Raw genomic sequence first — 101,471 nt, 5'->3', positions numbered from 1 at the left:
CCGCGCGGTTGACGTGGCTCTGGGGAGGGTGGGGTGTGCGGCCTAGTCCGGCCGTGTCGCCCGCAGGGTCTCCCGCGCTTCCATCAGTGCGAAGCCCAGCAGGTTCAGGCCCTTCCACCGGGTCGGGTCCGTCGCCGCGTCGTCGGTCGCCGCCAGGCCGATGCCCCATATCCGGTCCACCGGGCTCGCCTCCACCAGGACCCGGTCGCCGGTCGCCAGCAGGAACTCCCGCAGGCCCGCGTCGGCGGCGAACTTGTGCACGCTGCCCTCGGTGACGATCCCGAAGCGCTCCCGGTCCCAGGTAGGGCCGTCGAAGTCCCTGACCAGCCGGCCCGCCTTCTTGGCCTCGGCGGGGTGACCGGCCGCCAGGATCCGGCGCTCCGCCTCCGTGTCGCCGAACAGCCGGGCCTTCGCCGCCATCATCCAGTGCTCGGCGGTCGCGTATTCCACGCCCTCGACCACGAAGGGTGACGGCCACCACTGGCTCAGGCAGCTCGCCGAGACCCGTCCGTCCGGCGCCGGACGGTGTCCCCAGAAGTGCAGGTACTTGATCCTGGCCCCCGCCCGGGCCGCCCTGATCAGGGCTTCCGCAGAATCGATCTTCACCATGCACGCCAGTCTGGCAGGCACCACTGACACTCCGTCCCGCCTTTTCCGCCCCGACTCGACATGTGGTCGACAGATTCCGTCGCGTAACCAAAAGGCAACAACGGAATCACTTGTTGGACTCCCTCTGCTCTGTCAGGATCGGCAGTCAAATCGAGCCGGAGCTACGCCATCCGCCCCTCCGGGCGGGGTGACGGCGGAGGAGATTCGACATGGACAACCCGGGCACCGCCACCCCGGAGACCTTCCCCGCGCAGGAGCGGCTCGCGGGCGGCGCGCAGTACATCGGGGGCCGTTTCAGCAAGGGCACGTCAGGCCGTACGCACGCCGTCGTCGACCCCGCCACCGGTGCGGAGGTGTACACCTACGAGCTGGCCGGGACGGACGACGTCGACCGGGCCGTGGCCGCCGCGCGGGACGCCTTTCCCGGGTGGTCCGGGGCGACCCCCGGCGAGCGTTCGGACGCGCTGCACCGGTTCGCCGCCGTGCTCGCCGACCGCGCCGAGGAGTTCGCCCGCGCCGAGTCCCTGCAGTGCGGCAAGCCGCTCAAGCTGACCCGCGAGTTCGACGTGCCGGGGACCGTCGACAACACCGCGTTCTTCGCGGGCGCCGCCCGGCACCTGCAGGGACAGGCGGCCGGTGAGTACTCCGGCGACCACACGTCGTACGTCCGCCGCGAGCCCATCGGTGTCGTCGGGTCGATCGCGCCCTGGAACTACCCCCTCCAGATGGCCGCCTGGAAGATCCTCCCGGCGATCGCGGCCGGCAACACGATCGTGCTGAAGCCGGCCGAGCTCACCCCGCTGACCTCGCTGCTCTTCGCCGAGGCGGCCACCCTCGCCGGTATCCCCGACGGTGTCGTCAACATCGTCACCGGGACCGGGAAGGAGGCCGGCGAGCATCTGGTCGGGCACCCCGACGTCGCCATGACCTCCTTCACCGGCTCCACCGGCGTCGGCAAGCGGGTCGCCGAGGTCGCCACCGCGACCGTCAAGCGCCTGCACCTGGAACTCGGCGGCAAGGCGCCGTTCGTCGTCTTCGACGACGCCGATCTGGAGGCGGCCGTCAACGGGGCCGTCGCCGGGGCGCTCATCAACACCGGGCAGGACTGCACGGCCGCCACCCGCGCGTACGTGCAGCGGCCGCTCTACGAGGACTTCGTCGAGCGGACGGCCGCCCTGATGGAGACCGTGCGGCTGGGCGACCCCTTCGCCCCCGGCACCGACCTCGGGCCGCTGATCTCGCACGCCCAGCGGGACCGGGTCGCCGGCTTCGTCGAGCGGGCGCGCGGCTACGCGCGCGTGGTGACCGGCGGCGAGCCGCCGCAGGACGAGCTGAAGAGCGGCGCGTACTACCGGCCGACCCTGATCGCCGACGCGCCGCAGGACAGCGAGATCGTCCAGGCCGAGATCTTCGGTCCGGTGCTGGTCGTTCTGCCGTTCGACAGTGATGATGAGGGGATCCGGCTGGCCAACGACACCCCCTACGGTCTGGCCGCCTCGGCGTGGAGCAGCAGCGTCTACCGGGCGAACCGCGCCACCCGCGAGATCAAGGCGGGGTGCGTGTGGGTCAACGACCACATTCCGATCATCAGCGAGATGCCGCACGGCGGCTACAAGGCGTCCGGCTTCGGCAAGGACATGTCGGTGTACTCGTTCGAGGAGTACACCCAGGTCAAGCACGTAATGTTCGACAACACGGCGGTGGCCCGGAAGGACTGGCACCGCACGATCTTCGGGGACCGATAGTCACACCTGAGGCCGCTCATCACGGCCCTCTTCCCGAAAGGGCATCAAGCGCATGAGGCAGTACGAGCCCGACCGCCCTTCGCCGGTCGTAGCGGCCGCCATGCGGCGCAGCCTCCGCACCGGCAGGGCTGCCCTGGCCCGCCGGTCGTTCCTGGGCGGTGCGCTCGCGGTGGGCGGCGTCGGCGCGCTGAGCGCCTGCGGCATCCCCGCGGCCGGCAAGTCCCAGGGCGGCGTCTCCGCCGACGACCACTCGGCCGAGGAGAAGGTCGTCAACTTCTCCAACTGGCCCGAGTACATCGACGTCGACGACAGCGGGAAGACCCACCCGACCCTGGACGCGTTCCGCAAGCGGACCGGGATCACGGTCAAGTACACCGAGGACATCAACGACAACGACGAGTTCTTCGGCAAGATCCAGCCGCAGCTCGCCGCCGGCCAGGACACCGGCCGGGACCTGATCGTCCTCACCGACTGGCTGGCCGCCCGCATGATCCGGCTCGGCTACGTCCAGAAGCTGGACGCCTCCCACCTGCCGCATGCCTTCGCCAACCTGACGGACCAGTTCCGCAGCCCCGACTGGGACCCGGGCCGGGCCTACTCCTACCCCTGGCAGGGCATCTCGACGGTCGTCGCCTTCAACAAGAAGGCCCTGGACGGCGTCGAGGTGAAGTCGGTCTCCGACCTGCTCGACAACCCCGCGCTCAAGGGCCGGGTCGGACTGCTGACCGAGATGCGGGACACCGTCGGCATGACCATGCTCGACATGGGCATCGACCCGGGGAAGTTCACCGGCGACAACTACGACGCGGTGATCGCCCGGCTCCAGAAGGCCGTCGACAAGGGGCAGATCCGCCGGTTCACCGGCAACGACTACACCTCGGACCTCAGCAAGGGCGACCTGGCGGCCTGTGTCGCCTGGGGCGGTGACGTCGTACAGCTGCAGGCCGACAACCCGGACGTCGCGTACGTCATCCCGGACAGCGGCTACATGACGTCGACCGACAACCTGATGATCCCCAACAAGGCGCGCCACAAGACCAACGCCGAGCGGCTCATCGACTACTACTACGAACCCGAACCGGCCGCCGAACTCTCCGCCTACGTCAACTACGTCAGCCCGGTCGCGGACGTGCAGCCGTACCTCGCCAAGATCGACAAGGGGGCGGCGAGCAACCCGCTGATCGTTCCCGACAAGGCCATGCAGGCCAGGTCCCACGCCTTCCGCGCCCTGAGCTCGAAGGAAGAGACGGCCTACCAGCAGAAGTTCGCGAAGCTCACAGGGGCGTGACGACACCATGACGACGACAGACAGCAGCGGCGACGTCCGCCTCACCGGCATCGGCAAGACCTACGACAACGGCTTCACCGCCGTGAGACCGATGGACCTGACCGTGCCCCAGGGTTCCTTCTTCGCCCTGCTCGGGGCCTCGGGCTGCGGCAAGACGACCACCCTGCGCATGATCGCGGGGCTGGAGGAGCCGACCAGCGGCACCGTGCACCTGGGCGACCAGGACGTGACCCGTCTGCCTCCGTACAAGCGGCCGGTGAACACCGTCTTCCAGTCCTACGCCCTCTTCCCGCACCTCGACATCTTCGAGAACGTCGCCTTCGGCCTGCGCCGGCGCGGCATCAAGAGCGTGAAGAAGCAGGTCGAGGACATGCTGGAGCTGGTCCAGCTCGGCGAGCAGGCGCGCAAGAAGCCGCACCAGCTCTCCGGCGGCCAGCAGCAGCGCGTCGCGGTGGCCCGCGCGCTCATCAACCACCCCAAGGTGCTGCTCCTCGACGAGCCGCTCGGCGCCCTCGACCTCAAGCTGCGGCGCCAGATGCAGCTGGAGCTCAAGCGGATCCAGACCGAGGTCGGCATCACCTTCGTGCACGTCACGCACGACCAGGAGGAGGCCATGACCATGGCCGACACGGTCGCGGTGATGAACGCGGGACGGGTGGAGCAGCTCGGCTCGCCCACCGACCTCTACGAGAACCCGAACACCACCTTCGTCGCCAACTTCCTCGGCACCTCGAACCTGATCGAGGCCGAGGTGGACACGAAGAGCGGCGACGACATCGTGCTCAAGGCGGGCGGCGGCAAGCTCGTCCTGCCCGAGGCGCGCTGTTCGGCGCCCACCACGACGGGCGGCAAGGTGCTCGTCGGCATCCGGCCCGAGAAGATCTCCCTCACCCACGCCGACGACGCCGGCTCCATCCCCGAGGGACGCAACCGGATCACCGGCAAGATCGCCGACGCCAGCTTCATCGGCGTCTCCACGCAGTACGTCATCGACAGCGCGGTCTGCCCCGAGTTCGCGGTGTACGTGCAGAACGTCGACCGCGACGGCCGGCTCGTCCCGGGCGCCGACGTCGTCCTGCACTGGAGCCCGGCCCACACCTTCGGTCTGGACGCCGCCCAGGACATCGACGCCGGCACCGAGGAGGAAGCCGCCTGATGGCCACGCTCTCCGAGGCGCCGCCGCCGCTGGCGCCCACCGAACCCGAGGCGGCGAAGCCCCCGCGCAGACGCGGCCGCTTCACGCCGTACTGGCTGCTGCTGCCCGGCCTGCTCTGGCTGGTGGTCTTCTTCGCGCTGCCGATGATCTACCAGGCGTCCACGTCCGTCCAGACGGGGTCCCTGGAAGAGGGCTACAAGGTCACCTGGCACTTCGCGACCTACTGGAACGCGCTGAGCGAGTACTGGCCGCAGTTCCTGCGGTCCGTCTTCTACGCGGCCGCGGCCACCGTGCTCTGCCTGCTGCTCGGCTACCCGCTGGCGTACCTGATCGCCTTCCGCGCCGGCCGCTGGCGGAACCTGATCATGATCCTGGTGATCGCGCCGTTCTTCACCAGCTTCCTGATCCGCACCCTGGCCTGGAAGACGATCCTCGCCGACAACGGCCCGGTCGTGCACGTCCTGAACTCGCTGCACATCCTGAGCGTCACGGACTTCCTCGGCTGGACGGCCGGCGACCGCGTCCTCGCCACACCGCTCGCCGTGGTCTGCGGCCTGACGTACAACTTCCTGCCGTTCATGATCCTGCCGCTCTACACCTCGCTGGAGCGGATCGACGGACGGCTGCACGAGGCGGCCGGCGACCTGTACGCGAAGCCCTGGACGACCTTCCGCAAGGTCACCTTCCCGCTGTCGATGCCCGGCGTGGTCTCCGGCACGCTGCTGACCTTCATCCCGGCGGCCGGTGACTACGTCAACGCCGAACTCCTCGGCTCGACCGACACCCGCATGATCGGAAACGTGATCCAGACGCAGTTCCTGCGGATCCTCGACTATCCGACGGCGGCCGCGCTCTCCTTCATCCTCATGGCCGCGATCCTTTTCATGGTCACGATCTACATCCGCCGGTCCGGGACGGAGGATCTGGTCTAAATGCCCTTCGTCAACTGGCTCAAGAAGCGTCTCGTCGTCATCGCGGGACTGTTCACCCTCGGATATCTGCTGCTTCCGAACGTCATCGTCACGGTGTTCTCCTTCAACAAACCGAAGGGGCGTTTCAACTACGAGTGGCAGCGGTTCTCGCTCGACGCCTGGAAACAGCCGTGCGGAGTCGCCGACATGTGCGGCTCGCTCTCCATCAGCCTCCGGATCGCGGCCCTGGCGACCATCGGCGCCACGCTCCTCGGCACGATGATCGCCTTCGCGCTGGTCCGCTACCGCTTCCGGGCCCGCGGCGCCGTGAACTCGCTGATCTTCCTGCCGATGGCGATGCCCGAGGTCGTCATGGCGGCCTCGCTGCTCACCCTGTTCCTGAACATGGGCGCCCAACTGGGCTTCTACACGATCCTGATCGCCCACATCATGTTCTGCCTCAGCTTCGTCGTCACCGCGGTCAAGGCGCGCGTGATGTCGATGGACCCGCGCCTGGAGGAGGCGGCCCGGGACCTCTACGCGGGACCGGTGCAGACGTTCGTCCGGGTCACCCTCCCCATCGCGGCCCCCGGAATCGCGGCGGGCGCGCTGCTCTCCTTCGCGCTCTCCTTCGACGATTTCATCATCACCAATTTCAACGCGGGCTCCACCGTCACCTTCCCCATGTTCGTCTGGGGTTCGGCACAGCGCGGCACGCCCGTCCAGATCAACGTCATCGGTACGGCCATGTTCCTGGTCGCGGTCCTGCTCGTGCTGGTATCGATGCTCATCACCAACCGCCGCACCAGGCAAAAGGCATAAGGCACCAGAAAAACTCTGTAGGGAGTTGAAAATCATGGCCCCAAGCGCCATGAGCCGTCAGGCAGATTGGACATCGTCTCTCTCCGAAGCGCAGCCGGTCCCGTACTGGCTCGAAGACCCCGGCAAGCCGCCCGCCGAGCCCGCGCTCACCGGCGCCGAGACCTGCGATCTGCTCGTCGTCGGCGGCGGATACAGCGGACTGTGGACCGCGCTGGGAGCCAAGGAGCGCGACCCCGGGCGGGACGTGGTCCTGCTGGAAGGCCGTGAGGTGGGCTGGGCCGCCTCCGGCCGCAACGGCGGCTTCTGCGCCGCCTCCCTCACCCACGGGCTCTCCAACGGGCTGGCCCGCTGGCCCGACGAGATCCACCGGCTCGAGGAGCTGGGCCGGCGCAACCTCGACGAGATCGAGGCCGCGGTCGCCCGGCACGGCATCGACTGCGAGTTCGAGCGCACCGGTGAGATCGACGTGGCCACCGAGCCCTACCAGGCCTGGGAGCTGCGTGACTGGCACAGGGAACTGGAGGGCAGGGGCCTCGCGGACGGCATCGAGTTCCTCGACGCCGACGCGCTGCGCGCCCAGGTCGACTCGCCCACCTTCGAGGCCGGCCTGTGGGACCGCCGGGGCGTGGCCATGGTCAACCCGGCCAAGCTGGTCTGGGGCCTCAAGCAGGCCTGCCTGGCCCTCGGTGTCCGCGTGTACGAGCACACGCCCGCCCTCGAACTGAAGGCGTACGGCGCCGGTATGGCCGTACGCACCCCGTACGGGTCGGTCCGGGCCCGGCGGGTCGCGCTCGGCACCAACATCTTCCCGAACCTGGTCAAGCGGGTCCGTGCCTACACCGTCCCGGTCTACGACTACGCCCTGATGACCGAGCCGCTGACCGCCGAGCAACTGGGCGCGATCGGCTGGAAGAACCGGCAGGGCCTCGGCGACTCGGCCAACCAGTTCCACTACTTCCGGCTGTCCGCGGACAACCGGATCCTGTGGGGCGGCTACGACGCCATCCACCACTACGGCGGCCGGGTGCGCGCCGAGTACGACGACCGCCCGGAGACCTACGCCAAGCTCGCAGGGCACTTCTTCACCTGCTTCCCGCAGTTGGAGGGCGTCCGCTTCACGCACGCCTGGGGCGGCGCGATCGACACCTGCTCCCGTTTCTCGGCGTTCTTCGGCACCGCCCACCAGGGCAAGGTGGCGTACGCGGCCGGGTACACCGGCCTCGGGGTCGGGGCGACCCGGTTCGGCGCCGAGGTGATGCTGGACCTGCTGGCCGGCGAGGAGACCGAGCGCACCCGCCTGGAGATGGTCCGCAGGAAGCCGCTGCCCTTCCCGCCGGAGCCGTTCGCCTGGACCGGGATCGCGCTGACCAAGTGGTCGCTGGCCCGTGCCGACGCCCACGGGGGCCGGCGCAACCTGTGGCTCAGGGCGATGGACCGGATGGGACTCGGCTTCGACAGCTGACCCCTCCGAGAATGTGATCCAGGTCACTTCTGGAAGGTGACGAAACCCGCGTAATGCCCCCGGAGGACCTCCCTCTCTCCTCGTGACGCGACGACCGCGTCGACGAGTGGGACTGGGAGGTCTTCTGATGACTGGGGCGAAGACGGCGGTCGACTGGCTGGCATCCGTGGCACCCGACCCCGAGGCGTGCCGCTGGGAATGGGAGCGCAACCCCCTGGGGATCGCGCTGCTGCCCGCCGGCCGCGCCTGGGACGTGCTGATCCTGCCGGGCGAGCTCGGCTACCCCACCCTGGACGTGCTCACCCGGGTCCTCGACCAGCCGGGGCCCGTCCTGGTCGACTTCGGCGACAACCGGGTGGGCTTCTTCGTGCCGCCCGGCACGGCCGCCCGGTGGCTCGGCACCGGGATCCGCACGGCGGGCGACGGCACCTGGATCGTGGTGCCGTATCCCGGGCGGTCGACCCAGGGGGTGCGGTGGCTGGTGGTCCCGGACGGGTCGGGGACGCTGACGGATCCGGCGCTGCTGGAACTGGCCATACACGAGGCGGCGGCGGGGCTGGCCGATGACCAGACGCCGTTTGCGTGAGGTCGTCGGCCGGGTGCGGGTGCGGGTGCGGGTGCGGGTGCGGGTGCGGATGCGGGTGCGTCGTGGCTGGTCGCGCCCACGCGGCGGAGCCGCACATGTCGCAGCCCCGTGCCCCTTCGGGGCGCTGTGCCGCAAGCCTTGACAAGAAGATTGGTCTGGACCAAATTGAGCGCGGCTTCGACTCCTCCAATTCCCCCATCACCGGAGGCACTTGTGGTTCGCGCGAGACCTGTCCTCACCCTGCTCACGGCCGGTCTGCTGGCCGCGTCCGGTATCACCGCGCTCTCGTCGGCCGCCCGTGCGGCCGACGCCGACCTCGCCCGCAACGGCGGCTTCGAGTCCGGCCTCGACAACTGGAGCTGTACGGCTGGAACCACCGTGACCTCCCCCGTGCACAGCGGCGCCCACGCGCTGCAGGCGACCCCGGCCGGCAGCGACAACGCCCAGTGCACGCAGACGGTGACCGTGCAGCCGGGCGCCCAGTACACCCTGTCCGGATACGTCCGCGGCTCCTACGTGTACCTCGGCGCGAGCGGCACCGGCACCACCGACGTCTCCACCTGGACCCAGTCCGCCCCCGACTGGCAGAAGCTCACCACCACCTTCACCACCGGCGCCGCCACCACCAGGGTCACCCTCTACACCCACGGCTGGTACGGCACCGGCGCCTACGACGCCGACGACATCTCGCTCGTCGGCCCGGGCGGCAGCACGGGCCAGCCGCCCGCCACACCCAGCGGCCTGAAGACCGGGACGATCACCTCCACCAGCGTCGGACTGTCCTGGACGGCCGTCACCGGAGCCACGAGCTACGCGGTCTACCGGAACGGGTCCAAGGTCCAGACGGCCACCGGCACGTCGGCCACCGTGGCCGGACTGACCCCGTCGACGGCGTACAGCTTCCAGGTCACCGCCGTGAACGACGCCGGCGAGTCCGCCAGGTCCGCCGCCGTCGCGGCCACCACCACCGCCGGTTCCTCGGGCGGCTCGGGCGACCTGCCTACCCACGCGCTCGTCGGCTACCTCCACGCCTCCTTCGCCAACGGCTCCGGCTACACCCGGCTCGCCGACGTCCCCGACAGCTGGGACGTCATCGACCTGGCCTTCGGCGAACCGACCTCGGCCACCTCCGGGGACATCCGCTTCAACCGCTGCCCGGTCACCGAGTGCCCGAACGTCGAGAGCGACGCGGACTTCAAGGCGGCGGTCAAGGCCAAGCAGGCGGCCGGCAAGAAGGTGCTGATCTCGATCGGCGGCGCCAACGGGCAGGTCCAGCTCACCACGACGGCCGCCCGGGACGCCTTCGTCTCCTCCGTCTCGAACATCATCGACACCTACGGCCTGGACGGCCTCGACGTCGACTTCGAGGGCCACTCGCTGTCCCTGAACACCAACGACACGGACTTCAAGAACCCGACCACCCCGGTCGTCGTGAACCTGATCTCCGCGCTGAAGACCCTCAAGGCCCGGTACGGCTCCAAGTTCGTGCTGTCGATGGCGCCCGAGACCTTCTTCGTCCAGATGGGCTACCAGTTCTACGGCACCGGCAAGTTCGGCGGCCAGGACCCGCGCTGCGGGGCCTACCTCCCGGTCATCTACGCCCTGCGCGACGACCTCACGCTGCTGCACGTCCAGGACTACAACTCGGGCCCGATCATGGGCCTCGACAACCAGTACCACTCCATGGGCGGCGCGGACTTCCACATCGCCATGACGGACATGCTGCTCACCGGCTTCCCGGTGGCGGGCGACGCGAACAACGTCTTCCCGGCGCTGCGCCCGGACCAGATCGCGATCGGCATGCCGGCGTCGGTCAACGCGGGCAACGGCTACGTCGCGCCGGCCGAGGTCACCAAGAGCCTGGACTGCCTCACCAAGAGGACGAACTGCGGCTCGTACGCGACCCACGGCACCTGGCCGACGCTGCGCGGCCTGATGACCTGGTCGGTCAACTGGGACCGGTTCTCCAACTGGGAGTTCCAGAGGACCTTCGACTCCTACTTCGGCTGAGCACCAGCCACAGCGCCGTCAGCAGGACCGTGCACAGGCACCAGCTGGCCGCCACGTCCAGCGGCCAGTGGTAGCCGCGGCGGACCAGACCGTAGGAGACGGCGAGGACCAGGGCCGCGCAGCAGGTGACGGCGGCGCGGCGGGCGGCACGGGAGCGGAGCCAGGGGAGGAGGAGCAGGGTCGCCGAGCCGTACGCGACCGCCGCCGTCGCCGTATGGCCGGAGGGGAAATATCCGACCGCCGGGGGCACCACCGGGGTCCCCGGACGGGCGGTCCAGTCCTTCACCGGCACGATGATCGCCGGCACCAGCGCCATCAGGCCGGCGGCCGCGGCGGGCGGCAACCACCACTGGTCTGTACCGGTGACGCGGCCGCGCCGGACGGCGTAGCCGATGGCGACGACCAGGACCGGGACCGCGACCTGCACGTTCCCGAGGTCGGAGAGCAGCTCGGAGAACCGGTCCGGATGGACGAGTGCGCCGCTCAGGCGGCTGTCCAGGCGCAGCAGGGGGCCGTGCGCCACGACCTGCCAGGTGATCAGCGCGAAGAGGAGGGCCGGAAGGCCCAGCAGTCCCAGGAGTGCCGCGTACGGAAGGCGGCGAAAGGAGGTCGGCCGCCCCGGAACAGGGGGGGTGGTTCCGGGGCGGCCGTCCGGATCGGAACGCCGCGCGCCCCGGGGGGTTTGGGGCGGGCGACCGTCCGATCGGTGAGGAGATCCGGAGCCGGAGGCGCCGGGTGTGTGCGCGAGGGCACGACCAGGTCGAAGCTGGGGAGGCCCCGGCCTGAAGTCGCCCACAGTCCCCTGTGGGCGGGGTGTATCTCTCATCTGCTCAGAACCTACGGCAGAGTGCGGTGCGGCGACAGGCGGAAACGCGTCCCGTCATCCACCTCGCACACGTTCTTCACACGGCCTGACGAGGGCCGCCCCCGCCTCCCCCGTCACGCGGAGGGAGGGGCGGGGGCGGCCCGGACGCAGGGTACGTGAACCTGTGTGCGGCCTGTGTGTCAGATCCGGGCGAAGGCCTGCTCGATGATGTCGAGGCCCTCGTTGAGCAGGTCCTCGCCGATGACCAGCGGCGGCAGGAAGCGCAGCACGTTGCCGTAGGTGCCACAGGTCAGGACCAGCAGGCCCTCCTGGTGGCAGGCCTTGGCGAGGGCCGCGGTCGCCTCCGGGTTCGGCTCCTTGGTCGCACGGTCCTTGACCAGCTCGATGGCGATCATCGCGCCGCGGCCCCGGACGTCACCGATGACGTCGAACTTCTCGGCCATGGCGGACAGACGAGGCTTCATGATCGCCTCGATGGCCTTCGCCTTGCCGTTGAGGTCCTGCTCCTTCATGGTCTCGATGGCGCCGAGCGCACCGGCACAGGCGACCGGGTTGCCGCCGTAGGTGCCGCCGAGGCCGCCGGAGTGCGCGGCGTCCATGATCTCGGCGCGGCCCGTGACGGCGGCCAGCGGCAGACCGCCGGCGATGCCCTTGGCGGTGGTGATCAGGTCCGGGACGATCCCCTCGTCCTCGCACGCGAACCACTGACCGGTACGGCAGAACCCGGACTGGATCTCGTCGGCGACGAACACGATCCCGTTGTCCTTGGCGAACTGGCTGATCGCGGGCAGGAAGCCCTTGGCGGGCTCGATGAAGCCGCCCTCGCCGAGCACCGGCTCGATGATGATCGCGGCCACGTTCTCCGCGCCGATCTGCTTGCTGATCATGTCGATGGCCTGGGCGGAGGCCTCGGCACCGGCGTTCTGGGGGCCGGTCAGCCAGCGGTAGCCGTACGCCACCGGCACCCGGTACACCTCGGGGGCGAACGGCCCGAAGCCGTGCTTGTACGGCATGTTCTTCGCGGTCAGGGCCATGGTGAGGTTGGTCCGGCCGTGGTAGCCGTGGTCGAACACGACGACGGCCTGCCGCTTGGTGTAGGCGCGGGCGATCTTGACGGCGTTCTCGACGGCCTCGGCGCCGGAGTTGAACAGCGCCGACTTCTTGGCGTGGTCACCCGGGGTGAGCTCGGCCAGCGCCTCGGCGACGGCCACGTAGCCCTCGTACGGGGTGACCATGAAACAGGTGTGGGTGAAGTCGGCCAGCTGGGCCGCGGCCCGGCGTACGACGGCCTCGGCGGAGGCGCCCACGCTGGTCACCGCGATACCGGAGCCGAAGTCGATCAGGCGGTTGCCGTCGACGTCCTCGATGATGCCGCCGCCGGCGCGGGCGGTGAACACCGGCAGCACGGAACCGACGCCCTGCGCGACCGCGGCGGTACGGCGGGCCTGCAGCTCCTGCGACTTGGGGCCGGGGATGGCGGTGACGACGCGGCGCTCCTGCGGAAGTGCGGTCATGGGGGCTCCCTGATCAATCGTGCGTGCCGGGGTGCCGTGCGAGTCCGGCGGCCCCGGGGCGGATCCGGCGGTGCGTATCCGGACGCTCTCCTTCTTTCTTCGCAGGCTAGGGCCGGGTATGAGAGGTGGGCATGCTCCATGTGGGTGTTGTCGGGGGTCGGCGTTGTCCGTGGTGGACATAGGGCGCCGGGCGGTGCCGGGAACCGGTCGGCGGTTCGTCGGCCGTGTAAGCGGTGAACTCCCGTTGGGAGCGCGTTAGATTGACTCGCTGACGGTGGACGGAACGGCTGGTCAGGGGGAAAGGGCGATGGACAGCGACGGGACGCGGGACACGCGGGGCACGCACGCGAATCCTGTGCCGCGTCCGGCGGGGCCGCAGGACACGGGGGCGGTACCACCGCGACCGAACCTGCCCCCGGGGACGCCGCACCTGCCGCCCGGGGCTCCTCCGAGGCCCGACGGTTCGGCCTTCGTGAGCTGGCTGCGGGCCTCGCGGCCGGAGGCCGCGCCCGGGGTGTGGCGGTTCCGGTACACCCCCAGGCCCGCGGAGGAGCCCGAGCGGATCCCGGCCCGGCAGCTGCTGAGCGGCGCGGTGATCGCCTTCCTGGTCGGCTGGCTGCTCTGGTCGCTGCTGTGGAACGGATATCTGGGCGGCTGGTGGGTCGTACCGCTGGAGCTGTTCACCCCGGACTCCTGGCGGCACTCCGACGACCGCGTCGGCAACGCCGTCCTCTGGTACGGCTACTACACGCTCATCGCCCTGGCGATCATGCTCGTGGTCGGCCGGCTCGGCCGCTGGGGCGAGGTCTGGCGCCGCTACGGCCCCCCCGCCTGGACCCAGCCCTCCGGCGCGCCCGCCCCCGAGCGGACGCCCGCTCCCGAGCAGGACCCCGCCCAGTGGCCCCACCTGCGGGCCGCCGGGGCCCAGGACGCCGCCGACCGGCTGGCCGCCGAGGCGCGGGCCGGACTGATGGGCGACGTGGACCAGGCCCGGATCGCCCGGGCCTGGCAGGGCGTCCGCAGCGGCCGGCACACCATGGCCTCCTTCTCCGCCGCCGTGGTCAAGGACGGCGCCGCCGCCTGCCTGCACCCCTCCGGCGAACGCGACCTGCCCGCCCGGCACGCCCGGCACGACCTGGTCACCGGCCAGGTGCGGCTCGGCACGACCGCCGACGACCCCCGCAACCCCTACCTCTACCGGGGCACCGGCCTCGCCCTCGGCCCCGAGCTGCTCGGCACCTCCCTGCTCGCCGTCGGCCCGGCCGGCTCCGGCAAGACCGGCGCGCTCATGCGCCCGCTCGCCGAGTCGCTCTGCCTGCACGCCCTGGCCGGCCGTGCCTCCGTGGTCGTCGTCGGCGCGGCCGGCGCCGGGCTCGGACCCGCCGACTCCTACGACGTCGTCGTCCGCATCGCCCACCCCGAGTCCGTCTACGACCTCGACCTGTACGGCGGCACCACTGACCCCGACGAGGCCGCCGCCATACTCGCCGAGGCCCTCGTCGGCGACCTCGCCGACCCGCACCCCGGCAGTGACGGCCGCCGCTCCACCACCGTCCTCGCCCAGCTGCTCGGCCCGTTCAGGGCGGTCCACGGCCGGTTCCCCTCCGTCCCCGAACTCCGCGGACTGCTGGACGGCGCCCCCGGCCCGGTGGCCGCGCTCCGCAAGGCGCTGACGGCCACGGGACACGAGTCGCTGCTGCGTGAACTCGACGCCCGGGAACGGCAGATGGGCCATCCCGGAGACGTGGGCTCGGTCCTCGCCGACCGCGTCGCCCTCCTCGACCGCCCGGCCTTCGCCGGGTTCTTCGACACCTCCGGCCAGTCCCGTCCCTTCTCCCTCAGGTCCCTCGACCATCCGGTCCGGGTCCGCATCGACCTGCCCGAGCGCGGCCACGCGGACGCCTCCCGCATCCTGGCCCGGCTGGTCCTCGCCCAGTTCACGGCGAGCGTGACGGTACGGGACGACCGCTCGCTCTTCGCCTGCCTGCTGCTCGACGACGCGACGGGCGTCGTGACACCGGAGGCGGTGCGGGCGGTGCAGCGGCTGCGGTCGGCCAACGCGGGCGTCGCCCTGACCCTGCGCACCCTGGACGACGTGCCCCGGCCGCTGCGCGGACCGCTGCTGGGCGCCGCCGGCTGCCGGATGGCCTTCGCCGGGCTGACCCCCTGGGACGGCCAGGACTTCGCCGAGGTCTGGGGCAAGGAGTGGACCGAGGCCCGGGACGTCACCGACCGGCAGATCATCGCGGAGACCCCGGCGGGCAAGGCGCTGCACGTCGTACGGCAGGTCATCACCGGCAAGGCGCCCACCGCCCGCGCGGTCACCGTGCGCCAGGTGGAGCGCGAGCGCTGGTCGGCCTCCGAGCTCGCCCACGGCGTGCCGGCGGGGCACGCGGTGCTCTCCCTGACCACCGTCAAGGGCGAGCACGCGCCGCCGCTGCTGGTGGACCTCAGGGGTGGCGCCGGCCGGGTTTGAACAGGGGGACACACGCGACCGTACAGTGAGGCAGAATCGAGAGAGGCCGTTCATACGAGACGGCCAAAGGCACTCTGCCCCCACCACACGCCCTCACGTGTGTCCGACCGAAGAGAAGATCTGACGGCCCGATGCCACCCACGCTCGCCTCGCTCGTCCACCATTCCGCGCTCAAGCTGACCGTGCGCGCGGGCGAGGACCGCCTCGACGTGCCGGTGCGCTGGGCCCATGTCAGCGAACTCGCCGACCCGGTCCCGTACATGGAGGGCGGGGAACTGCTCCTGATCACCGCGCTCAAGCTGGACGCGGACGATCCACAGGCGATGCGGCGGTATGTGAAACGCCTGGTGGAAGCGGGTGTGGTGGGACTCGGCTTCGCCGTCGGGGTCAACTACGACGAAATCCCCGGGGCGCTGGTCGACGCGGCCGTGCGGGAGGACCTGCCGCTGCTGGAGGTTCCGCGCCGCACCCCCTTCCTCGCCATCAGCAAGGCGGTGTCGGCGGCGATCGCGGCCGACCAGTACCGGGCGGTGACGGCGGGTTTCGCCGCCCAGCGCGAACTGACCCGGCAGGCCCTGAGCGCCGGGCCCGAAGGCCTGCTCGCCGCACTCGCCGCGCAGGTCAACGGCTGGGCGGCGCTGTACGACGCCTCGGGCGCGGTGGTCGCCACCGCACCGGAGTGGGCGGGCCGCCGGGCCGCCCGGCTGACGGCCGAGGTGGAACGGCTGCGGGAGCGCCCCGCGCCGGCCTCCTCGGTGGTGGGCGGCCCGGACAACGAGGACCGGGTGGAGCTGCACTCGCTGGGCACCGGCCGCAGGCCCCGGGCGGCCCTGGCGGTCGGCACCGCGGCCGCGCTCGGCACCGCCGAGCGGTACGCCGTCCACTCGGCCATCGCCCTGCTCACGCTGACGACGGAACGCTCCCGGTCGCTGCACGAGGCGGAGCAGCGGGTGGGCGCGGCGGTGCTGCGCATGCTGCTCGCCGGGCAGCCGGACCATGCCCGGGGGGTCGCGGGGGACCTCTACGGCGGACTGCTCGACGCCCCCTTCCGGATGATCGTCGCCGACGCGGGCGGCGAGCTGCTCGCCGGTCTCACGGAGGCCGTCGAGTCGGCCGCGGCGCGCGCGGGCGAGGCGGTGCTGGTGGTGCCGGAGGGGGAGCGGCTGGTGGTGCTGGCCGCGGACGGGGGCGCGGCGGCGGGCGCGTGCGTGGAGTACGCGGCGGCGCGCGAGGCCGCGCGGTCCGGGTCGGAGCAGGGCGTCACCGAGGAGGGCGACCTGGTCGTGGGCATGTCCGCGCCGTCCGGTCCGATCGGCGCGCCGGCCGCCTACAAGCAGGCCGAACAGGCCCTGTCGGTGGCCCGGCGGCGGGGCCGCGTCCTGGTCGAGCACGAGCAGCTGGCCGCCGGGTCGGTGCTCCCGCTGCTGGCCGACGACGCGGTCAAGGCGTTCGCGGACGGCCTGCTGCGGGCGCTGCACGAACACGACGCGACGGGCCGCGGCGACCTGGTGGCCTCCCTGCGGGCCTGGCTGTCCCGGCACGGCCAGTGGGACGCGGCCGCCGCCGACCTGGGCGTGCACCGGCATACGCTGAGGTATCGGATGCGCAGGGTCGAGGAGATCCTGGGCCGTTCCCTGGACGACCCGGACGCCCGGATGGAGCTGTGGCTGGCGCTCAAGGCCACGTCGGCGGACTGACCGCCGCCGGAGAGCCCCGAGGCCCCCGGAGAACACGGTTCGTGCGCCCCTGCCAAAGAGGCGCACCCCCGCTCTCCACCACTACACCCCGGACAAGCGCCGCTTCTCCTTCCCGCGCCTACGGTGGAGCTCGAAAGCCAAGAACATCCCCACACGCGGAAGGGCCGGGACTCTCATGACCGCCACCCACGCCTTCTGGCTCGCCGGCCGTCAGGCCACCGGCGACGACACCTTCGACGTCACCAGCCCGTGGGACGGGCGCCTCGTCGGCAAGGTCAGCGTCCCCACCGACGCCCAGGTCGAGGAAGCCGTCGCCGCCGCGTACGCCGTGCGGGACGAGTTCGCCGCGACCCCGGCCCACATACGCGCCGCCGCCCTCGACCACGTCAGCCGGCGTCTCGCCGAGCGCACCGAGGAGATAGCCCGGCTGATCTCGGCCGAGAACGGCAAGCCGATCAAGTGGGCGCGCGGCGAGGTCGGCCGTGCCGTCTCCGTCTTCCGGTTCGCCGCGGAGGAGGCCCGGCGCTTCAATGGCGGCGAGGCCCAGCGGCTCGACACCGACCCCGGCGGCCAGGGCCGGCTCGCGCTGACCCGACGGTTCCCGAAGGGCGTCGTGCTCGGCATCGCCCCCTTCAACTTCCCGCTGAACCTGTGCGCCCACAAGATCGCCCCGGCCATCGCGGCCGGCGCGCCGATCATCCTCAAGCCGGCGCCCGCCACCCCGCTGTCCGGCCTGATCATCGGCGACCTGCTCGCCGAGACCGAGGGCCTGCCGGCCGGCTCCTGGTCGATCCTCACGGTCGCCAACGACAAGATGGCCGGCCTCGTCCAGGACGAGCGCCTCCCGGTCATCTCGTTCACCGGTTCCGAGAAGGTCGGCTACTCGATCATGGACTCGGTGCCGCGCAAGCACTGCACGCTGGAACTGGGCGGCAACGGCGCGGCCGTCGTCCTCGGCGACTGGGCGAGCGACGCCGACCTGGACTGGGCGGCCACCCGCATCGCCACCTTCTCCAACTACCAGGGCGGCCAGTCCTGCATCTCGGTGCAGCGGGTCATCGCCGACGCGTCCGTCTACGACCGGCTGCTGCCGCGCATCGTCGCCGCCGTGGAGGCCCAGGTCACCGGTGACCCCGCCGACGACAGGACCGACGTCGGCCCGCTGGTCAGCGAGGCGGCCGCGGAGCGCGTCGAGGCGTGGGTGAAGGAGGCCGTGGAGGCAGGCGCCACCCTGGTCACCGGCGGCGACCGCGACGGCGCGAGCTTCGCGCCGACCGTCCTCACCGAGGTCCCCGCGGACACCACGATCTCCTGCGAGGAGGTCTTCGGACCCGTCCTCACCGTGCAGAAGGTGTACGGCGAGGCCGAGGCGTTCGCCGCCGCCAACGACTCCAAGTACGGCCTCCAGGCGGGCGTCTTCACCCACGACCTGCAGACCGCCTTCCGGGCCCACCGCGCCCTCGAGGTCGGCGGCGTCGTCATCGGCGACGTCCCCTCCTACCGCGCGGACCAGATGCCGTACGGCGGCGCCAAGCAGTCCGGTGTCGGCCGCGAGGGCGTCAGGTTCGCGATGGACGACTACACCTACGAGCGCGTCCTGGTCCTCACCGGTCTCGCCCTCTGACCTGCCACGGACAGACCACCACGGCCGGAGCCCACTGTGCGGGGGCTCCGGCCGTCGTGTGTCCCATACAGGTTGACCTGGGGAAACGGTCGGATCTTGGCTGATATCCACAGGCGCGCGGGAACACGGTGGGAACACCACCACTAATCTCCCCGGCCATGGCAAGCGTCGTACCGCGTAAGAACAAGGCCGGCGAGATCGCCAGCTACCAGGTCAAGTGGAGGGCTGGCGGCAAGCGCACCGGCGAGTGGCAGCACGAGAGATTCGACGGGGACGAGGAGGGCTACGAGGCGGCCGAGCTCTTCGCCCAGGCCGTGGACGAGGCCGGGCAGCAGTGGCCGGCTGGATGGGTCAAGGGCGAGGGATACATCGACGCCCAGGCCGAGAGCGCGGAAACACTGCGCTACCGGTTCGACAACTACGCCCGGCAGAGCATCGAAAACCGCACTGCCAGCAAGCGGTACAAGCACATGCGCTACCGGGCGATGGAGGTCTACGTCTTCCCGACGTTCGGCAACTGCGACGTCCGCAGTACCGAACACTTCAGCAAGGCGACCATCGGTGCATGGGTCAACAAGATGCGCACCACCAAGGTGAGGCGCGGTGCCGAGATCAAGAACATGTCCTCGGAGACACTGCGCGGCCTGCACGCCCTGCTCGCCTCCGTCTTGAAAGAGGCGGTCATCGCGGAACCGCCGCTCCGGGACCGCAACCCCTGTGACCTCACCAGGCTGCCCAAGGACGACGAGCGGGGCGTGGGGGATGACGAGTCAACGGACGAGATGGAGTTCATGACGCCCGAGGAGGTCGCCGGCCTGGTGGGCTGTTTCTCACGGGCCAGTGACCGGATGCTGGTCCGCACCCTGTACGGCACTGGGCTGAGGTGGGGCGAAGCCACCGCCCTGGCGGCGAAGCACGTGCGCTCGCCCAAGGCAGGCCGGCACGAGGTGCGTGTCACCCGGGCCTGGAAGCGGGACACGGGGCCGCCGGAGGTGTGGTGGCTCGGGGCGCCCAAGACGCGAGCCGGGCGGCGGACGGTTGAGATCACGGCCGGACTGTGGCGGGAGATTCTCGACTTCGGCCTCGGCGACCTGAGTTCGAATGACCTCGTGTTCCCCAACGGGGACGGGGGACGCCTCGCCTACAGCACGTTCTATGACCGGTGGACGGCGGCGATCAAGGAGGCGAAGAAGCGCAAGGTCCTGCCGGAGTGGAAGCACCCGACCGTCCACGACCTGCGCCATTCCCACGTTGCGGCCCTGCTGTCCGACGGCCACAGCCTCACCTACGTTCAGCGACGACTGGGGCATGAGTCCATCAAGACGACGTCCGACAGGTACGGGCACCTGCTGGAGACGGCGCATACGGCCGCGATGACCACGCTCGACCGCGTGCTTGGCATCAGTCAGGGCGCCACCGCAGCGGGCGCCACCGAGACGGCCACGGTCCGGCAACCGCCGGTGTACGCCCTGCGCATCGATTCCGCGACTCTCGGGTTCTGGCGCGTCGAGGACGCGGAGGAGACGGCCGAGCGATGGGCCCGAGACCGCGGCGGCCCCGTACTGGTCGAGAAGTGGTCGGCGGACCAGTGGGCACAGAGCGGCAACGGCGAGTTGGGCGGCGTGCGCGCGGGACTGCCGGCGCGGGCGTTCATCTGGCAGGCGGGCCCGGCCAGGTATGCGGTGGACGGCACCGAAACGGTGTCAGCTACGACGGTGCATGAACCGCGCGGCGGGTGGGCGTGGGACTGGGAGCTGGAGTTCACCGACGAGCCGGCCCACGGCGCGGCGGAGTGGCTGCGCGGCGGCGGTGGAACTGAGACAGAGGCCCGGGCGTGGGGTGCAGACAAGGACGCCGTGGTGGCGGCGTACGCCTCCGCCCGGGCGGACGCACTGCGGATCTGCGGGCTGCACCCGAACCGGTCCGCTGTAGGCCGCGAGCCAATGAGCTGACGGCGAGCATGCAAAGGGCCCTGGTCGTCGATTCAACCGGGGCCCGCGTCATTGACGTTGGGGGACTACGACACGGGGCCGGCCACTCCTTCGGCAGGACGGTCATGGCGTGGCTGGTCGGAGACCGGCCGTGTCTTGGGACTAGGGATTCGGAACGGGATGGGGGCCACGGGGGCGTGGCCGGCGTCCGGATCGGCGTAGGGCCGGGCAGGGTTGTTGTCCGGCGCAGGCGGGGCGGTCGGCGTTCCCAAGGGGGAGCGGGCCGAGGTGATGGTCCGGCGGGTGAACCGGTCCGCCCGCTCCTGCAGCGTCTCGCGGATGAGCATGTTGTGGTCGCGCGCCAAGTCCTCGTACCGGCCCGTCATCTCGTTGAGGCTGCGCTCCAGTTGGGTGACCCTGGTGAGGGCCTGGTCCAGGCGGCCGGTGAGGCTCATCACGTAAGCCCCCGCCATCTCGGCCTGTTTGTTCACCCGGTCCTCGCGTTGCTTCAGCTCCGCCATCCGTGCGGCGCTTACTTCGAGCAGTGTGCTGCGCTGTCTTGAGATGTCCTCCAGCGTCTGCTGGTTGCTCGCATCTCGGGCCTTGATCCACCTCCGTGTGGAGGCGGACGCGACGATGGTGATGCAGATCATCGCGAACAGCCAGACGAGCATCATCATCAGGTCGCTGAGGGCGTCGTCCTCCGGTTGGCGGCCGGTGAGGGCGATGGTGGCCGTTACCCCGACGGCCGCTCCGCTTGCGGAGGCGACAGCTGTCCTGCCAGGCATAGGTCCCCCTGCCTACGGCGCCCCCGATGTCGCCGCTGCGTGCTCCGTGTCTTGCGCCCGTTGCAGTCTGATCGCCATCTCGATGGACCCGACCATCGTCTGGCGAATCACGGGGTCTGTGATGCCCCATGAGTCCGCGTAAGCCTCGGGGGAAAGCGGTGACTGCGAAGAACGTGAGCCTACATCCGGAATAGCCCCATCTGGCCATGCCTCGCGGGAGATGACTCCTGCGGCGACCAGAAGGTTCCGCACATCGGTATTTAGCACCCGTGCGAGGTTCTCGAACTGGTTCGGCATGGGCAGGGTGAGGCCGGTGAGCATGCGGCCCACGGCGGACTCGCTCATGCCCGTGTCGCGGGCAAGGGCCTTCCGGCCGCCTGCCCCTGGCGTCATGTCGTAGCCGGCCGCAGGGGCTAGCTGGCTGACGAGTGCGCCGAAGCGCTGGGCGATCTGGGATCGCTCGCTCGAATGGTCAGTGTCCATACTCCGCATGGTCCCGAGGCTAGCGCGCACGCATGCAACCGCCTAGGTGCTTGCATGCATGCATATTCCCAGGTCGCGACCGGTTATGGCCAAAGATGCTGGTGGGACCGGTTGTGCGCTCCGCGCCCTCGATTCAAAAAACACGCCGGGAAGATCCGTACGAGCGCTTGCATGCATGCAAACCCTTGCACGCATGCAAGACCAGAGGGGAGGAATGGATGCCCACGTTGCATGGAACCGCCGTGACGACCAAGGCCGCCCAGGTCGGAGACCGTACGCACGCGGCCATCGCCCGGAGGCTCCAGCTGCGTCAGTCGACGGTGTCCCGGCTCATCGCCGGAATCACCGCGCCGTCACTGCCCACGCTGCTCGCCATGCGCGCCGCCTACGGCATCAGCCTTGACGACCTGGTGGTGGAGGACGCCACCAAGGACGCCGAGGAGCCGCACGCCAGCGGAGCGTGTGCTCCGTGACCGCCTGGACGCGCAGGCACTGCGTCTGCGTCGAGGTCCGGAACCTCGACTACGACGAGGCAGCCGCCGCGCTCAAGATCAAAAGACGCTGGCTGGAGGACAACATCAGCCGCCTGCCGCACCAGAAGTTCGGCCAGCAAGCGGCCGTGTTCTGCATGTGCGACCTGCGGGTGATCCAGGCCATACAGGCCGTCCTGCCCGCCGATGCCCTGGCCGTCATCAACTCGCCGGCCGAACCGGCCGAGCAGGACCCGACCACCACGCCGCCCGTCCTGACACTGCGCAACTGCAAGCCCGCCCAGGGCCGCAAGCGCGCGACTGCCCAGGCGTGACGGCGGCGGGGCCGCACGGACCATGCCGGGTCCACACAGCCCCGCTCAGCCCAGGCCGTACCTCAATCCCATGAATCGAGGTCCAACCCGTGAGCGCAAACCTTAGCGCCCGCACCACCCCCAGGGAGGTGCCCAGTGGACGGTGAACTGATCATCGCCGCAGCGGTGTCCTGTGCCGCATTGCTCCCCGCCGCGGTCGTCCTGCACCGCACGGCGACCCGTCCGCCCGCCGGATCCGGCGAGTGCCAGGGCGAGGACTGCCGTTACTGCGCAGTCCTGTTCGGCCACCCGTCGCAGGCCCGGACCCGCCAGGCCATCGCCGAGGGCATCAAGCCCCAGACCCGCCAGGGCTGGTGAGGACCATGTCCCCGGTCAGGCTTAGCGCAGAGCGACGCAAGGCGTTCGCGGCCGTCGCCGCCACGGCCCGTGCCCAGCGCGGCACCTGGGTACGACTGGACGCCTACCCGACCGTGCGCGGCGCCCGCACCACAGTCGGCCGCATCATCAAGGGCAGCGCCGTGGAGTTCCCCGGCGCTGGCAACTGGCAGGCCTACACCGCCGCTTGCGAGGACGGCGAGTCCGTGTGGGTGCGCTACGTCGCCGGTGACCAGCCGGTGACACCGTTGCCCACCCGGATGACCGTCCGTGTCCGCCACGACGGCACCGGGCCCGGCTACGAAGGCGCGGGCGTCCTCACCGTCACGATCTCCACCTGCTGCCCCCGCTGTGGTGGCCCGCGCGGCGTGGAGACCGTCCGCCCCTATGCGTTCGTCCACGACGGCGACCACCTGACGGTCCACCGCTGGTCCAACCCCTGCGGGCACGTGGACCTGTACGAGAACGTCGTGGCGGAGGCCCGCCAGGAGGAGCGGGAGGACCCGGCGGACCTGTTGCTGTCCGCCTACTCCTCCCAGGAGATCAGCCTGGACGTAGGCCAGGCCGTCAACCTGTTGGTCCGTCACGGCCACTTCGACGCTGCCGCCGTGGTGCGGGGCGAGATCAAGAACCGCAACGGCCGCATGTCCACCTTGCAGGCCGTGGACTTCCTGCGCGGCCTGGTCGGAGGTGGCTCCTGATGGGCGGCCTGTACCGCGACTACCACCGTGTCGCCGATCACCAGACGACGGCCGCCTACGCCAAGGCCGCCCCGGGCGCCTGGCAGCGGGTGGGCATCTACCACGACACCGAAAGCGCCCGGACCACGACCACCCAGGTACGCGCTGGCCGGATTGCTGCCTACGGGCCCGCCGGGCAATTCGACGCCTACCGGTCGGTGGGCTGGGAGGGCCGCCGCCTGTGGGTGCGCTACGTCCACGGCACCTCCCCGACCCCCGAGCTGCCCGAGCAGCTCCCGGAAGCCGCCGCCGTAGTGATGGCCGCGCATCTCTCCGCCGACCGGTACGTGAGCGCCCGCTGGGCTGCTGACCTGCTGGTCTCCAAGGGGTACGGCGAGGACGCCGACCGCATCCGGGCCTGGCTCGCTGGCGGCCGCAGCGGCCGGACGAGCGCCCGCCAGGCCGCCGCCTACCTGCTCCAGATCAGCGCCCCCCGAGAGGACGTCATCCAGTGACCGCCACCATCACCGAACTCACCCTCCCCGGTGTGGACCTGGCACCGGAGGCCCGGGTGGTCCTGCCCGCCGGCGACATGCTCGACCCCGCGTATCGGGAGCTCTGGCTGGACGAACGCCTTCGCGGCCTGGGCGGCTCCGACGTCGCGGTGCTGCTCGGGTTCGTGTCGGGCAAGGGGCCGTGGCACGTGTACGAGGACAAGCACGGCCGCGGCAAGGACTTCGACACGGAGGCCATGGAGTTCGGCCGGGAGATGGAGGAGCCCATTGCCCGGGTGTTCTCCCGCCGGACCGGTATCCCCGTCATCACCCCGCCCGGCATGTACGTCAACGTCGAGCGGCCGTGGATGCTCGGCAACGTCGACCGGCTGGCGCTGGACCCCGACACCGGCGAGGTCGACGGGCCGGTGGAGTGCAAGAACCGGACCGAGTGGCAGCTGACCGACTGGGAGCAGGACGAGGCCCCGGACGCCCCGCAGATCCAGAACCTTTGGTACCAGGGCGTCGGCGGCTGGCGTAAGGGCTACGTCGCCGCGTGCGTGGGCGGCAACAAGCTGCGGTGGCACGCGGTCCCGCGCCGGGAGGACCTGCTCCAGCACCTGGTCCAGTGGACCGGGGACTGGTGGCACCGCCACATCGTGGAGGGCGAGGAACCCCCGGCGGACGGCCTGCCCGGCACCAAGGACCTGCTGGCCCACCTGTGGGACGTCAAGGCCGACGCCGTTGCCGAGGTGGCCGTCGAGCAGGCCCGCAACCTGCGCAAGCGGGAGGCCGCCCTGTCCGCCGCGATCGACCGGGCCCAGCGCCGCCTGGAGACGGTGCAGAACACCATGCGCCTGATCGCCCGTGAGAACGAGATCGTCAAGACCCCCGGCGGCAAGGTCGCGTGGACCTGGAAGCAGAACGGCAACTTCGCCGGCGCCCGGTTCGCCAAGGCCCACCCGGACCTGGCCAAGAAGTACGAGGTCACGAAGACCGGGATCGACACCAAGCGCCTGGCCGCCGAACACCCTGCCATCTACCGCGAGTTCCGCGCGCGTGTGCTGCGCGTGCCCGCCAAGGAGGTCTGATCCGTGACCGAGACGCTGATGGACCGGGTGCTCGCCGCCACTGGCGGCGGGCGCCCCGCCCCCGAGCAGAGCACCGTCCTGGCCGTGGAGCCCCCGGTGGGGGAGGCGACCCCGGCCCAGGTGGACGCCGTCCAGGAGTACCTGGACAAGCACGCCGACAAGTTCGCCGCGTCGCTGCCCAAGCACGTGCCGTACGAGGCGTTCCGGGCCGCCGTGGCCGCGCTGCTGCCCCGCCTCGGCGCCTGCACACCGGCATCCCTGCGCATGGCGCTGCTGACCTGCGCCCGGTTCGGCCTGGTGCCGGACGGCTACGAGGCTGCCATCCAGGTGCAGGGCTCCAAGGCCGTGTTCGTGCCCCGGTACCAGGGTTACGTCCGGCTGATGTACCGCTCCGGGATGGTCGCCTCCGTCCACTGCGGCCTGGTCCACGAGAACGATGAGTGGGAGGTCTCCCCGAGTGCCCCGGCGCCGGATGACTTCCGGCTGACGATCCGGCCGGACCTGTCCCCGGAGGAGCGCGGCAAGGCGCTGTTCGCGTACGCCTTCGTCCGGCTCACGGACGGCACCCGCTCCCAGGTGGTCTACGTCAACCGGCACAAGGCCGCCCAGCTCCGCGACGAGTGGAGCTACGCGTACAAGCTCGCCGAGGCCAACGGCCGCAAGGACTCTTTCTGGCACCGGGACTTCGACCACATGATGCTCAAGTCCGGGTTGAAGGCGCTGTTCCCGTGGGTGCCCACCTCGGCGGATCTGGTGGCGCTCGTGGAGGCGGACGACGCCGGTGAGCGGGGCGAGGTGCAGATCGTGCACGCGCCGCGCCCCGAGATGGCCGCCAGGGCCGCCGAGGCGGAGCAGGCACACCGCGAGGCCGAGGGCCCCCAGCGGGAGCCCGCCCGACTGCCGGTGAAGCGGAACAAGACCGGCGGCCGGTACCGGGGCAAGAAGCAGCGCGGTGGCCGGAAGACGGGGTGTAGCTGATGAGCCCGGCACCCCGTCCTGTTAAGGAAGGCGAGCGTGTTGGGCGCCTTGTCGCCACCGCTGACCGGCAGCCCGGAGAGCCGCGTGTGAAGGCCCGGTGCGTCTGCGGCGAGGAGCGCGCCGTGGCCATCGGGGAGTGGGGCAAGTCCCAGTCATGCGGGTGCCTGACGCGCGAGGCGACGATCAGGCGGAGCACGAAGCACGGGCACACCGGCACGTCGATCTACTGGACGTGGGCGGACATCGTGGGCCGATGCACCCGCCCGTCCCACAAGCGGTGGGCGGACTACGGCGGCCGTGGCATCACCGTGTGCGAGAGCTGGCTGACCTTCGCCAACTTCCTGGCCGACGTGGGGGAGCGGCCCCCTGGCCTGGAGCTGGACCGCATCGACAACGACCGCGGTTATGAGCCCGGCAACTGTCGGTGGACAGACCGCTCAACCAACCAGAAGAACCGTCGCCCGCACTCCTACTACAACCGGGCCCGGGACGCGCTGACCGGACGTTATACCTCGGAGGCAGCGGTATGACGTGGCACCGCCGTCCCCTCTGCGGCCTCGATCTCGAAACCAGCGGCACGGATCCGGAGTCGGACTGCATCGTCACCGCCTCCGTCGTGCGCTACGGCGGAGGCAGGCCGACCGCCGCCCGCTCCTGGATTGCCAAGCCCGAGTTCGAGATCCCGGCCGACGCGACGGCGGTGCACGGCTGGTCGACGGCGGACGCCCACGCTCAAGGGCAGGACCCCGCCGTCGTCCTGGCGGAGGTCATCGACTCCGTGGTGGCCGCCGTTGAGGGCGGCCACCCCGTGGTCATCATGAACGCCCCGTTCGACCTGACCCTGCTCGACCGAGCTGCACGGCGCCACGGCGTCGTCCCGCTCGCCGAGCGCGTGACCCCGTACGTCCTTGACCCCCGCGTCCTGGACAAGGAAGTCGACCGGTACCGCAAGGGCCACCGCCGTCTGGAAGACCTGCGCCGGCACTACTGCGTGACCCTGGAGGGCGCGGCCCACGACTCGCGGGTGGACGCCATCGCCGCGTGCCACGTGGTGTGGCGGATCGCCAACCGGCACCGGTGGATGCAGCGCAAGACCCTGGCCGAGCTGCACGCCGCCCAGGTCAAGTGGGCGTACGCCCAGAACTCCAGCTTCCGGGACTACCTGGCCCGTACGCCGGGCCGGGAACTGGAGGCCCTGACCGTGCGCCTGGACTGGCCGGCGGTACCGGCCACCACCGCGGCGGCCGTCGCCAGGAACGGCGATGACCCGCTGACCGCGATGCACGCGGCCGGCGAGGTGGAAGCCGCCGAATACCACTACTGCACCCGTGAGCGCTCCACCCGCGCGCACGCCGTCACGATCGACGGCCGCCGCAGGTGCTGGAGCTGCGGGAACGAAACGGTAGGCAACCAGTGATCATGACTCTCGAACCGTTCGGGGTGGACTACGTTCCCCCCGCCCAACAGGACTGCCCCGACTGCGGATGCTGCTCGGCCCGCCTGTGTGAACGCGGCCGGATGAACGTGCACCAGTGCCACGGGCTGACGCCCGAGGAGTTCCGGGCGACGGTCTCCAACTGCCCGTGCTCGTCGCCCTGGACGCGCGGGACGCACGCCTGGCGCCTGGACCGCATCCGCGCCACCCGGTACGCCTCCGAGCAGCCGCTGGCCCCGGCCGTGGAGGTGGTGCTGCGCGCCCTCGCCCAGGGCGTGGAGGTCAGCAACATGCAGGCCCTGGCCCCGCTCCGTGTGACCGGCTTCGTGGCGGTCAACGCCGACAGGACGGTCACCGTGACCGAGGCGGGCGCGTTCTACCTGGGCATGCGCAGCACGCCCCGGTTCGTCACGTCCGTGGAGGTGCTGTCGGTCGACACCAGGATGCGCACCGCGCGGTGCCTGGTCGTCGGCTGGCACCTCACCGAGCCGGTGACGGTGCTGCTGGACCAGCTCCTGGCGTCGACCAAGCTGCCGGTGGAGGAGCTGACCCGCGCGTCCCTGGAGGCGGAGGCCAACTGCCGCGCCTCTGCTCCTGACGACGTGGTCCTGACCCGTATCACCGTCGTCCCGCCCTTGCCGGACGGGATCCACGACCCGGAGCGGACACTGGCGCTGCGCGCAGTCACCCCGGCTGGGGGTGAGCAGGCATGAACCACGCCGTGCAGACGATCCACGAGCACACCCCCGAGGTCCGGCCCGTTGACGGGCCTCGGGTGGTCGGTGTGGACACCAGCCTGAGCGGCACCGGCCTGGCCTCCTCAGAGGGGTGGTGCCGCGTGGTCGGCTACGTGGACAAGAGTAAGAAGCACCCCATCAGCAAGCTGCCGCGCATGGAGCGGCTGGCCCACATGAACGTGCTGCTGGACGCGATCGTGGCCGCGGTCGGACACCCGGACCTGGCCGTCATCGAGGGCGCCGCCCTGTCCAAGGCGTCCGGCGGCGCGCACGAGCGCGGTTGGCTGTGGTGGCGGGTGTACGAGCGGCTGCTGGACGCCGGTGTCCCGACCGGGGTCCTGTCGACCAACCAGCGCATCCACTACGCCACCGGCAAGGGCACCGGCGCCAAGGGCGTGGTGCTGGAGCAGGTGGTGCGGCGGTGGCCCCAGTGGCAGACCGGCGGCAACGACAACGCGGCGGACGCCGTGGTGCTCATGGCCGCAGGCCGGGACTGGCTGCGCCACCCCATCGGTGACCTGCCCAAGCTGCACCGCAAGGCCGTGGACAACGCCGACTGGCCCGAGGCCGCGGACGTAGCACTGTTCGGGCCGGGGGCGTCGGGATGAGCTGGGAGACGGTGGCACGCGCTCTGCAGAGCGGTGACCCCCGCCAGATGTCGGACCTGGCGCTGGCGGCCGCACACGGGTGCAGCGTGGCCCTGGTGGGCCGGGTGCGCCAGGACCTCAACCTTCCGACGTACGCGCGCGGCAGGCGGCCCACCCGGCAGGCTCTGGAGGACGTGTTCCTGGAGCGGTCCCGGCCGGTCGCCGGCGGTCACCGGGAATGGATGCGCCAGACCGCCGCCAGCGGTACGCCGGTGCTCTCCTGGCGCGGCCAGCACGTCACGGCCGGACGGGTCGCGTTCAAGATCGAGTACCGGCGTGAGCCCGTTGGCCAGGTACGGCCTACGTGCACCTTCCCGCACTGCGTGGAACCGAAGTGCCAGGCGGACCGGCTCATGCGCGACGCGGACCGGGCCACGCTCGCGGAGGTCGACGCGTGAGCACGGCCGACCGCCGAGCGCGCCCCGCCCGGACCCCCGCCGGGGTACTCCCGGCGGGGCCCCGGCGGGGGGAGCTGCTGGCCGTCGCCAGGCGACTGGCCGGTGCCCCGGAGGGGGCCACCTGGTGGAGGGGCCGGGACCTCGTGGCGGTCGCCCGCGCCGCCGATCTTGCGTCACCGCTGCCGGTCCTGGACGCGGACCGCGACGAGCCGCGCCTGGCCGCGCTGGTGATGGCCGAGGTCGGCATCGGGATCGAGGAGACCGCCGACCGCCTGGGCAGCTACCACCGCCAGGTGTCCCGGTGGCGCGAGGCGGCGGAGGCTGGCCGTGCTTGACGACTACCTGCGCGCGCTGGACGCCCTGCTGCCGGTCGTGGAGACCGTGCCGGTGTGGGGGCCGCTGCTGGTCCTCGGGGTCGTCGCCGCCCTGGTGTGGCCACACCGCCCCAGCCGCCGGACGGTGTCCGGGCATGTCCCGGACGCTGTCCGGCCGTGCGCGGACACCAGCCCGGACGCCCACGCCCCCACTGCTGTGACCTGCACGGACACGCGTCCGGACGTGTCCGTGGACACCAGGACGGAGGCGTCCGGACATGAGGCGAGGGGCGAATCCTGATGTCGATCTTTCCTGCCCGCCGGGCGCCGGACAACCTGCCGCGCCCCGTCCACTGGGCGGCCGTCGCCGCGTGCAAAGACCCGGACGTCGACCCGGACACGTTCTTTCCGGCGCCCACCGACCCGCACGGAATCGAGGAGGCCAAGAGCTACTGCCGGACCTGTCCGGTGCAGATGCGGTGCCGTACGGACGCCCTCAACCGGGGCGAGGAGCACGGCGTATGGGGCGGCCTGGATGAGGAAGAGCTCCGCGCCGTGCGCCGCATCCGCCGGGCCGCCGCCGCCAAGCAACGCGCCCTGGCCAAGGCCGGCTGACCGCACCCGCACCACCTGACCCGCCCACCACCGAAGGGGAGCAACCCGTGGCCATCACCACCCGAGAGATCGGCATCCGTTTCGCCCCGCCCAAGAACGACGAGGCCCGCACCGCCATAAAGGCCCGGATCTCCGCCAAGGCCGAGGAGTTGGCGCTGCTCATCCATGAGCTGGTGCCCGGCTGCCGCGAGCAGTCCGAAGCGATCAACGGCGTGGAGCACGCCGTGCAGTGGGCGCACGACGGCGTGGACCGCCGCCTGGTGCTGCCCGGCGAGGGCCCCCAGGCGGTGGGCCAGTGATCGGCGCGGAAGCCCTGAACCCGCTGGTGCAGGAGATCATGCGCCACACCCTGGACGGCCGCCCGGCGGTCGCGGCCGGGCTCCTGGACGTCGTGGTCCACCACGGCGACAGCGCCGATCTGTTCGGCGTGTGCTGCGCCGCCGCCGAGACGGCACGGGGCGCCCTGTGCACCCTGTTCCCCGACGCCGGGACTGCCGAGGGCGACGGTTGGCAGCTGCCCCCGGGCCTGGCCGACCAGCTCGTCGGGGACCCCCACCGGCTGTTCGCCGCCCGGTTCACCACCGCCCACCTCAACGGCGATAGCGCAATGGCGCTCGCGCTGTTCCGGGCCACCGAGTCCGCCGGCCAAGAGGCCCAGACCGAATCCATCTGCAGCCTGCTCGCGCACGTGCGCGGCCTGGCCCTGCGGGCCGAACAGGGGCCCGCCACGCCAGAGACGGGAGGAGTTCCGGCATGACCACCGAGACGACCCAGCGCTACAGGTACCAGCCGCTCAAGGGCGCGCAGCGCGACCGCATCCGCGCCGAGGCCGCCGAGGACTACGAGTCCGGATCCAGCATCCGGTCCGTGGCCGCCCGCCTGACCGAGCGGTATGGGTCCGTCAGCTTCGGCCTGGCTCGGGACCTGCTCCTGGAGGCCGAGGTGCCGCTGCGATCCAAGACCTCCCGCCTGCACCGCACCCGCCTGAACCCGCCGTCCGCGTAGCCGCTCCGGGAGTCACCACCGTGCCCTTCACCAACCGCCAACTGGCCATCGGTGCCGGTCTGGTCGCGCTGCTCGCGCTTCTGTTCTCGTGCGCGGCACCTGTCCGTCACAACGGCACGGGTGACTGCCTGGGCCTGGTCGCGGCTACCAAGCCGGTGCCGCCCCGGCCGGTAAGGCCCGCGGCGCCCGTACGGCCGGCCGCGCCCAAGGTGCCGCTCCACAAGGCGCCGGCCCCCGCTCACGCGCCGGCCCCCGCTCACCCCGTGCGCAAGGACCAGCACGTCTCCGTGCCCCACACCGTCACCGCCCACCCGCACACCTGGCACGGCCACCACAGCCACGGCCAGGACGTCGACGTGGACGACTGCGACTGATCCCGGGGCAGTTCGCCGACGCGGTCCGGGCCTCTCTCCTCGAGGCCGGGCCGCGCACCCCTCCCACCTCCTCGCCCGATACCGAAGGAAACAGCGATGCCCCGGCCCTCGTTCTGTCCGGCCTGCGGTGCCCCGATCCGGTGGACCATCACCGAGGCCCGTAAGCGCTTGGCCGTCGACGCCGCGCCGCACCCGGAAGGCAACTCGGCCGTGTCCAGGGACGGCCGTGGCACCTGGCTGTCGCGCCGGCCGACGGAGGACCTGCCGCTGGCGCCCTACGAGAAGTTGCACATGCCGCACGTCGCCACCTGCAAGGCCCGCCAGGAGGAGGGTCCGCTGACGCGGTGCCTGGGCGTGATCCGGTTGGACGACCGCCGGCAGGGTCGGGGTGCGGCGGGGTGAACGGGTCAGCTGCCGCCGAGCGCCTTGACGGCGCGGTCGTAGAACTCCGGGGTCACCAGCATCACCTGGCGGACGCCCCGCTCTGTGAACGCGCCGACCTTTCCGCCGTAGCGGACATCCCGGACGAGGGCCGTGAGAGCTGCCCGGGCGTCCATCAGCCCGACCTCTGCGACGCCGTCCGACGCGGTCTTGATCTTGTCCTCTCCAGCCATGCCAGGAGTGTAAGACATGCCAACCTTTAAAGAGTGACAATGCTTGTAAACCTTTAAAGGTTCGTGCCACAGTGGCCCGTAGATCCACTACGGACGAAGGAGCAGGTCAATGACGGTTTCCATCTCCGCCGCCGGTCAGTCGAGGCAGCAGGATGACCTGTACGACTGGGCGATTCACGCCACCGACACCTGGCGCGTCGAGTACCGCCAGGCGGGCCACGGCGAGGCAGACGCGGACACGCTCACCGAGATCCAGGGCGCCCTGTACCGGGCTGCCAGGGGCGGCTGCGCCCACCGCCGCCAGGCCCTGCGCGTGCTCGCCACGGCCATGGGGCGTACGGGACGCACCGCCGTGGACGCCGTCCTTCCGGAGGTGCCCCGGATCGAGGCCGACCTGGCCGTCGCCCGGGCTGCCCGGACCTCCTGACCCGCCCCCCCACGACCGCAGAGAGACGCAGATGAGCACTGACGAGCAGGAGACCCGCAAGGACGGCGCCGTGCCGAACTCCTTCGGTAACGCGCTCGCGTGGACCTGGACGCGCCAGATGCCGCGCGGCCTCAAGGGCGGGTTCCTGTGCACGCTGTACGCGCTGCGCGCCATGGCCGCCCCGTCCGGTGAGCTGCGCTTCAAGGACGGCAAGCCCATCCGAATCCAGGACATCGCCAAGGCCGCCGGGTGCCGGGAACAGGACGCCCGCCGCTACATGCAAGCGGGGCGGCTGGCGGGTGTGGTGCTGGTCGACGGCGAGCGCCGCCGCGGCCGAGCCACCCGGTACGTCATCGCCCCGGTGGCCTGGCCCAACTGGCAGGCCGCCGCCGACTACTTGAAGGGCACCGCCCGCCGCCGCAAGGAGGATGAGGAGCCTGAGCAGGGTTCGGGCCACGGTGGCACGAACTCTCCGGAGGATGGTTCGGCCCACAGTGGCACGACCGAGAACGGGCCACAGCGGCACGAACTTGAGGCGGAGGGCGCCAAGACAGTTCCGCCCACAGTGGCACGTATGGGTTCGGACCACAGTGGCACGAAGGGTTCGGACCACAGAGGCCCGATCAACCCAGGGGTAGCCCAGGGGGTTACCCACGTACTGGCTGATGTAGGTACTCAACCTCAGGTGGTTGCGGGCGAGGCAGCCAACAGCGATCACTCCAGCGAGAACCAGGCCAAGGCAGACCACGAGCCGTTCGGCCGGTGCGAGGAGTGCGGGGTGCCCCTGGTGCGGCCCGGCCGTAGGCGCTGCTCGTCGCACACCGAGACCCCAGCTCGAGGCCGGAACGCCCGAGCGGGCCGTCAGCGGCCTATCCAGGCGCCGCTGATGACGGTGGTCGCGGGAGATGCCGAGGGCGCGCAGCGGGCTGCCGAGGCCTCTCAGCAGCCCGTTTCCAAGATCCCCAACCCGTGGGCCCCGGAGCGCACCTGCGGCTGCGGCCGGACCCACCGCACCGGTGAGAGCGCCTGCCCCCTGTGCATCGACCTCCAGCGCCAGGAGATCACCCGCCTCGCCGTCGACCACCCCGGCGCCCACACCGCCTGACTCCCTGGGGCGCTCCCGCCCGATACGTGGAGCGCCCCAGGCCGACCGAAAGAGAGCCACCGATGAAACACCCGTCCACGCGCTGCCGCACCTGCGGCCTGGACCACGGCCCGGTGCGCCACCCGGACGGCACCCCGCCGCACCCGTACGGCTGCCGCTGGTGCGGGATCGAACCTGCCGAGCACCGTCAGCGCCGCACCGCGGCCGCCGGCCTTCACGCCTGGGCCCGCCCCACCAACGTGCAGATCCTGGCCCGCATGCGCGCCCGCCGCGCCGCGCATACCGAGGCCCGCCGCCTGGCCGCCCTCCTGGTCGCGTTCGAGCGGGCCGCCGGACTGGTCGGCCCGGCCGAGCGCCGCCGCCGGGCCCGCGCCGCGGCCCGTCGCACGTGCACCACGTGCGAGCACTTCCTTCCCGCCACCCCGCCAGAGGAGCCGTGCAACCCCGACGGCTGCGGCTGCACCGGCTATCCGGACGCCTGCGACGTCCTCGCCGTCCCGGCCGGGACCGCGCTGCCCGTCATTGGCTGCCCCCGGTGGCAGCCCGCCGAGGAGCCCGCCACCGGGCCCGCGCCCCGCCAGGCCCCCGCCGTCTGCGACGAGATGAACCACAACTCGATCGGCCGGGAGGTCTTCTGCCAGATCGAAGACCCCGACCACAAGGAAGACCACGAGGCCGGCGACGGCACCACCTGGCCGCGCGAGGACTGACACAGATGACCGACGAGACCACCGAGACGCCGCCCGTGTACCAGCTCCCCGAGGAGCGGGTGGCCGCCATCCGCGACCTGCTCGCCGAGTTGACCGTCCAGGCAGCACCCCGCCGGAGGGCGGCCGCCGGCGACGCCGAGCACCGCGCGCTCCTGGCCCTGTGCCGGGACGCCATCACCGACCTGATCAACGACCGGGACGCCCTGGTCAAGGCCAACGGAGAAGCGGGCGAGGAGATCGCCCGGTGGAGGGGAGAGCTGTGACGACCGAGACCGGCACGCGCCGCCCGCACGCGCAGGAGGCGGAAATCCTGAAGCTGATCGGTGAAGGCCTGAACGACACGGCCATCGCCGAGCGGCTCTACTGCGGCAAGCAGGCCGTGCGCAAGGTCCGCCGAGCCCACGGCCTGCCCCCGGCGGCCAGGATCACCTGGCGCAAGGCGCACCCGAAGGAAGCCGAGATCTTCAGGCTCCTGAAGAAGGGCCTGAGCAACACCGAGATCCGGCAGCTCACAGGTGCCGACATGCGGACCATCGCCCGCCGCCGCGCCGCCGGCAACATCCTCCCTGCCCCGCTGGTCGGCAGCAAGGGCCGAACGCACCCGCGCCAGGCGGAGATCCTGGCCGCCCTCCAGGCCGGGGACAGCAACAGCGCCATCGCCCAGAAACTCGGCGTGGACAAGTCCGCCGTGGGCCGCGTCCGGCGAACTCACAAGCTGCCCGGGTACCTGGAGCGCCGCCGCGGACTCCAGCCAAGCCTGGCCGAGCTGTGGATCAGGCACGCCCGCACGGTCGACGGCGGCCACGTGGAGTGGAACGGCCCCCGCTCCAACGGTAGCCGGACACCGATCCTGCGCCACCTCGGCAGCTGGTACAGCGCCGCCGCGGTCGCGTTCGAGATGCGTACCGGCCGCCCCGCCGTCGGCCAGGTCAGGGCCGAATGCAAGGTCAAGCACTGCGTGGCCCCGGCCTGCGTGGAAGACGAGCCCGGCCGCCAGGGCCTGCGCCTGCAACTCCGCCGCCTCCGTGGCCTGCAAGACCCGCCCACCGGCACCTGCGACAACGGCCACGACCTCACCACGGAGGGCCGCCTGGACGCCCAACTGCACCCGTACTGCGAGGGCTGCAAACGGGAGGGCTCCACCCGCGCCAGGAACCGCACCACCAGCTGACCCACCCGACCCGACCGGGGCGCCCCCGCCCGATACGGGGAGCGCCCCGGCCCACCCAGAAGGGCACCAGTCATGACCACCACCACCACCGTCACCGACGCCGCCGGCCGAACTGTCCACCACGGAGACGCCGTCGGCGGTACCACCTCCGGCCGCTACCAGACCACCGTCATGGGCCCGGTCGTCCAGATCGGCAAGGACAAGGTCAAAGTCCGCGTGACCAACCGCCCGACGTACGGCGGCTATCGCGACGCCAACGGCGACGACGTATGGATCGACCCCAGCCGGGTGTTCCTCGTCCACCCCGCCACGGAGCGCACGTTCACCGGATTCCGCACTCCGGACGGCCACACGTGGACCGTCGCCGCCCGCACCAAGGATGTGCTGTGGGAGTCCCCGATGGTGCCCCAGCGGTACGCCGCCAACCAGCTCCGCAGCCTCTACGAGGGCAAGCTCCACCCGGTGTGGCAGGACACCCCCACCGCCGAACCCGACGCCTACCCGCTCACGGCGCCGTGGGCGCTGCTCCTGGACGACGAGGACCTGATCGGGTTCCTCAACGAACTCGCCGGCGTCATGCAGGACGCCCCCCACATGGCCACCGCCGCCGGTCACGTCCACGCCCGCCACATCCTCGACGGCCTGCACAAGGCGTGCGCCACCTGGCAGTTGATCGCCGAGGCCCAGCACGCCCACACCACCGCGCCCGGTCCGGACACCGAAGCGACCGCCTGACCACACCACGTCCGGGCCGCCCGCCGACACAGGGCGGCCCACCCACCTGGAGACCATCATGCCCACCAGCACCATCACCCGCCCGACAGCCGACCAGGCCGCCGTCATCCACGCGGTCCTGGACAGCATCACCGGCCAGCACCCGCCCGAGACGTTCCTGTGGGTCGTGCACCACCACCTCGACGGTGGCGCCACGCTCCATTACCGCTGGACCCCTGGCGGCGAACCGCTGGGGGACCACGTCGACCGCGCCGCCCTCGCCGCCGGCCTCGACGCTGCGGACTGGCTCCACATCGGTGACCTCAACTGCCGCCGCTCCACCCGCGGCCGCTTCTCCACCGACGCGTTCGCCCTCCGTCCCGTGCTCGCCGACGTCGGCAACGGCGTCCGCTCACCGGAGGACCGGCGCGCCGGAATCCTGCGGGTCATCGAGCGTGCAGCCGAGGAAACCGGCCGGACCGCGCGCCCAGGCTGCCCCCGCTGGCTGGGCATGGGTCCGGACCTGCTGAGCCGCAAGACCCCCTGACACAGCACGGCGCCGATCGTCCCCACCCGATATGGGGGCCATCGGCGCCGGCACCCACGGTAGTGGAGGAGCCCCGTGGCCGAGCACCCCGACGAGCAGAAGACACCCGCCGAACAGCCAGCCGACCGCTCGCGCACCTGGCGACCGGACGGGCCCGGCAGCTTCCAGGCTCCCGCTGGCGTCACCGCAGTGACCGACCGCACCGGCCGCCTGTGGACCAAGAGGACCACCAGGTGGACCCGCAACGGCACCAACTGGGTCCGCTGGTGCACCCTCGTCGCCGAGCACGGCCCGGTCCACGAAGCACGACGAGGCCGCCCGTGACGTGGGTCCGCTGGGCACGCATCGCCCTGTACGCCGCCGTGTTCGCCGTCCTCAGCTGGGCCGGGGCCTGGGCGACGCTCGCCGGCGCCTGGACAGTCGCCGCTGCGGCCTACGGCGGTTCCCTCGCGGCTGCCCTGGCCGGGCACCGCGAGTGGCAGACCGCCGCGAACTACGCCGAAGCCGTCGACGCCGGACACCCCACCTCGCCCACCGGACGCCGCCAGGCCCACCGCCTCGCCCGCCGCGTGCTGGCCGGCACCTGCTGGTGTGACCGCTGGTGGACCTCATTCGGTACCGATCACGACACCTGGTGCCCCGTATCGACAGGAGCCGCACGCCGTGCACGCCACATCCCCCGCCCTCACCGACAGCTACCCGGACGCCGAGCTGTGGCGCCTGCTCGCCGTCACCGCCGACACGGACCGCGATGAATCCCCGTTCGGCTGGAGCGACATCCCGCCCGTCCGAGACGCGGACCGGTGAGCCTGCCCGCAGGCTGCCCGTGCCCCTGGATCCGGCACCCGGACGGCGCCCCGTGGATCTACCGCCCTGACCCGGCCTGCCCCCGCCACGGCCGCCCTGCACGCCCCGCGCCCCTCGCCACCGTCACCCCGATCCGAAGGAACCCATGACCCTCCCACCCGACCCCTGTCCGCTGCCACCGCACGGCCCCCTCCTGCCCATGGACGGCACGACCACCTGCCGGGTCCATGACTCCGAGACCGCGCCCCCGTGCGGCCAGCCCGGCAGCTGGCATATCGCCTGGACCCTCAACCCCGGCGTGGCCTCCTCGATCGTCTGTGACGCCCACATGGCCGACATCCGCGCCGAGCACGTCTACGCCGACCGCCACCCGCTGGGCGCCGCCTGCCCACTGCCCGGCATGACCTGGTGGGGCTTCAACGGCCGGTGCGCCCTTGACCTGGACACCAGCCACGACCACACCACGAAGGAGATCACCAGTGCCTGCCACTGACTGCGTCGGCTTCCTGGACACAGGCCTGCCGCCTGCGCGGCCCAAGCGCCGCGACCTGTCCCCGCTCGCCGAGCTGCTTGCCCAGACCCTGTGGCCCCTCGCGGACTGGAAAGGCGACCGCGCCCGATGCGAGCGCGCCGCCCAGGCCGTCGCCCGCGTCATCGTCACCACGAACAGCGCCACCCCCACCGGACTCCGGGCCTCCGACGAGGTGGAGCAACACGTCTTCGCCCAGCTCGCAGGGGCCCGCTCCGCTCTCCTCATCGGCCTCCTGACCTCCCGCGAGGAGACGCGGCACCTGGCCGCCGAACTCGCCGGCGCCCGCTCCGCCCTGGACCACATGCGCGGCGCGATGTCCTGGCTGTCCGGCCACGACCGCCAGGGCCTGGACCACCTGGCCGAGGCCAACCACGAGTCACGCGGCCGCGAGGCAGCCGTCCGCCAGGCCCGCCGCTGGGCCGCCCGGGCCCGCGCCGCGGAGGCCTCCCTGGAACGCCTCAACGACTGGTGCGACGGACTGGACGAGACCGCCGTCCACGTCGCCGGACGCACGGAACCCATCCGGACCCACCCGGTCGCCGCGGCCGTCCGCGACCGCATCGCCGGCGGCACCGAGGAGGGGCCGAAGTGACCGACGCCGGCACTCTGCGGGACCTGCTGGGGGACTGGGTCACCGTCCGCAACCCCGACTTGCCCGTCACCTGGTACGGGCGCCTGGTCGGCATCCACGACGACCCCGGCCTGCTGCTCGCCATCCCCGGCCGCGGCAGCACCTGCCTGCCCCAGACGTTCACCGTCGCGGCCGCTGCCCCGCCCACCGTCCGGATCCCCCCGCAGGATGAGGCCCGCCCGTTCTCGGAACTGGCAGACGCCGGTCTGCTCTGGCTCATCAACCGGGTTGTGTTCCACCCACGCGGTCTGGCCCTGGCGATGCACTGCGATGACTCCGGTGCCGCCTACGGCTGGAGCCTGCTGCGCAACGACGAGGGCGAACCGTGGCAGTTCGACGTGGCCACCGACGCGGACGGGCTCACCCGTGCGGAGAACACCATCACCGCGGCGCTCGCCGACCACAGCGCCCGGGTGGACGACTCCACGGCTACCGGCAGCGAAGTCGTCCACCCGGACACGAACTCGCAGGCCAGCAGCCCGGCCGAGGCGGACGAGCCAGAGCAGCCCCAGCGCCTGGACTGCCCAGGGCGTTGCCAGGTCCCGCCCGGCGTCACGTTCACCGAGGTACCCGAGCCGCGGCACGCCTAGGGCGACGTCCACCGCTGCCCCAACGGCGGGTGCGGCAGGACCTTCCTGGCCCGCACTACCGGGTCCCCCTGGTGACCAGCAGGCGCCTCGCGCTCGAGGCACGCGTCGACCGGGCCGCGGCCTGGCTCATCGACCACCAGTGCATGACCCTCGCCCAACTCCTGTGGCGCACCTTCCGCATGATCTGACCTGTACGGAGCCAGCATGAACACCAACCCGTCCACGGACACTCCGGACGCGTCCGGGACTGTCGTCCGGGGCGTCATCGTCGGAGCATCCGGCGCGGACACCGGCCCCGCCTCCACCAGCACGGACACTGTCCCCGGACAGCCGGACACGGACACCCCGGACACCCCGGACACGGGTGTCCGCATCGAGTACCGGGCGCGCGTCCCCCGCCGCCTCCTCGGCGCCGCACTCCTGGAAGCGTTCGCCGCCATCCACCGCGAGACCAGCCGGTGACTCCCGACACGGACGCCATGCGCACCCGCACCGTCGGCGTCGACGTCGTCCGCCTCACCCCGCTCCAGCACGGCCGCCCGGTCCACGCGACGGCCGAAACCTTCACCCCACGCAAGCCGCTCCACCTGATGGTGGCCATCGTCTACCTCGCCGAGACCTTCCCCGAGCCACTGGTGCGGTGCGGACCGAACCGCGACGTGGTCGCCGCCATCGCCACCGAGGACGCGTACGAGGAACGCCACTTCACCGAGGCCATGGACCGCCGACTGCTGCACCACGTCGCGGACGGGGTCGCCGTCGAGACCTGGACCGCCGAACGCGGAGCCCGCCCAGCTCCCCGCCGCTGGCTCTACAACCTGCTGCCCCGCTGGACCTGGACCCCGCCCGAGGACTGGCCCCTGGAAGAACCCGACAGCATCACCGTGCACACCGTGGGCAAGGTCAACGCCAACCCGCTGCACACCTGGCCCACCCCGGCCCCGTACGAACGACGCGAAGACGCCGCCGACCTGCACGCCGTCCAGCTCCGGACCGCCATCACCAGCACGCCGCCACCAGCAGCGGGCTACGCGGACCGGCCCCTGGCCACCTGTCCCGCCGGCACCTGACCCCTCCAGCGCGCGGGTCCGCCGCCCCCATGCGGTGTGCCCCTGCGAGCACACCGACCGCGAGACAACCGAGATCGAGGCCTTCGCCTACCAGTGCGCACCCATGCCCACCTGGTCCCGCGTCCGTCGCATCAACGACGCCGCCCACATCTGGCGACGCCACCCAGAAACGCCCGGCGGCCGATGACCACAGGAGCACGCCGGTGACCGTCACGCCCCCCGCACCACCACCCGCCCCTCACCCCCTGCACCCGGAAGGTCACGCCTTGCTAAGCTCTCAACTGCCCAACTGCTGAACCGCACAGCTCCGTGCGGCAGCCCGCGCCTCGGCCCCCATCACTTCCAGCGATGGGGGCCGAGGCGCGTCCCAGGCCGCTCAGGTCTCAAGCTGCGGGAAAGTCGGGTCCAGGTAGCGCCAGTCCAGGGCGATGTTTCGCAGCGACTCCAGCACTGCGCGCGGGAGGTCGCCAGCAGCCACACGTTCCTGCGGCAGAAAGTCGCTGCCCTTACCGGGAACGCGCTCGCCCACCCAGAGGCCGAGGCTGTCGAAGTTCAGCACACTCACGTCAGCGTTGTTGCGACTGGAGGCGATGTGCAACTCGACGGGCGGAGTAGGCAGGGCCGACGTCCCGACAAGCTCCTCGGTCAGGGCGGGCAGGGCGTCACACACAAGAGCACGGACTGCTTCGTAGCAGGCCTGGACCCATAGCTCGCCGGCGACCTTCAGTCCGTCGGGCCAGAAGAGCAAATCGAAGAAGACTTCCAGGCTGGAGCCTCCGCCAGCCACCTTTGCCGTGCACTCCATCAGCATGAGCGGATTCGGGACCAAGCTCCGATGGCTGGGCCGGACTGAATCCGGGGGCCTGGGTGCCGTCGTGATCCTCACGAACCCGGCCGACCCATGCTCTCGATCCACGCTCCAGCCCGTGGGCGTCTCAGCTTTGACCCTCTGTGCTAGCGCCGTAAGCCGCGCATTCGGCTGCCCACCAGTACCCGTGAGCGCGGTGACGAGCCTCCCGACTGTCGTGCCATGCAGTCGAGGCCTCACGGTGCCCTGACGAAGCGGCTGCTCTGTTGCAGCACGGATGACCAGGTCCGGCGGCGACTCGCGATAGACGTTCCGGCCTGAAATCGCGCCGTTATCCGGGTGGAACCGCGGATCTCTGGCGTAGTTGACCACTGGCGCCTGGTCCATCTGCTGGAACAGCACCTGGGCCAACCGCCGGTCGGCGATTTCGTTGCGCCCGTCGAGGCGGATCCGGATCGCACCCTGATGGAGAAGAGGCCGCGGTGCCGTGTCGGCATCGACGCGCACCACCAGGAGCAGCTTCTCGTCGACCGTGACCGGGACAACTTCGGGCGACCACCACGGCGGGTCCAGTGTTGTGGCCATCTTGCTGACCAGCCGGTCCTTGTCGATCGGCTTGACGCCGACCAGGTCACCCGGAAGGTTCTTGTCCACGCCGTGCGCATCGACGCCGATGAGGACGATGCCGCCGTAGGTGTTGGCCATCGCCGCAACGGTGTCCGCGGCGGCCTCGATGTTGCGCTTGTAGTCGAGGGTGAAGCTCTCCTCCAGATCCAGGGACAGGAAGTCACGCACCATGTCGGCGTCGATCGTGTCCGCAGGAACGCTGAAGAGCGGATGAGCAAGATTCGGCATGCCGCACAGCATGACCCTCAATTCACCGCATCCGCACCACGATTCTCAGGGCCCGTCCAACGGAACCACGGTCCTTCACTCGCCATCCGGCTCGGGACTGCACGCCTCACAGGCCGTCGCCCACCCGTGCTGGAGGAAGGCCCTCGCCTGCCGGGTGTTGTCCGCCGGCATCACGCGCGTGCCCTTGGCCGCCGCCCAGCAATCGCCCACGTGCAGGACCAGGCGCCGCTGCTCGGGCCGGTCATGGGGGAGCGCCTCCAGGAGCCACCGGTGGGCAGCCATCTTCTCCGTGGGCACCCCGCTGTAGTCCGTACCCGGGACAGGCTGGACAGCCGCGGCGGGTACGTCGAGCGCCACCCGGTACCACCACTGGCCATCCGGATCCTGCCGACGTGCCAGCAGTTCCCCGTTGACACACCTGCCGCCCGGCAGGAGCACGACCACCTGCCGATCTGCGGATTCGCTCACGCATTCGATTTTAGCGTCAGTATGGTCCGCCGTGCATTGCCCGGCCAGCGCCAGTCAGTCCGAGCATTACTGCCCGCCGTCTGGGCCCGGCCGCTAGCGTGTCGAGCCATGGCGATCAGGACCAGCAGGGAGCTCATGGCCTGGCAGCCGCCAGTCGGCTGGCATGAGCTGAGCGGCGATCAGCGGCACGCCTACCTTGAGCGGCACGGCATACGGATCCCACTGCGACCGGCCGACTGGGACACTATGGAAGACGCCCAGCGCGCCCGATACCTGACCTGGCACGGGCGGATCCTCCATGACACCCCCGAGGCCCGGGCCTACAAGGAGCGCGAGTACCGCAAAGACCTGAAGGCTTGGAACTTGCTGATGTGCTGGTGGTGCTTCTCTCTGCTCGCCGCGCTGGGCATCGTGTGGGGGACTGGTGTGCTCGAAGGTGCGGGGCTACGTATCGGGGTGACTGTTTTTGCAGTCGCCGGGTTCACCTTCGCGATCGTCGTACCGATGCAGATCACGAGGCCCACCCGGCCGGAGGAGTGATTTCCCGCCTGGTCAGATGCCGTCGACCGCAGGGTTAACGGTCCAGATGTTCGACGGCCTCCCCACCCGAGTGAGGAGGTCGTTACGCGCTGACTGTCGACCCGCTCACGCGGGGCTCGCCACCCAGTCTGGGCGCTCTTGATCCCTCAGTCGCTCCACGTAGCGCGGGAACAGGCCTGAGCCGTCCAGGAAGTCGATGAACGCCAGGCGCCGCATGCGGTGTGCCTCGTTCGGGGGTAGCCCGCTCGCCGTGGCGTCCTGAAGCACGGACCACGCGAACGTGTAGGCCGCGCGTTGTGCGGCACCGCGGGCCTTGCCCATCTCCGTTCGCCTGCGCATGGCTTCTGTGTCTCGACCGGTGCCGTAGACGTTGTGCAGTGGATTCTCCCGGGTGATTGCGCGCAGCTCGGCACGATAGGCCGCGGCTCGGGACTCCGCCCAGTCGTCCGTGTGAGTTGCAACTTCAGGCCACCAGGACCGTGACCGGTGGTCCTGCCGGCGTCGCTCCGGGTCGTACGACGACCCGACGTAGAGCAGTGTCCCGTCCGCCGACCGTAGCCGGTAGACCGCCGCCGGCCTACTCGGCGCTTCCGTCGCCCATTCCTCGGCGTTCGCGCTCTGCACGCCTCGCCTCCTCTTCCTCAGCCTTGCGCTTTTGTCGTGACGGGTTGGTGATGCCCTTGACGATGTGCCGGGCCCGGCTCTCGGTCACGCTGATGAGGTCGCCGATCGCGCCGTACGTCAGGCCATTGCCGTCGTTGTAGAGCTGCTCGCCCACCTGCTGGCGCAGGCGGCGGACGGCACTGTGTACGTCCGGCCACCCATCGAGCAGCGCCGACAGTCGCCTGAACCGCTCGGCGGGATCCTCGGTGTCTTTGAACAGGCCCTTCAGCGCTTCCACGGCCCGCTCCACCTCCTCATTCGGCTCTCCCGACACGCGCGCACCTTTCTGGGCGCGTGGCACTGCCCGATCAGCGACTGTAGACTAGTCTACGGTTACACCGGGTAGCGGCACGCACCGCTGCCTGGACCTACAAGTCGGCCCCCGGTCGGGGCCTAGGAAACGCCGACCGGGGGCCACGTCAGATGGAGCTGACGCATGGCACAGACTACTGATCGACCCCTGGGCATGGCTCGGGACGTCACCGGTGAACACGCGTCCAAGGCAGCGCTGGTGCTCGCCGAGACGGCCCGGACCCTCGCGACCGAGAACCCGCAAGGCCTGGTGGCTTCGCTGGAGTTCACGGTCCTGGTGGGCGCACGGGCGTATGACCAGGTCGGCCGCAGCTGTCACGGCGGCGGGTCGAACGTCTCCCGCATGGCGCTGACGGCAGTTGCCGAACGCACCGGCCTGGGGCGTGGTGACGTCCCGGACGGGGCGACGCGCGAGGTGTTCGCCGTCGAGGTGGCCCAGGCCGCCCGGGCGCTGGGCTACGACTGGACCGGCATTCAGGCGGAGTGGGGTGAGGACGCCGACGAGCGTGCCATTCCCCGCCTTCCGGTTCCGGGGCCGCGGCGCACCGAGGAGTCCGGCCGCATCCCCGCCCCCCGTCCGGAGCGGGCGGTGGCCCGGTGAGCGCGCAGAGCGAGCAGGAGCGAGCCCGCCGGGCGTACACCGCCAGCCGGGACCAGCGTGACAGCGGCACCGTCCAGGAGGGCCAGGACAACGCCCGCATCGACGGCGCTGCCACTGGCGCGCAGGGCGGGGGTGCGCGATGACCTGTTGCGGAAAGCCGATGGCCCAGGAGGGCAGCCGCCTGGTCTGCCGCAAGTGCGGCGGCTACTTCGACCAGGGTGTCGTTCCGGTGCGGCGCCTGGTCGCCGCCGGCATCATCGCCCGCCGTGCGGGCGGCCGTTCCCTGCGCCTGACGTGCACGGCGGCCGGAGTGACCGGCCACCTGCGCCGTAAGGCCCCGGCCGCTGCTGGGGGGTGCCGCTGATGGGCGCCCGTGAAGTCCTCCGCTCCCTGCGCCTCGGCGATGACAGGGCGCTGGCGGCCCAGCTGAAGCAGGAAGAGCAGGCCCGCCGGGCGCAGCGCGCGGAGGAGCGCAAGCAGCTCACCCAGGAGATGTCCGACCGCGACCCGCAGCGGACGCCCGAGGAGAGAGCCGCAAGCGCCGAGCGGGGCCGCCGCCACAGGCGGAACCTGCCCCCTCTCGGTTGACCCCTTGAACGGCCCGGGCCGCCTCCAACCCCTACGCCACGGCGGCCCGGGCCCCCTTCTTGATGACCCACGAGCCCGAAGGGCACAGCCATGACCGAGACACCCGAGACGCTGCAGCAGCACCGGCAGCCGGGCGTGCGGTACAAGACGGTCACCGTGGAGCGCCCGGAGACGACCGTCATCGACGGACGGCCGTCCACGCGCATGGTGCGCTGCAACGTGGAGGTGGCACTGCCACCCCGCGACTGGGACGAGATCATTCGGCGCGGTGTCACCGGCGTTGCAGTCGCCGTGACCCTCCTGGCCGCGGCTGGGACCACGGCGAGCGTCGGCGGCCTGCTGTCCCGGCTGCTGCACCCTGCCGTCGCCTACTCCACCGGGCTGATCTTCACGGCCAGTTGGCTGGCGTGCCTGGGTATCGAGCAGATCGAGCGAGTGGACGCCGCCCGCGCCAACCGGGCCCGTGTCGCCGGGTGGGTCATGCTGCTGATCGGCATGGGCGCCGTCATCACGTACGGCCACGAGATGCAGCAGCTGCCCGCCGGCGTCGTCGGATCCTCTCTGGACCTGGCGGCAAAGGGCCTGTGGTGGCTGATCATGGGCCTGGACCGCGTGAAGCTGGACCCCGGCGTCGCCCACTGGGTCGCCGAGGAAGAGCAGCAGATGGCCGGCCGGTTCCTCCTCGGCACCCGCCTGGCCCGCCTCAACCGGCGCGCCGCCGCGATGCGCGCCGCCGGTACCCCGGAGTTCCAGGCCGCCGAGGCGATCCTGGCCCAGGCCGCCAGCCAGGCGCAGCATCTCCCGGCCGCGGACACGTCCGGACAGGCCGCGTCCGTGTCCGTCCCGCTGTCCGTGCAGGTTCCCGCGACTGTGCCCGGACAGGGGCCGGACCCGTCCGGTCCCACGCCGGGCGCGCCGACGCCTCCACCCGTCGCGCCCACGCCTCCGCCCTCGGCTCCTGTGCCGCCGCCTGCCGCTCCCGTGCCGCCCGCGCCGCCGGTCACCCCGGCGGCCACCGGTGCGTCCGGCAGCAGCGGAGGGCAGGCCGCACCCACCAGCGGCGGGCAGGGCGCTCCTGGCCTGCGACCCGTGGGCCTGGCATCCAAGGCCCAGACCGTCCGCGACGTCCTGGCCCAGGACCCGACGATCAGCGACGCCGACCTGATCGAGCGCGTCAAGGCCGTCCACGGCGACGGCGGCGACCCGCTCAAGTTCGCGGACACCGTCACCCGCACCCGCCGCCGCCAGGAGAACCGGCCCGCGAGCCAGGTCAAGAAGACCCGGAGCGCCCCGTGAATGCGCCCTCGTGGTCGGCGGCCCTGCACTATGCCGTCCTGCTGCTGCTCGCAGCGGGTGCCGCCTACTGGTGGCTACGCACCCGCGGCCCGGGCAGCAGCGGCCCGACCGACCGCCGCCGAGGCGGCGCGCCGATCAAGGGCGCGGGCGCCTCGGCCGACGCCCACGCCCGAGAACTGCGCACCCCGCTGGTCCGCCTGGCCACCGCCGCCGGCATCTCCACCCGAGCCGAGACCCGCGCCCGCAACTTCACGGAGGGCGCCAAGGGGGAGCGCTACGTCGCGGAGCTCCTGGAGCCCCTGACCCAGGAGGGGTGGGTGTTCCTCGCGGACTGCGCCCTGCCCCGTGGCGAGGCGCAGGTGGACCTGGTGGGCATCAGCCCGCGCGGCCTGGTCGTCATCGTGGACCCGAAGAAGTGGGACCGCCGTTTCCGCATGTCCGTACGCAACAACCGGCTGCTGCACGGCAACAGGGACGTATCCGCGCGCATGCGCGGCCTGAACTACGAGACGCGCACCGTCGCTTCCCTGCTGTCCGTGCCGGTCGTCCCGGTCGCCGCCATGGTCGGCCCGATGCTCCGCGGCACGATCCTGCACTTCCGCGGCATCCGCCTGGTCCCGGCCGAGGACGTACCGGAGCTGCTGCGCGCCCTGGACCGCAAGCAGCTGACCACCATCCCGGCCAGCCGTCTGGCCGACACCGCCCGGCGGCTGCTGCCGCCCAAGACCACGAGGTAACCCATGCTCCTTGACCGCTGGGACGTGCTGGTCGTCGCCCTCCTCCTGCCCCTCGTCCTTGTGAACCCCCGGCGCTACCGCAACCTCTACCGGGCGCTGACCGCCTATGCCCTGTGCTCGGTAGCCGTGGGCGCCGGATACCTGCTGGTGACCTCCCACTCCGGGGACTGGATCACGGGGGTGCTGGGATGACCGCCGGACCCGACGAGCGCACCCTGCATGTGATCCAGGGCGGAGGACCCGAGACCGAGCAGCAGGCGGAGGACCGCATCCGGGAGGAGCTCCACCGCCGCGGCGTCGGTCCGGGCGGCCCGGCCTCCTCGCCGCCGCCCATGCCCGAGCACCCGCCCGTCATCCCCGAACAGCCGGCCACCGACGAGCAGGCCGGGCGGACGCTTTCGGAGTGGTGGCGTGTGCTCCGTGACCGGCCCGACAACGACGAGTCAGGACAGGCCGATCCAGAGGAGCAGGAGCCGGAGGGCGCCGCCCAGACGGCCCCGGCCCGCGCGGCCAACGACCGGCTGCCGCCGTGGTGGGACAGCCGTAAGCCGATCCTGGGCGAGGAGCCCGAGCCGGACGACGTCGAGGACGACCAGGAGCCCGAGCCCGAGCCGGAACCCAAGGCCACGGGACGCGGCCCCCGGCCCGCCCGCCGCCGAGTATCCAAGACCGGCCAGCCCGCCAAGGACGACGGCGGCGACCAGGGCGACGGCAACGGCACGGGGGAGGAGGCCACCCCACCGGAGCGGCGCTGGTCCCGACCCGCCCTCGGCCGTCCGCCCGGCCTCCCTGCGAAGCGCCAGAACCTCATCACCTGGTGGCGCCAGGACGTCAAGCCCGAGCACAAGTGGCTGCTCTACCACGGCACCGGCCTGGCCGGCGGCATCTACATCGGAGCCTTTTCCCTGGGGACGCGAGGCGCCGCATTCGTCACCCAGCAGGGCCTGGGCGACCTGGAAGCGGACATCAACCTGGGCGCCCTCGTCCTGGTCCTGATCGTGGACTACCGCGTCCGCAACCTGTTCCCCCCACTGGCCTGGATCGCGCGCGCCATCAGCACCTCACTGGTCATCGGCGCGCTGTGGAACGGCACCCCCCTCGCAGACATCACCTGAACGGAAGCAACCTGTGGACAAGATCCATCTCGGAATCGGAGGCGTCGCCACCCTCCTGGTCGTCGTGCTGTGGTTCGGCACCAAGGGCGGCGGCAAGGCCGGCACCCTCTCCTGGGGCTGGACGCTGTTCCTCGCCATGGTCGCCGGATGCGCCTTCAAGGCAGCGGGACAGCCCTGGTCCTGGTTCACCGACCTGATCAACGGCGGCCTGTCCATGATCAGCGACGCCGCGCCCGGGATCACCGCCGCCGGCATGGCCGTCATCCTCATTGCCGTCGCCTGCTTCGTGAAGCTGACCCTGCGCAAGGTCGCACTGGTCGGCGTGGCGTTCTTCTGCGTGGCCGCCGGAGCGGGCGGCCCCTTCGAGTACCTGGCCGGCCGTATCGAGGTCGTCGCCATGCACTGGGCGTGACGGCGATGACCACCGCCCTGCACCTGGTTCCCGACCCCGAGGACCCCACCCCGCCGCCCGCCGTGGCGGGGGAGCAGTGCCCCACCGCCGCGGCCCTTTCCGCCGTCGAGGCGCCGGCGGAGCTGCCCGGTGACGTCGAGCCGGGGGAGGAGGACACCGACGGCCAGGCCGACCTGGACGACGAGGTGCCCGCCACCCGGCGGGCCCTGTCCATTCCCGACCTACGCCCCTACGCGGACGTCTCGTGGATCCCGGACGTCATCAACGCCGGTGCCACGGGCGCCCGCCGCTGGCGCCAGCGCGCACCCGAACGCAAGGCCGCCCGCCGCGCGGAGAGAAAGAAGCAGGAGGCGGCGGGTGAACTCGTGGGCCGGCGCCGGGCGTGGCGGATGGCCGCGGACTACCTGGCAGGGACCCGCATCCTGGTGGGCCACCTCGTCGCCTGGCTGTCGGGGGAGTACGGCCCCAAGGACATGAAAGTGCCCGCCCGCCTCGGAGCGGTCGGCATCGCCGGATACTGCGTCGTACGCACCTTCCTGGCCTGGCCCGTCTGGGGCCCGGTGGGCATCGCCACGGTGTGGTGCTGCGCCGCCCTGGGCGTCCTCCACAAGCAGCGCGCCGAGCAGGCGCCGAAGCACCCCACCGCCACGGCCCCCAAGGGCGTCGCCAGGAAGCCCGGCCCGCCCCCCGCCCGGGCCGCCGAGCAGGCCCCCGCCGAGGACGCCGGGGACTTCCGCGCCGAGGCCGCCGAGGAGGCCCCTGCAGAGCCCCCGGCGCCGCCCTCCCGGGAGGTCATTTCCGGGGCCCTCCACGGGCTCGTCGGGGAGGGCCGGGGGGTGCTGCTCACCACCCTCCGTCAGCACCTGGGATTGGCCGATACCCGGGCCGTCCGGGAGGTGCTGGACGAGGCCAGTATCCGGGTGCGCTCGGGGGTGCGCACGGTGGCCGGGAACGGGCCCGGCGTCCACCTCCAGGATTTCCCGCCGCCGCCCCCCTCTCCTGACCCCTCCCATGGGGACGGTGTTGTCGCAGGTGAGGGCGCCAACGCCAACGCCAACAACGCCGAGAGCGGCCCTCAGAAGAGGTTGGGTGTAGACGACAGCTATTGGCCTGAGGGGAAGGGCTACCACTTCGAGCCGCGGCCGGATAACCCCCACGGAACGGACATCGTCTACCACCGGGGCAATCAGAGGTAGGGTCGCGAGCCGCCCACAGACAGACGGGCCCCGGTTACGGTGTGCTACCACCAGCCGGGGCCCAGCGCCGACTGGATGGAGTCGACAATGGCTGACCCTACTGCCCGATGCCTCGGTATGGACGACGGCGGCCCCTGCACGGAGGTCGCGACCGCCACCAGGCCGGTGCCCCTGTGCACGCCCCACCGGCTGGAGGTCGCCCTGGGCATCGTCCCGGACGTCCTGCGGCGCGCGGTTGGAACGCTGGACGGTGCCACCCTGGGCCACCTCGACGAGCGCCAGGCGCGGCTGGTCGAGCGCGCCCGGACCGTGCCGGTGAACCTGTCCGGGCCCCACGCCCTCCGCGTGTACGTCATCGAGCACGGCCACCGGGTCAAGATCGGGTACACCACCAACCTGCGCGAGCGCCTCGCGTCGCTCTCCCTCCGCCCGGGCAACGTCGTGCTGACGCTCCAGGGCGGCCGGGACCTGGAGCGCGCGCTGCATGTGTACTTCGCGCCCTACCGGCTGGATGACACCGAGTGGTTCCGGTACGCCGCGCCCGTCCGTACGTGGGTCGAGGAGCGGACCAGGGCCAGGGGCCCGGAGCTCGTCCTACCCGCCCGTAGCGAGCTGCTCGCCGCTGTCGTGGCCGCCGTGGGCGGCGACCGGGGTGTCCACCTGGGCACGCTGCTGCCCAAGGTCGCCCACCTCGACATCGCCGACCGGGAGACCCTGCGGGAGCGGCTGGGCGCGGAGGGCATCCCGGTGCGGCGCAGCATGCGCACGCGCGAGGGGGCGGGGCGCTCCGGCGTCCACCGTGACGACCTCGTGCGCCTGTTCGGCCCCATGGCCGGCGCGTCGAACTGAGCGAGCCCCGACCGCCCTCGTCCGGCAAGACGCTTCCCCCAGTGCCCGTGATCGGTCACCATGGGTGGCCAGACGACTACGGAGGAGGGCGGCAGGGGTGGTCAGGCGGTACCGGTGCGACGACTGCGGAGGCACGTCGGGCCTGTGCTTCACGGACGGCATGCTGTGGCGGGAGACCCAGCGCCACCGGCTGCTGGAGCACGCCGGCCTTCAGCCGGACGGCGAGCGGGTCATCCTCGTGCCGGTCGCCCGGCTGGTGGACGTCCCGCTCGGCCAGGTCGCCGCCACGGCGGTCCTGTTTGCCGGGCTCATCGCCTGGGTGTTGGTGCGCTGAACCCGCCCGCCCCGGGCTCATAGTGAAGGGCCCGCGTCTCCCCCTCCGGGGCGCGGGCCCTTTCTGCCGCCTACGGCGCGGGTCGTCAACCGGCCGCGGCTGCCTTCCTGGACTCCCGGCCCCACCGCATGACGGTGTTGCGGTCGAACTCGGAGGCGTCCGCGATCGTCTGGGCGCTGGCGTGGCCGTCCACATAGTGCTGGGTGGCGGCGGCCTGGAGCGCGGCGTGCGTCTTCTTCTCGCGCTCCCCCGCCTTGGTGAACTCGGCGGTGAGCTGGTCCAGCTCCGCCAGGGTGGTGGCCGCCACCTCGTCGTCGTACACCGGGACCTCCGCCGGCTGACCCTTGGCGCGCAACGGCTTGACGCCGGCGTTCCGCGCGAGCACGCCGACATGGTTGCGGTCGTAAGGCGTGTGGTCGGCGACCGCGCCGGGCGCAGCATGACGCTCGGTCAGGTGGCGCACGATCGCCTCATGCAGGGCGTCCCGGGCGGCGGTGACGGCGTCTTTGTCAGCGTTCAGCTTGGCGCGCTGACGCTTGAGCTCGCGAACGGCGCGAGCCTCTGCGGTGGGGTCGTAGGTCGGCATGCTCAGCACTATGCCATACCGGGTTGCAATCTGGAAGCGCAGCACTGCAGCATGTAAGGCAACTTGACATTGTAAGTCAATATTGCAATCTCGTGTTGCGCCAGGATGGGTGAGCGGCCCGACCGTGACACCAGGAGGACCCCATGGCGAGCATCCCCACCGCCCCCGCCCAGGTCGGCAACGGCAAGGCGGTGCACTACGTCCGCAAGGACGAGTTCCAGGCCGACACCATCGGCTGCCGCCGCCGGGTGTCCCGGGAGCTGACCGAACGGGAGGCCGCCGGCCGCCAGCCCTGCGGCCCGTGCCAGCGAGCCGTGGACGCCCTGGTCGCCGAGCAGCCAGCCACCCCGGCCGGGGACGCTGAGCCCGCCGCCCAGGAAGGCCAGGTGTACCGCCAGGAGCTGAGGGCCGAAGTCGCCGCCTGCACCCTGACGGTCGCCGCCCACATCACCGCCCACGGCTTCCAGCCGGTCGGCGAACGCATCGCCTGGACGTTCCGCACCGGCCACGGAGCCAGCGCCCGCTACCGCTGGGTGTCCACCCGGTACGTCGTCGGCTAGGGCGACGGCAGCGAACACCGCTGCGGAGCGAAAGATAGCCAGAGTCATTGGCTCTTTCGTATTTAGTTGAACTTTTTCCAGACCACGGAGCCGTTTTCCGTCCCGCCGATTCCGTAGACATCGAAATTGCGCGGGTCGAGAACTGGGTTGGACGTCAGTCCGGCCAATTCCTCAACGGCTACGTGCGTATGCCCAATAAGGGTTCCGGCACCGTCAATCTGTGCCGGACCCGCGTAATAGGTCACTGGGGGATTGCTTTGATCGGGAAAGGTTATGTCGGATATATTCATGCCGAACCAAGGTTGGCCGTCCTGCGTAAATGCGGCTGTCGGCTGACTGAGGATCGGCCTCGATGGGGTGGACATTGTAAGCGCGGATGACCAGGTGGAAGTCCCGATGCGCTGCTGCGAGGCGTAAAGGGAGCCGTTAGTGCCGGTCCAGGCTACGGTAAGGGACCCATGGGCCGTGTCCGTGGCGAGAGCGGGAGCGTAATTCGATACGGCCTGAGTGACGGCTTGCGGGGTGGCGAAAGTACCCTGTCCGGTCGATTGGCTGGTTCGCTGGTGGTACTGGGCGTACACATGGTTGTCCAAACCCGTGTATGCGAGCTCCCACTGCTCCAGGTTGGCGCCCGGTAGTGGTGTCACAGTCGGGCTGGAAGTGGTTGTGACGTTGCCGGGAACCTGCTGCCAGGACCCAAGGGTCAGCGAGTTGTTACTGCCGACCTCGAATCCCGCATAGTAGATGTGGTTGTCGGTGCCGGTGTGAAATGCTCGCCACCCCCATTCAGTGTGAACCACAGCCGGGGCGTCGTGCGTGACGGCGGTCGGCCATGTCTGGTTCGTGCCGTTGTTGAAGGCGACATGAATATGTCCCTGTGTGTCGTTCCACACATCGGCAATGTTATTGCTGTTGTCGTGCGCCTGGGCAAATCCAGCCGCGCCAGTTACCTGCTGGCCGCCCGAAATTTCGGGACTCCAGCCGGTGGCACTTGCCTGAGTGGCTGACGAAATGGTCAGGATGGAGAGTGTGGCTGCGAGTGCTGCCGCGCACAGGGAGGATTTCTTCTTCAGCTTCCTTGATACGAAATTGCTTTTCGACATGCCAGGCCTCTGGTTCTTTCGGGATTTGGATGCGTGTGCCGCGCGACTCGGTGGCCGCCTCGGCTGTGCCGCAGGCTGCGGCTGGAACGTACTTCACGTAGCGACATGCTGCTCTAGATCATCATCGCTGAGTAATAGGTAAACCGTACTTGGTTCTGTTGAAAACAGAACCATGCGGAATCGTCGCTTTGGTCACACCTGCGCCTGCTGGCCTCATTCCGGCTCGCACTCGCGTTGCTGCCGTCCAGGCCCGGAAGGTGGCCATGCTCGCGGCTCGGGCTGATCCAGCCGTCGTGAGGGTCCGAAGATCGGTTGGCTGTGCCCCGGATGGTTGGCCGCAACGTGACCCGGGGCGCAGTCTGCCCGCGCGGTCGACGCGTGCCTCACCAGGACCCCCACCCTGAAGCCCCCCATGCCGCACTCCCCTGCACCGGTTGCTCCACTTCCCTGGCAGTGAGTTCCGCGCCCTGGCCGACGGTCAGTGTCCGGGCGGCGGCGCGGGACGCCACCACCGACTTAATGCAACTTGACATTGCAATGCAAGATTGCAAGTATCTGAGTGTCAGGACGGGCAATGGGCCCGGCCGCAACGGAAGGGCACGCCATGACCGCCACCACCGCCGCCGCCCAGGTCGGCAAGGGCCGCACCGTCCACCAGGTCCCCACCGGCGAGATGGTGACCCTGTGCGGCAGCACCGCCACCGGCGTCCTGACCGCCGAGGAGGCAGGGAAGGGCAAGGCGTGCGCCAAATGCACCAAGATCGCCGCCCTGCGGACAGTCCCGGCCACCGAGGCCCCGGTCGCCGAGGGGGCGCCCGCCGTCCCGGCCGAGCAGGTCCCCGCCGAGACCGCCCCGGCCGCCGAGACTGCCCCGACCGTGGAGGCCGCCCCGGTGTGGCGCACCCTCAAGGGTGCAGGCGACAACGGCGCGTTCCTCCTCTACGGCGACGTGCACGAGGCGCGCGGCAAGCTGATCTTTACCTCCTGGGGCACCTCGAAGCAGATCAAGGGCCAGCCGTACACCTTCACCCGCCAGTGGTCCGAGAACCGCGGCTTCAACCGCTACCTGGAGGACATCCTGGGGCGCACCGTGGAGTTCAACGGCGGCATGGCCAGCAGGGTCTGGATGGTGGACGGCGTCCCGGTCCCGGCCGTCGATGTCGCCGAGCAGGCCCCCGCCGAGGAGGCGCCCGAGGAGGCGCCGGAGGTGGACGCCGCCGAGCCGGCCGAGGTCCCCGAGGTCGAGGACGCCCCGGAGGCGGACGCCGAGCCCGCACCGGCCGGACAGGTCCAGGTGACCGCTTACACCGCCGCCCTGGAGGCCCTGCACATCAACGGCCAGGACAGCGAGGACCGGACCCTGACCCTGGACGCCCCCGCCGTCCTGGACACCGTCAACGCCATGCGCCGGATGCCCCGCTGGAACGCGGCACAGGAGCGGTTCACGGTCAACAAGGTGGCCGTGATCGTGGCCCGGGACGCCCAGGGGGAGCGCGTGTGGGTCCGCGGCGAGGCCGCCCCCGTCCGGGTCGACTTCACCGGCACCCCGATCCCGGAGGACGCTCCCGCCGAGACCGGCACCGTGGACATGGCCGCCCTCCTGGCCGCAACCCGGCTCCTGCGTCGCCGCGCCGAGGTGAAGCGGGTCATCGACAACCGCACCGCCGCCCGCGCCGCAAGCACCCCGGCCCCGGCCGACGAGCTCACCGCCTGACCGGCCAGCCCCGCCACGGACGCCCGGCCCCACCTGGGGGCCGGGGCGCCCGGCCGCTCACAGCAGGACGTACGACGCACGGGTGAACCGACCCGCCTACCCCGTAATGCAACTTGACATTGCAATGTCGAGTTGCAAGCATGTGGGTGTCAGGACGGGCGAGGGGCCCGGACGGAACGGAGGGACAGCGCAATGAACACCACCGCCAAGGCCGCGCAGCAGATGACCCGCCTCCTTGAGGCCGAGACCGCCCTCACCGCCATCCGCCGCGAGGCGACCCGGACGGCCAAGGCCGCCGAGCGCGCCACCGCCCGCGCCAAGGCCGCCCGCGCCAACGTCGGCGAGACTCGCAAGCTGGTTCGCGCCGCCGAACGCGCCGGTAAGGGCCTGGCCGCCGCCACCCGCCGCCTGGCCGCCCGCATGGCCAAGGCCGCCGACCTGGAGCAGGCCGCCCGCGTCGCCCGCCACGACGCCCGGCAGGCCGCCCGCGCTGCCGCCACCGCCGCGCGCCGCCACACCCGCCTGGCCCTGCGCGCCGCCGCCACGGCCGCCCGCGCCGTGGGCGAACTGGCCCACCATCTGGGCGAGGCGGCCATCACCGCCGCCCCGGAGCAGGACAAGACCCTGCCCACGGAGGAGCTGCCCGCCGTCAAGGAGGTCGAGGAGCACGCCGAGCGCTTCAAGGACCTGGACGCCCGCGCCAAGGGCCTGGCCAAGCAGGCCGACGCCGAGAAGAAGTGGCTGCGCCGCCTGCCCGTAGGCGAGTACGGCCGGGTGACCATCACCCGCACGCCCGGCGGCAGCGTCATCGACGGCGACCAGGTCGCCGTGGCCTACCTGGACCACGGCCTGGGCGTTCCCCCGCGCAAGGCCCGCAAGGACACGTTCAAGGCCGCCGTGACCACGGCCCCCGCCGTGGAGACCGCCGAGGACGTCGAACTGGCCCTGACCGCCTGACCACAACCCCCAACCGGCCGGGCGCCGCCTACGGTGCCCGGCCCCACAGAGGAACGGAGCACACCCCATGTCGATCCTGCCGCGCCACACCCCCACCGAGCACCTGACCGCCCTCACGGAAGAGCTGACCGCCGCCGGCATCACCCTGGGACCCGTCAAGCCAGGCACCCGCGTGACCCGCATCGTGGACCACAGCGGCATCCGCTGGGAACTGACCTACATCGGCCACGGCTGCTGGGCCCTGCGCGGCCCCGGCGTCGAGCACGGCGTAAGCGTGGACGCCCCGGAGGCCGCCGAGCACATCGCGGCCGCCGCCCTGGACGAGGACGAGCCCGGCATCCCCGCACCCGCCACCTGGCGCGGCGTGCCCGTACCGGAGGAGTACGCCACCAGGTGGGACTCCCCGGCCGCCACCGCCTGGCGCGAGGGAGCGGGCGCCGCACTGGCACTCGCCAGCCTGCGCGCCGTCAAGGCCCAGACGGACAGCTGACCCCCACCCCCACCGCACCGCCCGGCCGGGCGTACCCGATATGCGCCCGACCCCACACGAGAGGAAGCCCCTGTCATGGCTGCACCCGCCCTGTACGGCATCGCCGCCCGCCGCGTCGAGAACGGCGAGCTGATCGCCTGCGACACCGTGTTCGACCTGGTGGACCTGCCCACCCTGCTGGAGGACTACCGCATCCGCTACGCGGACCGGGCCGACGTGCTGATCGCCTTGGACACCACACCCCTGGCCGCCAACTGACCCACCCACCCGGGCCGGGACGGGCGCACCCGATAGGCGCCCGCCCCGGCCCTTCATGCCGGAAGACCCCGGGTGACCCGCAGGGATGAACCTGCCTCACCGTCCACCGCCCACCCCGTATTGCAACTTGACATTGCAAAATCGAGTTGCTTGCATGGGGGTGCATTACCGAGCACGACGAACGAAGGAGCATCACCATGGCCATGAATCCGATCCCCACCACCCCCACCGTGGCCATCGCCCGCGAGCTGCGCCGCCTGGGACTCCAGCAGGGCGCCGCCGGCGACTTCACCGTGGCCGGCCACTACCGCAACGGCGACCGCCTGTTCACCTACGTCACCGTGTTCAGCAAGGCGGCGGAGCGCCTGCTGGCGGAGCACGCGGACGAGATCGAAGAGCGCACCGCCAACGGCCCGTTCCCCTTCCGGGTGTCCGTCCGGTACGTGGGCGACCTCCCGTTCGTCGACATCAACAACGGCCCCGGCACCCGCGTGCGGGAACTGCCCGAATCCGCCCGCCAGGCCGCCACGGTGCAGCAGGCCGAGGAGCCCGCCCCCGCCGCCGAGGACGCAGCCCCCGAGACCCCGGCCGCACCCGCCAGGGACTGGCGCCGTGACTGGCGCTGGCAGGACGCCGCCAAGGAACTCGGCTGGTCCACCAAGCACGCCGCCACCGTCCGCGCCGCCGTCGACGGCCACCTCCTGCGCGACGCGGACGGAACCCCCCGCCTGCACACCCGCCCCGGCCTGGCAGGCACCCCCATCGCCGCCGGCCGCCTCGTCCCGCTGGAGACCGCCGGATACCTGGTCCACGGCGCCCCGGACGAGAGCGGCCGCCGCCCGATCCTGGCCACCCCCGACGCCCGCCGCGCCCTCAAGCTCTGGGACCACTTCCAGCCCGCCCCCGTCGAGCGCGGACGCAAGCAAGAGCACCTGCCCCTCAAGCCCCTCCAGTACGGCGAGGAGTGGACCCGCCGCGCCGAGAAGTTCCGTGCCGAGCAGGCCCAGCGCGAGGTGGAGCGGGAGCGGTTTTAGGCCGAACTGGACGCCCGGCACGCCGCGGAGGCGCTGGAAGACCGTTGCTGGGACGCATGGGCCCGCGTCCGGGACATCACCTACCGCCTCGGCCGCAACGTGCCCGCCGGATGGGCGCCCACCGACGAGGAGGTGGAGCTCCACCGCCTGGACCCGGAGATCGTGGCCCTGCTGCGCCAGCGTGCCGCCGCGCACGCCAACGAGCAGCAGCAGGAGGAGGCGCAGGCCCTGGTCGCCGTCGACGGCCCGCAGCAGCCCGCCGAGGGCGCCGACGCCGACCTGTGGGGCGCCGTCCCCGGCCTGGTCGCCGGACCCGGCGTGGTGGAGCCCGGCATGCACGTGGAGTACCTGCCCCGGTTCACCCCGGGCGCCCGCACTCGCCACCCCCACGGCGGCACCATCGTGAGCGTGGGCACCACCTGCGTCCGCTGGCGCCCGTACGCCTGGCACCAGGACGTCCGCACCCCCCTGCACCACATGCGCGTGGACGCCGGATCCCACCTCAACCACCGCGAAGACGCCCGCCGCTTCAAGGCCGACCGGGCTGCAGGCCGACCCGCCCGCCAGGCCCCGGCCTGGTGCACCTGGAGCCTGGCCGAGCACCTCGCCCACGCCGCCGAGCAGACCGCCGCCGCGGCGGCCCTCGAGGAAGCACCCTCCCGCGTGGTGGTCATCCCCTGCGGCGGAGCCAAGCTGGACCGCCCGGCACCGGCGGGGGAGCTGTACCGCGGCGGATACCACCAGGCGTGCCGCCGCGCGGCGGATGTCCTCACCGCCCAGGGGGGCACTGTTCTGGTCCTCAGCGCCCTGTACGGCCTGGTGACTCTGGACCAGGTGCTGGCGCCGTACGACCTGCGCATGGGCCAGCCGGGCAGCGTGACCCCCGCCCGCCTCGCCGAGCAGGCCCACGCCCTCGGCCTGGACGGCGCGCGCGAGGTGGTCGCCCTCGGCGGCGCCGCCTACACCACGGCCGCCCGGACGGTCTGGCCGCACGCCTCAACCCCCCTGGCAGGCCTGGGCGGTATGGGATACCAGCTCCAGGCGCTGGCAGCCATCGCCGCAGGCCAAGCGCCCACCCCGGCCGCCCGGGACCGGGCCGGGGAAGGGGCGACGCGCGAACCAGAATGCAACTTGACATTGCAAGTCAAGGTTGCCAATATCGAGACCGAAGGGAGGGCGCAGAGCCCGACCGGAACCCCCACCGCCCGAGAGGACAACCCCCATGGCTCACACCGTCACCGCCCGCACCCTGGACTACTTCGCCGGCCGCAACGGCGACGCCATGGCCTTCACCACCGCCACCGTCCTGCTCGTGGCCATGACCCCCGCTCAGGTGGCCTCCTGGAAGTGGGTGGGCGACGACATGGACGGCACCGACCCCGTCAACGGCTGGGAGCTGCGCGACTCCAGCGGCTCCCTGCTCGGCGTGATCCTGCCCCTCGGCCACAAGGCAACCGCCATCCACGCGGAGTGGTACGACCCCCAGACCGGCGACTTCTACCCGGCCGGTGAGACCACCTCCCCTGTCACCACCCAGGCCATCTCCCTGGTGGTCACCGCCCGCCGCTACGCCGTAGGAGAGCTGCCCTCCGGCCGGGACCACGCGCTGGACCCCGTACAGCCCGCCCCCCGCCGCAACCAGGCGTGCCCCTTCACCTACTGCTTCGACACCCACTGTGTGGACCACGGCCCCGTGTGGAACGCGGCCTGACCCGGACCGGCAGCACCCCGGGCGACATGCTCGCCCGGCCGAACCTCCACACCACGAAAGGGCGCACCCCATGGCACCGGCCTACACCATCAAGGGCACCACCACCGACGTCACCAACTGCGAGCACTGCCCCCGCCGCGGCCTGCGCAAGACCGTCGTCCTGGTGCCACTGGACGCCGACGGCAACGAGTTCGGGGAGCCCGTCCACTACGGCACGAGCTGCGCCGCCCGCGCCTTGGCCGTCACCACCCACGAGATCACCCGCGCCGCCCGCGCCGCCGACCTACACCAGCGCATCGCCGCCCGCGCAGCCCTGCGGGACGCCGCCCGCCTCGGCCTGGACAAGATCCGCACCCACCGCCACCGCCTCCAGGCCCGCCTGGACGCAGGCACCGCCACCGACACCGGCGCGGGCGCCCTGGCATTCGTCACCGCCCTCGGCGTGGCCCACTGGGCCCCGGAGCGCCAGGACGCCGTCAACGCCGAGCTGCGCGCCGCGCACGCCGCCGGCGGATTCACCGCCCTGCTCGCCGCAGCCGGGCGCCACGAGGCGGCCACCGCCCGCGTCGCCGCCCTGGACCCCGCCGAGCTGTAACCGCCTCCACCCGCCGCCCCTCTGGACTGCCAGGAACACGCGACACTCCCACCCTAAAAAGCAACTTGACATTGCAAGGCGGAGTTGCAAACATGTGTGATGTGAGGGAGGGCAATGGAGCCCCCCAGGAAAGGAACAGCCGCCATGATCACCACCACCGCCGCCCGCCGCACCGCCGCCACCGCCGCCCGCAGCCACCGCGAGTGCGCCGCCCGCGCCCGCGACCTCGCCGAGATCCTGCGCACCCGCGCCTTCGGCCACCCCCACAAGGACGTGCTGCTGGTGTTCATCGGCCACCTGTACACCGCCGCCGAGGCGTTCGACACCATCGCCCCCCTGGTCATGGACGGCGTCACCATCACCAACGCCATCCCCGCCGAGGCGAGCATGCCCCTGCTCATGGCCGTCAGCCGCGCCAGCGAGCACCCCGAGGCCGGTATCTCGGAGGCCCTGTTCGCCTACGTCACCGCCCCCATCACCCGCCGCACCTACCGCACGGAACCCCTGCCCGCCAGCGACCCCAGCGCCCGCCGGGACGTTGAACTGCGCACCCGCATCGCCCTGGCGGAACACAACCTGACCACCGAGACCGACCCCACCACCCGATACGCCCTCCTGGCCATCCTCATGCAGCTCCACGGCGACCGCCTGACCCTGGGCGCCACCGTCCGGGCCGACTGACCCAACCTCACCCCCGGCCGGGCGCACCCGATATGCGCCCGGCCCCCGGCCCCCACCACCCACCAGGAACGGAGCAGGACCCATGCGCAACTACGCCACCCACCAGAAGACCGGCGGCCGCGACAACCAGTGCGACGCCACCGCCGTGGCCACCGTCAACGGCGTCCGCGCCTATGTCCTGCTGGACGGCATCGGTGACAAGCCGTACGTCCGGGACTGGACCCGCGCCGCCGCCCGCCGCCTCGCCCGCACCGCCGCCCGACTCCATGACGCGGAGGCCGGCCTGCGCCACGAGCGCGCCCGCTACGCCGCCGAACCGGACCGCCAGGGCCCGTGGGGACTGGGCCCCAAGGCCTGCGCCGCCGTGGCCGTCGAGGCCCCCGGCCTGCCCCTGACCGTCGCCTGGAGCGGCGACGTGCGCGCCTACTGGCTCATGAACGGCACCCTCCGCCGCCTCACCCAGGACCACAACCTGCGCCGGGTCTTCCCGCCCACCGACCTGTTCCCGGAGGGCGGCAACCGCCACACCGTCACCAGCTGCCTCGGCGCCGTCGACACCGACCAGGACGTCATGAACGCCGTAGGCCACAAGGCCGTCGAGACGGCCACCGTCCACGACGCACGCGGGCGCCTGCTGCTCGCCTGTGACGGCGCGTACGAGCCCCACGAGGACGCCGGACACCAGCTCTCGGACCTGCTGTACGGCACCCCCGCCGAGGCGGCCCGCCGGGTCGTCAACGACGCCCTGGCCACCGCCCGGACCGTCACCGAACGGCCGGACAACGCCACCACCCTGGTGGCCGACCTGTACCTGTAACCGCAGGCCGGACGGTGTCCGGACGTGTCCGCCGCCCCTCTCGCGGACACGCCCGGACACCGGCCCGGACGACATGCCCGACCCTCCGGAATGCAACTTGACATTGCAATGTTGAGTTGCCAATATGGATCACGTGAGGGAGGGCGCAAGGCCCGACCGGAAGGGACAGAAATGCAGAAGCGCGAGATCACCCGCACCACCGTGGACGGCACCCTGACCGTCACCGGCGACCTGTACGTGGGCCGCGAGATCGAAGGCCGCACCATCCGCGGCGTGGACGAGGGCATGAGCGTGATCCGCGTGGCCTTCACAGACGGCACCTGGGCCCACTTCAACTACGGCCGCCGCGTCAACACCTGACCGGCCACCAGCCCGGGGGCCGCACCCGATATGCGGCCCCCGGCGACCGCCCCCACCCACCCCACAGGCATGGAGCGTCCCCACATGATCGAGATCACCCACACCCACGCGGACGGCACCCTGGTCGACGGCACCGCGCGCGGCGACGGCACCGGCCCCATCCTCAAGTCCCACGGCTTCCGCTGGTTCCCCTCCATCAAGCAATGGGGCATCCGGGGCAGCCGAGACCAGGCCCCCCGCCGCCTGGCCATCAACGCCGCAGCGGACGCCCTGCGCGCCGCCGGCCACGAGGTGACCGTGACCCTGGATGACACCGTGCGCGACAACGACACCGTGCGCTCCGACCGCCACGAGCGCCTGGAGGACCGCCGCACCGCGCTGGCCGCCAAGGGCCAGCGCCTCACTGCCGAGTCCGCCGCCCTGCACGCCCGCTCCAATGCCATGGTGGAACACATCCCGATGGGCCAGCCGGTCATGCCCGGCCCCCGCGGCCGGGCCCACCGCAACCTCCTGGACCGCTCCATCAACACCGCCATCAAGGGCGCCCAGGCCGCCCGCCAGGCGGAGGTCATGCCCGCCCGCATCGCCGCCTCCCGGGCGGCCGAGGCCCGCGCCGAACGGCCCGACGTGGTCAAGCGGCGCGTGGACCGCATGGAGGCAGAACTGCGCGGCCTGGACCGACGCCTGGCCGGACTCAAGCTGTACCCGGCCGCCAACTCCGACGCCGTGCGCGAGCAGTACGAGGGGGAGCGCGCCACCCTGCTGGAGCGCATCAAGGGCGACCAGGCACTCCTGGACCAGGCCCGCGAGGAAGGCCGGTTCGGCCAGTACGGCCGCGACAACGTCCACAAGAACGACCTGGTGATGATCCGCGGCCAGTGGCGCCAGGTGGCCCGGGCGAACGCCAAGACCGTGAGCGTCACCACCGGCTACTCCTGGACCGACAAGTACGGGTGGGAGGAAGTCCGGGCGCTGCGCTGCGGCCACGTCGAGGACGCCGAGCAGGCCCCCGCCGAGGCGCCCGCCACCTGACCCGCCGGACACGTTCGGACGCCACCGGCCGGACGTGTCCTGACACCACGGGCCAGCACGGACACCGGCCTGCCGGACACCGGGGCGGACACCCCCGCCCCGTGTCCGGACAGCCACACGGACGCTGTCCGCCCCCGTGCGGCCGTGCCGCCCACTCGTTGACCCACACGGACACCACGCCGCCAAGGAGCGCGAAATGACGACCCGTTGGACCCCGCCCGACCCCCGGAAGCTGCCCGACTGGCGCGCAAGCATGATCGAGTACCTGGACACCCTGGGCGCCAAGCGCGTGATGAGCGAGGCGATCCACGCCGGACACTGCACGCTGCTGCCGATGGTCCCCGGCATGCCCGCCTCGGTCGGCTCCATCGGCGCCGAGGTACTCCACCAGAGCGAGATCCGCCGCCTGGCCGCCGCCGATCTGTACTACGCGACCGAGGGCATGACGGCCCTCGCGCTGGCCGCCTCCACCACCGTGCCCACGGAACCCGTCAGCCTGGAGCGCCCGCCGAGCCGCTGCGGCCTGATCGTGTTCGCCGAACCCATCGGCGGATACGAGCAGGACGCCGGGCAGGTCCTCGCCGGAACCCTCGCCCACCGGCCCGGCGCCACCGCCAAGGTGACCACGCCCATCGTCGCCGCCTCCTGGTCGCCCTGGCACCCCGGCTCCGTCCGGCTCACCGGCAGCAACACCCACCGCGTGCGCTGGCTCTACAAGAGCGGCGGCCGGTCCGCGCTCATCCCGGACACCTTCAACGGCCTCTGGGTCACCTTCTACAGCCCGCGCGGCATCTTCGATCACCTGGACCCCGGCACCACGATCGGCAGCCACTGGGACGGCTCCAGCATGACCGCCGGCCAGATCTCCAATCGCCGCCGCACCACCGGGCCCGTCCTCGCCTGGGACAACGAGATGCTGATGAAAGAGGGCGGCCGGTTCGAGGAGCCACGGCCGGACACCAACGGCGCCTGGGCGTCCGTCGTGTACACCGCGTGGCAGCTGATGAGCCAGCAGGGCAACCCGTGGACCGAGACCGAGACGGCGCCCCGCTCCAAGTCCGGGGCCAGGCGTGACGCCCGGCAGGAGATCACCGGCAGCGGCGACGTGCGGATCGTCAAGGTGCACAGCAGCCACCGGCCGAGCCGCCGCCAGGCCGACCAGGACGCCGCCAGCAGCACCGGCCGCCGTGAACCCCAGTGGTCATGCCGCTGGCCCGTCGCCCCGTATCGCCGCAACACCTGCCTGAACACCCGCGCCCACGCGGACGGCGGCTGCTCCCACGAGGACCGGATCGTGCCAGGCCACATCAAGGGCCCCGCCGACGCGCCCCTGCGCACCCGCGACCGCGTCCACCTGTGGGACGCCCAGCCCCAGCACTGACCGCCCCGCCCGCCTGCAGAACGGAACCCCAATGAGGAACACCACCCCTGCCGCCGACGTCGCATTCGTCGCGGACCTGATGCTCTGCGGCGCCGACCCGGCCTCCCCGGAGCGGCCTTTGGCCGAACTCCTCAACTACCTGGCAGCCAACTGGGACCAGCTCCCCACCGTCCTCAAGGACCACACCCTGGCGGTGGCCACCGCGCACGCGCCGAGCCGCACAGGCATGCCGCCCCGCCTCCAGGAAGCTCTGGCGATCATGGACAGGCGCGGCACGGAGCACGGCCACGAGGGCCTGCGCCGCCCCTGACCCTGCCCCTGGGCCCGCCCGGCACCGCCGAGGCGGGCCCTCGTCGTCCCCAGGGCCCTGCTCGCCGACCGGCGTACCCTGCTCCGCTGCCCAAGCAGCCCCCGAGCAGGGACAACGCCCATGAGTCAGGCCACCTACGAGCGCACCGAAGACGTCGCCCTCGGCGACCTCCGCCCGTTCCCCGGCAACGCCCGCCGCGGCGACCCCGCCGTCATCCTGCAGAGCCTCGTCCGCACCGGCCAGTTCCGCAGCCTCATCGTCCGGGACACCGGCGACGGCCTGGTGGTGCTCGCCGGTAATCACACCCTCCAGGCCTTGCTGGCCCACGGCCCTGGCCCCTGCGGCCTCACCACCACCACCGACGACGGGGAACTTCCCTGCGCCCTGTGCGACGGGCAGGAGTGGACGCCGGTTGCCCGGTGCGAGATCGTCACCTGCGACGACCCCACCGCCACCCGCATCAACCTGGTGGACAACCGGTCCGCCGAGCTGGGCGGCTGGGACCAGGAAGCCCTGGCGGAACTGATCGCAGGCCTTGACGGCGACCTGGACGGTACCGGCTACACCGACGCCGACCTGGACAAGCTGGTGGCCGCCATCGAGGAGGCGTATGAAGAGGAGCCGGAGGAGCCCGCCGCCAAGCAGCCCACCCCGGCCGGGACCACCGAACCGGCGCAGCCGGCCACCTCGAGCGCCGCGCCGGCCAGCGGCGACACCATCCCCGAGGGACCCGCGCCGGGCACAGTGGCGCCGCCCCTGCCGGACGGCACCCGCTCCATGCTCCTGACCTACCCGGCCGCCGACCGCGACGAGGCGGCCCGCCTGGTCCTCGCCGCTCGCGAGCTGTTCCCCGCCGAGGACGCCGCGATCATCGTGCTCCGCGCGCTCCGCACCCTCGTGGCCGTCCTGGACTCCCGGCACGCCCACGACGGCGTGGTCACCGTCAAGGCCCTGCTGTGCGCCGCAGGAGCCCCCGAGTCATGAGCACGGCCGTCGACCTCGCCCCGCCCCGGCGGCGCCGCCTGCGCCGCCCTGAGCGGCTGCTGACCCAGAACAGCGAGCTGCGCGACGAAGGCATCTGGAACTGGACCATCCCCGCCCTGGCCACACGCCTCCGCGACGGACGCACCGTCAAGACCTGCCCGGCCGCCGGCGTCTGCGCCCTCGCCTGCTACGCCAGGAACGGCACCTACCTGTTCCCCGGCGTCGTCGACCGCCACCAGCGCAACCTGGAGTACGTCCTGGACGACCTGGGCGGCTGGCAACGCCAGATGGCCGCCGAGCTCGCCCACCCACGCCACCAGGGCGGGTGGGTGCGCATCCACGACGCCGGCGACTTCTTCAGTGACCACTACCTGGCCGCCTGGCTCCGCATCATGATCTTCCGGCCCGGCGTGAACTTCTACGCGTACACGAAGGAGGTCACGCGGGTAAAGCGCATGGTGGTGCCCAACCCGCCCCGCAACTTCCGCTGGGTGTACAGCTACGGCGGCCGGGAGGACCACCTCCTGGACCCGACCAGGGACCGCGTCGCCGACGTCTACCCGGACGAGGCCGCCATCCGCGCGGACGGCTGGCACTCCCAGGACTCCAGCGACCTCCTCGCCGTCCTCGGCCCCGCCCCCGTGGGCATCCCCTCCAACAACATCCCGGCATTCCGCCGACGCATGAACGGGCGGACGTTCCGGGCCTGGCAGGCCGAGCAGGACGCCCGCCGCGCCCAGCGCGGATCGCCTCAGGTGGCGCCACCGGTAGGCGGCAAGGCAGGCACTTCAGGGTCGACGTAGCCCAAGGCGCTACGTGCCGCTTGGCGGAACGCAGCAGCAACGGCCCCGTGCGCTCGAAGAGTTTCCCTCCACCGCTGGAGATCGCGTGCCTGGACGGGCTGCATGGACAGCAGGAGGTTCTCCGCGACCAGAAGGTGTGTGGCGGCGTCCACGACGCTCTGCGGCCCTGGAATCTCAAGCCGTCGTGCCGCCTCCCGAGCCTCCTCGGCCGCGGCGGACATCTCGTCGAAGACCACTGGTGGCGCATCGCCGCGGTTGCGTACAGCGACTGCACAGGCATCAGTCAGCCGACGGTCAGCATCCAGCATCGCCTGATAGGCGGCCTGTCGCTGGTCTCGCTGCCATCGCTGGTCCTCCGCGCGTAGCTGTACGACCAGCAGGTTCGCGCTCATCCTCGCTGCCCGGTTGGCGCCCCACACCGCCGCGCCGGCACCAACTACCGCCCCCACCAGACCGAACACGGCCGCTATCCAGTCGCCCACCCACCGCATTCTGGGTCATCCACCCAGCGGGGACTACCCACTTCAGCCCCCCGGTACGGGACGTCACGAGGCACAAGGGCGGAACTTGCGCCTCCGCTTATCCTTCTCCGTCGCCCAGGACACCGAGCAGGGGATAAGCCCATGTCACAGGCGACGTACGTGTGCACGCAGGACGTGCCGCTGGAGGCCTTGAGCCTCTACCCGGGCAACGCCCGCCGGGGAGACGTCCGCCTGATCCTGGAGAGCCTGCGCACCAGCGGCCAGTACCGCTCCCTGATCGCCCGGCAGACGCCGGACGGCCTGGTGGTGCTCGCCGGTAACCACACGATGCTGGCGCTCGCCCTCCACGGCCGCGGCCCCTGCCCCACCAGCTCCCGCCCGGACGGCTGCGCGGTCTGCCACGGCGCGCCCTGGACGCCGGCCGCCCGCGTGGAGGTCGTGGACTGCGACGACGACACCGCCCGCCGCATCAACCTCGTGGACAACCGGGCCGCCGAGAAAGGCGACTGGGACCTGGACGGCCTGGTCGAACTCCTCTCCTACCTGCCCGACCTGGACGGCACCGGCTACACCGACGCCGACGTCGACCGCCTGCTCGCCCCACCGCCCACCCTGGAGGAACTGGCCGACACCTACACCCCCCGCGAGGACTACGGCGACCGCCCGTCCACCGAGCAGCCCGCAGGCACCCCGGCCGACGACGTCGCCGGCGGCCCGGAGCAGGGGAGTGGCCTGTGGCCCGTGCTCCGCCTGCGCATCCCCCCGGCCGTACGGGACGAATTCTACGCCGCCACCGCCGCCTGCCCCCGCTCAGCCGACGACGGCGCCCGCCTCGCCTGGCTCCTGGAACTCACCCGACCGACCCGAGAGGACTCCCCCACGTGACCTCCGCCTCTTACCTGCGTACCGCCACCATCCCCGTCGACCAGCTCACCCCGTACCCCGGCAACGCCAAGCGCGGCGACGTGCCCGCCATCCTGGCCAGCCTCCGCAAGAACGGGCAGTACCGCGGCCTGGTCGTCCGCCAGAAGCCGGACGGCACCCTCGTGGTGCTCGCCGGTAACCACACCCGCCAGGCGCTCGCCGAGCACGGCCGCGGCGACTGCGGCACCGAACGCTGCGGCGTCTGCCGCAACGATCCGGCCTGGACCGCGGCCGCGCGCTGCGATGTGGTGGAGTGCGACGACAGGACCGCGCTGCGCATCAACCTGGCCGACAACCGCACCTCCGACCTCGGCACCTACGACTACGCCGGTCTCGCCGAGCTGCTCGGCACCCTCGGCGACGTCGACGGCACCGGCTACAGCGACCAGGACGTCCAGGACATCACCGCCCTGCTCGCCCTGCCGGACGAGGAGCCCAAGGACGACAGCCACCACACCAAGGCCCTGGCAGACGGCGACCTGGACACCGGCAACCCGGAGGTGTTCAACCCGGTCATTCAGCTGCGCGTGCCCCACGCCGTGTTCGACCGGTGGCGCGCCGCCCTGGACGCCCACCACGGCGACGACGACACCGCCAAGCTCCTCGGCCTGCTGGACGAGGTCGAGGCCGGCCGTGCCAAGGCGGCGGCATGACCGCGGCCTTCAAGGCGCTGTGCTCGTTCGCCTACTTCCGCCGCCCGTCCTTCGGGGAACTCCTGGGGGAGCTGCACGCCGGCCCGGCCCAGGTGTTCGGGGACTCCGGCGCCCACTCCGCGCGCACCCTCGGCCTCACCCTCACCGTCCAGGACTACGCCGCGTGGTGCCACCGCTGGGACAACCAGCTGACCCTGTACGCCAACCTGGACGTCATCGGCGCCCCGGAGGCCACCTGGCGCAACCAGAAGGAGCTGGAAGCCCGCGGCCTGCACCCCATCCCCGTCTTCCACACCGGGGAGCCCTGGCACTTCCTGGAGCGCTACCTGGATCAGGGCCACACCTACATCGCCCTCGGCAAGCTCCTCGGCAACCCCCTCACCGACGTCCTCGCCTGGCTGGACACGGCGTTCCGGATCGCCGAGGGCCGCGCCGTCTTCCACGGGTTCGGCATGACCGTCTGGGACGTGCTGCGGCGCCTGCCGTTCTACTCCGTGGACTCCTCCAAGTGGCTGGAGGGCGAGCGCTTCGGCGTCGCCACCCTCTACGACGACCGGACGGGCAGCTGGTCCCGGTTCCTGCTCCGGGACAAGAGCGCCGTCCTGCGCAACCGGGACCTGATCCGCTCCTACGGCCTTGACCCACGCGTCCTCGCCAACCGCGCCCACTTCACCGCCCGCCGCCAGGAGTTCACCGCGGCGATCGCCCAGTCCTACCACCGCGCGGAGGCCGACCTCCGTACCCGGCACGGCCTGATCCGGCTGCCGGACGGCCCCCACAACCCGATCACACGCCACGGCGCCCCCAGCACGCCCGGCATCCACGTGTACCTGGCCGCCGCCAACCAGACCGTCCTCACCCGCGCCGTCCACGGCGTCCGGGCAGCAGCACGGGCGCACGCCTCATGACCCAGCCGCAGCCGTTCAAGGCCCTCTGCTCATACGCCTACTTCCGCACGCCGATCTTCACCAGCTTCCTGGGGGAGCTGCACGCCGGCCCGGCCCAGGTGTTCGGGGACTCCGGGGCGCACTCCGCGCGCACCCTCGGGATCACCCTCACCGTCCAGGACTACGCCGCGTGGTGCCACCAGCACGATCACCGGCTCACCCTGTACGCCAACCTGGACGTCATCGGCGCCCCGGAGGCCACCTGGCGCAACCAGAAGGAGCTGGAAGCCCGCGGCCTGGAGCCGATCCCCGTCTTCCACACGGGGGAGCCCTGGCACTTCCTGGAGCGGTACATCGACCAGGGCTACACGTACATCGCGCTCGGCAAGCTCCTCGGCAACCCCCTCACCGACGTCCTCGCCTGGCTGGACAAGGTGTTCCGGATCGCTGACGGCCGGGCCGTCTTCCACGGGTTCGGCCTCACCGTGGACCGGGCACTGCGGGAGTTCCCGTTCCACTCGGTGGACTCCTCCACCTGGGGCTCCGGGTTCCGGTTCGGGATCATCAAGCTGTTCGACGACCGCACCGGCCGGTGGACCACGGTCCAGCAGCGCGACCGCCCGGCCCTGCTCCGGCACCGGGACCTCATCCGCGCCCACCACGCGGACCCGCTCGCGTTCGCGTCCAAGGCCACACAGGACAACATCGCCGCCGCCGTCACCGCGGCGGTCGCCTGGCGCCGCTACGAGGCGTACATCCGCGCCCGCCACGGCCCCGTGCCCATCCCGCCCGGGCCACACAACCCCGTGACCCGCAACGGCGCCCAGGCCGCGCCCGGCCTCCACCTGTACCTGGCGGAGTCCACCACCACCAACCTGCGCCGAGCAGTCGCCGGCGTCCACGCCCTCCAGCAGGAAGCACGAGCATGACCGACACCCCGAGCCCGCCCCTGTGCGAGATCAACCACGCGACCAGGGAGGAAGAGGACGCCTGCGAGGAACGCCGCCTCGCCGACCTGGACGCGGAACTGGACCGCCGCAACCGCCTCCTGGGCGAGCAGGAGTGGCGGGACCAACAGGAGGCCGCCGACAGGCCGGCCACAGTCCTGGACCGCACCGTCACGGTCGGCCCCATCGCCGTGTTCTTCACCAACGTCAACCGGGCCATGAACCTGCGCGCCCACTCCCACACCGGCGCCGTCACCGTCGTCTACGACACCCTCGGCCGCCACGGCTACCCCTCGTTCGCCGACACCAACGCCGCCCTGGAGCGCTACATCCACGCCCTGACCCGGGCCGTGTTCAAGGACGCCACCAACGAGGACATCGCCGACCGCCTGTTCGCTCACCTGGACGGCTACCGGGACCCCGCGTGGGAGCGGTGGGGCGGCAACTACAGGCTCCGGGCCGTCCACCTGGACGTCATCGGCGTCCGGGACCAGATCGGCCACGACACCGGCACCACCCGCTACACCGTCGCCCGCCCCTACTCGCCGGACGGGGGCGCCTCTTGACCCCGCTCCTGGGCCTTGCGGCGGGCGTACCGCTCACGTTGCTTGGCCTTCTCGTCGTTCCGCTCGTAAGAGTCCCGGTTGCGCGACCGACGGCACGTCACGCACTCCCGGAACGGTGCGCGCCCAGGCTTGGTGACCATACGCACGTTGTCCCCACTGAGCGGGTGACCGTGCTTGCAGTGCGTCTTGCGCGCGTTCTCGGCGTGCGGGGCGTTCCCCGCCATCGCGTTGCCAGTCCGGGTCACCAGGCGCATGTGGGCCGGGTTCACACACCGACGGTGCGGACAGCTCGGCCCGGCCTTGCACGTCGCCCGTACGCGCGTGTGGCACTCGTGGTCAATCACCGCCCCGTCCGGGATCTCGCCGTTGGTGAGCGTCCAAGCCAGGCGGTGGGCCAGCCACAACACCCCCTGGTAGGTCCCCTGGCCGTATCCCGTCGCCTTCATGACGTAGCGGGGCCAGGCCCAACACTCATCCGCCGTGCGACCACGGCGCGCTTCAGCGAGCGCGGTAACCGCGCCTCCCTTGTTCGGCATGCCGTCAACAATATCGTGACGGACAGTTAGGAGACCAATTCAATGAGTCACCTCGTGACGGTTAAGCACAATTTCGAAACGGCCCACCGCCTGCCCCACCTGCCCGGCAAGTGCACCAGCCTGCACGGCCACTCCTGGTGGGCGGAGGTCACCGTCGCCGCACCGGACCTGTCCACCACCGGCCTGGTCGTGGAGTTCGGCGCCTTCAAGAAGGAACTGCGCGCCTGGATCGACCAGTACCTGGACCACGGCGCCATGCTCGGCTCCAAGGACGCCCTCCTGCCCGTCCTCCGCGCCCACGGCTCCAAGGTGTACGAGGTGACCAGCTGGCCCACCGTGGAAGCCACCGCCGAGCTGCTCGCCCAAGTCGCCGGCGACATCCTGTTCGACCTGGAGCATGCATCCGGCGCGCACGTCTCCCGCGTCCACGTCACAGAGACCCACGTCAACGGCGCCACCTGGGAGCAGGCCGACCCCAACGGGGCCGCCGCATGACCGCCCTGGACGTGGACCCCACCGACACCCTCGTCCTCGCGGAGGCGTTCGGCGTCACCGTCCAGGGAGAAGGACCGTCCGCCGGTCGCCGCTGCTCGTTCATCCGCTTGGGCGGCTGCAACCTGAGCTGTGGCTTTTGCGACACCCCCGAGACGTGGGACGCCCGCCGCTTCGACCTTCGCCAGACCCTCACCCGCACGCCCGTGGCCGAGATCGTCACGCGGGCGCTGGACGGCGACCCGCCAATGGTGGTGATCACGGGTGGGGAGCCGCTGCTCCACCAGCACCAGGACGGGTGGCGGGCGCTCCTCGGCTCGCTCATCCTCGCCGGGGCGGAGATCGAGGTGGAGACCAACGGCACCCAGACGCCCACCGATCACACGGCGCGCTGGGTGACCCGGTTCAACGTGTCGCCCAAGCTCGCCCACGCCGGCGACCCGGCCGCCAAGCGCATCGTGCCCAGCGCCCTCTACGCCCTGCATGACAACCGGAAAGCCTGCTTCAAGTTCGTCTGCCGCGACCTGGCCGACGTGCAGGAGGTGCAAGCGTTCACGGCCGCCCACGCCTTGGACCCTGGGCGCGTCTGGATCATGCCCGAGGGCACCGACGCGGCCACCATCACCCGCCGCCTCGGCGAGCTCGCCGACCCGGCCATCGCCGCCGGATTCAACCTGTCCACGCGCCTGCATGTTCTGTGCTGGGGCGACGAGAAAGGCCGCTGATCATGACGACCACCACAAGTTCCGCTCCCGCCTACCCCAGGGACCCGCTCCCGGGTGCCGTCGCCTTCAAGGCCGGCGTCCGCGCCTGGCTGGAGGCCCGAGGCCTGGACGCGGACGCCCCGGACCTCACCGACACCCCGCAGCGCGTGCTGGCCGCCTTGAATGAGTTCACCGCCGGCTACGACGAGGACCCGGCCGTTCACCTCACCCGGACGTTCCCGGCCCAGCACTCCGGCACGCCGATCATCGTCACCGGCGTGCCCTTCACCAGCCTGTGCGCCCACCACCTGCTGCCCTTCCACGGCCACGCCGACATCGCATACGTGCCCAGCCAGGGCCAGCCCGTCGCCGGCCTGTCCAAGCTCCCCCGCGTCCTGGACGTGTACGCCCGCCGCCTCCAGACCCAGGAAGACCTCACCCGCCAGGTGACCGACGCCCTGGTCAAGCACCTGGTGCCGCTCGGTGCCGCGTGCATCATCCGGTCTGAACACGGCTGCCTGGCCCACCGAGGCGCCCGCAAGCCCGGCGCCGTCATGGTCACCACCTCATACGCCGGGATCTTCCTGGACAGCCACCAGGCGCGCACCGAGCTGCACCACCTCATGTCCGGCTGACCCGCCGATATGCGAACCAATAGGCACATGCGAACGGAGGGCCCTCGATGAGCGCGAGCAAGGCCAAGCGCGCCCAGGTCGCCGAGCGCCGGTCCAAGGCCATCGCCATGGTGCTGGCCGGGGTGGACTACGACACCATCGCCGACCGGCTCGGCTACGCCAGCCGCGGCGCGGCCCACACCGACGTGGACCGCGCCCTGTCCGCCAACCTCACCGACCTCAAGGCCCAGGCCTCCCAGCTCCGGGAGACGCAGGCACTGCGGTACCAGCGGCTGCTGGCGGCCGTGTGGCCCAAGGCCCTCAAGGGCGACTTGAAGGCGGTAGAGACGGCGGCCCGGCTGGTGGACCGCATCGTCAAGCTGTGGGGCCTGGCCGAGCCGGACAAGCTGGACCTGGACGTCACCGGGCAGATCACGGCGGAGGACCTGCTGACGCTCATCCGCGCGACCCCGGACGGCGACGAGGATCCGGAGGCGGTCGGTGCTGACGCCTGAAGCCGAGGCGGCCTACCGGCGCATGACGCGGGCGCAGCGCCTGGAGCTGGCCCGCAAGGCGCCCCCCGCCTGGCGGCCCCACCTCGCCCGCCTGGAGCGGCGCATGCAGGCCGCCGAGCGGTACCTTTACCGGCCCGCTGCCTGGGCGCGGGAGGTCATCGACTGGGGCGAGGACGGCGGCCTGACGTTCTACCAGGACGACATCCTGGGCGCCCTGGCCCGGTACCGCCGCGTGGCCGCCCGTGGGCCCCACGGCTTGGGTAAGACCGGCGTGGCCTCTCTGGGGGTGCTGTGGTTTGCCACCACGAGGGAGGCGGCCGGCTACGACTGGAAGGTCCTTACGACCGCGTCCGCGTGGCGCCATCTCACAGTTTATTTGTGGCCTGAGATCCACAAGTGGGGACGGCGCATCCGCTGGGACGTCTTGGGCCGTGAACCATTCAGCGAGTTGACGGAGCTGCTCCGCCTCAACCTCAAGCTGGTCCACGGCGCCGCGTCCCCGGTGGCGTCCAACAAGGCGGAGCTGATCGAGGGCGCCCACGCGGACAGCCTGTTCTACCTGATCGATGAAGCCAAGGTGGTGCCGGACGGCACCTGGGACGCCATCGAGGGCGCGTTCTCCGGCGGCCGCATGGACGGCCTGCCCGAGGCGTTCGCCCTGGCCATCTCCACCCCCGGCCCGCCCGCCGGACGCTTCTACGAGATCCACAAGCACGCCCCGGGCCTGGAGGACTGGCACACCCGCCACGTCACCCTGGAAGAGGCCGTGGCCGCCGGCCGCATCAGCCCGGACTGGGCCGAGCAGCGCGCCCGCCAGTGGGGCCGGGACTCCGCCATGTACGCCAACCGCGTCCTGGGCGACTTCCACGCCAGCGACGAGGACAGCGTCATCCCCCTGGCCTGGGTAGAGGCCGCCATCGAGCGCTGGCACGAGTGGGACCAGGCCGGCCGCCCCGACGCGCCCGGCCGCCGTGTCCTCGGTGTGGATGTCGCCCGTACCGGCGGGGACTCCACCGTGTTGTGCCACCGCCGCGGCTTCCTCGTTGCCTCCTTGGAGACCCACGATCGCGAGGACACCATGCAGACCACTGCCCGCGTGCAGGCTGCCCTGGGTGAGGAGGACGGCGCCGCCGCGGTGGTGGATTCCATCGGTGTCGGCGGCGGTGTCGTGGACCGTCTCCGGGAGCTGGGTGCTCCGGTGCTTGCCTACACCGGGGCGGCCAAGAGCAAGTTGCGCACCCGGGACCGGGAGTGGGGATTCTTCAACGTGCGCTCTGCCGCCTATTGGAAGGTGCGGGAGCTGCTGGACCCGGCGTTCGGCGCCGAGCTCGCGCTCCCGCCGGACGACATGCTGGTGGCCGACCTGACCACGCCCACGTGGGACATCACCACCGGCGTCCCGCCCAAGATCAAGGTGGAGCCGAAAGACGAAGTGACCGCCCGCCTGGGTCGCTCCCCGGACCGGGGCGACGCCGTCGCCATGAGCCTGTTCGCGGACCACTTGACATCCAACAGGCTGCACGCGCCCAGCGGACAGCGTGAAGGGCGACCGTCCCGTGCTGCTGCCCGGTACGCCCGCCCCACCACCCAGGGCTTGCCCGCTACCAAGACCGTTGTCGGCCAGGGTCGCTGACTCGCGCTGGCCCATCATCACCGCTGGGGGTGATGTTCAAGAGGCCGGGGACATCCCCGCGGGTGCGGGGAGCAGAGGAACCGGCGGGCGGTCAGGGTGATCGCGGTAGGGAACATCCCCGCGGGTGCGGGGAGCAGATCAACCAGCACCTGTCCGTCGTCTCGGGGGTGGGAACATCCCCGCGGGTGCGGGGAGCAGGTCAGGCTGGAGTTCCAGAATCCGGGTTCGCCGGGAACATCCCTGCGGGTGCGGGGAGCAGCCTTCCTTGAGCAGGATCCCGCCCTAGGATGCGGGAACATCCCCGCGGGTGCGGGGAGCAGGAGACGGACCCGCTCGGCCGTGAGCCCGGCGAGGGACCATCCCCGCGGGCATGGGGAGCAGAGGGTGCCCGCCTTCGACAGTTCGATGACGGCGGGAACATCCCCGCCGGTGCGGGGAGCAGGCGCCCTGGAAAACCCGGCTGCGCATGGTCCAGGGAACATCCCCGCGGGTGCGGGAAGCAGCCGGCCACCGCCAAGGCGGTGGCCACGAAGCTGGGAACATCCCTGCGGGTGCAGGGAGCAGTGACCAAGGATGATGGCCAGGGCCTCAATCTCGGGAACATCCCCGCGAGTGCGGGGAGCAGATCGAGTACCGAAACCTGCGGGACTGCGCCCAGGGAACATCCCCGCGGGTGCGGGGAGCAGCGCAGGGCGGCGGTCACCGGCCTCATCGCCTCGGGAACATCCCCGCGGGTGCGGGGAGCAGCGCATGGAGCTCAGGAACGCGGCCCCACCGTTGGGAACATCCCCGCGGGTGCGGGGAGCAGGCCGTGATCTACATGTACCGGCGGTTCGACTGGGGAACATCTCCGCGGGTGCGGGGAGCAGGCCTTGATGAACACGAAGTCCAGGCCGGACACGGGAACATCCCCGCGGGTGCGGGGAGCAGGGAATGGACTAAACCAGTGCTCTGACGTGCACGGGAACATGCCCGCGGGTGCGGGGAGCAGGCGGCGTGTCCGTTCACGTCGGTTCCTAGGGCGGGAACATCCCCCCGGGTGCGGGGAGCAGATCATGCATTGGGAAGACCCGCAGGTGTTCATGGGAACATCCCCGCGGGTGCGGGGAGCAGCACCACCCTGTTCCGGCGCGCGGGGCGCCCTCGGGAACATCCCCGCGGGTACGGGGAGCAGGGCCACAGCACCTGGAGCGGCTGGGTGGTCAGGGGAACATCCCCGCGGGTGCGGGGAGCAGTCGGTGGCGACGGGGATTTTGCGCACCGAACAGTGGAACATCCCCGCGGGTGCGGGGAGCAGTCGACCGGCTACCTGCTGACTGGACGAGTCCGGGGAACATCCCCGCGGGTGCGGGGAGCAGGAGCACTTCGGGACCATCGGCGGGACGACCTGGGGAACATCCCCGCGGGTGCGGGGAGCAGAACCACTTCCCGATGCACCTGGACGCCGCGACGGGAACATCCCCGCGGGTGCGGGGAGCAGCGGGAGACCATCAGGCCGGAGGCCCGTACACGGGGAACATCCCCGCGGGTGCGGGGAGCAGTACGGCATCCGAGCCCCCTCTCAGCCGGTGAAGGGAACATCCCCGCGGGTGCAGGGAGCAGATCCGGCTGGAACGGGGGAGCCAGAACCCGGAGGGAACATCCCCGCGGGTGCGGGGAGCAGGGCTCGGACAAGGCCGACACGTCCACGTTCACGGGAACATCCCCGCGGGTGCGGGGAGCAGGCCTGGACGGCGACCAGCTCGGCGAGGGTGGAGGGAACATCCCCGCGGGTGCGGGGAGCAGAGGTAGAGGTGCTCGATTTCGGCGATCCTGTCGGGAACATCCCCGCGGGTGCGGGGAGCAGCGCTGGCTGGCGGCGCGGTAGACGGGCATGGCGGGAACATCCCCGCGGGTGCGGGGAGCAGGCCTGCAACCTCCGGATCGTCGCCTCGTGCTGGAACATCCCCGCGGGTGCGGGGAGCAGCGGGCTGCTCGTCGCGGACGTCGCGGCGGTGGAGGGAACATCCCCGCGGGTGCGGGGAGCAGCCGGGGCCGACCAGCTTCCTCAGGAAGCGCTCGGGAACATCCCCGCGGGTGCGGGGAGCAGCCCACGGGTTCTTACGATGGCGTGGACGTCGTGGGAACATCCCCGCGGGTGCGGGGAGCAGGCCTGCTCGTGTCGGTGGAGACGCTGGTTGCTGGGAACATCCCCGCGGGTGCGGGGAGCAGTCGGCCACGGACCAGGTCGAGGCGGGCCCGAGTGGAACATCCCCGCGGGTGCGGGGAGCAGGTACCCCTAAGTGGTGGATTTTTCGACTACTTGGGAACATCCCCGCGGGTGCGGGGAGCAGCGCCGCATCGGCGGCACCGTGATCGCGTTCGCGGGAACATCACCGCGGGTGCGGGGAGCAGACCTCCATGCCCTTGCTCAGGGTCTCGGTGGCGGGAACATCCCCGCGGGTGCGGGGAGCAGTCGGTCCCCGGAGTCCCGGCGTCGGCCGACGAGGGAACATCCCCGCGGGTGCGGGGAGCAGTGACGTAGCGGGCCATGGCGCGGGCTCCTGAGGGGAACATCCCCGCGGGTGCGGGGAGCAGGCGCCCGTCAGCTTGCCCGTGGACAGCAGTGTGGGAACATCCCCGCGGGTGCGGGGAGCAGGCGTTCGCTGCGATGGTTCCGGCCGTGACCGAGGGAACATCCCCGCGGGTGCGGGGAGCAGTCCCACGGCCGACCGTCGTTGAAGTCGTCCATGGGAACATCCCCGCGGGTGCGGGGAGCAGTCGGACCGCTGCCCCGGCAGGAGTCGCTTCGGGGGAACATCCCCGCGGGTGCGGGGAGCAGCCGCCCACCAGGTGGACGGCTTCCAACGATCTGGGAACATCCCCGCGGGTGCGGGGAGCAGGTCAGGCCCAGGATCTGGCCGGGCGCACCCGTGGGGAACATCCCCGCGGGTGCGGGGAGCAGATTCGGAGGTTCTGCTTCGTGCTCGCTGTTTCGGGAACATCCCCGCGGGTGCGGGGAGCAGAAGATGCGCGACCAGATGGCGAAGGCCGTCCAGGGAACATCCCCGCGGGTGCGGGGAGCAGGACCATCGACAAGACCCTTCAGGGCCGCTGATGGGAACATCCCCGCGGGTGCGGGGAGCAGTTGCGCAGGACGGACAGCGCGCGGCGGTATCGGGGAACATCCCCGCGGGTGCGGGGAGCAGAGGTCCGTCGTGGCGGTCGTCTCGAAGGGGACGGGAACATCCCCGCGGGTGCGGGGAGCAGATCGCCAGCAGATCGCCCGGGACCGACGCGCAGGGAACATCCCCGCGGGTGCGGGGAGCAGACGATCCCGGCCCCGGTGTTGACGGCCCCCCCCGGGAACATCCCCGCGGGTGCGGGGAGCAGAAGGGCTCCGCGCTCGCGCTGCTGTTCTTCCTGGGAACATCCCCGCAGGTGCGGGGAGCAGTCGAGGATGTCGAACTGGCCGAGGTGTCCCTCGGGAACATCCCCGCGGGTGCGGGGAGCAGACGAACCTGTAGGGGCGCGGCATGGCCATGCAGGGAACATCCCTGCGGGTGCGGGGAGCAGCATGAGGTTTTTGTAGAACCGTGCAACCCGTCGGGAACGTCCCCGCGGGTGCGGGGAGCAGCCGATGTGTCGCCGCGTACGGGCGAAGAACTCGGGAACATCCCCGCGGGTGCGGGGAGCAGCGGGGTGACCGCGGTCGCGAAGCCGCGGAAGTTGGGAACATCCCCGCGGGTGCGGGGAGCAGGGATCGACCGGTACATCATCGTGATCGGCCAGGGGAACATCCCTGCGGGTGCGGGGAGCAGCGGGGTGACCGCGGTCGCGAAGCCGCGGAAGTTGGGAACATCCCCGCGGGTGCGGGGAGCAGGGATCGACCGGTACATCATCGTGATCGGCCAGGGGAACATCCCCGCGGGTGCGGGGAGCAGTCCAACCGGTCTTCCAGCGACTCGAACTCCTTGGGAACATCCCCGCGGGTGCGGGGAGCAGGTCGGCGAGGGAGCCGGGTGCGGACCAGGTGAGGGAACATCTCCGCGGGTGCGGGGAGCAGTGGTGGCGCTCACGTCCGCGCCTTCCCCATGAGGGAACATCCCCGCGGGTGCGGGGAGCAGTGGTGGCGCTCACGTCCGCGCCTTCCCCATGAGGGAACATCCCCGCGGGTGCGGGGAGCAGGGACGCAGACCAGCACGCGGTAGACCTTGCACAGGGAACATCCCCGCGGGTGCGGGGAGCAGTGTGCTGGCGTTGCGCAGAGGACTACGTTCTGGGGAACATCCCCGCGGGTGCGGGGAGCAGGAGAGAACGTTGTTCTGGGTGGTGTCGGTGGAGGGAACATCCCCGCGGGTGCGGGGAGCAGTCTTCGGGGAGGTCGGCGGCGGCGAGCCGGTTGGGAACATCCCCGCGGGTGCGGGGAGCAGATGACCAGCGGCGTGACCAGCGTCCGCAGCAAGGGAACATCCCCGCGGGTGCGGGGAGCAGGGCGTACCGGCCAGGTACACGATGTCGCCCTTGGGAACATCCCCGCGGGTGCGGGGAGCAGCTGCTCCTCCAGGTCGTCGCCCTGGATCGGGTCGGGAACATCCCCGCGGGTGCGGGGAGCAGGTTCGCGGCGTCCGCCGGCCGTTCCTGACCAAGGGAACATCCCCGCGGGTGCGGGGAGCAGCCCGGGCGGCGGCTTGGTACCCAGGGAACAGTGGGAACATCCCCGCGGGTGCGGGGAGCAGTTCTCCGGCTACGACCTGTACCTGATCAACAAGGGAACATCCCCGCGGGTGCGGGGAGCAGGTGGGGCAGAGGTCGGTCCAGCGGTCGGTGATGGGAACATCCCCGCGGGTGCGGGGAGCAGACTGTGTGACCTGCTGGTCTACGGCAAGGGCACCGCGGTTTCGCACACTTCCTCTGATTCCGACAAAGGGAGCATTTCTCCCCTACCTTTGCCCTGGGTGGGCGGTTTCAGTAAGTGGGTCACCTTATGGCTCGAGAGAGCCTGGCGGGGGCTGCATAGCTTCATCGGCTGCAGTTCGACTGTGTTTCCTTGATTTGGCCTGCTGGGTCTTGGTTTGCGTGTAGGCATCTTGCATGACCAGTGGGGGTATGTTCGATCGAGGGCTGTTGCCGCGGCTTCAGGAGCCGGCGCGGTCGGTGTGGGCTAAGCATGACTGTGATGCTGACGGGTGGTTGCCTCTGTGGCGGCACATGGAGGACAGTGCCGCGGTCGGCGGTCTTCTGTGGGACGAGTGGCTGCCGTCCGGTGTGCGGCGCCTGATCGCTGAGGCGTTGCCTGGTGGCGAGGGCGACGGGCGCAGGCTTGCCGTTTGGCTCGCGGGTGTGCACGACATTGGTAAGGCGACGCCGGCGTTCGCCTGCCAGGTTGAGCAACTCGCCGACGTGATGCGGGAGAAGGGGCTGGAAATGCGGTCCCGCCAGGCGATGGGGCCCGATCGGCGTCTGGCGCCGCACGGACTGGCCGGTCAGGTGTTGCTGGGTGACTGGCTGGAGGAGCGTCACGGGTGGGCGGCGCGGCAGACCGGGCAGTTCACCGTGGCGGTGGGTGGGCATCATGGGGTGCCGCCGGAGAACGGGCAGATCAAAGCCCTGTACGACGCGGAGGAGTTGCTGCGTACTCCTGGCCGGAGCAGCGGGCTGTGGCGCCAGATGCAGACGGAGTTGCTCGACGCGTGCTCGGAGTGCTTCGGAGTGGAGGGCCGGCTCCAGGCGTGGCGGGAGGTGAGACTGCCGCAGCCTGTACAGGTGTTGCTGACCGCGCTGGTCATCGTCTCCGACTGGATCGCCAGCAATCCGGACCTCTTCCCGTACTTCCCGGATGCTGCGTCTAGTAGCAGTGTGGAGCGGCTGGCGGCGGCATGGCGGGGGCTGGATCTCCCGGCGCCGTGGCGGGCGGCGGAGCCTGTCGGGGATGCGCAGGAGTTGTTCGGGTCCCGGTTCGGGCTTCCGCAGGGGGCGAAAGTCCGGCCGGTCCAGGAAGCGGCACTGGTGTTGGCCCGGGAGATGGAGGCTCCCGGGTTGATGGTCATCGAAGCTCCGATGGGGGAGGGGAAAACGGAGGCGGCGCTCGCCGTGGCCGAGGTCTTCGCGGCGCGTTCGGGCGCGGGCGGTGTGTTCTTCGCGTTGCCGACGATGGCAACGGGCAATGCGATGTTCCCGCGGCTGCTGGAGTGGCTGAAGCGATTGCCGGACGACGGCAGCCGCCGTCACTCTGTGCATCTTGCGCATTCGAAGGCCGCTCTGAACGAGGACTTCGCCGGGTTGCTGGCCCGCGGCGGGCAGGTGACGGCGGTCGACGTGGATGCTGCCGCGCCCGTGCCCCGGCGGCTGGGGGAGCCTACGCGGTCCGCGGGCGCCGAGCTGGTGGCTCACACCTGGCTGCGGGGCCGTAAGAAGGCGATGCTGTCGTCGTTCGTGGCCGGGACCGTCGATCAGCTGCTGTTCGCCGGACTGAAGAGCCGACACTTGGCGCTGCGTCATCTGGCAGTTGCGGGCAAAGTCGTTGTGATCGACGAGGCGCACGCCTATGACACCTACATGAGCGTCTACCTGGACCGAGTGCTGGCCTGGCTGGGCGCCTACCGGGTTCCCGTGGTGGTGCTCTCTGCGACCCTGCCTGCTGCGCGCCGGCGTCAGCTGGTGGAGGCGTACTCCGGGGTGGCCAACACACAGGTCGACAGCGCTTCGGCACAAGAGGTGTATCCGCTGCTCACCGCTGTCGCGCCGGGCGGCAGGCCGGTGGTGCGCCATCCGGCTCCTGCGGCCCGGTGCACGGATGTCCGGGTCGAACGGCTCGCGGACGGTCTGGATGTGCTGGCCGACCGGCTGGAGGCGGAGCTGGACACCGGCGGTTGTGTGCTCGTCGTGCGCAATACGGTCAAGCGAGTGCTGGAGACGGCCCATGTACTGAGGGAGAAGTTCGGCGACGGGGACGTGAGCGTGGCGCACTCGTGTTTCGTTGACGTCGACCGGGCGGCCAAGGACCGTGACCTGCTGGAGCGGTTCGGTCCGCCTGACAAGGCGACGGGGCGGCCCTCGGGCAGGCATATCGTGGTGGCCAGCCAGGTGGCCGAGCAGTCTTTGGACGTGGACTTCGACCTCCTCGTCAGCGACCTGTGCCCGGTGGACCTGCTGCTGCAGCGGATGGGCCGGCTGCACCGTCACCAGCGTGGGGAGGGCCAGAGCGAACGGCCCGCGCGGCTGCGAGCGCCGCGGTGCCTGCTGACCGGCGCCGACTGGGAGGCGGACGTGCCCGTCCCGGTCCGCGGATCGGTCGCGGTATACGGGGCGTACGCGCTGCTGCGGTCGGCCGGGGTGCTGCTGCCCCATCTCGACGGCGGGCCGCAGCGTCCCGTGCGGCTGCCCGTTGACATCAGCCCGCTCGTCCAGGGTGCGTACGCCGAGGCGCCGGTCGGGCCAGCGCATTGGGTGCCGGCGATGGAGGAAGCAAGGGCGCGGTTCGAGCGGCACCGGGCCGACCAGGCCGAGCGTGCTGCTGTGTTCCGCCTCGGCGAAGTCGGCCGTCCCGGCAGGGCGTTGTTCGGCTGGGTGGCCGCAGGGGTCGGCGATGCCGACGACACCCGCACTGGGCGGGCCCAGGTCCGCGACAGCCGGGAGAGCCTGGAAGTCGTCGTCATACAGCGGCGCGCCGATGGCACCCTCGCCACCCTTCCGTGGCTGGAAGCGGACAAGCGGGGCCGCCGGCGCGGTGGACTGGAGCTGCCGCAGGATCAGGTGCCCACATCGCTTGCTGCCCGGACGGCGGCGAGTTGCGGGCTGCGGCTACCCCTCCAGTTCTCCTACGCCGAGACCCTCGACAAGGCCATCGCGGAACTGGAGCAGCTGTACGTGCCCGCATGGCAGGGCAAGGACAGCCCGTGGCTTGCTGACCAGCTGATTCTCGCCCTCGACGAGGATTGTCAGACCCGGCTGGCAGGCTATGCGCTCCACTACAGCCCGTCCGACGGCTTGGAGGTGACCCGTGACGGAGCGCGGGGGAAGTAGCCCAGCAGATACTTCGTTCAAAAGATCCCCGCTGACGCGGGGAGCAATGTGCTGTGCCCCTGGAATCGGGACCATCCCCATGCTGATGGGGAGCACGACGTGCGGATCAACACGGCCGCCTGGTGTGGCGTCAGTCAGCTGTGGGAGCCTATCCGACCGCGTCCTTGACGGTTGGCGCGGCCTGTGGGGTCACGCATCCTCCGACAACCCCGGCTTTGCCTCTGCCCAGCGGACCATCGGCAACCCGGCAACCGCAGATACGGCACTTGCGAGCGCCGTTGCGATTCCCCATCTGACCCCATCGTCCTCTGCTCCCCCGAGGGGCAGCCACCGGCCCAGTAAGAGAGCCAGCCAGAAAGTGACGATGACTCCGATGATCACGGCTCCCCACCGTATCCATCCCGACACAGCTTGATTTCCTCCCCTTGAATCGTTGCCGCAAGTACGCCGATACTGTGGAGGGCACGTGGCGTCCTGTCAAACTCCGACTCAGGATTGCGAGTTGACGTTGTGTTGCACCTCTCGGGCGCAGAGTCGAGTGACCGGTGGCAGGAGGCTTCCCGTTCATGAATCCTTGTAGGTCTGGAGACGATGCATGATGGAGCCGCCCCAAAACGTCCCGGCAGTTCCCTCCTTCAACCTGACGACCCAGCCGTGGATTGGGGTGCTCAACCACGATGGCTCAGTGGAGGAGCTGTCGCTGCACCAAGTGTTCGAACAAGCAGATGCAGTGCGGCGTCTGGTGGGGGATCTGCCGACGCAGGAGTTCGCGCTGCTGCGGCTGCTGCTCGCCCTCGCCCATGACGCCCTGGAAGGACCTGGCGACGTGGAAGAGTGGGCGGACCTGTGGTCCGACCCGCAGTGCTTCTCGCCGGTCACGGCCTATCTGGACGCACACTACGGCCGCTTCGACCTGCTGAGTCCTCACGCCCCGTTCTTCCAGACCGCTGGGCTGCGGACGGCGAAGGACGAGGTCTTCTCCCTTAACCGGATCGTGGCCGACGTGCCCAACGGGGAGCCCTTCTTCACCGCCTGGATGCCCACCGTCGGACGGCTCACCTTCGCTGAGGCGGCCCGCTGGGTCGTTCACGCTCACGCCTACGACACGTCCGGAATCAAGTCCGGCATGGTGGGCGACGACCGGGTCAAGGGCGGCAAGGTGTACCCGCTCGGTACGGGATGGGCCGGCGGCCTGGGCGGTGTCTTCGCGGAAGGCGACACCCTGCGGGAGACGCTGCTGCTGAACCTGGTGGCCGCCGACACTGACGCCCTGGAGTTCAGGGCGGACGACCGGCCGGCCTGGCGGCGTGAACCGTGCCCACCCGGCGGCACCGAACGCGCGCCGACGGGGCTGCGCGATCTGTACACGTGGCAGTCGCGCCGGCTGCGTCTCCACCACGACGAGGACACGGTCACAGGCGTCGTTCTGGGCTACGGAGACCCGCTCTCGTCCCGGAACATGCACCGGCGTGAGCCGATGACGGCGTGGCGGCGCAGCATGGTGCAGGAGAAGAAGCTGCGGCAGTCGCCGGTCTACCTGCCCCGCGAGCACGATCCGGCCCGCTCGGCGTGGCGGGGTATCGCCTCCCTCGTCGCAGACCGGTCGGACACGAATGCGGTGCAGGGAGCGGAGGCAGCCGCATACCTGCGTCCCGGGATCCTGGAGTGGATCGCCCGCCTGGTTACCGAGGGAGAACTGCCGCGGGGCTTTCTCATCCGGGCCCGGATCGTCGGCGCCACCTACGGGACACAGCAGTCCGTGATCGACGAGGTGGTCGACGATCAACTCGCCATGCCGGTCGTGCTGCTTCACCGCCAGGACCGTACGTGTGCCCGACAGGCGATCGGAGCAGCCGAGGACGCCGATCAGGCGGTGCGGGCGCTGGGCGACCTGGCTACCGATCTGGCCCGTGCGGCCGGAGCCGAGGGCGAGGGGGCACGATCGGCAGCGCGTGAACTCGGGTTCACCGCCTTGGAGAACCCCTACCGCACCTGGATCGCCGCCCTGGCGGACACGGATGACCCGTTCGAGAGCCGCCGTCGCTGGCAGCGCGACGTACACGGCATCGTCGACGGTCTCGGTGACCGGCTCATCGGCCAGGCGGGGGACGCCGCCTGGCAGGGCAGGACCGTCACCGGCAAGAAGGGCGCACTGTGGCTCAATGCCGGTCTGGCCGACAAGTGGTTCCGCGGCCGCCTGGCCAAGGCTCTGGGCCGCCCCTCGGACTTCGACGAGCGAGACGACGCCGGCACACCCCCGCCCGATCCGCCCGGCAGTCATGAGCCCGACCCTTCCGCGACCGACCCGAAGGTACCCGCATGACCACCACCACAGCCCCGCCGACCGCCCGCTCACGGGTCACTGAACTCGCCGCCGCACAGATCAAGCCCTGGCAGGAGGGCTACCTCAGGGACAGCCCCAAGGACGTCGCAGTACTGGCCCGTCTGCGCCGCGGCGCAGGCCGGGAGGCCGCCGATCTGCCCGACCTGTGGACGCTCGTCGACACCTCACCGCTGCACACACGCCTCGACGGCATGCGACCGCTCGGCGAGGAGGAACTCGTGCGCGCGGAGGACGCCCTGCACGCGGCCCTCACCCTCTGGGCGCTGCACCAGCAGTCCCGCGGTACGCGCATGCACCGCCCCCACACATACCAACGGCCGACCGGACTGGGTGCGGCGGTGCGGCGCCTCATGCCGCCGGACGGCATCGACGAGCCCGTCCGCAAGCGCCTGGTCCGCGCAGGCACCGCCCCCGACCTGACCAGCCTGTCCCAGCGGCTGCGCGACGTGATCGTCCTGCTGCGCCGCGCGGACATCCCCCTCGACTACGGCCTGCTCGCCGGGCAGCTCTACACCTGGCAGCGGCCCGGTGGCGCCGACACCGTCCGCCGCGAGTGGGGCCGCTCCTTCCACTCCTGGCAGGAACCGGCCGCACAAGCTCCCGGCCAGAGCCCCGACGACACCGCCGCCCGCCTCGACGACAGCGACAAGGACGCCTCGTGAACCGCATCTTCCTGGACGTGCACGCCCTGCAGACAGTCCCGCCCAGCAACCTCAACCGTGACGACACGGGCGCGCCGAAGACAGCCGTGTACGGCGGTGTGCCGCGCGCCCGCGTCTCCAGCCAGGCGTGGAAGCGGGCCACCCGCACCTACTTCGACGACGAACACCTGCTCGATCCCAGCGAACTCGGCGTGCGGACCAAGAAGGTCGTGGAACTGCTCGCCAAACGCATCGCTGACCTCGAACCCTCCCTCGACGCCGGCACGGCCCTCACCCTCGCCGACGAGACGGTCAAGGCGACCGGGCTGAAGACCGAGGTACCCAGGCGGAAGGCCGACGCCGTCAAGGAGTCCGGGGACACCCCGGCGCCGGAGGCGAAGTACCTGGTCTTCCTCAGCGCCCGCCAGCTCGACGGCCTCGCCCGCCTCGCCGTCGACGGCGCCGCAGACATCACGGCCTACCTCAAGGAGAAGACGAACAAGGAGAAGGCCAAGGAGATCGCGGACAGCCGCCACTCCGTCGACATCGCCCTCTTCGGCCGGATGGTCGCCGACGCCGCCGACTTCAACGTCGACGCCGCCGTCCAGGTCGCCCACGCCATCAGCGTGCACCGGGTGGACAACGAGTCCGACTACTACACGGCCGTCGACGACGAGAACACCGAGGAGGAGACCGGCGCCGGGATGATCGGCACCGTCGACTTCAACTCCGCCACCCTCTACCGCTACGCCGCCCTCGGCGTCCACCAGCTCGCCGCCAACCTCGGCCAGGGCCTGCGCGAGGACGAACCCAGGACCGAACCGGTACGCCGTGCGGTCGAGGCGTTCGTGCACAGCTTCGTCGCCTCCCTGCCGACGGGAAAGATCAACACCTTCGGTCACCACACCCTGCCCGACGCCGTCGTCGTCAAGCTCCGCACCACGCGCCCGATCAGCTTCGTCGCCGCCTTCGAAGAACCCGTCCGCGGCGACCAGGGCGGCCACGTCCGGGAAGCATCCGACCGCCTCGCCGCCTACGTTCCGGACATCGAACGCGCCTACGGCGACCAGGACTCCACCCTCAGCTGGGTCCTGCGCGTGGGCCCCAACACCCTCAAACTCGCCGACCTCGGCACCGAGTCCGACACCCTGGGCGACCTCGTCACCGCCGTCGGCCAAGCCGTCACCGAACACCTGGGCACGCCCGCATGACCGGGGTGCTCGCCCTGCGGCTGGCCGGCCCCCTGCAGTCCTGGGGAGCCTCCTCCCGCTTCACCCGCCGCACCACCGAGTCCGCCCCCACCAAGAGCGGCGTCATCGGCCTCCTCGCGGCCGCGGCCGGCATCGACCGCGACGACGACACCGCCCTCGCACCCCTGGCAGCACTCCGGTTCGGCGCCCGGATCGACCAACCCGGCACCCGCATCCGGGACTTTCACACCGCGCACCACGCTGTCACCGGCAAGTCCATGCCGCTGTCGGAACGCTTCTACCTCGCCGACGCCGTCTTCGTCGCCGCCCTCGAAGGCGACCGCGCACTGCTCGCCGGTCTGCATACTGCCCTGAAATCCCCGGTCTACCTGCCGTTCCTCGGCCGCCGCTCCTGCCCGCCCGCCGCACCGCTGGAACTGGGCCTGTACGAGGACGCCCACCTGGAACACGTGCTGCGAGAGGTGCCGTGGCAGGCGTCCGCCTGGTACCGCAAGCAGCACCGCTTCCGCCCGGAAGAAGGGCTGACGGTGCTGTGTGAGGCGGCAGCCGGCGAGCACGGCGGCGCCGACACTCTGCGCGACCAGCCGCTCAGCTTCGCCGCCGCACACCGCCGCCACGCCCTGCGCACCGTCGTCACCACCACAGTGCCGGTACCCAGCGCGGTCACGGCCGGCGCCCCGCGGCACGACCCGTTCGATGCTCTGGAGGATGAGAGCAGCTGATGTTCCTCTCCCGCTTCCGCGTGAACACCGCCCGTCCCGGCGCCCGCCGACTGCTGTCCTCGCCGCAGGCCCTGCACGCAGCCGTCATGTCCTCCTTCCCCGGCCTCCTGCCCACGGACATTCCCACACCGGATGCGCCGCGGGTGCTGTGGCGCCTGGACCACCAGGCCCGCGCCGAGGTGCTGCTGTACATCGTCAGCCCCGACCGCCCGGACCTTACCCACCTCGTTGAACAGGCCGGCTGGCCGGCGGCAGCCGCGGCCGACCCCCACACCCCCGGCTGGCAGACCAGGCCCTACACGCCGTTCCTCGACAAGCTCTCCACAGGTGACCGCTGGGCCTTCCGGCTGACCGCCAACCCCGTCCACAGCATCCGCCGCACCCCCGGCGAGCCCCGCAAGATCACCGCCCACCTCACCCCCGTCCACCAGACGGCATGGCTGATCGAGCGCCAGGAACGCAGCGGCTTCCGCATCCTGGAAAAGACCGACACCAAACGTCTCCTGCCCAGCGGCACCACCCATCAGGGCAAACATGAACACCACGGCGACCGCTACGAGCTGTCCGTCCGCGACCACAACAACCGTTCCTTCGACAAACGGCGCACAGACGAGGGCAGGAAGAGCAAACCCGTCACCCTGGTCGCCGTCACCTTCGACGGCCGGCTCGAAGTGACCGACCCTGCAGCTCTGCGCCGCACCCTCACCCAGGGCATCGGCCGGGCCAAGGCCTACGGCTGCGGCCTGATCACCCTGGCCCCCCTCACCCCACCCGCCCGGCAGACACCATGACCACGATCTCCCAGCACGCCGCACTGACACCACGCCAACTCACCCGCACCGCAGAGCGCATCTCCTTCATCTACCTGGAACGGTGCACCGTCCACCGGGACGCGAACGCCATCACCGCCCAGGACGCAGAAGGCACCACCCACATCCCCTCGGCGACCATCGGCACACTCCTCCTCGGCCCCGGCACCCGCATCACCCACCAGGCGATGAGCGTGCTGGGAGAAACCGGCGCGGCCGTCTGCTGGGTCGGGGAACGAGGCGTGCGCTACTACGCCGCAGGCCGCGCCCTCACCCGCTCCTCAGCACTCATGGAAGCCCAAGCACAGCAGTGGGCCAACGCGCGAAGCCGCCTCGCGGTGGCCCGCGCGATGTACCGGCTGCGATTCCCCGACGAAGACCCCGCCGGCCTGACCCGCCACGAACTCCTCGGCAGAGAAGGACGCCGCGTCAAAGACTGCTACCGCTCCCAGGCCGCCCGCACCGGCATCCGCTGGCGCGGCCGCCAGTACGCCCCCGGCGATTTCACTGCCGCGGACGCCGTCAACCAGGGCATCACCGCAGCAGCCCAGTGCATGTACGGCATCGCCCACGCCGTCGTCACCTCGCTGGGCTGCAGCCCAGCCCTCGGCTTCGTCCACTCCGGACACGAACTGTCCTTCGTCCTCGACATTGCCGACCTCTACAAGACCGAGATCGGCATTCCCCTCGCATTCGACGTCGCCGCACAGGACGAGGAGGACGTCGGCCCCCGTACCCGCCGCGCTCTGCGGGACCGCATCAACGAAACATCCCTGCTGGAGCGCTGCGTCGACGACATCAAACACCTGCTGCTGCCGGCAGGCACCAGCTCGGTCGACCCCGGGGGCGACAGGGACGTCGTCACCCTGCAGAGCGACGGCGGCCGTGAAGTCGCCTCCGGCCTCAACCACGACGACACCGGCGCCTACGAACAGGTGGCCTGGTGACCGTCATCGTCCTCACCAACTGCCCAGCAGGACTCCGTGGTTTCCTTACCCGCTGGCTCCTGGAAATCTCCGCGGGTGTGTTCGTGGGCAACCCGTCAGCCCGAATCCGCGACGCGCTCTGGCACGAGGTCCAGCAATACGCCGGCCAAGGACGAGCCCTGCTCGCCCACACCACCAACAACGAACAGGGATTCACCTTCCGCACCCACGACCACGCATGGCACCCCGTCGACCACGACGGCGTCACCCTCATCCACCGTCCCGACACGACCACCGTGTCCTCGCAGGAACCCCTGTCCACCACGGCCCGCCCCGGATGGAGCAAGGCTGCCAAACGCCGACGCTTCGGAAGAGGATGAATAGTATTGATGCCGTTATGGGCTGATTGTCGCGTTCAGAGGAAGTGTTCTGGAATCCGCTTCCTCCAAGACAAGTGCCCAGGTTAAACAGTCTGCTCCCCGCGCCCGCGGGGATGGCCCCCGCGTGTTGGGGATGACGAGGTGCAGGTACGACTGCTCCCCGCGCCCGCGGGGATGGCCCCGGTGTCGACGTCGGCCGGCTTGCCAAGGCACCCTGCTCCCCGCGCCCGCGGGGATGGCCCCGGCGGCCGGTGCCCCGGCGCGGACGGGTAGAACTGCTCCCCGCGCCCGCGGGGATGGCCCCTCGCGTACGTAGCACAGCTGTTCGTCGTCTCGCTGCTCCCCGCGCCCGCGGGGATGGCCCCTGGGGCCGCGACTTCTTCAACACCGGGCGGGTCTGCTCCCCGCGCCCGCGGGGATGGCCCCGCGTTCCAGACCTCGTCGACCCATGCTTCGTACTGCTCCCCGCGCCCGCGGGGATGGCCCCGAAGAGCGGCTCAAGCACGTCAGGCAGCCAGGCTGCTCCCCGCGCCCGCGGGGATGGCCCCTTCGGTTGGCCGGAGTCGACTGGCAGACGATCCTGCTCCCCGCGCCCGCGGGGATGGCCCCGATGGGGAGGGCACCGATGGTAGGTAGCGAGCCTGCTCCCCGCGCCCGCGGGGATGGCCCCGACTGGGCCCAGATCGTGGCCTGCACGGTGCTGCTGCTCCCCGCGCCCGCGGGGATGGCCCCAGCAGCAGCATCGGCGGCCGCCGCCGCACCGCCTGCTCCCCGCGCCCGCGGGGATGGCCCCCGGCCCATCGGCAGTACGGGCACCGGGACGATCTGCTCCCCGCGCCCGCGGGGATGGCCCCACCGGGTTGCTGAACCCGCCGCTGTTGCCGTTCTGCTCCCCGCGCCCGCGGGGATGGCCCCCAGACGGGCGGAGTGACGTCGTCGTCTCGGGCCTGCTCCCCGCGCCCGCGGGGATGGCCCCGGCAGCTTCAGACGCGGCTGCCTGCAAGACCGCTACTCCCCGCGCCCGCGGGGATGGCCCCGATGGTGTCCGGAAGCTGGCGGCAGATCTGACCTGCTCCCCGCGCCCGCGGGGATGGCCCCGGACGATAATCAGCCGACGGCGCGTGATGACGCTGCTCCCCGCGCCCGCGGGGATGGCCCCAAGACCGAGGCTCAGGCGCTTGCGGATCAGATCTGCTCCCCGCGCCCGCGGGGATGGCCCCCCTACAATTCGAGTCATCCGAGGAACCTCACCCTGCTCCCCGCGCCCGCGGGGATGGCCCCCCTGCCGCCACCGGCGTCACCGCCGACACCCCCTGCTCCCCGCGCCCGCGGGGATGGCCCCGAGGCGGCGGGCCCCCGGGCGATCGGGGACCGGCTGCTCCCCGCGCCCGCGGGGATGGCCCCCAACCGGTACGGCTGTGCTGCGGCCTTGGGCTCTGCTCCCCGCGCCCGCGGGGATGGCCCCGGGTACGACGGGAACCAGCTGGTGCACCCGGCCTGCTCCCCGCGCCCGCGGGGATGGCCCCTACGGGCAGGTCGGTTGGCGCTACGGCGGCAACTGCTCCCCGCGCCCGCGGGGATGGCCCCAAAGCCCTCCTGAGGAAGATCCTCGACATGGGCTGCTCCCCGCGCCCGCGGGGATGGCCCCGCGCCCGCAAGCGCGAGACCGGCAAGAAGTAGCTGCTCCCCGCGCCCGCGGGGATGGCCCCGCGAGCAGGGCGACGGGTTTCCATCGCCGGGCCTGCTCCCCGCGCCCGCGGGGATGGCCCCAGGCCCTCACGCCAACAACCCGACAGCCCTCCCTGCTCCCCGCGCCCGCGGGGATGGCCCCTCGCGCCTGACAACCTGGTCTCCAGGGTCCAGCTGCTCCCCGCGCCCGTGGGGATGGCCCCGAGGACAAGAAAGCGGTCGGCGGGCCAGCCGTCTGCTCCCCGCGCCCGCGGGGATGGCCCCACCTCATCGACTTCGAGGTCCTCGTCCGGCAGCTGCTCCCCGCGCCCGCGGGGATGGCCCCCACACACCCCGACCGCCCGGGAGTCACCCCATCTGCTCCCCGCGCCCGCGGGGATGGCCCCCACCCCGTGGAGGGCGCAGACGGCCGTCTGACCTGCTCCCCGCGCCCGCGGGGATGGCCCCGTCCGGCGGAACCCGAACAGCGCGGAGGCGACCTGCTCCCCGCGCCCGCGGGGATGGCCCCTGTCCGGAGACGGAACAGGCACCGCGCTTCCGCTGCTCCCCGCGCCCGCGGGGATGGCCCCTCGGCACTCCAGGCAGGCCGGGTGATGATCGGCTGCTCCCCGCGCCCGCGGGGATGGCCCCGATCGCCGACATCAGGCCATGCCGGTTCGCGACTGCTCCCCGCGCCCGCGGGGATGGCCCCCAGGCCGAACCGCGTATCGTCCAGGACCCCGACTGCTCCCCGCGCCCGCGGGGATGGCCCCGTGCCCAACGGCACCAGTTCGGTGTCGGACGGCTGCTCCCCGCGCCCGCGGGGATGGCCCCAAGGAGGACAGCCACGGCGGCGAGCCGCACACCTGCTCCCCGCGCCCGCGGGGATGGCCCCATCCACCCGGGCATCGTCGACACGAGCCAGACCTGCTCCCCGCGCCCGCGGGGATGGCCCCCGTATCGAACCCCTGGAGTGACCATGACCGACCTGCTCCCCGCGCCCGCGGGGATGGCCCCAGCCCGATCCACTGTCCCGGCGGGACCGTGATCTGCTCCCCGCGCCCGCGGGGATGGCCCCCTGGAATGGGGCAAGCGACCCCTGCGGACTGTCTGCTCCCCGCGCCCGCGGGGATGGCCCCCGGAGCGGCCTCGTGCCACCACGCCTCGCCCACTGCTCCCCGCGCCCACGGGGATGGCCCCATCATGATGACGGCGGTGTCCTGACGGTCCTTCTGCTCCTCGCGCTCGCGGGGATGGTCCCGGCGATAACGTCGGCACCCGCGTCGGGTTCACTGCCTCCGACGAGGACGGCGTTATCCGGCTGTCCTGGGTGGAGGCGGCCATCGAGCGGTGGCACGTGTGGGACCTGGCTGGCCGCCCCGGCGCGCCCGGCCGCCGCGCCCTCGGCGTGGACGTCGCCCGCACGGGCGGAGACTCCACCGTGCTCTGCCACCGCCGCGGCCTCCTCGTCGCCTCCCTGGAGACCCACGACCGCGAGGACACCATGCAGACCACCGCCCGCGTCCAGGCTGCCCTGGGCGAGGAGGACGGCGCCGCCGCGGTGGTGGACTCCATCGGTGTCGGCGGCGGCGTCGTGGACCGCCTCCGGGAGCTGGGCGCACCGGTGCTCGCCTACACCGGGGCAGCCCAGACCAAGCTGCGCACCCGGGACCGGGAGTGGGGATTCTTCAACGTCCGCTCCGCCGCGTACTGGAAGCTGCGGGAGCTGCTGGACCCGGCGTTCGGCGCCGAGCTCGCGCTTCCACCGGACGACCTGCTGGTGGCCGACCTGACCACGCTCACGTGGGACATCACCACCGGCGTCCCCCCGAAGATCAAGGTGGAGAAGAAGGAGGACGTGGTGGACCGCCTGGGTCGCTCCCCGGACCGAGGCGACTCCGTGGCCATGTCCCTCTTCGCGGACCACCTGTCCGCGACCAAGCTGCACGCCCCCGGCGGCCAGCGCGACTCCCGGCCCTCCCGCGCTGCCGCCCGCTACGCCCGCCCCACCACCCCGGGCCTGCCCGCCACTAAGACCGGCGCTGCCGGGGCACGTTGACTTCCAACACGGGCCGCTCCTCGGCGTCCTCGACCAGCTCCGGCGGCACATACGACGCGTCGACCACCTGGCCCGCTTCGTCGTAGATCAGCAACTCCACGCCGCCGTCAGCGGTGGCCAGCTCCACCAGGAGCAGCGGCGACCCCTCCAAGGCCTCCCAGCGGTCTGCCGGGACGGCACGGACTATCTCGCCATTACGGGACATACGCCCACGGTAGAAGGGCGCGCACGGGTCAGGGCAGCGGTTTACGGAGACAAGCGGGGGCGGACGAGGTATGTGCGGCGCAAACCGCGATGCCCTGCGCCGTCGTCAGGGCGCGGGCGGCTGCTGACCCTGCCCGGCGGCGTTGGCCGACGCTCGCGAGACCAGCGATACGTGCTTCATGTCGTCAGGGTCGCTGCGGCCCAGGATGAACACCTTGATGAGAGCCAGCAAGCTTGGTCCACAGAGGAGGGTGGATAGCCACCAAGACTCTCGGGCCACGTAGAAGCCGCCGCCGAGCATCGCCAGCGCAAGCACGGTTCCGCAGATGAGCTGTGTCATCTGTGCCTGGTGTGCCCGCTCGCGGTGCCTTTCATCAAGAGCCTGCTGCGCCACCTCGCGCTGCATCTCCATGCGGGTGAGACGCTCGCGGTGCTCCCGCTTCAGGGAGGGCTCCATCGCCGCCAACGCGGCGGATAGGTGTGCCGCGTCCACTCCTTGCCACTGCATGGCCACATGGATGGCTGCGAGCACTGCCGGGTCGTCGTTCGATGGCCGCTCGGCGGGCAGTTGATTCCCCGTAGTCATTGCTCCGCTCCTCCGCCACCGGTGGGGACCCGTGTGTTGTCACCAGTCGCGCCCTCGGGTGGCGGGCCCAAGCGCAGGAAGGCCCGCGCCAGAACCTGGTTGATCGTGGCTGCCGTTCCCATGGCCAAGCGCTGCTTGTCCTCAGTTGGCAGGGCTTGGATGAATCGGACGTTGGCCTGGTCGGTGGGCATTTCCAGTGAGCGGTTGAGCGGTTTGTTAAGGGCCTTGGCGACTAGACGATCGACCACGAACTCGGCCATCGGTTCGTCCTCGTCGGGGGCCTCGTTAGAGGAGACCGCCCGTGCCCTTTCTCGTAGGCGCTTGTAGTCCTCGTAGGCCTGCAACGCGTCCGTGATGTCGGAGACGGTCAGGGATATGGTCAGTCCGGTCAGTCGGCGATCAAGGAGGATGGCGTCCACATCGTCAGACCACGGAAATCTGTTGGCCCCGAGGCGAGGCTCGCCATCGAAGGTGACGGTCATCTCACCTTCGGTGTGGTGGTAGCGCTCAGGGCGGTGGCGTAGGCCTGGAAGTTTGCTTGGGCGTAGCCCGAAGAACTTTGCTCCGGCGACGGCCACGCTGCGGAGTCTGCTCGTAAACGGCATTGCCCCCCCAGGTCGCGTCACGAGACGGACCAACACCATAGCGGCGCGGGCTCTTTGGGGACAGGGTTCGGCGGGAGGGGTGCCGGCGGGCGGGGCGTGTACCCCCGCGCCGCCCGGGCACTGCATCGGCACTTCCGCCGGCGCCCGCCTGTCCCCGCTCGGAACCGGGCCCACGCTACCAGCGCCCATGTGATCGAACTCTGGTCGCTGACCTGCGCGTTCGCGCCCACAGGACCACTTGGTGACGTGGCCTATCATGCTCCGCCGACCAGAACCGGAAGTACACATTCCGCCAGGGGGCGACCTTGATCGACCTGACCCACCTCGCCCTGCTCGGGCTGGCCGGCTACCGCGGCACCCAGCTCGCCGTCCACGACACGATCCTTGACCCCGTGCGCGACCGGATCATCGGCTGGCACGAACGCCGCCTCTCCTCCCGCCCACGCAACGCCGTCGTCGCGCTCATCTCCTGCGTGTACTGCATGGGCTGGTGGGTGTCCGGCGCCCTGCTCGCCACCTACCTGCTCGCCACCGGCACCTTCCACCAGGCCCCGCTCCTCGTCCACGGCATCGAGTGGCTGGCGGTCGCCGGCCTGGCCGTCCTCCTCAACCGCCTGGACGACACCCTCAGCCGGATCACCGGATGACCGCCCGCACCCGGCCCCGGGGCGAACTCACCGCCTCCGCCGCCCGCTACACCGCCCGCCGCCTGCGGACCAAGCCCGTGGACGGCAGTTGGCAGGAACGGGCCTGGCTGTTCTACGACGAGACACCGGAGGTGCGGTTCGCCGCCCGCTGGTACAGCAACGCCATGAGCCGGGCCCGCCTGTTCGCCGGCCACCGGGACTCCAAGGGCAACGTCGTCCCTCTGCCCGCCGGACACCGGGCCTCCGAGCTGGTGGCCGCCATCGCAGGCGGTGCGGACGGCCAGGCGCAGCTCCTGGGTTCCTTCGGGCCCCACCTCGTCGTGCCGGGCGAGGGCTGGATCATCGTCCGCCCCAAGCCGGACAGCAGTGGCAACGACACCGACGCCATGGACTGGCGGGTGCTGTCCACCATGGAGGTCAAGCCGCAGGGCACCAAGCTGGTGGCCGAGATCGACGGGGAAGAGGTGGTCGTCCCCGGCGCGGACGACGAGACCACGCCCCTGGACTCCAACGACCCGGTGGCCATCCGCGTGTGGGAGTCCCACCCCCGCCGCCACCTGGAGGCCGACAGCGCTGTACGGTCCAGCCTCGGCCTGCTGGAGGAGCTCAAGCTCCTCAACGCCGCGGTGGCCGCCATCGCCCGCAGCCGCCTGACCGGCCGCGGCATCGTCCTCGTGCCCCAGGGCACCAAGTTCCCCACCACACCGAACCAGGGGGCCGAAGAGGACGACCTGATCGAGGTCCTGATGACGGTCGCCGAGACCGCCTACAAGGAACCGGACAGCGCCGCCGCCACCGTCCCGATCATCCTGGAAGTCCCCGCCGACCAGATCCCGAACATTAAGCGGCTGACGTTCGAGAGCGACTTCGACACCCTGGCTATCCAACTGCGCCAGGAGGCCATCACCCGCTTCGCCAACGGGCTGGAAGTCCCGGCGGAGATCCTGCTGGGCCAGGGCGACATCAACCACTGGGGCCAGTGGGCGCTCAAGGACGAGGCGATCACCCTGGGCGTGGAGCCCAAGCTGGGCACCGTCGCCCACGCCCTGACCACCCAGTACCTCCAGCCGATCCTGGAGGCCGAGAACGTCCCGGACGCACTGGAGTGCCTGGTGTGGTCCGACACCAGCCCCCTGCGCGTGCGCACCAACCGGGCCGAGACTGCCCTCAAGGTCCACGAGGCCGGCGCCATCTCGGACTCGGCGCTGCGCCGCGAGACCGGGTTCACCGACGCCGACGCCCCCACCGAGGACGAGCAGCGCCGCCGCCAGAAGCCCGCCGAGGGCGAGCAGGACCCGGAGCTGCCGGTGGACGAGAGCCACGCCGAACCGGAGCAGCCCACCACCGATCCGGCCGAGCAGGGCCCGGACGCCATCGCCGCCGCCGTCACCCCGGTGGACGTCGCCGCGCTGCGCTACCAGACGGTGCTGGCCGCCATCGACGGCGTGATCCACAACGCCATGTGCCTGGCCGGCGAGAAGATCCGCGTCAAGCCGGCCTGCCCACGCAGCGAACGCGGCCGCTCACGGCAGATCCCGCCCGGAGAGCTGCACACCGTGTTCCCCGTCAACGACGACCAGGTCGACCAGTGGCACCTCCTCGTCGGCGCCTGGGACCGCGTCCCGGAGATGGCGCAGCGGTACGGGTTCGAGGCCGAGTGCCTGATCGACACCCTGGACAACTACGCCCGCGCGCTCATCGCCGCCCGCATGAAACACACCTACGAGGAGACCGTGCGCCTGCTGCGGAACTCCTGCCTCGGGCTGGCGGCATGACACCCCGGCGCCCGGTCGAGCCGCGCCCCGCCGACGTGGAAGTCACCGCGTCGGCGGCCAACGTGAGCGCGGAATGGTGCTCCACCTGCAAGGCCTACACGCTGCTTGCGGGGGAGATCGTCCTGCTCACCCCGGACGGCGTGGCCACCGTCGGCTACTGGGCGTGGTGCGAGACCTGCGACCCCCCGGAGGTGTCCCGTGTCAGCTGACTGCCCGGACCACCTGGAGCGCCTGGACCTGTGCCCCACCTGCCAGGGCCTGACCGTCACACGCATGACCCGCCTCACCGGCGTCACCGGCGTGCGCCTGAACGGGCCGCACGGGGAGCTGCTGGGCGCCGGCGTCCCGGCCGTCGTCTACATCGCCCCGGTGGAGGCGTGCCCCAACGCGGCGGCCCTCGAGGAACGGGCGGCCCGCGATGTGTAACCCACCTACGCCCGCCGCCGAGCACGGCCCGGACCTGTGGGGCCACTCCTCCGCCGCGCACCGCGTGCACGGCTGGTGCGCGGACTGCACGGGCCGTGACGTGGCCCAGGAGGCGGTGGCGTGGCGCGTCCGCGAGAACCGGCGGCACGACGCCGAGCAGACGGCCCTGGCCGCCTCCGCCGCCCGCCGCAACACCGTGGACATGCAGGCCACCCACGACCACCCGTGCCCCGCCTGCGGCCGGGAGGCCCTGACCCTCGTCACCGTCCGCCTGCACACCGACAGCGGCGAGCAGCGCCATGCCGGCGGGTGGGCGCACTGCACCGCCTGCGACGCCACCCCCCACCCCACGATGGAGGACTCCGCCCGTGGCTGACACACCCACATCCCAGACGGCGCCCAACGGCCGCCGCCTGGAGCATGACGCGCCGCCCGGACACAGCCTCATCGCCCACCAGGTGCACGGCTGGTGCAGCGCCTGCCCGGGCGTGGAGCTGTGGGAGGAACTGCACGCCTGCCGCCAGCACCAGCGCGCCGCCCAGGACAACCCGCCCGCCACCGACCGCGCCCCGCACCCGTCCCCGGAGGTGGCCCGCCATGGATGAGCCGGAGTTCATCACCGGGTCCGCGTCGGCGGAGCACGCCGCGTACATCGTTGACCTGATCCAGGAGGCCGGCGCCCTGGCCGCCGCGCACTTCGAGCAGCTCCCCCCGGGCGAGGAAGCGTCCGTGTACGTCACCCTCACCACCAGCACCGGATACGGCGTGATCACGCTCGGGATGTGGCTGTTCATCCGCGACGGGAACGGCACCGTCTCCCTGTACGGCTCCGAGCCGGAGGCCGCTCATGGATGAGCTGGAGGAGGCCCTGGCCGCCGCCGAGGAGGACGTAGCGGCGGAGGTCCGCGCGATCCTGGAGGAGGTGGCCGAGGAGTTCGCCGGCGAACTGGACGGCGCCACCGAGCTGGTGGCCGCCCGCTTCAGTGTCTCCCGTATCGGCGCGATGTTCCGGCAGCGGGTGCCCCGCCTCCTCCGCCGCCTGCTGGGCGTGACCGAGCAGGCCGCCCAGGCCGCCGCCGACCAGGTGGACGAGACCCTGCCACCCGGATGGGACGACCTGCCCGGCCGCCACGACCGCGGCGAGACCCTGCCGGACGGCATCGGCCAGTACGTCACCAGCACGGAACACCTGCTCCGCGCCGTGGGCGACCGCCTCGCCGACGTCGCCGTCCGCGAGCTCGCCGCGGGCGTGGAGGCAGGGGAGGACCTGGAGGCCCTGCGTGGGCGCCTGCTCGCCGTGTTCGCGCGGGAGGGGGCGCAGCTCGGGCAGGGCCGCGAGGCGCTGATCTCCACCACCGAGGCGGCCCGCGCCTGGAATACCGCCACCCTGGCCGCCGCCCAGGCCCTCACCGGCCCGGACCGGCCCATCGTCAAGCAGTGGCAGACCCGCCGCGACACCCTGGTCCGCGACGACCACCACGACGTCGACGGCTTCGTGCGCCTCCTGGACGACACGTTCGAGGTAGGCGGCGTCGACATGCAGCACCCCGGCGACCCCAGCGCCCCGCCCGCCCACGTGTGCAACTGCTTCCCCGGGGACACGCTGGTGCAGGTGCCGTCAGGTCTGCGACGGATCTTCCGGCGCTGGTACGAGGGCCCGCTGGTCGAAGTCCACACAAAGGACGGCGGCAAGTTGGCCGGAACCCCGAACCACCCTCTCCTCACGGATGCCGGGTGGAAGCCCCTGGAGGGCGTTGAGGTGGGTGACCAGCTCGTCGGCGCCGCCAGCGGTGAACGGGTGTGCGCGGGTGATCCAGACGTACAGGACGCACCAACCAGCCTCGGCCAGCTTTACCGTGCGGCGCACGAGGCGGGGATGGCGTCCGGGGTGGTAAGCACCCGTGTGGACTTCCACGGCGATGTGGCCGACGGCGGCGTCGAGGTTGTAACCGTGGACGGCGACCTGCGTCCGTACCTCGAAGCCGCGGGTGGCAAGCGCGTCGATGACCCGGTCTTCCATGGACCAGGTGGCCGACTTGGTGACCTCTCGTCTGCGGGCGATCTTGGGGGCGCGGGCGATGGCGACCGGATCGTGCGGCTCCGTGTAGGGACGGCTGAGCCAACCGCCGTCCATGCGGCGGGTGCCGTTGGCGGGCGCGGCCAGGGCTGCGCGCTCCTCGAACGTCAGCCGTTGCATGCGCAGTCGGTTCGCCTCGCTACCGGTGCGGATGGTCACCCCGGCCTCAACCAGGCGCCTGCGGATGGTCGGGCGGCTGACGCTGAGGGCGCGGGACAGAGCCAGTTCGGACTCTCCCGCCTGGTAGCGGCGGATGATCTCGGCGTCATCGATAGCGGCGCGGCGGATGCCAGTACGTCGTACGTGCTCGCCGGTGGTGCGGATCTCGACTTCGGCGGCGGTGAGGATGCCGCGGATGCGGCCGTGGCTGGTCTTGTGAGCCCGCATCAGGTCCTCGATCGACTCGCCAGCCATGTAGCGCTTCACGACGTCGTCAGCGTCGAGCGCAGGTCGTTCAGGGGCCACGTCTACAACCTCGAAACGGAAGGCG

Annotated in this window: 120 protein-coding genes, 2 pseudogenes and 2 CRISPR repeat arrays; of the genes and pseudogenes, 103 read left to right on the top strand and 19 right to left on the bottom strand. The window is 71.4% G+C overall.

Features of this window, described 5'->3' with window-relative positions:
• Window positions 1-42 precede the first annotated feature (42 nt).
• Entirely contained in the window at window positions 43-609 is a 567-nt protein-coding gene (locus ACFY3I_RS29740) for an NADAR family protein (RefSeq protein WP_390864161.1), read from the bottom strand.
• Between the two features lie 209 nt (window positions 610-818).
• Here ACFY3I_RS29740 and ACFY3I_RS29735 point away from each other — a divergent pair, with 209 nt between their 5' ends.
• From ACFY3I_RS29735 to ACFY3I_RS29700, 8 genes are all read left to right on the top strand, one after another.
• The gene (locus tag ACFY3I_RS29735) at window positions 819-2,354 is read left to right on the top strand and encodes a gamma-aminobutyraldehyde dehydrogenase (protein ID WP_390864159.1); all 1,536 of its coding nucleotides are present in this window, start codon (window positions 819-821) and stop codon (window positions 2,352-2,354) included.
• Window positions 2,355-2,406: 52 nt separating this feature from the next.
• Complete coding sequence (locus ACFY3I_RS29730; protein WP_365289336.1) at window positions 2,407-3,642, top strand: spermidine/putrescine ABC transporter substrate-binding protein; 1,236 nt, start codon at window positions 2,407-2,409, stop codon at window positions 3,640-3,642.
• Between the two features lie 7 nt (window positions 3,643-3,649).
• The gene (locus ACFY3I_RS29725; RefSeq protein ID WP_390864157.1) at window positions 3,650-4,798 is read left to right on the top strand and encodes an ABC transporter ATP-binding protein; all 1,149 of its coding nucleotides are present in this window, start codon (window positions 3,650-3,652) and stop codon (window positions 4,796-4,798) included.
• Complete coding sequence (locus tag ACFY3I_RS29720; protein WP_365289334.1) at window positions 4,798-5,730, top strand: ABC transporter permease; 933 nt, start codon at window positions 4,798-4,800, stop codon at window positions 5,728-5,730. Before ACFY3I_RS29725 ends, ACFY3I_RS29720 begins: the two co-directional genes overlap by 1 nt.
• A complete protein-coding gene (locus tag ACFY3I_RS29715; protein ID WP_390864155.1) occupies window positions 5,731-6,531 on the top strand; it encodes an ABC transporter permease in 801 nt (266 codons plus the stop codon).
• 34 nt (window positions 6,532-6,565) lie between these two features.
• On the top strand, window positions 6,566-7,993 hold the full coding sequence (locus tag ACFY3I_RS29710) for an NAD(P)/FAD-dependent oxidoreductase (protein WP_390864153.1): 1,428 nt from the start codon (window positions 6,566-6,568) through the stop codon (window positions 7,991-7,993).
• Between the two features lie 127 nt (window positions 7,994-8,120).
• Window positions 8,121-8,579 carry a hypothetical protein gene (locus ACFY3I_RS29705; protein ID WP_365289331.1) on the top strand — a complete coding sequence of 153 codons (459 nt, stop codon included), beginning with the start codon at window positions 8,121-8,123 and terminating at the stop codon, window positions 8,577-8,579.
• A 213-nt stretch (window positions 8,580-8,792) separates the two neighbouring features.
• The gene (locus ACFY3I_RS29700) at window positions 8,793-10,589 is read left to right on the top strand and encodes a chitinase (RefSeq protein WP_390864151.1); all 1,797 of its coding nucleotides are present in this window, start codon (window positions 8,793-8,795) and stop codon (window positions 10,587-10,589) included.
• On the opposite strand, the gene ACFY3I_RS29695 is transcribed toward ACFY3I_RS29700, so the two are convergent.
• Together ACFY3I_RS29695 and gabT are read right to left on the bottom strand one after the other, a co-directional pair.
• Window positions 10,528-11,415: a phosphatase PAP2 family protein gene (locus ACFY3I_RS29695; RefSeq protein ID WP_390864150.1), complete on the bottom strand. Its 888-nt coding sequence runs from the start codon at window positions 11,413-11,415 to the stop codon at window positions 10,528-10,530. The genes ACFY3I_RS29700 and ACFY3I_RS29695 overlap by 62 nt on opposite strands.
• 179 nt (window positions 11,416-11,594) lie before the next feature.
• Complete coding sequence (gabT, locus tag ACFY3I_RS29690; protein ID WP_390864148.1) at window positions 11,595-12,929, bottom strand: 4-aminobutyrate--2-oxoglutarate transaminase; 1,335 nt, start codon at window positions 12,927-12,929, stop codon at window positions 11,595-11,597.
• A 307-nt stretch (window positions 12,930-13,236) separates the two neighbouring features.
• Between gabT and ACFY3I_RS29685 the strand changes: the two genes are divergently transcribed.
• The 4 genes from ACFY3I_RS29685 (at window position 13,237) to ACFY3I_RS29670 (ending at window position 20,678) form a co-directional block, all read left to right on the top strand.
• Window positions 13,237-15,405: an ATP-binding protein gene (locus ACFY3I_RS29685; RefSeq protein ID WP_390864146.1), complete on the top strand. Its 2,169-nt coding sequence runs from the start codon at window positions 13,237-13,239 to the stop codon at window positions 15,403-15,405.
• A gap of 131 nt (window positions 15,406-15,536) precedes the next feature.
• The gene (locus ACFY3I_RS29680; protein WP_390864144.1) at window positions 15,537-17,102 is read left to right on the top strand and encodes a PucR family transcriptional regulator; all 1,566 of its coding nucleotides are present in this window, start codon (window positions 15,537-15,539) and stop codon (window positions 17,100-17,102) included.
• Window positions 17,103-17,277: 175 nt separating this feature from the next.
• A complete protein-coding gene (locus ACFY3I_RS29675) occupies window positions 17,278-18,726 on the top strand; it encodes an aldehyde dehydrogenase family protein (protein ID WP_365289325.1) in 1,449 nt (482 codons plus the stop codon).
• A gap of 158 nt (window positions 18,727-18,884) precedes the next feature.
• Window positions 18,885-20,678 carry a tyrosine-type recombinase/integrase gene (locus tag ACFY3I_RS29670; protein ID WP_390864142.1) on the top strand — a complete coding sequence of 598 codons (1,794 nt, stop codon included), beginning with the start codon at window positions 18,885-18,887 and terminating at the stop codon, window positions 20,676-20,678.
• Window positions 20,679-20,743: 65 nt separating this feature from the next.
• On the opposite strand, the gene ACFY3I_RS29665 is transcribed toward ACFY3I_RS29670, so the two are convergent.
• Window positions 20,744-21,445, bottom strand: a complete 702-nt coding sequence (locus ACFY3I_RS29665) for a hypothetical protein (protein ID WP_390864140.1) — start codon at window positions 21,443-21,445, stop codon at window positions 20,744-20,746.
• Between the two features lie 12 nt (window positions 21,446-21,457).
• Complete coding sequence (locus tag ACFY3I_RS29660; protein ID WP_390864138.1) at window positions 21,458-21,928, bottom strand: helix-turn-helix domain-containing protein; 471 nt, start codon at window positions 21,926-21,928, stop codon at window positions 21,458-21,460.
• A 218-nt stretch (window positions 21,929-22,146) separates the two neighbouring features.
• Here ACFY3I_RS29660 and ACFY3I_RS29655 point away from each other — a divergent pair, with 218 nt between their 5' ends.
• The 20 genes from ACFY3I_RS29655 to ACFY3I_RS29560 all read left to right on the top strand — a co-directional run bounded on the left by ACFY3I_RS29655 (window position 22,147) and on the right by ACFY3I_RS29560 (window position 32,278).
• A complete protein-coding gene (locus ACFY3I_RS29655; RefSeq protein WP_390864136.1) occupies window positions 22,147-22,401 on the top strand; it encodes a helix-turn-helix domain-containing protein in 255 nt (84 codons plus the stop codon).
• Window positions 22,398-22,733 (top strand): hypothetical protein, encoded by a 336-nt coding sequence (locus ACFY3I_RS29650; RefSeq protein ID WP_390864134.1) that lies wholly within the window; start codon window positions 22,398-22,400, stop codon window positions 22,731-22,733. Before ACFY3I_RS29655 ends, ACFY3I_RS29650 begins: the two co-directional genes overlap by 4 nt.
• A 135-nt stretch (window positions 22,734-22,868) precedes the next feature.
• Complete coding sequence (locus ACFY3I_RS29645; RefSeq protein WP_390864132.1) at window positions 22,869-23,090, top strand: hypothetical protein; 222 nt, start codon at window positions 22,869-22,871, stop codon at window positions 23,088-23,090.
• 5 nt (window positions 23,091-23,095) lie between these two features.
• Complete coding sequence (locus ACFY3I_RS29640; RefSeq protein ID WP_390864130.1) at window positions 23,096-23,809, top strand: hypothetical protein; 714 nt, start codon at window positions 23,096-23,098, stop codon at window positions 23,807-23,809.
• The gene (locus ACFY3I_RS29635; protein ID WP_390864128.1) at window positions 23,809-24,303 is read left to right on the top strand and encodes a hypothetical protein; all 495 of its coding nucleotides are present in this window, start codon (window positions 23,809-23,811) and stop codon (window positions 24,301-24,303) included. The genes ACFY3I_RS29640 and ACFY3I_RS29635 overlap by 1 nt, the downstream gene beginning before the upstream one ends.
• Window positions 24,300-25,373, top strand: coding sequence for a YqaJ viral recombinase family protein (locus ACFY3I_RS29630; protein ID WP_390864127.1), 1,074 nt, complete (start codon window positions 24,300-24,302; stop codon window positions 25,371-25,373). The genes ACFY3I_RS29635 and ACFY3I_RS29630 overlap by 4 nt, the downstream gene beginning before the upstream one ends.
• A 3-nt stretch (window positions 25,374-25,376) precedes the next feature.
• Window positions 25,377-26,351, top strand: a complete 975-nt coding sequence (locus ACFY3I_RS29625) for a recombinase RecT (RefSeq protein WP_390864125.1) — start codon at window positions 25,377-25,379, stop codon at window positions 26,349-26,351.
• Window positions 26,352-26,473: 122 nt separating this feature from the next.
• Window positions 26,474-26,881, top strand: a complete 408-nt coding sequence (locus tag ACFY3I_RS29620; protein ID WP_390864123.1) for a hypothetical protein — start codon at window positions 26,474-26,476, stop codon at window positions 26,879-26,881.
• Window positions 26,878-27,768, top strand: a complete 891-nt coding sequence (locus ACFY3I_RS29615; protein WP_390864121.1) for an exonuclease domain-containing protein — start codon at window positions 26,878-26,880, stop codon at window positions 27,766-27,768. The genes ACFY3I_RS29620 and ACFY3I_RS29615 overlap by 4 nt, the downstream gene beginning before the upstream one ends.
• Before the next feature lie 2 nt (window positions 27,769-27,770).
• Window positions 27,771-28,499 (top strand): hypothetical protein, encoded by a 729-nt coding sequence (locus ACFY3I_RS29610; protein WP_390864119.1) that lies wholly within the window; start codon window positions 27,771-27,773, stop codon window positions 28,497-28,499.
• Window positions 28,496-29,131 carry a hypothetical protein gene (locus ACFY3I_RS29605; protein ID WP_390864117.1) on the top strand — a complete coding sequence of 212 codons (636 nt, stop codon included), beginning with the start codon at window positions 28,496-28,498 and terminating at the stop codon, window positions 29,129-29,131. Before ACFY3I_RS29610 ends, ACFY3I_RS29605 begins: the two co-directional genes overlap by 4 nt.
• Window positions 29,128-29,568, top strand: coding sequence for a hypothetical protein (locus tag ACFY3I_RS29600; protein WP_390864116.1), 441 nt, complete (start codon window positions 29,128-29,130; stop codon window positions 29,566-29,568). Before ACFY3I_RS29605 ends, ACFY3I_RS29600 begins: the two co-directional genes overlap by 4 nt.
• Complete coding sequence (locus ACFY3I_RS29595) at window positions 29,565-29,903, top strand: hypothetical protein (protein WP_390864114.1); 339 nt, start codon at window positions 29,565-29,567, stop codon at window positions 29,901-29,903. Before ACFY3I_RS29600 ends, ACFY3I_RS29595 begins: the two co-directional genes overlap by 4 nt.
• The gene (locus ACFY3I_RS29590; RefSeq protein WP_390864112.1) at window positions 29,896-30,183 is read left to right on the top strand and encodes a hypothetical protein; all 288 of its coding nucleotides are present in this window, start codon (window positions 29,896-29,898) and stop codon (window positions 30,181-30,183) included. Before ACFY3I_RS29595 ends, ACFY3I_RS29590 begins: the two co-directional genes overlap by 8 nt.
• Window positions 30,183-30,497, top strand: a complete 315-nt coding sequence (locus ACFY3I_RS29585) for a WhiB family transcriptional regulator (RefSeq protein ID WP_390864110.1) — start codon at window positions 30,183-30,185, stop codon at window positions 30,495-30,497. Before ACFY3I_RS29590 ends, ACFY3I_RS29585 begins: the two co-directional genes overlap by 1 nt.
• Window positions 30,498-30,544: 47 nt before the next feature.
• Window positions 30,545-30,796 carry a hypothetical protein gene (locus ACFY3I_RS29580; RefSeq protein WP_390864108.1) on the top strand — a complete coding sequence of 84 codons (252 nt, stop codon included), beginning with the start codon at window positions 30,545-30,547 and terminating at the stop codon, window positions 30,794-30,796.
• Window positions 30,793-31,254 (top strand): hypothetical protein, encoded by a 462-nt coding sequence (locus ACFY3I_RS29575; protein ID WP_390864106.1) that lies wholly within the window; start codon window positions 30,793-30,795, stop codon window positions 31,252-31,254. The genes ACFY3I_RS29580 and ACFY3I_RS29575 overlap by 4 nt, the downstream gene beginning before the upstream one ends.
• Window positions 31,251-31,502: a helix-turn-helix domain-containing protein gene (locus ACFY3I_RS29570; RefSeq protein WP_390864105.1), complete on the top strand. Its 252-nt coding sequence runs from the start codon at window positions 31,251-31,253 to the stop codon at window positions 31,500-31,502. Before ACFY3I_RS29575 ends, ACFY3I_RS29570 begins: the two co-directional genes overlap by 4 nt.
• Before the next feature lie 20 nt (window positions 31,503-31,522).
• Entirely contained in the window at window positions 31,523-31,876 is a 354-nt protein-coding gene (locus ACFY3I_RS29565) for a hypothetical protein (RefSeq protein WP_390864103.1), read from the top strand.
• Window positions 31,877-31,972: 96 nt separating this feature from the next.
• Complete coding sequence (locus tag ACFY3I_RS29560) at window positions 31,973-32,278, top strand: hypothetical protein (protein WP_390864101.1); 306 nt, start codon at window positions 31,973-31,975, stop codon at window positions 32,276-32,278.
• Window positions 32,279-32,283: 5 nt separating this feature from the next.
• On the opposite strand, the gene ACFY3I_RS29555 is transcribed toward ACFY3I_RS29560, so the two are convergent.
• The gene (locus tag ACFY3I_RS29555) at window positions 32,284-32,490 is read right to left on the bottom strand and encodes a hypothetical protein (RefSeq protein WP_390864099.1); all 207 of its coding nucleotides are present in this window, start codon (window positions 32,488-32,490) and stop codon (window positions 32,284-32,286) included.
• 109 nt (window positions 32,491-32,599) lie between these two features.
• On the opposite strand from ACFY3I_RS29555, the gene ACFY3I_RS29550 reads away from it, so the two are divergent.
• The 14 genes from ACFY3I_RS29550 (at window position 32,600) to ACFY3I_RS29485 (ending at window position 40,794) form a co-directional block, all read left to right on the top strand.
• Window positions 32,600-32,917 carry a hypothetical protein gene (locus ACFY3I_RS29550; protein ID WP_390864097.1) on the top strand — a complete coding sequence of 106 codons (318 nt, stop codon included), beginning with the start codon at window positions 32,600-32,602 and terminating at the stop codon, window positions 32,915-32,917.
• 31 nt (window positions 32,918-32,948) lie between these two features.
• Window positions 32,949-34,022: a hypothetical protein gene (locus ACFY3I_RS29545; RefSeq protein ID WP_390864095.1), complete on the top strand. Its 1,074-nt coding sequence runs from the start codon at window positions 32,949-32,951 to the stop codon at window positions 34,020-34,022.
• 62 nt (window positions 34,023-34,084) lie between these two features.
• Complete coding sequence (locus ACFY3I_RS29540; RefSeq protein WP_390864093.1) at window positions 34,085-34,732, top strand: hypothetical protein; 648 nt, start codon at window positions 34,085-34,087, stop codon at window positions 34,730-34,732.
• 5 nt (window positions 34,733-34,737) lie between these two features.
• Window positions 34,738-34,995 carry a hypothetical protein gene (locus ACFY3I_RS29535; protein ID WP_390864091.1) on the top strand — a complete coding sequence of 86 codons (258 nt, stop codon included), beginning with the start codon at window positions 34,738-34,740 and terminating at the stop codon, window positions 34,993-34,995.
• A complete protein-coding gene (locus tag ACFY3I_RS29530) occupies window positions 34,992-35,903 on the top strand; it encodes a hypothetical protein (protein WP_390864090.1) in 912 nt (303 codons plus the stop codon). Before ACFY3I_RS29535 ends, ACFY3I_RS29530 begins: the two co-directional genes overlap by 4 nt.
• A gap of 72 nt (window positions 35,904-35,975) precedes the next feature.
• Complete coding sequence (locus ACFY3I_RS29525; protein WP_390864088.1) at window positions 35,976-36,638, top strand: hypothetical protein; 663 nt, start codon at window positions 35,976-35,978, stop codon at window positions 36,636-36,638.
• 58 nt (window positions 36,639-36,696) lie between these two features.
• Window positions 36,697-37,164, top strand: a complete 468-nt coding sequence (locus tag ACFY3I_RS29520; RefSeq protein ID WP_390864086.1) for a hypothetical protein — start codon at window positions 36,697-36,699, stop codon at window positions 37,162-37,164.
• Between the two features lie 75 nt (window positions 37,165-37,239).
• Window positions 37,240-37,488, top strand: a complete 249-nt coding sequence (locus tag ACFY3I_RS29515) for a hypothetical protein (RefSeq protein ID WP_390864084.1) — start codon at window positions 37,240-37,242, stop codon at window positions 37,486-37,488.
• A gap of 339 nt (window positions 37,489-37,827) precedes the next feature.
• On the top strand, window positions 37,828-37,971 hold the full coding sequence (locus ACFY3I_RS29510; RefSeq protein WP_390864082.1) for a hypothetical protein: 144 nt from the start codon (window positions 37,828-37,830) through the stop codon (window positions 37,969-37,971).
• Window positions 37,972-38,116: 145 nt separating this feature from the next.
• Window positions 38,117-38,464 carry a hypothetical protein gene (locus ACFY3I_RS29505; RefSeq protein ID WP_390864080.1) on the top strand — a complete coding sequence of 116 codons (348 nt, stop codon included), beginning with the start codon at window positions 38,117-38,119 and terminating at the stop codon, window positions 38,462-38,464.
• Window positions 38,451-39,095, top strand: a complete 645-nt coding sequence (locus ACFY3I_RS29500; RefSeq protein WP_390864078.1) for a hypothetical protein — start codon at window positions 38,451-38,453, stop codon at window positions 39,093-39,095. Before ACFY3I_RS29505 ends, ACFY3I_RS29500 begins: the two co-directional genes overlap by 14 nt.
• The gene (locus ACFY3I_RS29495) at window positions 39,092-39,724 is read left to right on the top strand and encodes a hypothetical protein (protein ID WP_390864076.1); all 633 of its coding nucleotides are present in this window, start codon (window positions 39,092-39,094) and stop codon (window positions 39,722-39,724) included. Before ACFY3I_RS29500 ends, ACFY3I_RS29495 begins: the two co-directional genes overlap by 4 nt.
• A gap of 204 nt (window positions 39,725-39,928) precedes the next feature.
• Window positions 39,929-40,186: a hypothetical protein gene (locus tag ACFY3I_RS29490; RefSeq protein WP_390864075.1), complete on the top strand. Its 258-nt coding sequence runs from the start codon at window positions 39,929-39,931 to the stop codon at window positions 40,184-40,186.
• 17 nt (window positions 40,187-40,203) lie between these two features.
• Window positions 40,204-40,794 (top strand): hypothetical protein, encoded by a 591-nt coding sequence (locus tag ACFY3I_RS29485; protein WP_390864073.1) that lies wholly within the window; start codon window positions 40,204-40,206, stop codon window positions 40,792-40,794.
• Window positions 40,795-41,170: 376 nt separating this feature from the next.
• Here ACFY3I_RS29485 and ACFY3I_RS29480 read toward each other — a convergent pair whose 3' ends face one another.
• Complete coding sequence (locus tag ACFY3I_RS29480; RefSeq protein WP_390864071.1) at window positions 41,171-42,457, bottom strand: ATP-binding protein; 1,287 nt, start codon at window positions 42,455-42,457, stop codon at window positions 41,171-41,173.
• A 75-nt stretch (window positions 42,458-42,532) separates the two neighbouring features.
• Window positions 42,533-42,925 (bottom strand): DUF6233 domain-containing protein, encoded by a 393-nt coding sequence (locus tag ACFY3I_RS29475; RefSeq protein ID WP_390864069.1) that lies wholly within the window; start codon window positions 42,923-42,925, stop codon window positions 42,533-42,535.
• Window positions 42,926-43,033: 108 nt separating this feature from the next.
• Here ACFY3I_RS29475 and ACFY3I_RS29470 point away from each other — a divergent pair, with 108 nt between their 5' ends.
• Window positions 43,034-43,465 carry a hypothetical protein gene (locus ACFY3I_RS29470; protein WP_390864067.1) on the top strand — a complete coding sequence of 144 codons (432 nt, stop codon included), beginning with the start codon at window positions 43,034-43,036 and terminating at the stop codon, window positions 43,463-43,465.
• Between the two features lie 105 nt (window positions 43,466-43,570).
• Here ACFY3I_RS29470 and ACFY3I_RS29465 read toward each other — a convergent pair whose 3' ends face one another.
• The 3 genes and pseudogenes from ACFY3I_RS29465 to ACFY3I_RS29455 form a co-directional block, all read right to left on the bottom strand.
• Complete coding sequence (locus tag ACFY3I_RS29465; RefSeq protein WP_390864403.1) at window positions 43,571-43,804, bottom strand: hypothetical protein; 234 nt, start codon at window positions 43,802-43,804, stop codon at window positions 43,571-43,573.
• 54 nt (window positions 43,805-43,858) lie between these two features.
• Window positions 43,859-44,089 (bottom strand): annotated as a pseudogene (locus tag ACFY3I_RS29460) (GIY-YIG nuclease family protein); the annotation flags it as partial.
• On the bottom strand, window positions 44,043-44,366 hold the full coding sequence (locus ACFY3I_RS29455; protein WP_390864065.1) for a hypothetical protein: 324 nt from the start codon (window positions 44,364-44,366) through the stop codon (window positions 44,043-44,045). The pseudogene ACFY3I_RS29460 and the gene ACFY3I_RS29455, both read right to left, overlap by 47 nt.
• Window positions 44,367-44,564: 198 nt before the next feature.
• Here ACFY3I_RS29455 and ACFY3I_RS29450 point away from each other — a divergent pair, with 198 nt between their 5' ends.
• The 12 genes from ACFY3I_RS29450 to ACFY3I_RS29395 all read left to right on the top strand — a co-directional run bounded on the left by ACFY3I_RS29450 (window position 44,565) and on the right by ACFY3I_RS29395 (window position 51,568).
• Entirely contained in the window at window positions 44,565-45,041 is a 477-nt protein-coding gene (locus tag ACFY3I_RS29450) for a hypothetical protein (protein ID WP_390864063.1), read from the top strand.
• Window positions 45,038-45,184 (top strand): hypothetical protein, encoded by a 147-nt coding sequence (locus tag ACFY3I_RS29445; protein WP_390864062.1) that lies wholly within the window; start codon window positions 45,038-45,040, stop codon window positions 45,182-45,184. The genes ACFY3I_RS29450 and ACFY3I_RS29445 overlap by 4 nt, the downstream gene beginning before the upstream one ends.
• 17 nt (window positions 45,185-45,201) lie before the next feature.
• Window positions 45,202-45,405: a hypothetical protein gene (locus tag ACFY3I_RS29440; protein ID WP_390864060.1), complete on the top strand. Its 204-nt coding sequence runs from the start codon at window positions 45,202-45,204 to the stop codon at window positions 45,403-45,405.
• On the top strand, window positions 45,405-45,629 hold the full coding sequence (locus ACFY3I_RS29435; RefSeq protein ID WP_390864058.1) for a hypothetical protein: 225 nt from the start codon (window positions 45,405-45,407) through the stop codon (window positions 45,627-45,629). Before ACFY3I_RS29440 ends, ACFY3I_RS29435 begins: the two co-directional genes overlap by 1 nt.
• Before the next feature lie 90 nt (window positions 45,630-45,719).
• Window positions 45,720-46,925, top strand: coding sequence for a hypothetical protein (locus tag ACFY3I_RS29430; protein ID WP_390864056.1), 1,206 nt, complete (start codon window positions 45,720-45,722; stop codon window positions 46,923-46,925).
• Window positions 46,922-47,662, top strand: coding sequence for a nuclease-related domain-containing protein (locus ACFY3I_RS29425; protein ID WP_390864054.1), 741 nt, complete (start codon window positions 46,922-46,924; stop codon window positions 47,660-47,662). The genes ACFY3I_RS29430 and ACFY3I_RS29425 overlap by 4 nt, the downstream gene beginning before the upstream one ends.
• 3 nt (window positions 47,663-47,665) lie before the next feature.
• Entirely contained in the window at window positions 47,666-47,854 is a 189-nt protein-coding gene (locus ACFY3I_RS29420; protein ID WP_390864052.1) for a hypothetical protein, read from the top strand.
• Window positions 47,851-48,777, top strand: coding sequence for a hypothetical protein (locus tag ACFY3I_RS29415; protein ID WP_390864050.1), 927 nt, complete (start codon window positions 47,851-47,853; stop codon window positions 48,775-48,777). Before ACFY3I_RS29420 ends, ACFY3I_RS29415 begins: the two co-directional genes overlap by 4 nt.
• A 13-nt stretch (window positions 48,778-48,790) precedes the next feature.
• Window positions 48,791-49,189, top strand: coding sequence for a hypothetical protein (locus ACFY3I_RS29410; protein WP_390864048.1), 399 nt, complete (start codon window positions 48,791-48,793; stop codon window positions 49,187-49,189).
• Window positions 49,186-50,385, top strand: coding sequence for a hypothetical protein (locus ACFY3I_RS29405; protein WP_390864046.1), 1,200 nt, complete (start codon window positions 49,186-49,188; stop codon window positions 50,383-50,385). Before ACFY3I_RS29410 ends, ACFY3I_RS29405 begins: the two co-directional genes overlap by 4 nt.
• A gap of 87 nt (window positions 50,386-50,472) precedes the next feature.
• Window positions 50,473-51,234: a GIY-YIG nuclease family protein gene (locus tag ACFY3I_RS29400; RefSeq protein WP_390864044.1), complete on the top strand. Its 762-nt coding sequence runs from the start codon at window positions 50,473-50,475 to the stop codon at window positions 51,232-51,234.
• Window positions 51,235-51,331: 97 nt separating this feature from the next.
• Window positions 51,332-51,568, top strand: a complete 237-nt coding sequence (locus ACFY3I_RS29395) for a hypothetical protein (RefSeq protein WP_390864043.1) — start codon at window positions 51,332-51,334, stop codon at window positions 51,566-51,568.
• 85 nt (window positions 51,569-51,653) lie between these two features.
• Here the strand turns inward: ACFY3I_RS29395 and ACFY3I_RS29390 are convergent, their stop codons facing one another.
• Window positions 51,654-52,154, bottom strand: coding sequence for a hypothetical protein (locus ACFY3I_RS29390; RefSeq protein WP_390864041.1), 501 nt, complete (start codon window positions 52,152-52,154; stop codon window positions 51,654-51,656).
• Between the two features lie 143 nt (window positions 52,155-52,297).
• On the opposite strand from ACFY3I_RS29390, the gene ACFY3I_RS29385 reads away from it, so the two are divergent.
• Entirely contained in the window at window positions 52,298-52,714 is a 417-nt protein-coding gene (locus ACFY3I_RS29385) for a hypothetical protein (protein WP_390864040.1), read from the top strand.
• Between the two features lie 62 nt (window positions 52,715-52,776).
• Here the strand turns inward: ACFY3I_RS29385 and ACFY3I_RS29380 are convergent, their stop codons facing one another.
• A complete protein-coding gene (locus ACFY3I_RS29380) occupies window positions 52,777-53,817 on the bottom strand; it encodes a hypothetical protein (protein ID WP_390864038.1) in 1,041 nt (346 codons plus the stop codon).
• A gap of 604 nt (window positions 53,818-54,421) precedes the next feature.
• Between ACFY3I_RS29380 and ACFY3I_RS29375 the strand changes: the two genes are divergently transcribed.
• The 22 genes and pseudogenes from ACFY3I_RS29375 (at window position 54,422) to ACFY3I_RS29270 (ending at window position 71,403) form a co-directional block, all read left to right on the top strand.
• Window positions 54,422-55,531, top strand: coding sequence for a hypothetical protein (locus ACFY3I_RS29375; protein WP_390864036.1), 1,110 nt, complete (start codon window positions 54,422-54,424; stop codon window positions 55,529-55,531).
• 192 nt (window positions 55,532-55,723) lie between these two features.
• Window positions 55,724-56,488, top strand: a complete 765-nt coding sequence (locus ACFY3I_RS29370) for a hypothetical protein (RefSeq protein ID WP_390864034.1) — start codon at window positions 55,724-55,726, stop codon at window positions 56,486-56,488.
• A gap of 67 nt (window positions 56,489-56,555) precedes the next feature.
• Window positions 56,556-56,978: a hypothetical protein gene (locus tag ACFY3I_RS29365; protein ID WP_390864032.1), complete on the top strand. Its 423-nt coding sequence runs from the start codon at window positions 56,556-56,558 to the stop codon at window positions 56,976-56,978.
• Between the two features lie 75 nt (window positions 56,979-57,053).
• Entirely contained in the window at window positions 57,054-57,236 is a 183-nt protein-coding gene (locus ACFY3I_RS29360) for a hypothetical protein (protein WP_390864031.1), read from the top strand.
• 197 nt (window positions 57,237-57,433) lie between these two features.
• Window positions 57,434-58,270, top strand: a complete 837-nt coding sequence (locus ACFY3I_RS29355; protein ID WP_390864029.1) for a hypothetical protein — start codon at window positions 57,434-57,436, stop codon at window positions 58,268-58,270.
• A gap of 333 nt (window positions 58,271-58,603) precedes the next feature.
• A pseudogene (locus tag ACFY3I_RS29350) lies at window positions 58,604-59,308 on the top strand (DUF6884 domain-containing protein); the annotation flags it as partial.
• A 184-nt stretch (window positions 59,309-59,492) separates the two neighbouring features.
• Entirely contained in the window at window positions 59,493-59,981 is a 489-nt protein-coding gene (locus ACFY3I_RS29345; RefSeq protein WP_390864402.1) for a hypothetical protein, read from the top strand.
• Between the two features lie 70 nt (window positions 59,982-60,051).
• Window positions 60,052-60,576 (top strand): hypothetical protein, encoded by a 525-nt coding sequence (locus ACFY3I_RS29340; protein ID WP_390864027.1) that lies wholly within the window; start codon window positions 60,052-60,054, stop codon window positions 60,574-60,576.
• 144 nt (window positions 60,577-60,720) lie between these two features.
• Window positions 60,721-61,257 (top strand): hypothetical protein, encoded by a 537-nt coding sequence (locus tag ACFY3I_RS29335; protein ID WP_390864025.1) that lies wholly within the window; start codon window positions 60,721-60,723, stop codon window positions 61,255-61,257.
• Between the two features lie 82 nt (window positions 61,258-61,339).
• Entirely contained in the window at window positions 61,340-62,074 is a 735-nt protein-coding gene (locus tag ACFY3I_RS29330) for a mucin-2 (RefSeq protein ID WP_390864023.1), read from the top strand.
• A 171-nt stretch (window positions 62,075-62,245) separates the two neighbouring features.
• Window positions 62,246-62,434, top strand: a complete 189-nt coding sequence (locus ACFY3I_RS29325; RefSeq protein WP_390864021.1) for a hypothetical protein — start codon at window positions 62,246-62,248, stop codon at window positions 62,432-62,434.
• Window positions 62,435-62,518: 84 nt separating this feature from the next.
• Complete coding sequence (locus ACFY3I_RS29320; RefSeq protein WP_390864019.1) at window positions 62,519-63,466, top strand: DUF3560 domain-containing protein; 948 nt, start codon at window positions 62,519-62,521, stop codon at window positions 63,464-63,466.
• Between the two features lie 196 nt (window positions 63,467-63,662).
• A complete protein-coding gene (locus tag ACFY3I_RS29315; RefSeq protein WP_390864017.1) occupies window positions 63,663-64,847 on the top strand; it encodes a hypothetical protein in 1,185 nt (394 codons plus the stop codon).
• Window positions 64,848-64,878: 31 nt separating this feature from the next.
• Complete coding sequence (locus tag ACFY3I_RS29310) at window positions 64,879-65,157, top strand: hypothetical protein (protein ID WP_390864015.1); 279 nt, start codon at window positions 64,879-64,881, stop codon at window positions 65,155-65,157.
• A 120-nt stretch (window positions 65,158-65,277) separates the two neighbouring features.
• A complete protein-coding gene (locus ACFY3I_RS29305) occupies window positions 65,278-66,141 on the top strand; it encodes a hypothetical protein (RefSeq protein ID WP_390864013.1) in 864 nt (287 codons plus the stop codon).
• The gene (locus ACFY3I_RS29300; protein WP_390864011.1) at window positions 66,138-66,944 is read left to right on the top strand and encodes a hypothetical protein; all 807 of its coding nucleotides are present in this window, start codon (window positions 66,138-66,140) and stop codon (window positions 66,942-66,944) included. Before ACFY3I_RS29305 ends, ACFY3I_RS29300 begins: the two co-directional genes overlap by 4 nt.
• Window positions 66,945-66,964: 20 nt before the next feature.
• A complete protein-coding gene (locus ACFY3I_RS29295; RefSeq protein WP_390864009.1) occupies window positions 66,965-67,309 on the top strand; it encodes a hypothetical protein in 345 nt (114 codons plus the stop codon).
• A gap of 258 nt (window positions 67,310-67,567) precedes the next feature.
• Window positions 67,568-68,311, top strand: coding sequence for a hypothetical protein (locus tag ACFY3I_RS29290; protein ID WP_390864007.1), 744 nt, complete (start codon window positions 67,568-67,570; stop codon window positions 68,309-68,311).
• Window positions 68,308-69,003, top strand: coding sequence for a ParB N-terminal domain-containing protein (locus ACFY3I_RS29285; protein WP_390864005.1), 696 nt, complete (start codon window positions 68,308-68,310; stop codon window positions 69,001-69,003). Before ACFY3I_RS29290 ends, ACFY3I_RS29285 begins: the two co-directional genes overlap by 4 nt.
• The gene (locus tag ACFY3I_RS29280) at window positions 69,000-69,911 is read left to right on the top strand and encodes a hypothetical protein (RefSeq protein ID WP_390864003.1); all 912 of its coding nucleotides are present in this window, start codon (window positions 69,000-69,002) and stop codon (window positions 69,909-69,911) included. Before ACFY3I_RS29285 ends, ACFY3I_RS29280 begins: the two co-directional genes overlap by 4 nt.
• On the top strand, window positions 69,908-70,819 hold the full coding sequence (locus ACFY3I_RS29275; protein ID WP_390864001.1) for a hypothetical protein: 912 nt from the start codon (window positions 69,908-69,910) through the stop codon (window positions 70,817-70,819). Before ACFY3I_RS29280 ends, ACFY3I_RS29275 begins: the two co-directional genes overlap by 4 nt.
• The gene (locus ACFY3I_RS29270; protein WP_390863999.1) at window positions 70,816-71,403 is read left to right on the top strand and encodes a hypothetical protein; all 588 of its coding nucleotides are present in this window, start codon (window positions 70,816-70,818) and stop codon (window positions 71,401-71,403) included. The genes ACFY3I_RS29275 and ACFY3I_RS29270 overlap by 4 nt, the downstream gene beginning before the upstream one ends.
• Here the strand turns inward: ACFY3I_RS29270 and ACFY3I_RS29265 are convergent.
• A complete protein-coding gene (locus tag ACFY3I_RS29265; RefSeq protein ID WP_390863997.1) occupies window positions 71,376-71,849 on the bottom strand; it encodes an HNH endonuclease signature motif containing protein in 474 nt (157 codons plus the stop codon). The two genes, ACFY3I_RS29270 and ACFY3I_RS29265, sit on opposite strands and share 28 nt — an antisense overlap.
• Before the next feature lie 144 nt (window positions 71,850-71,993).
• Between ACFY3I_RS29265 and ACFY3I_RS29260 the strand changes: the two genes are divergently transcribed.
• The 14 genes from ACFY3I_RS29260 (at window position 71,994) to ACFY3I_RS29195 (ending at window position 94,661) form a co-directional block, all read left to right on the top strand.
• Window positions 71,994-72,434, top strand: coding sequence for a 6-pyruvoyl tetrahydropterin synthase family protein (locus ACFY3I_RS29260; protein WP_390863995.1), 441 nt, complete (start codon window positions 71,994-71,996; stop codon window positions 72,432-72,434).
• On the top strand, window positions 72,431-73,156 hold the full coding sequence (locus tag ACFY3I_RS29255; protein WP_390863993.1) for a 7-carboxy-7-deazaguanine synthase QueE: 726 nt from the start codon (window positions 72,431-72,433) through the stop codon (window positions 73,154-73,156). The genes ACFY3I_RS29260 and ACFY3I_RS29255 overlap by 4 nt, the downstream gene beginning before the upstream one ends.
• Window positions 73,157-73,158: 2 nt before the next feature.
• Window positions 73,159-73,770 (top strand): GTP cyclohydrolase I, encoded by a 612-nt coding sequence (folE, locus tag ACFY3I_RS29250; RefSeq protein WP_390863991.1) that lies wholly within the window; start codon window positions 73,159-73,161, stop codon window positions 73,768-73,770.
• Between the two features lie 47 nt (window positions 73,771-73,817).
• Entirely contained in the window at window positions 73,818-74,264 is a 447-nt protein-coding gene (locus ACFY3I_RS29245) for a hypothetical protein (RefSeq protein ID WP_390863989.1), read from the top strand.
• Entirely contained in the window at window positions 74,251-75,897 is a 1,647-nt protein-coding gene (locus ACFY3I_RS29240; RefSeq protein WP_390863987.1) for a hypothetical protein, read from the top strand. The genes ACFY3I_RS29245 and ACFY3I_RS29240 overlap by 14 nt, the downstream gene beginning before the upstream one ends.
• 46 nt (window positions 75,898-75,943) lie before the next feature.
• Window positions 75,944-80,737: direct repeats of the CRISPR family, unit length 29 nt; unit sequence GGGAACATCCCCGCGGGTGCGGGGAGCAG.
• A gap of 350 nt (window positions 80,738-81,087) precedes the next feature.
• Window positions 81,088-83,901, top strand: a complete 2,814-nt coding sequence (cas3, locus tag ACFY3I_RS29235) for a CRISPR-associated helicase Cas3' (RefSeq protein ID WP_390863985.1) — start codon at window positions 81,088-81,090, stop codon at window positions 83,899-83,901.
• A gap of 595 nt (window positions 83,902-84,496) precedes the next feature.
• Window positions 84,497-86,224 (top strand): type I-E CRISPR-associated protein Cse1/CasA, encoded by a 1,728-nt coding sequence (casA, locus tag ACFY3I_RS29230; protein WP_390863983.1) that lies wholly within the window; start codon window positions 84,497-84,499, stop codon window positions 86,222-86,224.
• A complete protein-coding gene (casB, locus tag ACFY3I_RS29225) occupies window positions 86,221-86,907 on the top strand; it encodes a type I-E CRISPR-associated protein Cse2/CasB (protein WP_390863981.1) in 687 nt (228 codons plus the stop codon). Before casA ends, casB begins: the two co-directional genes overlap by 4 nt.
• On the top strand, window positions 86,904-88,097 hold the full coding sequence (gene cas7e, locus ACFY3I_RS29220; RefSeq protein WP_390863979.1) for a type I-E CRISPR-associated protein Cas7/Cse4/CasC: 1,194 nt from the start codon (window positions 86,904-86,906) through the stop codon (window positions 88,095-88,097). The genes casB and cas7e overlap by 4 nt, the downstream gene beginning before the upstream one ends.
• The gene (gene cas5e, locus ACFY3I_RS29215; protein ID WP_390863977.1) at window positions 88,094-88,819 is read left to right on the top strand and encodes a type I-E CRISPR-associated protein Cas5/CasD; all 726 of its coding nucleotides are present in this window, start codon (window positions 88,094-88,096) and stop codon (window positions 88,817-88,819) included. Before cas7e ends, cas5e begins: the two co-directional genes overlap by 4 nt.
• Window positions 88,819-89,610 (top strand): type I-E CRISPR-associated protein Cas6/Cse3/CasE, encoded by a 792-nt coding sequence (gene cas6e / locus ACFY3I_RS29210; protein ID WP_390863976.1) that lies wholly within the window; start codon window positions 88,819-88,821, stop codon window positions 89,608-89,610. The genes cas5e and cas6e overlap by 1 nt, the downstream gene beginning before the upstream one ends.
• Entirely contained in the window at window positions 89,607-90,575 is a 969-nt protein-coding gene (cas1e, locus tag ACFY3I_RS29205) for a type I-E CRISPR-associated endonuclease Cas1e (RefSeq protein ID WP_390863974.1), read from the top strand. The genes cas6e and cas1e overlap by 4 nt, the downstream gene beginning before the upstream one ends.
• Window positions 90,572-90,934, top strand: a complete 363-nt coding sequence (cas2e, locus tag ACFY3I_RS29200; protein WP_390863973.1) for a type I-E CRISPR-associated endoribonuclease Cas2e — start codon at window positions 90,572-90,574, stop codon at window positions 90,932-90,934. Before cas1e ends, cas2e begins: the two co-directional genes overlap by 4 nt.
• Window positions 90,935-91,026: 92 nt before the next feature.
• Window positions 91,027-93,863: a CRISPR direct-repeat array (repeat unit 29 nt; unit sequence CTGCTCCCCGCGCCCGCGGGGATGGCCCC).
• A 69-nt stretch (window positions 93,864-93,932) separates the two neighbouring features.
• A complete protein-coding gene (locus ACFY3I_RS29195) occupies window positions 93,933-94,661 on the top strand; it encodes a hypothetical protein (protein ID WP_390863971.1) in 729 nt (242 codons plus the stop codon).
• On the opposite strand, the gene ACFY3I_RS29190 is transcribed toward ACFY3I_RS29195, so the two are convergent.
• From ACFY3I_RS29190 to ACFY3I_RS29180, 3 genes are all read right to left on the bottom strand, one after another.
• Window positions 94,633-94,866 carry a hypothetical protein gene (locus ACFY3I_RS29190; RefSeq protein ID WP_390863969.1) on the bottom strand — a complete coding sequence of 78 codons (234 nt, stop codon included), beginning with the start codon at window positions 94,864-94,866 and terminating at the stop codon, window positions 94,633-94,635. The two genes, ACFY3I_RS29195 and ACFY3I_RS29190, sit on opposite strands and share 29 nt — an antisense overlap.
• 105 nt (window positions 94,867-94,971) lie before the next feature.
• Window positions 94,972-95,451, bottom strand: a complete 480-nt coding sequence (locus tag ACFY3I_RS29185) for a hypothetical protein (RefSeq protein ID WP_390863967.1) — start codon at window positions 95,449-95,451, stop codon at window positions 94,972-94,974.
• Window positions 95,448-95,933, bottom strand: coding sequence for a hypothetical protein (locus tag ACFY3I_RS29180; RefSeq protein WP_390863965.1), 486 nt, complete (start codon window positions 95,931-95,933; stop codon window positions 95,448-95,450). The genes ACFY3I_RS29185 and ACFY3I_RS29180 overlap by 4 nt, the downstream gene beginning before the upstream one ends.
• Before the next feature lie 428 nt (window positions 95,934-96,361).
• Here ACFY3I_RS29180 and ACFY3I_RS29175 point away from each other — a divergent pair, with 428 nt between their 5' ends.
• From ACFY3I_RS29175 to ACFY3I_RS29145, 7 genes are read left to right on the top strand one after another with little or no spacing between them, the layout of a single operon-like run.
• Window positions 96,362-96,703, top strand: a complete 342-nt coding sequence (locus ACFY3I_RS29175; RefSeq protein WP_390863964.1) for a DUF1360 domain-containing protein — start codon at window positions 96,362-96,364, stop codon at window positions 96,701-96,703.
• Complete coding sequence (locus ACFY3I_RS29170) at window positions 96,700-98,478, top strand: hypothetical protein (RefSeq protein WP_390863963.1); 1,779 nt, start codon at window positions 96,700-96,702, stop codon at window positions 98,476-98,478. The genes ACFY3I_RS29175 and ACFY3I_RS29170 overlap by 4 nt, the downstream gene beginning before the upstream one ends.
• A complete protein-coding gene (locus tag ACFY3I_RS29165; RefSeq protein ID WP_390863961.1) occupies window positions 98,475-98,687 on the top strand; it encodes a hypothetical protein in 213 nt (70 codons plus the stop codon). The genes ACFY3I_RS29170 and ACFY3I_RS29165 overlap by 4 nt, the downstream gene beginning before the upstream one ends.
• Window positions 98,677-98,904 carry a hypothetical protein gene (locus ACFY3I_RS29160; protein WP_390863959.1) on the top strand — a complete coding sequence of 76 codons (228 nt, stop codon included), beginning with the start codon at window positions 98,677-98,679 and terminating at the stop codon, window positions 98,902-98,904. Before ACFY3I_RS29165 ends, ACFY3I_RS29160 begins: the two co-directional genes overlap by 11 nt.
• A complete protein-coding gene (locus ACFY3I_RS29155; protein WP_390863957.1) occupies window positions 98,897-99,280 on the top strand; it encodes a hypothetical protein in 384 nt (127 codons plus the stop codon). The genes ACFY3I_RS29160 and ACFY3I_RS29155 overlap by 8 nt, the downstream gene beginning before the upstream one ends.
• On the top strand, window positions 99,273-99,509 hold the full coding sequence (locus tag ACFY3I_RS29150; RefSeq protein ID WP_390863955.1) for a hypothetical protein: 237 nt from the start codon (window positions 99,273-99,275) through the stop codon (window positions 99,507-99,509). Before ACFY3I_RS29155 ends, ACFY3I_RS29150 begins: the two co-directional genes overlap by 8 nt.
• Complete coding sequence (locus tag ACFY3I_RS29145; RefSeq protein WP_390863953.1) at window positions 99,502-99,759, top strand: hypothetical protein; 258 nt, start codon at window positions 99,502-99,504, stop codon at window positions 99,757-99,759. The genes ACFY3I_RS29150 and ACFY3I_RS29145 overlap by 8 nt, the downstream gene beginning before the upstream one ends.
• Here the strand turns inward: ACFY3I_RS29145 and ACFY3I_RS29140 are convergent.
• On the bottom strand, window positions 99,695-100,450 hold the full coding sequence (locus tag ACFY3I_RS29140; protein WP_390863951.1) for a hypothetical protein: 756 nt from the start codon (window positions 100,448-100,450) through the stop codon (window positions 99,695-99,697). The genes ACFY3I_RS29145 and ACFY3I_RS29140 overlap by 65 nt on opposite strands.
• 72 nt (window positions 100,451-100,522) lie before the next feature.
• Window positions 100,523-101,368 carry a hypothetical protein gene (locus tag ACFY3I_RS29135; protein ID WP_390864397.1) on the bottom strand — a complete coding sequence of 282 codons (846 nt, stop codon included), beginning with the start codon at window positions 101,366-101,368 and terminating at the stop codon, window positions 100,523-100,525.
• Between the last annotated feature and the right edge of the window lie 103 nt (window positions 101,369-101,471).

This window comes from Streptomyces sp. NPDC001068 (genome assembly GCF_042897315.1).
In the GTDB taxonomy this organism is placed as follows: Bacteria; Actinomycetota; Actinomycetes; order Streptomycetales; family Streptomycetaceae; genus Streptomyces.
This window is presented reverse-complemented; position numbering and strand designations above follow the sequence as displayed.

Coding starts and splice junctions, on each gene's coding strand:
- ACFY3I_RS29740 (WP_390864161.1), bottom strand. CDS start 609: ATGGTGAAGATCGATTCTGCGGAAGCCCTGATCAGGGCGGCCCGGGCG.
- ACFY3I_RS29735 (WP_390864159.1), top strand. CDS start 819: ATGGACAACCCGGGCACCGCCACCCCGGAGACCTTCCCCGCGCAGGAG.
- ACFY3I_RS29730 (WP_365289336.1), top strand. CDS start 2,407: ATGAGGCAGTACGAGCCCGACCGCCCTTCGCCGGTCGTAGCGGCCGCC.
- ACFY3I_RS29725 (WP_390864157.1), top strand. CDS start 3,650: ATGACGACGACAGACAGCAGCGGCGACGTCCGCCTCACCGGCATCGGC.
- ACFY3I_RS29720 (WP_365289334.1), top strand. CDS start 4,798: ATGGCCACGCTCTCCGAGGCGCCGCCGCCGCTGGCGCCCACCGAACCC.
- ACFY3I_RS29715 (WP_390864155.1), top strand. CDS start 5,731: ATGCCCTTCGTCAACTGGCTCAAGAAGCGTCTCGTCGTCATCGCGGGA.
- ACFY3I_RS29710 (WP_390864153.1), top strand. CDS start 6,566: ATGGCCCCAAGCGCCATGAGCCGTCAGGCAGATTGGACATCGTCTCTC.
- ACFY3I_RS29705 (WP_365289331.1), top strand. CDS start 8,121: ATGACTGGGGCGAAGACGGCGGTCGACTGGCTGGCATCCGTGGCACCC.
- ACFY3I_RS29695 (WP_390864150.1), bottom strand. CDS start 11,415: ATGAGAGATACACCCCGCCCACAGGGGACTGTGGGCGACTTCAGGCCG.
- gabT (WP_390864148.1), bottom strand. CDS start 12,929: ATGACCGCACTTCCGCAGGAGCGCCGCGTCGTCACCGCCATCCCCGGC.
- ACFY3I_RS29685 (WP_390864146.1), top strand. CDS start 13,237: ATGGACAGCGACGGGACGCGGGACACGCGGGGCACGCACGCGAATCCT.
- ACFY3I_RS29680 (WP_390864144.1), top strand. CDS start 15,537: ATGCCACCCACGCTCGCCTCGCTCGTCCACCATTCCGCGCTCAAGCTG.
- ACFY3I_RS29675 (WP_365289325.1), top strand. CDS start 17,278: ATGACCGCCACCCACGCCTTCTGGCTCGCCGGCCGTCAGGCCACCGGC.
- ACFY3I_RS29670 (WP_390864142.1), top strand. CDS start 18,885: ATGGCAAGCGTCGTACCGCGTAAGAACAAGGCCGGCGAGATCGCCAGC.
- ACFY3I_RS29665 (WP_390864140.1), bottom strand. CDS start 21,445: ATGCCTGGCAGGACAGCTGTCGCCTCCGCAAGCGGAGCGGCCGTCGGG.
- ACFY3I_RS29660 (WP_390864138.1), bottom strand. CDS start 21,928: ATGGACACTGACCATTCGAGCGAGCGATCCCAGATCGCCCAGCGCTTC.
- ACFY3I_RS29655 (WP_390864136.1), top strand. CDS start 22,147: ATGCCCACGTTGCATGGAACCGCCGTGACGACCAAGGCCGCCCAGGTC.
- ACFY3I_RS29640 (WP_390864130.1), top strand. CDS start 23,096: ATGTCCCCGGTCAGGCTTAGCGCAGAGCGACGCAAGGCGTTCGCGGCC.
- ACFY3I_RS29635 (WP_390864128.1), top strand. CDS start 23,809: ATGGGCGGCCTGTACCGCGACTACCACCGTGTCGCCGATCACCAGACG.
- ACFY3I_RS29615 (WP_390864121.1), top strand. CDS start 26,878: ATGACGTGGCACCGCCGTCCCCTCTGCGGCCTCGATCTCGAAACCAGC.
- ACFY3I_RS29610 (WP_390864119.1), top strand. CDS start 27,771: ATGACTCTCGAACCGTTCGGGGTGGACTACGTTCCCCCCGCCCAACAG.
- ACFY3I_RS29605 (WP_390864117.1), top strand. CDS start 28,496: ATGAACCACGCCGTGCAGACGATCCACGAGCACACCCCCGAGGTCCGG.
- ACFY3I_RS29600 (WP_390864116.1), top strand. CDS start 29,128: ATGAGCTGGGAGACGGTGGCACGCGCTCTGCAGAGCGGTGACCCCCGC.
- ACFY3I_RS29585 (WP_390864110.1), top strand. CDS start 30,183: ATGTCGATCTTTCCTGCCCGCCGGGCGCCGGACAACCTGCCGCGCCCC.
- ACFY3I_RS29570 (WP_390864105.1), top strand. CDS start 31,251: ATGACCACCGAGACGACCCAGCGCTACAGGTACCAGCCGCTCAAGGGC.
- ACFY3I_RS29560 (WP_390864101.1), top strand. CDS start 31,973: ATGCCCCGGCCCTCGTTCTGTCCGGCCTGCGGTGCCCCGATCCGGTGG.
- ACFY3I_RS29555 (WP_390864099.1), bottom strand. CDS start 32,490: ATGGCTGGAGAGGACAAGATCAAGACCGCGTCGGACGGCGTCGCAGAG.
- ACFY3I_RS29550 (WP_390864097.1), top strand. CDS start 32,600: ATGACGGTTTCCATCTCCGCCGCCGGTCAGTCGAGGCAGCAGGATGAC.
- ACFY3I_RS29545 (WP_390864095.1), top strand. CDS start 32,949: ATGAGCACTGACGAGCAGGAGACCCGCAAGGACGGCGCCGTGCCGAAC.
- ACFY3I_RS29540 (WP_390864093.1), top strand. CDS start 34,085: ATGAAACACCCGTCCACGCGCTGCCGCACCTGCGGCCTGGACCACGGC.
- ACFY3I_RS29535 (WP_390864091.1), top strand. CDS start 34,738: ATGACCGACGAGACCACCGAGACGCCGCCCGTGTACCAGCTCCCCGAG.
- ACFY3I_RS29525 (WP_390864088.1), top strand. CDS start 35,976: ATGACCACCACCACCACCGTCACCGACGCCGCCGGCCGAACTGTCCAC.
- ACFY3I_RS29520 (WP_390864086.1), top strand. CDS start 36,697: ATGCCCACCAGCACCATCACCCGCCCGACAGCCGACCAGGCCGCCGTC.
- ACFY3I_RS29505 (WP_390864080.1), top strand. CDS start 38,117: ATGACCCTCCCACCCGACCCCTGTCCGCTGCCACCGCACGGCCCCCTC.
- ACFY3I_RS29490 (WP_390864075.1), top strand. CDS start 39,929: ATGAACACCAACCCGTCCACGGACACTCCGGACGCGTCCGGGACTGTC.
- ACFY3I_RS29485 (WP_390864073.1), top strand. CDS start 40,204: ATGCGCACCCGCACCGTCGGCGTCGACGTCGTCCGCCTCACCCCGCTC.
- ACFY3I_RS29480 (WP_390864071.1), bottom strand. CDS start 42,457: ATGCCGAATCTTGCTCATCCGCTCTTCAGCGTTCCTGCGGACACGATC.
- ACFY3I_RS29470 (WP_390864067.1), top strand. CDS start 43,034: ATGGCGATCAGGACCAGCAGGGAGCTCATGGCCTGGCAGCCGCCAGTC.
- ACFY3I_RS29465 (WP_390864403.1), bottom strand. CDS start 43,804: ATGCGCAGGCGAACGGAGATGGGCAAGGCCCGCGGTGCCGCACAACGC.
- ACFY3I_RS29450 (WP_390864063.1), top strand. CDS start 44,565: ATGGCACAGACTACTGATCGACCCCTGGGCATGGCTCGGGACGTCACC.
- ACFY3I_RS29440 (WP_390864060.1), top strand. CDS start 45,202: ATGGCCCAGGAGGGCAGCCGCCTGGTCTGCCGCAAGTGCGGCGGCTAC.
- ACFY3I_RS29435 (WP_390864058.1), top strand. CDS start 45,405: ATGGGCGCCCGTGAAGTCCTCCGCTCCCTGCGCCTCGGCGATGACAGG.
- ACFY3I_RS29430 (WP_390864056.1), top strand. CDS start 45,720: ATGACCGAGACACCCGAGACGCTGCAGCAGCACCGGCAGCCGGGCGTG.
- ACFY3I_RS29420 (WP_390864052.1), top strand. CDS start 47,666: ATGCTCCTTGACCGCTGGGACGTGCTGGTCGTCGCCCTCCTCCTGCCC.
- ACFY3I_RS29415 (WP_390864050.1), top strand. CDS start 47,851: ATGACCGCCGGACCCGACGAGCGCACCCTGCATGTGATCCAGGGCGGA.
- ACFY3I_RS29400 (WP_390864044.1), top strand. CDS start 50,473: ATGGCTGACCCTACTGCCCGATGCCTCGGTATGGACGACGGCGGCCCC.
- ACFY3I_RS29390 (WP_390864041.1), bottom strand. CDS start 52,154: ATGCCGACCTACGACCCCACCGCAGAGGCTCGCGCCGTTCGCGAGCTC.
- ACFY3I_RS29385 (WP_390864040.1), top strand. CDS start 52,298: ATGGCGAGCATCCCCACCGCCCCCGCCCAGGTCGGCAACGGCAAGGCG.
- ACFY3I_RS29380 (WP_390864038.1), bottom strand. CDS start 53,817: ATGTCGAAAAGCAATTTCGTATCAAGGAAGCTGAAGAAGAAATCCTCC.
- ACFY3I_RS29375 (WP_390864036.1), top strand. CDS start 54,422: ATGACCGCCACCACCGCCGCCGCCCAGGTCGGCAAGGGCCGCACCGTC.
- ACFY3I_RS29370 (WP_390864034.1), top strand. CDS start 55,724: ATGAACACCACCGCCAAGGCCGCGCAGCAGATGACCCGCCTCCTTGAG.
- ACFY3I_RS29365 (WP_390864032.1), top strand. CDS start 56,556: ATGTCGATCCTGCCGCGCCACACCCCCACCGAGCACCTGACCGCCCTC.
- ACFY3I_RS29360 (WP_390864031.1), top strand. CDS start 57,054: ATGGCTGCACCCGCCCTGTACGGCATCGCCGCCCGCCGCGTCGAGAAC.
- ACFY3I_RS29355 (WP_390864029.1), top strand. CDS start 57,434: ATGGCCATGAATCCGATCCCCACCACCCCCACCGTGGCCATCGCCCGC.
- ACFY3I_RS29345 (WP_390864402.1), top strand. CDS start 59,493: ATGGCTCACACCGTCACCGCCCGCACCCTGGACTACTTCGCCGGCCGC.
- ACFY3I_RS29340 (WP_390864027.1), top strand. CDS start 60,052: ATGGCACCGGCCTACACCATCAAGGGCACCACCACCGACGTCACCAAC.
- ACFY3I_RS29335 (WP_390864025.1), top strand. CDS start 60,721: ATGATCACCACCACCGCCGCCCGCCGCACCGCCGCCACCGCCGCCCGC.
- ACFY3I_RS29330 (WP_390864023.1), top strand. CDS start 61,340: ATGCGCAACTACGCCACCCACCAGAAGACCGGCGGCCGCGACAACCAG.
- ACFY3I_RS29325 (WP_390864021.1), top strand. CDS start 62,246: ATGCAGAAGCGCGAGATCACCCGCACCACCGTGGACGGCACCCTGACC.
- ACFY3I_RS29320 (WP_390864019.1), top strand. CDS start 62,519: ATGATCGAGATCACCCACACCCACGCGGACGGCACCCTGGTCGACGGC.
- ACFY3I_RS29315 (WP_390864017.1), top strand. CDS start 63,663: ATGACGACCCGTTGGACCCCGCCCGACCCCCGGAAGCTGCCCGACTGG.
- ACFY3I_RS29310 (WP_390864015.1), top strand. CDS start 64,879: ATGAGGAACACCACCCCTGCCGCCGACGTCGCATTCGTCGCGGACCTG.
- ACFY3I_RS29305 (WP_390864013.1), top strand. CDS start 65,278: ATGAGTCAGGCCACCTACGAGCGCACCGAAGACGTCGCCCTCGGCGAC.
- ACFY3I_RS29300 (WP_390864011.1), top strand. CDS start 66,138: ATGAGCACGGCCGTCGACCTCGCCCCGCCCCGGCGGCGCCGCCTGCGC.
- ACFY3I_RS29290 (WP_390864007.1), top strand. CDS start 67,568: ATGTCACAGGCGACGTACGTGTGCACGCAGGACGTGCCGCTGGAGGCC.
- ACFY3I_RS29280 (WP_390864003.1), top strand. CDS start 69,000: ATGACCGCGGCCTTCAAGGCGCTGTGCTCGTTCGCCTACTTCCGCCGC.
- ACFY3I_RS29275 (WP_390864001.1), top strand. CDS start 69,908: ATGACCCAGCCGCAGCCGTTCAAGGCCCTCTGCTCATACGCCTACTTC.
- ACFY3I_RS29270 (WP_390863999.1), top strand. CDS start 70,816: ATGACCGACACCCCGAGCCCGCCCCTGTGCGAGATCAACCACGCGACC.
- ACFY3I_RS29265 (WP_390863997.1), bottom strand. CDS start 71,849: ATGAAGGCGACGGGATACGGCCAGGGGACCTACCAGGGGGTGTTGTGG.
- ACFY3I_RS29255 (WP_390863993.1), top strand. CDS start 72,431: ATGACCGCCCTGGACGTGGACCCCACCGACACCCTCGTCCTCGCGGAG.
- folE (WP_390863991.1), top strand. CDS start 73,159: ATGACGACCACCACAAGTTCCGCTCCCGCCTACCCCAGGGACCCGCTC.
- ACFY3I_RS29245 (WP_390863989.1), top strand. CDS start 73,818: ATGAGCGCGAGCAAGGCCAAGCGCGCCCAGGTCGCCGAGCGCCGGTCC.
- cas3 (WP_390863985.1), top strand. CDS start 81,088: ATGGAGGACAGTGCCGCGGTCGGCGGTCTTCTGTGGGACGAGTGGCTG.
- casA (WP_390863983.1), top strand. CDS start 84,497: ATGATGGAGCCGCCCCAAAACGTCCCGGCAGTTCCCTCCTTCAACCTG.
- casB (WP_390863981.1), top strand. CDS start 86,221: ATGACCACCACCACAGCCCCGCCGACCGCCCGCTCACGGGTCACTGAA.
- cas5e (WP_390863977.1), top strand. CDS start 88,094: ATGACCGGGGTGCTCGCCCTGCGGCTGGCCGGCCCCCTGCAGTCCTGG.
- cas6e (WP_390863976.1), top strand. CDS start 88,819: ATGTTCCTCTCCCGCTTCCGCGTGAACACCGCCCGTCCCGGCGCCCGC.
- cas1e (WP_390863974.1), top strand. CDS start 89,607: ATGACCACGATCTCCCAGCACGCCGCACTGACACCACGCCAACTCACC.
- ACFY3I_RS29190 (WP_390863969.1), bottom strand. CDS start 94,866: ATGTCCCGTAATGGCGAGATAGTCCGTGCCGTCCCGGCAGACCGCTGG.
- ACFY3I_RS29185 (WP_390863967.1), bottom strand. CDS start 95,451: ATGACTACGGGGAATCAACTGCCCGCCGAGCGGCCATCGAACGACGAC.
- ACFY3I_RS29180 (WP_390863965.1), bottom strand. CDS start 95,933: ATGACCGTCACCTTCGATGGCGAGCCTCGCCTCGGGGCCAACAGATTT.
- ACFY3I_RS29170 (WP_390863963.1), top strand. CDS start 96,700: ATGACCGCCCGCACCCGGCCCCGGGGCGAACTCACCGCCTCCGCCGCC.
- ACFY3I_RS29165 (WP_390863961.1), top strand. CDS start 98,475: ATGACACCCCGGCGCCCGGTCGAGCCGCGCCCCGCCGACGTGGAAGTC.
- ACFY3I_RS29155 (WP_390863957.1), top strand. CDS start 98,897: ATGTGTAACCCACCTACGCCCGCCGCCGAGCACGGCCCGGACCTGTGG.
- ACFY3I_RS29145 (WP_390863953.1), top strand. CDS start 99,502: ATGGATGAGCCGGAGTTCATCACCGGGTCCGCGTCGGCGGAGCACGCC.
- ACFY3I_RS29135 (WP_390864397.1), bottom strand. CDS start 101,368: ATGCGGGCTCACAAGACCAGCCACGGCCGCATCCGCGGCATCCTCACC.